Annotated in this window: 84 protein-coding genes, 5 tRNA genes and 3 pseudogenes; 55 read left to right on the top strand and 37 right to left on the bottom strand. The window is 52.7% G+C overall.

Going from position 1 to position 86,540, the window contains the following annotated elements; genetic code table 11:
* From OGY19_RS24505 to csiR, 9 genes and pseudogenes are all read left to right on the top strand, one after another.
* The coding region (locus tag OGY19_RS24505; RefSeq protein WP_071603212.1) for an IS1 family transposase at nucleotides 1–63 on the top strand (63 nt) is incomplete at its 5' end.
* A 16-nt stretch (nucleotides 64–79) separates the two neighbouring features.
* Nucleotides 80–1,024 (top strand): annotated as a pseudogene (locus OGY19_RS19735) (MFS transporter); the annotation flags it as partial.
* 31 nt (nucleotides 1,025–1,055) lie between these two features.
* Complete coding sequence (locus OGY19_RS19730; protein WP_003037218.1) at nucleotides 1,056–1,769, top strand: MgtC/SapB family protein; 714 nt, start codon at nucleotides 1,056–1,058, stop codon at nucleotides 1,767–1,769.
* 239 nt (nucleotides 1,770–2,008) lie between these two features.
* Nucleotides 2,009–2,986 carry a glutarate dioxygenase GlaH gene (gene glaH / locus OGY19_RS19725; protein WP_048212987.1) on the top strand — a complete coding sequence of 326 codons (978 nt, stop codon included), beginning with the start codon at nucleotides 2,009–2,011 and terminating at the stop codon, nucleotides 2,984–2,986.
* Nucleotides 2,987–3,005: 19 nt separating this feature from the next.
* Nucleotides 3,006–4,274, top strand: a complete 1,269-nt coding sequence (gene lhgD, locus OGY19_RS19720; protein WP_115601605.1) for an L-2-hydroxyglutarate dehydrogenase — start codon at nucleotides 3,006–3,008, stop codon at nucleotides 4,272–4,274.
* A 23-nt stretch (nucleotides 4,275–4,297) separates the two neighbouring features.
* Entirely contained in the window at nucleotides 4,298–5,746 is a 1,449-nt protein-coding gene (gene gabD / locus OGY19_RS19715) for an NADP-dependent succinate-semialdehyde dehydrogenase (RefSeq protein ID WP_115601604.1), read from the top strand.
* Between the two features lie 25 nt (nucleotides 5,747–5,771).
* Nucleotides 5,772–7,055 carry a 4-aminobutyrate--2-oxoglutarate transaminase gene (gene gabT, locus OGY19_RS19710; RefSeq protein WP_115601603.1) on the top strand — a complete coding sequence of 428 codons (1,284 nt, stop codon included), beginning with the start codon at nucleotides 5,772–5,774 and terminating at the stop codon, nucleotides 7,053–7,055.
* A 142-nt stretch (nucleotides 7,056–7,197) separates the two neighbouring features.
* Entirely contained in the window at nucleotides 7,198–8,598 is a 1,401-nt protein-coding gene (gabP, locus tag OGY19_RS19705) for a GABA permease (protein ID WP_048212991.1), read from the top strand.
* A gap of 45 nt (nucleotides 8,599–8,643) precedes the next feature.
* Nucleotides 8,644–9,330: a DNA-binding transcriptional regulator CsiR gene (gene csiR, locus OGY19_RS19700; protein ID WP_115601602.1), complete on the top strand. Its 687-nt coding sequence runs from the start codon at nucleotides 8,644–8,646 to the stop codon at nucleotides 9,328–9,330.
* Between the two features lie 12 nt (nucleotides 9,331–9,342).
* On the opposite strand, the gene lysM is transcribed toward csiR, so the two are convergent.
* Nucleotides 9,343–9,792 (bottom strand): peptidoglycan-binding protein LysM, encoded by a 450-nt coding sequence (gene lysM, locus OGY19_RS19695; protein WP_003037241.1) that lies wholly within the window; start codon nucleotides 9,790–9,792, stop codon nucleotides 9,343–9,345.
* A gap of 95 nt (nucleotides 9,793–9,887) precedes the next feature.
* Complete coding sequence (locus tag OGY19_RS19690; RefSeq protein ID WP_003037242.1) at nucleotides 9,888–10,046, bottom strand: YqaE/Pmp3 family membrane protein; 159 nt, start codon at nucleotides 10,044–10,046, stop codon at nucleotides 9,888–9,890.
* Nucleotides 10,047–10,230: 184 nt separating this feature from the next.
* Here OGY19_RS19690 and OGY19_RS19685 point away from each other — a divergent pair, with 184 nt between their 5' ends.
* From OGY19_RS19685 to OGY19_RS19675, 3 genes are all read left to right on the top strand, one after another.
* Nucleotides 10,231–10,530: an ArsR/SmtB family transcription factor gene (locus OGY19_RS19685; RefSeq protein WP_016154139.1), complete on the top strand. Its 300-nt coding sequence runs from the start codon at nucleotides 10,231–10,233 to the stop codon at nucleotides 10,528–10,530.
* A gap of 9 nt (nucleotides 10,531–10,539) precedes the next feature.
* Nucleotides 10,540–11,067 (top strand): rhodanese family protein, encoded by a 528-nt coding sequence (locus tag OGY19_RS19680; RefSeq protein WP_115601601.1) that lies wholly within the window; start codon nucleotides 10,540–10,542, stop codon nucleotides 11,065–11,067.
* Between the two features lie 90 nt (nucleotides 11,068–11,157).
* The gene (locus OGY19_RS19675) at nucleotides 11,158–11,337 is read left to right on the top strand and encodes a GDFGVC terminal motif YodC-like protein (protein ID WP_115601600.1); all 180 of its coding nucleotides are present in this window, start codon (nucleotides 11,158–11,160) and stop codon (nucleotides 11,335–11,337) included.
* 35 nt (nucleotides 11,338–11,372) lie between these two features.
* Here OGY19_RS19675 and stpA read toward each other — a convergent pair whose 3' ends face one another.
* Nucleotides 11,373–11,774 carry a DNA-binding protein StpA gene (stpA, locus tag OGY19_RS19670; protein ID WP_048212996.1) on the bottom strand — a complete coding sequence of 134 codons (402 nt, stop codon included), beginning with the start codon at nucleotides 11,772–11,774 and terminating at the stop codon, nucleotides 11,373–11,375.
* A 195-nt stretch (nucleotides 11,775–11,969) separates the two neighbouring features.
* On the opposite strand from stpA, the gene OGY19_RS19665 reads away from it, so the two are divergent.
* Nucleotides 11,970–12,293 (top strand): hypothetical protein, encoded by a 324-nt coding sequence (locus OGY19_RS19665; RefSeq protein ID WP_260846231.1) that lies wholly within the window; start codon nucleotides 11,970–11,972, stop codon nucleotides 12,291–12,293.
* A 35-nt stretch (nucleotides 12,294–12,328) separates the two neighbouring features.
* Nucleotides 12,329–12,778, top strand: coding sequence for an L-alanine exporter AlaE (alaE, locus tag OGY19_RS19660; RefSeq protein WP_016154144.1), 450 nt, complete (start codon nucleotides 12,329–12,331; stop codon nucleotides 12,776–12,778).
* 38 nt (nucleotides 12,779–12,816) lie between these two features.
* Here alaE and OGY19_RS19655 read toward each other — a convergent pair whose 3' ends face one another.
* Nucleotides 12,817–13,167 carry a DUF2002 family protein gene (locus tag OGY19_RS19655; protein ID WP_048212997.1) on the bottom strand — a complete coding sequence of 117 codons (351 nt, stop codon included), beginning with the start codon at nucleotides 13,165–13,167 and terminating at the stop codon, nucleotides 12,817–12,819.
* 248 nt (nucleotides 13,168–13,415) lie between these two features.
* Nucleotides 13,416–14,750: a MocR-like pyridoxine biosynthesis transcription factor PdxR gene (pdxR, locus tag OGY19_RS19650; RefSeq protein ID WP_115601599.1), complete on the bottom strand. Its 1,335-nt coding sequence runs from the start codon at nucleotides 14,748–14,750 to the stop codon at nucleotides 13,416–13,418.
* Between the two features lie 90 nt (nucleotides 14,751–14,840).
* On the opposite strand from pdxR, the gene OGY19_RS19645 reads away from it, so the two are divergent.
* The 15 genes from OGY19_RS19645 to OGY19_RS19575 all read left to right on the top strand — a co-directional run bounded on the left by OGY19_RS19645 (nucleotide 14,841) and on the right by OGY19_RS19575 (nucleotide 30,650).
* Nucleotides 14,841–15,272: a carboxymuconolactone decarboxylase family protein gene (locus OGY19_RS19645; protein WP_115601598.1), complete on the top strand. Its 432-nt coding sequence runs from the start codon at nucleotides 14,841–14,843 to the stop codon at nucleotides 15,270–15,272.
* 280 nt (nucleotides 15,273–15,552) lie between these two features.
* Nucleotides 15,553–15,798, top strand: coding sequence for a glutaredoxin-like protein NrdH (gene nrdH, locus OGY19_RS19640; RefSeq protein ID WP_115601597.1), 246 nt, complete (start codon nucleotides 15,553–15,555; stop codon nucleotides 15,796–15,798).
* The gene (gene nrdI / locus OGY19_RS19635; protein ID WP_048213001.1) at nucleotides 15,795–16,205 is read left to right on the top strand and encodes a class Ib ribonucleoside-diphosphate reductase assembly flavoprotein NrdI; all 411 of its coding nucleotides are present in this window, start codon (nucleotides 15,795–15,797) and stop codon (nucleotides 16,203–16,205) included. The genes nrdH and nrdI overlap by 4 nt, the downstream gene beginning before the upstream one ends.
* Complete coding sequence (nrdE, locus tag OGY19_RS19630) at nucleotides 16,178–18,322, top strand: class 1b ribonucleoside-diphosphate reductase subunit alpha (RefSeq protein WP_115601596.1); 2,145 nt, start codon at nucleotides 16,178–16,180, stop codon at nucleotides 18,320–18,322. Before nrdI ends, nrdE begins: the two co-directional genes overlap by 28 nt.
* 10 nt (nucleotides 18,323–18,332) lie before the next feature.
* A complete protein-coding gene (nrdF, locus tag OGY19_RS19625) occupies nucleotides 18,333–19,292 on the top strand; it encodes a class 1b ribonucleoside-diphosphate reductase subunit beta (RefSeq protein ID WP_115601595.1) in 960 nt (319 codons plus the stop codon).
* 354 nt (nucleotides 19,293–19,646) lie between these two features.
* Nucleotides 19,647–20,849 (top strand): glycine betaine/L-proline ABC transporter ATP-binding protein ProV, encoded by a 1,203-nt coding sequence (gene proV / locus OGY19_RS19620; protein ID WP_003037282.1) that lies wholly within the window; start codon nucleotides 19,647–19,649, stop codon nucleotides 20,847–20,849.
* A complete protein-coding gene (gene proW, locus OGY19_RS19615) occupies nucleotides 20,842–21,906 on the top strand; it encodes a glycine betaine/L-proline ABC transporter permease ProW (protein ID WP_115601594.1) in 1,065 nt (354 codons plus the stop codon). The genes proV and proW overlap by 8 nt, the downstream gene beginning before the upstream one ends.
* A gap of 189 nt (nucleotides 21,907–22,095) precedes the next feature.
* Entirely contained in the window at nucleotides 22,096–23,091 is a 996-nt protein-coding gene (gene proX, locus OGY19_RS19610) for a glycine betaine/L-proline ABC transporter substrate-binding protein ProX (RefSeq protein WP_115601593.1), read from the top strand.
* A gap of 190 nt (nucleotides 23,092–23,281) precedes the next feature.
* On the top strand, nucleotides 23,282–24,466 hold the full coding sequence (locus OGY19_RS19605; RefSeq protein WP_115601592.1) for an MFS transporter: 1,185 nt from the start codon (nucleotides 23,282–23,284) through the stop codon (nucleotides 24,464–24,466).
* A 122-nt stretch (nucleotides 24,467–24,588) separates the two neighbouring features.
* A complete protein-coding gene (locus OGY19_RS19600) occupies nucleotides 24,589–25,326 on the top strand; it encodes an AzlC family ABC transporter permease (protein WP_061068442.1) in 738 nt (245 codons plus the stop codon).
* Nucleotides 25,316–25,651: an L-valine transporter subunit YgaH gene (gene ygaH, locus OGY19_RS19595; RefSeq protein WP_005122930.1), complete on the top strand. Its 336-nt coding sequence runs from the start codon at nucleotides 25,316–25,318 to the stop codon at nucleotides 25,649–25,651. Before OGY19_RS19600 ends, ygaH begins: the two co-directional genes overlap by 11 nt.
* Nucleotides 25,652–25,741: 90 nt before the next feature.
* Complete coding sequence (mprA, locus tag OGY19_RS19590) at nucleotides 25,742–26,272, top strand: transcriptional repressor MprA (protein WP_005122929.1); 531 nt, start codon at nucleotides 25,742–25,744, stop codon at nucleotides 26,270–26,272.
* A gap of 128 nt (nucleotides 26,273–26,400) precedes the next feature.
* Nucleotides 26,401–27,573 carry a multidrug efflux MFS transporter periplasmic adaptor subunit EmrA gene (gene emrA / locus OGY19_RS19585; protein WP_048213008.1) on the top strand — a complete coding sequence of 391 codons (1,173 nt, stop codon included), beginning with the start codon at nucleotides 26,401–26,403 and terminating at the stop codon, nucleotides 27,571–27,573.
* 16 nt (nucleotides 27,574–27,589) lie between these two features.
* Nucleotides 27,590–29,128: a multidrug efflux MFS transporter permease subunit EmrB gene (gene emrB, locus OGY19_RS19580; RefSeq protein ID WP_061068443.1), complete on the top strand. Its 1,539-nt coding sequence runs from the start codon at nucleotides 27,590–27,592 to the stop codon at nucleotides 29,126–29,128.
* Nucleotides 29,129–29,306: 178 nt separating this feature from the next.
* Complete coding sequence (locus tag OGY19_RS19575; RefSeq protein WP_233610564.1) at nucleotides 29,307–30,650, top strand: pentapeptide repeat-containing protein; 1,344 nt, start codon at nucleotides 29,307–29,309, stop codon at nucleotides 30,648–30,650.
* Between the two features lie 175 nt (nucleotides 30,651–30,825).
* Here the strand turns inward: OGY19_RS19575 and luxS are convergent, their stop codons facing one another.
* From luxS to mltB, 15 genes are all read right to left on the bottom strand, one after another.
* Nucleotides 30,826–31,341, bottom strand: a complete 516-nt coding sequence (luxS, locus tag OGY19_RS19570) for an S-ribosylhomocysteine lyase (RefSeq protein ID WP_061068445.1) — start codon at nucleotides 31,339–31,341, stop codon at nucleotides 30,826–30,828.
* Nucleotides 31,342–31,490: 149 nt separating this feature from the next.
* On the bottom strand, nucleotides 31,491–33,050 hold the full coding sequence (gshA, locus tag OGY19_RS19565) for a glutamate--cysteine ligase (protein ID WP_115601591.1): 1,560 nt from the start codon (nucleotides 33,048–33,050) through the stop codon (nucleotides 31,491–31,493).
* Between the two features lie 77 nt (nucleotides 33,051–33,127).
* Nucleotides 33,128–33,556: a YqaA family protein gene (locus OGY19_RS19560; protein WP_042313100.1), complete on the bottom strand. Its 429-nt coding sequence runs from the start codon at nucleotides 33,554–33,556 to the stop codon at nucleotides 33,128–33,130.
* Entirely contained in the window at nucleotides 33,553–34,119 is a 567-nt protein-coding gene (gene yqaB / locus OGY19_RS19555; RefSeq protein ID WP_048213012.1) for a fructose-1-phosphate/6-phosphogluconate phosphatase, read from the bottom strand. Before yqaB ends, OGY19_RS19560 begins: the two co-directional genes overlap by 4 nt.
* A gap of 117 nt (nucleotides 34,120–34,236) precedes the next feature.
* A tRNA-Arg gene (locus OGY19_RS19550) sits at nucleotides 34,237–34,313 on the bottom strand.
* 39 nt (nucleotides 34,314–34,352) lie between these two features.
* A tRNA-Arg gene (locus OGY19_RS19545) sits at nucleotides 34,353–34,429 on the bottom strand.
* A 39-nt stretch (nucleotides 34,430–34,468) separates the two neighbouring features.
* Nucleotides 34,469–34,545, bottom strand: a tRNA-Arg gene (locus OGY19_RS19540).
* A gap of 90 nt (nucleotides 34,546–34,635) precedes the next feature.
* Nucleotides 34,636–34,712 (bottom strand) — tRNA-Arg (locus OGY19_RS19535).
* Nucleotides 34,713–34,715: 3 nt separating this feature from the next.
* Nucleotides 34,716–34,808: transfer RNA gene (locus tag OGY19_RS19530), tRNA-Ser, on the bottom strand.
* Between the two features lie 336 nt (nucleotides 34,809–35,144).
* Nucleotides 35,145–35,330, bottom strand: coding sequence for a carbon storage regulator CsrA (gene csrA, locus OGY19_RS19525; RefSeq protein ID WP_000906486.1), 186 nt, complete (start codon nucleotides 35,328–35,330; stop codon nucleotides 35,145–35,147).
* Nucleotides 35,331–35,568: 238 nt separating this feature from the next.
* Nucleotides 35,569–38,196 (bottom strand): alanine--tRNA ligase, encoded by a 2,628-nt coding sequence (alaS, locus tag OGY19_RS19520; protein WP_048213013.1) that lies wholly within the window; start codon nucleotides 38,194–38,196, stop codon nucleotides 35,569–35,571.
* 128 nt (nucleotides 38,197–38,324) lie between these two features.
* Nucleotides 38,325–38,825, bottom strand: a complete 501-nt coding sequence (recX, locus tag OGY19_RS19515) for a recombination regulator RecX (RefSeq protein ID WP_101741666.1) — start codon at nucleotides 38,823–38,825, stop codon at nucleotides 38,325–38,327.
* An 86-nt stretch (nucleotides 38,826–38,911) separates the two neighbouring features.
* Nucleotides 38,912–39,976 (bottom strand): recombinase RecA, encoded by a 1,065-nt coding sequence (gene recA / locus OGY19_RS19510; protein ID WP_003037330.1) that lies wholly within the window; start codon nucleotides 39,974–39,976, stop codon nucleotides 38,912–38,914.
* A gap of 92 nt (nucleotides 39,977–40,068) precedes the next feature.
* Nucleotides 40,069–40,566, bottom strand: coding sequence for a nicotinamide-nucleotide amidase (gene pncC / locus OGY19_RS19505; RefSeq protein ID WP_115601590.1), 498 nt, complete (start codon nucleotides 40,564–40,566; stop codon nucleotides 40,069–40,071).
* 191 nt (nucleotides 40,567–40,757) lie between these two features.
* Nucleotides 40,758–41,837 carry a lytic murein transglycosylase B gene (gene mltB, locus OGY19_RS19500; protein ID WP_115601589.1) on the bottom strand — a complete coding sequence of 360 codons (1,080 nt, stop codon included), beginning with the start codon at nucleotides 41,835–41,837 and terminating at the stop codon, nucleotides 40,758–40,760.
* A 264-nt stretch (nucleotides 41,838–42,101) separates the two neighbouring features.
* Here mltB and srlA point away from each other — a divergent pair, with 264 nt between their 5' ends.
* The 7 genes from srlA to gutQ all read left to right on the top strand — a co-directional run bounded on the left by srlA (nucleotide 42,102) and on the right by gutQ (nucleotide 47,021).
* On the top strand, nucleotides 42,102–42,665 hold the full coding sequence (gene srlA / locus OGY19_RS19495; RefSeq protein ID WP_048213017.1) for a PTS glucitol/sorbitol transporter subunit IIC: 564 nt from the start codon (nucleotides 42,102–42,104) through the stop codon (nucleotides 42,663–42,665).
* On the top strand, nucleotides 42,662–43,633 hold the full coding sequence (srlE, locus tag OGY19_RS19490) for a PTS glucitol/sorbitol transporter subunit IIB (protein WP_061068450.1): 972 nt from the start codon (nucleotides 42,662–42,664) through the stop codon (nucleotides 43,631–43,633). Before srlA ends, srlE begins: the two co-directional genes overlap by 4 nt.
* Before the next feature lie 13 nt (nucleotides 43,634–43,646).
* The gene (gene srlB, locus OGY19_RS19485; protein WP_048213019.1) at nucleotides 43,647–44,009 is read left to right on the top strand and encodes a PTS glucitol/sorbitol transporter subunit IIA; all 363 of its coding nucleotides are present in this window, start codon (nucleotides 43,647–43,649) and stop codon (nucleotides 44,007–44,009) included.
* 17 nt (nucleotides 44,010–44,026) lie between these two features.
* Entirely contained in the window at nucleotides 44,027–44,806 is a 780-nt protein-coding gene (gene srlD, locus OGY19_RS19480) for a sorbitol-6-phosphate dehydrogenase (RefSeq protein WP_005130555.1), read from the top strand.
* Nucleotides 44,807–44,861: 55 nt separating this feature from the next.
* Nucleotides 44,862–45,221 (top strand): transcriptional regulator GutM, encoded by a 360-nt coding sequence (gene gutM / locus OGY19_RS19475; RefSeq protein WP_048213020.1) that lies wholly within the window; start codon nucleotides 44,862–44,864, stop codon nucleotides 45,219–45,221.
* 68 nt (nucleotides 45,222–45,289) lie between these two features.
* A complete protein-coding gene (gene srlR, locus OGY19_RS19470; RefSeq protein ID WP_048213021.1) occupies nucleotides 45,290–46,063 on the top strand; it encodes a glucitol operon DNA-binding transcriptional repressor SrlR in 774 nt (257 codons plus the stop codon).
* Complete coding sequence (gutQ, locus tag OGY19_RS19465) at nucleotides 46,056–47,021, top strand: arabinose-5-phosphate isomerase GutQ (RefSeq protein ID WP_115601588.1); 966 nt, start codon at nucleotides 46,056–46,058, stop codon at nucleotides 47,019–47,021. The genes srlR and gutQ overlap by 8 nt, the downstream gene beginning before the upstream one ends.
* On the opposite strand, the gene norR is transcribed toward gutQ, so the two are convergent.
* Nucleotides 47,018–48,538 (bottom strand): nitric oxide reductase transcriptional regulator NorR, encoded by a 1,521-nt coding sequence (gene norR, locus OGY19_RS19460; protein ID WP_116361107.1) that lies wholly within the window; start codon nucleotides 48,536–48,538, stop codon nucleotides 47,018–47,020. The genes gutQ and norR overlap by 4 nt on opposite strands.
* Nucleotides 48,539–48,726: 188 nt before the next feature.
* Here norR and norV point away from each other — a divergent pair, with 188 nt between their 5' ends.
* Together norV and norW are read left to right on the top strand one after the other, a co-directional pair.
* Complete coding sequence (norV, locus tag OGY19_RS19455) at nucleotides 48,727–50,175, top strand: anaerobic nitric oxide reductase flavorubredoxin (protein WP_115601586.1); 1,449 nt, start codon at nucleotides 48,727–48,729, stop codon at nucleotides 50,173–50,175.
* Nucleotides 50,172–51,305, top strand: coding sequence for an NADH:flavorubredoxin reductase NorW (gene norW, locus OGY19_RS19450; RefSeq protein WP_115601585.1), 1,134 nt, complete (start codon nucleotides 50,172–50,174; stop codon nucleotides 51,303–51,305). The genes norV and norW overlap by 4 nt, the downstream gene beginning before the upstream one ends.
* Nucleotides 51,306–52,115: 810 nt before the next feature.
* On the opposite strand, the gene hypF is transcribed toward norW, so the two are convergent.
* The 3 genes from hypF to OGY19_RS19435 form a co-directional block, all read right to left on the bottom strand.
* Complete coding sequence (gene hypF, locus OGY19_RS19445; RefSeq protein WP_115601584.1) at nucleotides 52,116–54,356, bottom strand: carbamoyltransferase HypF; 2,241 nt, start codon at nucleotides 54,354–54,356, stop codon at nucleotides 52,116–52,118.
* 94 nt (nucleotides 54,357–54,450) lie between these two features.
* Nucleotides 54,451–54,996: an electron transport protein HydN gene (hydN, locus tag OGY19_RS19440; protein WP_003037366.1), complete on the bottom strand. Its 546-nt coding sequence runs from the start codon at nucleotides 54,994–54,996 to the stop codon at nucleotides 54,451–54,453.
* 151 nt (nucleotides 54,997–55,147) lie between these two features.
* A complete protein-coding gene (locus OGY19_RS19435; RefSeq protein ID WP_048213491.1) occupies nucleotides 55,148–56,155 on the bottom strand; it encodes a LacI family DNA-binding transcriptional regulator in 1,008 nt (335 codons plus the stop codon).
* A 264-nt stretch (nucleotides 56,156–56,419) separates the two neighbouring features.
* On the opposite strand from OGY19_RS19435, the gene ascF reads away from it, so the two are divergent.
* From ascF to OGY19_RS19420, 3 genes are all read left to right on the top strand, one after another.
* Entirely contained in the window at nucleotides 56,420–57,874 is a 1,455-nt protein-coding gene (gene ascF, locus OGY19_RS19430; RefSeq protein ID WP_115601582.1) for a PTS cellobiose/arbutin/salicin transporter subunit IIBC, read from the top strand.
* A gap of 22 nt (nucleotides 57,875–57,896) precedes the next feature.
* Nucleotides 57,897–59,321 carry a 6-phospho-beta-glucosidase gene (locus tag OGY19_RS19425; RefSeq protein WP_115602388.1) on the top strand — a complete coding sequence of 475 codons (1,425 nt, stop codon included), beginning with the start codon at nucleotides 57,897–57,899 and terminating at the stop codon, nucleotides 59,319–59,321.
* Nucleotides 59,322–59,493: 172 nt separating this feature from the next.
* Entirely contained in the window at nucleotides 59,494–59,733 is a 240-nt protein-coding gene (locus tag OGY19_RS19420; RefSeq protein ID WP_061068454.1) for a SymE family type I addiction module toxin, read from the top strand.
* 53 nt (nucleotides 59,734–59,786) lie between these two features.
* Here the strand turns inward: OGY19_RS19420 and hycI are convergent, their stop codons facing one another.
* The 9 genes and pseudogenes from hycI to hycA all read right to left on the bottom strand — a co-directional run bounded on the left by hycI (nucleotide 59,787) and on the right by hycA (nucleotide 67,665).
* Complete coding sequence (hycI, locus tag OGY19_RS19415) at nucleotides 59,787–60,257, bottom strand: hydrogenase maturation peptidase HycI (protein ID WP_115601581.1); 471 nt, start codon at nucleotides 60,255–60,257, stop codon at nucleotides 59,787–59,789.
* Entirely contained in the window at nucleotides 60,250–60,660 is a 411-nt protein-coding gene (locus OGY19_RS19410) for a formate hydrogenlyase maturation HycH family protein (protein WP_005130585.1), read from the bottom strand. Before OGY19_RS19410 ends, hycI begins: the two co-directional genes overlap by 8 nt.
* Nucleotides 60,657–61,424, bottom strand: coding sequence for a formate hydrogenlyase subunit HycG (gene hycG / locus OGY19_RS19405; RefSeq protein WP_003037388.1), 768 nt, complete (start codon nucleotides 61,422–61,424; stop codon nucleotides 60,657–60,659). The genes OGY19_RS19410 and hycG overlap by 4 nt, the downstream gene beginning before the upstream one ends.
* Nucleotides 61,424–61,966, bottom strand: a complete 543-nt coding sequence (gene hycF / locus OGY19_RS19400) for a formate hydrogenlyase subunit HycF (RefSeq protein ID WP_115601580.1) — start codon at nucleotides 61,964–61,966, stop codon at nucleotides 61,424–61,426. Before hycF ends, hycG begins: the two co-directional genes overlap by 1 nt.
* A 9-nt stretch (nucleotides 61,967–61,975) precedes the next feature.
* Nucleotides 61,976–63,685 (bottom strand): formate hydrogenlyase subunit HycE, encoded by a 1,710-nt coding sequence (gene hycE / locus OGY19_RS19395; protein WP_003037393.1) that lies wholly within the window; start codon nucleotides 63,683–63,685, stop codon nucleotides 61,976–61,978.
* Nucleotides 63,686–63,702: 17 nt separating this feature from the next.
* Nucleotides 63,703–64,626, bottom strand: a complete 924-nt coding sequence (locus tag OGY19_RS19390) for a respiratory chain complex I subunit 1 family protein (protein WP_005130594.1) — start codon at nucleotides 64,624–64,626, stop codon at nucleotides 63,703–63,705.
* A gap of 2 nt (nucleotides 64,627–64,628) precedes the next feature.
* Nucleotides 64,629–66,455: a formate hydrogenlyase subunit 3 gene (hycC, locus tag OGY19_RS19385; protein ID WP_115601577.1), complete on the bottom strand. Its 1,827-nt coding sequence runs from the start codon at nucleotides 66,453–66,455 to the stop codon at nucleotides 64,629–64,631.
* The gene (gene hycB / locus OGY19_RS19380) at nucleotides 66,452–67,063 is read right to left on the bottom strand and encodes a formate hydrogenlyase subunit HycB (protein ID WP_005130602.1); all 612 of its coding nucleotides are present in this window, start codon (nucleotides 67,061–67,063) and stop codon (nucleotides 66,452–66,454) included. Before hycB ends, hycC begins: the two co-directional genes overlap by 4 nt.
* Before the next feature lie 143 nt (nucleotides 67,064–67,206).
* A pseudogene (gene hycA / locus OGY19_RS19375) lies at nucleotides 67,207–67,665 on the bottom strand (formate hydrogenlyase regulator HycA).
* Nucleotides 67,666–67,863: 198 nt separating this feature from the next.
* Between hycA and hypA the strand changes: the two are divergent.
* The 7 genes and pseudogenes from hypA to OGY19_RS19340 all read left to right on the top strand — a co-directional run bounded on the left by hypA (nucleotide 67,864) and on the right by OGY19_RS19340 (nucleotide 74,281).
* Nucleotides 67,864–68,235, top strand: a complete 372-nt coding sequence (hypA, locus tag OGY19_RS19370; RefSeq protein ID WP_115601575.1) for a hydrogenase maturation nickel metallochaperone HypA — start codon at nucleotides 67,864–67,866, stop codon at nucleotides 68,233–68,235.
* A 103-nt stretch (nucleotides 68,236–68,338) separates the two neighbouring features.
* A complete protein-coding gene (hypB, locus tag OGY19_RS19365) occupies nucleotides 68,339–69,211 on the top strand; it encodes a hydrogenase nickel incorporation protein HypB (protein WP_115601574.1) in 873 nt (290 codons plus the stop codon).
* Nucleotides 69,202–69,474 carry a hydrogenase 3 maturation protein HypC gene (hypC, locus tag OGY19_RS19360; RefSeq protein WP_061068460.1) on the top strand — a complete coding sequence of 91 codons (273 nt, stop codon included), beginning with the start codon at nucleotides 69,202–69,204 and terminating at the stop codon, nucleotides 69,472–69,474. Before hypB ends, hypC begins: the two co-directional genes overlap by 10 nt.
* Complete coding sequence (gene hypD, locus OGY19_RS19355; protein ID WP_048213035.1) at nucleotides 69,474–70,595, top strand: hydrogenase formation protein HypD; 1,122 nt, start codon at nucleotides 69,474–69,476, stop codon at nucleotides 70,593–70,595. Before hypC ends, hypD begins: the two co-directional genes overlap by 1 nt.
* A complete protein-coding gene (hypE, locus tag OGY19_RS19350; protein WP_061068461.1) occupies nucleotides 70,592–71,602 on the top strand; it encodes a hydrogenase maturation carbamoyl dehydratase HypE in 1,011 nt (336 codons plus the stop codon). The genes hypD and hypE overlap by 4 nt, the downstream gene beginning before the upstream one ends.
* 127 nt (nucleotides 71,603–71,729) lie before the next feature.
* Nucleotides 71,730–73,808, top strand: a pseudogene (flhA, locus tag OGY19_RS19345) (formate hydrogenlyase transcriptional activator FlhA).
* 44 nt (nucleotides 73,809–73,852) lie between these two features.
* Nucleotides 73,853–74,281 (top strand): TOBE domain-containing protein, encoded by a 429-nt coding sequence (locus OGY19_RS19340; RefSeq protein WP_003037421.1) that lies wholly within the window; start codon nucleotides 73,853–73,855, stop codon nucleotides 74,279–74,281.
* A 125-nt stretch (nucleotides 74,282–74,406) separates the two neighbouring features.
* On the opposite strand, the gene OGY19_RS19335 is transcribed toward OGY19_RS19340, so the two are convergent.
* The 3 genes from OGY19_RS19335 to dcuC form a co-directional block, all read right to left on the bottom strand.
* Nucleotides 74,407–74,751: a nitrous oxide-stimulated promoter family protein gene (locus OGY19_RS19335; RefSeq protein WP_115601572.1), complete on the bottom strand. Its 345-nt coding sequence runs from the start codon at nucleotides 74,749–74,751 to the stop codon at nucleotides 74,407–74,409.
* 86 nt (nucleotides 74,752–74,837) lie between these two features.
* The gene (locus OGY19_RS19330; RefSeq protein ID WP_061068463.1) at nucleotides 74,838–76,532 is read right to left on the bottom strand and encodes an NAD-dependent malic enzyme; all 1,695 of its coding nucleotides are present in this window, start codon (nucleotides 76,530–76,532) and stop codon (nucleotides 74,838–74,840) included.
* Between the two features lie 51 nt (nucleotides 76,533–76,583).
* Complete coding sequence (gene dcuC, locus OGY19_RS19325) at nucleotides 76,584–77,951, bottom strand: C4-dicarboxylate transporter DcuC (RefSeq protein ID WP_115601571.1); 1,368 nt, start codon at nucleotides 77,949–77,951, stop codon at nucleotides 76,584–76,586.
* 353 nt (nucleotides 77,952–78,304) lie between these two features.
* On the opposite strand from dcuC, the gene OGY19_RS19320 reads away from it, so the two are divergent.
* Entirely contained in the window at nucleotides 78,305–79,198 is an 894-nt protein-coding gene (locus OGY19_RS19320; RefSeq protein WP_061068465.1) for a MurR/RpiR family transcriptional regulator, read from the top strand.
* A 46-nt stretch (nucleotides 79,199–79,244) separates the two neighbouring features.
* On the opposite strand, the gene OGY19_RS19315 is transcribed toward OGY19_RS19320, so the two are convergent.
* Nucleotides 79,245–80,615: a class-II fumarase/aspartase family protein gene (locus OGY19_RS19315; protein WP_061068466.1), complete on the bottom strand. Its 1,371-nt coding sequence runs from the start codon at nucleotides 80,613–80,615 to the stop codon at nucleotides 79,245–79,247.
* Between the two features lie 406 nt (nucleotides 80,616–81,021).
* Here OGY19_RS19315 and OGY19_RS19310 point away from each other — a divergent pair, with 406 nt between their 5' ends.
* The 6 genes from OGY19_RS19310 (at nucleotide 81,022) to sitD (ending at nucleotide 86,466) form a co-directional block, all read left to right on the top strand.
* The gene (locus OGY19_RS19310) at nucleotides 81,022–82,062 is read left to right on the top strand and encodes a porin (RefSeq protein ID WP_061068467.1); all 1,041 of its coding nucleotides are present in this window, start codon (nucleotides 81,022–81,024) and stop codon (nucleotides 82,060–82,062) included.
* Nucleotides 82,063–82,072: 10 nt separating this feature from the next.
* Nucleotides 82,073–82,846, top strand: a complete 774-nt coding sequence (locus tag OGY19_RS19305; RefSeq protein ID WP_061068468.1) for an SGNH/GDSL hydrolase family protein — start codon at nucleotides 82,073–82,075, stop codon at nucleotides 82,844–82,846.
* Nucleotides 82,847–83,028: 182 nt separating this feature from the next.
* On the top strand, nucleotides 83,029–83,946 hold the full coding sequence (locus OGY19_RS19300; protein ID WP_048213038.1) for a metal ABC transporter substrate-binding protein: 918 nt from the start codon (nucleotides 83,029–83,031) through the stop codon (nucleotides 83,944–83,946).
* Complete coding sequence (sitB, locus tag OGY19_RS19295) at nucleotides 83,943–84,758, top strand: iron/manganese ABC transporter ATP-binding protein SitB (protein ID WP_048213039.1); 816 nt, start codon at nucleotides 83,943–83,945, stop codon at nucleotides 84,756–84,758. Before OGY19_RS19300 ends, sitB begins: the two co-directional genes overlap by 4 nt.
* A gap of 2 nt (nucleotides 84,759–84,760) precedes the next feature.
* Nucleotides 84,761–85,624, top strand: a complete 864-nt coding sequence (gene sitC / locus OGY19_RS19290) for an iron/manganese ABC transporter permease subunit SitC (protein WP_115601569.1) — start codon at nucleotides 84,761–84,763, stop codon at nucleotides 85,622–85,624.
* Nucleotides 85,615–86,466 (top strand): iron/manganese ABC transporter permease subunit SitD, encoded by an 852-nt coding sequence (gene sitD, locus OGY19_RS19285; protein ID WP_048213041.1) that lies wholly within the window; start codon nucleotides 85,615–85,617, stop codon nucleotides 86,464–86,466. The genes sitC and sitD overlap by 10 nt, the downstream gene beginning before the upstream one ends.
* The last annotated feature ends 74 nt before the right edge of the window (nucleotides 86,467–86,540 follow it).

Raw genomic sequence — 86,540 nt, 5'->3', positions numbered from 1 at the left:
AAATCGGTGGAGCTGCATGACAAAGTCATCGGGCATTATCTGAACATAAAACACTATCAATAAGTTGGAGTCATTACCGACGTTGACCATGATCTTCCTGGTTGGTCTGCTGTTTTATCCAACAACGGCGCTGGCTAACAGCATCAGTTTCAGCCACATTAACGGGGTGAAATACTTCCCCTTTATTCGTGTGTTCGGCACATTTGGCTTTATGGTCATCGGTTTTATTATTGGTGAAATGGGCTATTCCGGAAATACCATCACCTGGTATATTGCGTCAGCCTCCGGTGTCGTGCTCGGCCTTTACTGCTTTACGTTGCCAAACACCCCACCGAAAGCAAAAGGAAGCGTATTTACACTCCGCGATCTGTTATGTCTGGACGCTCTGGCACTCTTCAAGGACCGCAGTTTCTCGGTTTTGATGCTCAGCATTTTTGTCCTGATGATCCCCAAAACGGCTTATTCCGCCTATATCCCGGTCTTTTTAAAAGCGCTTGGATTCGATAACGCCGCGTCAATGATGCAGGTCGGCATCGCCTGTGAAGTCATTTTTATGTTCCTGCTCTCGTTTTTCTTACTGAAAGCCGGCTTCAAAATTACTCTCATGTTGGGCGCCGTTTGCTGGATCATCCGCACACTGTTGTTTGCTCATGCCTCGCTGGATGCCAACATGATGTTTGTGCTGATCGGTCTGATGTTGCAGGGATTCTGCTGGGACTTCTTCTTTACCGTGGGCGACATTTATGTTGACCGTAAAGCCGCGCCAGAGATTAAAGCCCAAGCCCAAAGTTTACGATTCATCGTCTCCAACGGCGTCGGTTTGCTGTTTGCCTCTACCGTATGCGGGCAAATCTTTAACAACACCGTGACGGAACAAGGCCCACAGGCGTTACCGCAATGGGAAACATTCTGGCTGGTTTCAGCAGGCGTTGCCGCAGTGGTCAGCGTATTCTTCCTGATATTCTTCCGGGACGATATTTCAAAACGCAAAGCAGACCTCCCATTGAAAAAAGCAAACTCCTGATCGTTAAAGACTCTTTCATTAAGGTAATTGCATGAATAATCTGGCCGCCATCATCAATGAGCAAGGATTGTTGCCTTTAACTACGATCATCAAAATCAGCATTGCATTTATTCTGGGTGGCATTATTGGCCTGGAAAGAGAATCGAAAGGGAAACCGGTCGGCTTCAAAACTTGCGTTATTTTATCCGTAGCCAGCTGTGTGTTAACTGTCGTATCAATACAATCTGCGGAATACTATGCTGAAATTTCGATGAACATCCGTAGCGATCCTATGCGCCTGGCGGCTCAGATTATCAGCGGCGTTGGTTTTCTCGGTGCGGGAGTCATTCTGCACCGACACGACGATGCTATTTCTGGTCTCACTACTGCGGCAATTGTCTGGGCATCTGCTGGGGTGGGAATCACCTGTGGAGCCGGTTTTTATTTTCATGCTTTTTTTGCCACGGCTTTATTTTTATTGGCAATCAAACTAAGCCCGTTCATTATTTTCTTACAGACTAAAAACCAGTTTCCCGGAAAAGTAAAAGTCCGGGTTATTCTTGATGAACGCGATGCACTCGAAAATCTGATAACCCGCATCCATCAGCAGAAAAACATTATTGAAAACATAACGATCAGGGATATTAAGAAGGGTAAAATTGAGGTTAATCTCAAAATCGTAATTCGTAAGAAGATGACCTTGCCCGACTTGTACCACGATCTCACCCATGTTGAACACGTCTGCGCTATCGCCCTTGAACATTAAGAGACTTTACTTTCCACTTTAAAATCAGGGGGTTTTACCCCTGAGAAAACCGTTCTATCCCCACTTCGCTTTAAATCCCTACCTTTTTCAATGTTAAATATTTGTTGTTTTTGATCACAAATAATAAACAAACAAGCTCATTCTGTGCGCGTTTTTCAAAAATGTAGATATTTTTAATTTATGGCTACGAAACGAGCTGCGCCATATCTCCCTGACAATCTACTGAGAGGAACGATTTGATGAACGCACTGACTGCCGTAAAACCGAACGCTGAAGATCCAGCCCAGCACTACAGCGGTTTCACGCTGAAACCATCAGCCCAGTCCCCACGCCTGCTGGAGCTGACTTTTTCCGCTGAGACCACTGAGCAATTTCTGCAGGCCGTGGCGCAGTGGCCGGTACAGGCCCTGGAATACAAATCTTTCTTGCGCTTCAAAGTGGGCAAGATCCTCGACGACCTGTGCGGCAATCAGTTGCAGCCTCTGCTGCTGAAAACGTTGCTCGATCGTGCCGAAGGCGCACTGCTGATCAATGCCGTTGGCGTGGATGATGTGGCGCAGGCAGAAGAGATGGTCAAGCTGGCCACGGCGGTAGCGCATCTTATCGGACGCTCCAATTTTGATGCGATGAGCGGTCAGTACTATGCGCGCTTCGTGGTAAAAAACGTTGATAACTCAGACAGCTATCTGCGCCAGCCGCACCGTGTTATGGAGCTACACAACGACGGAACCTACCTCGAAGAGATCACCGACTATGTGCTGATGATGAAGATTGACGAGCAGAACATGACCGGCGGTAACTCGCTGCTGCTGCACCTTGACGACTGGGAACATCTGGATCAGTACTTTACCCATCCGCTGGCGCGTCGCCCCATGCGCTTTGCCGCGCCGCCAAGCAAAAACGTGAGCCAGGACGTGTTCCATCCGGTATTTGACGTTGACCAGCAGGGTCGTCCGGTGATGCGCTACATCGACCAGTTCGTCCAGCCAAAAGACTATGAAGAAGGCGTCTGGCTGAGCGACCTGTCCGACGCGCTGGAAACCAGCAAAAGTATTATTTCCGTACCGGTTTCAGTGGGTAAATTCCTGTTGATCAACAACCTGTTCTGGCTGCACGGTCGCGATCGTTTCACCTCGCACCCAGACCTGCGCCGCGAACTGATGCGCCAGCGTGGCTATTTCGCTTACGCGACAAACCACTACCAGACTCATCAGTAAGCGCGAAGGAAAAAAGCGGATGTATGATTTTGTGATTATTGGCGGCGGCATTATCGGCATGTCGACCGCCATGCAACTGATTGATGTCTATCCGGACGCCAGAATCGCGCTACTGGAAAAAGAGTCCGGCCCGGCCTGCCACCAGACGGGCCACAACAGCGGTGTCATTCATGCCGGGGTCTATTACACCCCCGGCAGCCTGAAGGCGCAGTTTTGCCTGGCCGGAAATCGCGCCACAAAAGCCTTTTGCGACCAAAACGGCATCCGCTATGACGTCTGCGGAAAGATGCTGGTCGCCACCTCAGAGCTGGAAATGGAGCGGATGCGCGCGTTATGGGATCGCACTGCCGCTAACGGTTTAGAGCGCGAGTGGTTAAACGCCGAAGAATTGCATGAGCGTGAGCCAAACATTACCGGGCTGGGCGGGATTTTTGTCCCGTCGAGCGGGATCGTCAGCTACCGCGAAGTCACCGCCGCGATGGCGAAGATTTTCCAGGCCAAAGGTGGCGAGATTGTTTATAACGCCGAAGTCAGCGCGCTGAAAGAGCATGCGACGGGCGTGATTGTCCATACCCGTCAGGGCCAGGAATATGAGGGCGCGACGCTGATTACCTGCTCAGGCCTGATGGCCGATCGGCTGGTGAAAATGCTTGGCATCGACCCCGGATTCATTATCTGCCCGTTCCGCGGCGAATATTTCCGCCTGGCGTCAGAACATAACCAGATAGTCAATCATCTGATCTACCCGATCCCCGATCCGGCGATGCCATTCCTTGGTGTACATCTCACCCGCATGATTGACGGCAGCGTCACGGTCGGCCCCAACGCCGTGCTGGCATTTAAACGTGAAGGCTACCGTAAGCGTGACTTCTCGCTCAGCGATACGCTGGAGATCCTCGGCTCTTCAGGTATTCGCCGCGTGCTGCAAAACAACCTGCGATCCGGGCTTGGCGAAATGAAGAATTCGCTGTGCAAAAGCGGTTATCTGCGGCTGGTACAAAAGTACTGTCCGAGCCTGACGCTTAAGGATCTGCAACCGTGGCCTGCGGGCGTGCGGGCACAGGCGGTATCACCTGATGGCAAGCTTATCGACGATTTTCTGTTTGTCACCACGCCACGCTCAATTCACACCTGTAACGCGCCTTCTCCGGCGGCAACATCGGCAATCCCTATCGGTGCACATATTGTCAGCAAAGTTCATGCGCTGCTGGAGAACCAGAGTAATCCCGGACGCACGCTGCGTGCGGCACGTAGCGTGGAGACATTACACGCCGCATTCACCCGTTAACCTTTTTAAGACAGGAAGCAATTATGCAACTTAACGATCCCACCTTGTTTCGCCAGCAGGCACTGATCGACGGCCACTGGCGTGACGCCAACAGCGGCGAGACCCTCGCGGTGACCAACCCCGCCAACGGTCAGAAATTAGGTAGCGTACCGAAAATGGGGGCGGATGAAACCCGCGAAGCGATTAACGCCGCGAATCGCGCCCTGCCCGCGTGGCGGGCGCTAACCGCCAAAGAGCGGGCCAACATCCTGCGCCGCTGGTTCAACCTGATGATTGAACATCAGGACGATCTCGCCCGTCTGATGACCCTGGAACAGGGCAAACCGCTGGCGGAAGCCAAAGGCGAAATCACCTACGCCGCTTCCTTTATTGAGTGGTTTGCCGAAGAGGGCAAACGCATCTATGGCGATACAATCCCTGGTCATCAGGCCGATAAGCGCCTGATCGTCATCAAGCAGCCGATCGGCGTTACTGCCGCGATTACGCCGTGGAACTTCCCGGCGGCGATGATCACCCGCAAAGCCGGTCCGGCGCTGGCGGCAGGTTGCACGATGGTGCTTAAACCCGCCAGCCAGACGCCATTCTCCGCGCTGGCGCTGGCAGAGCTGGCTAATCGCGCCGGGATCCCGGCAGGTGTTTTCAGCGTGGTGACCGGTTCTGCGAGCGCGGTCGGTAATGAGCTGACTGGCAACCCGCTGGTACGCAAGCTGTCGTTTACCGGCTCAACCGAAATTGGCCGTCAGTTAATGCAGCAGTGCGCCAAAGACATCAAAAAGGTATCGCTGGAACTGGGCGGCAATGCGCCATTTATCGTCTTTGACGATGCCGACCTTGATAAAGCCGTGGAAGGTGCGCTGGCCTCGAAATTCCGTAACGCCGGGCAAACCTGTGTCTGCGCCAACCGCCTGTACGTTCAGGACGGCGTGTATGAGCGTTTTGCCGAAAAACTTCAGCAGGCGGTGAGCAAACTGCATCTCGGCGATGGTCTGCAACCAGAGGTCACTACCGGACCGCTGATCGACGATAAAGCGGTTGCCAAAGTGCAGGAACACATCGCCGATGCTCTGGATAAAGGCGCGCGCATTATCGCGGGCGGTAAACCTCATGCGCTCGGCGGTAACTTCTTCCAGCCCACCATTCTGGTGGATGTGCCTGACAACGCGAAAGTCGCCAAAGAAGAGACGTTTGGCCCACTGGCGCCGCTGTTTCGCTTTAAAGATGAAGCGGACGTCATTGCTCAGGCCAACGACACCGAATTTGGGCTGGCGGCCTACTTCTACGCCCGAGATTTAAGCCGCGTCTTCCGCGTTGGCGAAGCGCTGGAGTACGGCATCGTCGGGATTAATACCGGCATCATCTCAAATGAAGTTGCCCCGTTTGGGGGAATCAAAGCCTCCGGTCTTGGCCGTGAAGGATCAAAATACGGCATCGAAGACTACTTAGAAATCAAATATATGTGTATCGGCCTTTAATAAAATAAATACTGGAGAACACCTGATGAGCACCAACAAAGAACTCATGCAACGTCGCAGCAACGCCGTTCCCCGTGGCGTAGGCCAGATCCATCCAATTTTCGCCGAGCGTGCAGAAAATTGTCGGGTCTGGGACGTTGAAGGCCGTGAATTCCTCGATTTTGCCGGCGGTATTGCAGTGTTGAATACCGGGCACCTGCACCCGCAGATCGTCTCTGCGGTAGAAGCGCAGTTGAAAAAGCTGTCCCATACCTGTTTCCAGGTACTGGCCTATGAGCCATACCTGGAGCTGTGCGAAATCATGAACAAGAAAGTGCCGGGTGATTTCGCCAAGAAAACACTGCTGGTCACCACCGGCTCCGAAGCGGTGGAAAACGCGGTAAAAATCGCTCGCGCCGCCACCAAACGCACCGGCACGATCGCCTTTAGCGGGGCTTACCACGGCCGTACCCACTACACCTTGTCACTGACCGGGAAAGTGAACCCATACTCTGCCGGAATGGGGCTGATGCCGGGCCACGTGTATCGCGCGCTTTATCCTTGCCCGCTGCACGGCATCAGTGACGACGATGCTATCGCCAGCATTCACCGCATTTTCAAAAACGATGCCGCGCCGGAAGACGTCGCCGCCATCGTAATTGAACCCGTTCAGGGCGAGGGGGGTTTTTACGCCGCTTCTCCTGCTTTTATGCAACGTCTGCGCGCCATTTGTGACGAACACGGGATCATGCTGATTGCTGATGAAGTACAGAGCGGTGCGGGCCGCACCGGTACGCTGTTTGCCATGGAGCAGATGGGCGTTGCGCCCGATCTCACCACCTTCGCCAAATCCATCGCCGGCGGCTTCCCGCTGGCAGGCGTGACCGGACGCGCCGACGTCATGGACGCTATTCCACCGGGCGGTCTGGGCGGTACCTATGCCGGTAACCCAATTGCCTGTGCCGCCGCGCTGGCGGTACTAAACATTTTCGAGCAGGAAGATCTGCTGCAAAAAGCCAACGAGCTGGGGCAAACCCTGCGTGAAGGCCTGCTGGCTATCGCGGAAACCCATCGCGAGATTGGCGACGTACGCGGGCTGGGCGCGATGATTGCTATCGAACTGTTCGAAGATGGCGACCACACGAAACCAGACGCTAAACTGACCGCCGAAATTGTCGCGCGTGCGCGAGATAAAGGGCTGATCCTGCTCTCCTGCGGGCCTTACTACAACGTGCTGCGCATACTTGTCCCGTTGACCATTGAAGATGCGCAAATCCGCCAGGGGCTGGACATTATCGCCCAGTGTTTTGCCGAGGCAAAACAGGGTTAAACCCGTATCAAAACGGGGAGTTTTAAGCCGGATAAGGCGGAGCCGCCATCCGGCAAACAGGGTCAATAACAATAATACGCGTGCCCCGGCGCGGGAATGCCGGGGTGCTCTCCCAAGTGAAATACTTTCGAGAGGTTTAAAGATGGGGCAACTGTCACAATCACATGATTTAGGGGGCGGGCTGAAATCACGCCACGTCACCATGCTGTCTATTGCCGGGGTAATCGGCGCAAGTCTGTTTGTCGGTTCAAGCGTGGCGATAGCAGAAGCCGGTCCCGCAGTATTATTAGCCTATCTGTTCGCCGGATTGCTGGTGGTGATGATTATGCGCATGTTGGCCGAAATGGCCGTCGCCACACCGGATACCGGTTCTTTTTCCACCTACGCCGATAAGGCCATCGGCCCATGGGCCGGTTATACCATCGGCTGGTTGTACTGGTGGTTCTGGGTGTTGGTTATCCCGCTGGAGGCGAATATCGCCGCCATCATTCTTCACTCCTGGGTGCCTGGCATTCCTATCTGGCTGTTTTCTCTGGTTATCACGCTGGCATTAACCGGCAGTAATTTGCTGAGCGTCAAAAATTACGGTGAGTTCGAGTTCTGGCTGGCGCTGTGCAAAGTGGTTGCCATTCTGGCGTTTATAACCCTCGGCGCAGCGGCGATTAGCGGTTTCTATCCTTATGCCGAGGTCAGCGGGGTTTCGCGCCTGTGGGATCAGGGCGGCTTTATGCCCAACGGTTTTGGCGCCGTGATCAGCGCAATGTTAATCACCATGTTCTCCTTTATGGGCGCAGAGATAGTTACCATCGCCGCAGCCGAATCCGATACCCCGGATAAACATATCGTTCGCGCCACCAACTCGGTTATCTGGCGTATCTCCATCTTCTATCTGTGCTCTATTTTTGTGGTGGTGGCGCTGATCCCGTGGAACATGCCGGGACTGAAAGAAGTCGGTTCTTACCGCTCGGTACTGGAGCTACTGCATATCCCACACGCAAAACTGATCATGGATTGCGTCATTTTGCTGTCGGTGACTAGCTGTCTCAACTCCGCGCTGTATACGTCCTCGCGTATGCTCTACTCCCTGAGCCGCCGTGGCGATGCCCCCGCTTTTATGGGTAAAACGAACCGCAGTAAAACGCCTTATGTGGCGGTGTTGCTGTCTACCGGTGCCGCATTCCTCACCGTCATCGTCAACTATTACGCCCCGGCCAAGGTGTTTAAATTCCTGATCGACAGTTCCGGTGCCATCGCACTGCTGGTCTATCTGGTGATTGCCGTTTCTCAACTGCGGATGCGCAAAATCCTGCTGGCGCGAGGCGGCGAAATTAAACTGAAAATGTGGCTCTATCCGTGGCTTACCTGGCTGGTCATCGCGTTTATTATCTTTGTGCTGGTAGTCATGCTGTTTCGCCCGGCACAACAGCTGGAAGTTATCTCTACCGGGTTGTTAGCCATAGGAATTATTTGCACCGTGCCCATTATGTCACGCTGGAAAAAACTGCTATCTTGGCAAAAAGCACCATTGCAAAATACGCATTAAACCTGTTCCCGGCGCAGGCCGGGAAATCCTTTCAGGAGTATGACCATGACCGCCATTCCCCAACCGACGGCCATTGATGGATACCGCTGGCTGAAGAACGACATCATCCGCGGTGTGTATCAGCCTGATGAAAAACTGCGTATGAGCCTGCTGACCTCGCGTTATGATCTTGGCGTGGGACCGTTACGAGAAGCGCTGTCGCAACTGGTTGCCGAGCGGCTGGTCACAGTGGTCAATCAGAAAGGGTATCGTGTCGCCCCGATGTCAGAGCAGGAGTTGCTCGATATTTTCGATGCCCGCGCCAATATGGAAGCCATGCTGGTCGCGCTGGCCATTGAACGCGGCGACGACGCCTGGGAGGCTGAAATTCTGGCGCGCGCGCATATGCTTAGTAAGCTTGAAGCTATTGACGCCAGTGAACAGATGCTCGACGAGTGGGATCTGCGCCATCAGGCGTTTCACTCGGCGATTGTCGCCGGTTGCGGTTCACAATATCTGCTGCAAATGCGCGAACGACTGTTCGATTTGGCGGCGCGCTACCGGTTTATCTGGCTGCGAAAAACGGTGCTGTCGGTGGAGATGCTGGAAGACAAACACGATCAGCACCAAACACTGACCGAAGCTATTCTGGCACGCGATGCCGCGCGCGCCAGCGAATTAATGCGCCAGCACCTGCTGACGCCGATTCCGATTATTCAACAGGCGATGTCCGGTAAATTGCTGACGGAATAAGCCTGAATAATATTACTGCTCCGGAATACGTAAAACCTGCCCGGGATAAATTTTATCCGGGCTTTTCAGCATTGGTTTATTCGCTTCAAATATTTGATTATACAGATTGGCGTTACCGTAAACCTGTTTGGCAATCGCGCTCAGGGTATCCCCTGATTTCACGGTATAAAACTGGCTTTCGCTAGCGGGCGCAGAGGTTTTAACCTGATCATCGACGCTGGCGATACCAGAGATATTACCAATCGCAATCAGGATTTTTTCTTTCGCTTCCTGACTTAATCCATCACCAGAAACGGTGGCTTTGCCTTCGTTAATTTGGACGTCCACTTTATCCGCATCCGGAATACCGGTTTTATTCAGATGTTCCTGCACTTTTTTTGCCAGATCGGCTGTGTCATGATTTCCAGTGACCGCATCCCACAGTTTTTCACCCGCATCTTTTACAAAATTGAAGAGTCCCATATCCACCTCGGTAATTAACAATCAACCCCAAAAGTGTAGCAGAGGAGAACGAGGCGCAAAGAAAACGGCGCCAAAGCGCCGCTGTAGAAGGGGAATTAGTTACGCGTCTGTATCCAGAAGGCGTGGATCAGACCAGGGATGTACCCCAGCAGCGTCAGAACGATATTGAGGATGAACGCCCAACCAAATCCTTTACCCAGCAACACGCCGAGCGGAGGCAAAATAATAGTAAAAACGATTCTCCAGAAACCCATACACACTCCCTACAAGCAAAAAATTAATCATTGTTTAAAAAGAGATTTTATCTCTAAGATTAATCAGTGTAGCTAACTCCTCCCGTCTAGCCCTGTTGTTTTACCCTCTTTTACGCTTTTTACGCTGGCGTACGTTGATCTTTTATTTTAGAATATACTTAATTTAGATTATGCTTAAATACATATGACTGAACTTGAACAACTCCAGGCCAGCGCTGAACAAGCTGCCGCCCTGCTAAAAGCGATGAGTAACCCGAAACGGTTGCTGATTTTGTGCATGCTCTGCGGTTCACCCGGTACCAGCGCAGGCGAGTTAGCCCGTGTTACCGGCCTTAGCCCTTCCGCCACTTCCCAGCATCTGGCGCGTATGCGTGAAGAAGGTCTGATAGACAGCCAGCGCGATGCCCAGCGCATCCTCTACTCCATTAAAAATGCGGCCGTGAATTCGCTGATCGCTACATTAAAAACACTGTATTGCCCATAAGGAGCCATCATGACTATTGGGACGATTTCCCCGTGCGAGGCGCAGACACTGGTCGCACAGGGTGCAAAACTGATTGATATCCGCGACGCTGACGAGTATCTGCACGAGCATATTCCTGAGGCTCATCTGGCACCGTTGCCCGCGCTTGAGCAGGGATCGCTGCCTGCGAATTTACGCGCCGAGCAGGTGATTTTTCACTGCCAGTCAGGCAAACGTACACGAAATGCGGCAACAAAACTGAGCGCCATTGCTGCGCCCGCGCAGGTCTGGCTGCTGGAAGGTGGAATTGACGGCTGGAAAGCCGCGGGGTTGCCGGTGGCGAAAGACAGTTCACAACCGTTACCGCTGATGCGTCAGGTGCAGATAGCCGCAGGTAGCCTTGCCTTGCTTGGCGTCATTCTCGGTTACGCCGTTAACAGCGGCTTCTTCTTACTCAGCGGTTTTGTCGGTGCGGGGCTGGTACTTGCGGGTGTAACTGGCTTCTGCGGTATGGCGCGACTGCTCGACAAAATGCCCTGGAACCGACGTACTCATTAAGCGGTAATAGAATAAACAACGCTGTACCCGCCGATTGACGTGATCTATGGTGAGTTCTGCGATAAATGATAAATAAAGGAGCGCAACAATATGTTTAAACCTGGCGATCTGGTGCAACCGCGTATGGGCGGACCAAAACTGAAAGTTGTCGAAGTAAAAGACGAACAAATTGTGGCTGTACAAGCCAGCAATGAAAGTGGCGAAAAATACACCCTAAAAGTTGCTGATGTCACGCGATATTCTGAAGAGGGTGATTTCGGCGTCTGCTGAAAATAAGCGGTGAGGTTCCCCTCACCGCATTGATATTAGATCAAAAAATCATCGAGAGATTTACCGGCAGCCAGCGCCTGTGCAATCGGCTTTGGCGTGCGGCCTTGTCCTGTCCATGTTTTTGTTTCACCATTAGTATCCGTAAAACGATATTTCGCCGGACGCGGCTGACGTTTCTTAACCGAACGCGATGTTGCCGCCGACATGCTCAACAGTTCTTCAGGATCAATCCCATCAGCTCTCATCATCGCCAGCAGTGTATTAATTTTTTCCTGCTGTTCTGCACGTTGGCGCTGCAGCAGTTCTTCTTCGTCACGTCGTTCTTTGGTGACTACCCGAAGTTTTTCCAGCATATCGTCCAGAACCTCGACGGATAATTCACGCGCCATGACACGTAGCGATCGAATATTATTTAAGTTTTTTAACATTGAACTCATATTAATAAAACCTCTTTAACGCAAAAACAGAAATCGGTATTACGAAGCAAATTGTATGCGAGTGTTTTTTCTTTTTCCAGTCTCTTTTTTGTCGCAAGATATTAAAACGACAATCGCTATTATTATTTATCTTGTCATACGGTGATCTTTAGTCAGCGATATTTTATATTCGGCCAGCAACCAGAATAAATAGATTTGGGATATCTCGCTGCCGCACCAGATAAACCAATACAGGCATCGCGCAGGCGTTGCGGTAGATATGCGCAATATTCGTCAACATTCAAAAAGGAGCGCAAAAAGTTCAGAAAAACAAGTCAAAACAACCTATTGATTTTTAATGGTTTTAATTTTCATGACAACGAAAACACCAAAACGAACAAAAAACAAACCACTGCAGAGCATTTTATCGACAAAAAGGCAATAAATAAAAATTTTAAGCTAGTTGATAGTTATTATCCAGGCAGATATCCTACTCAAACGCGAAAGCAGCAAGACAAATCACTAGCAAGAAGGTATTGAAAACCTTTTTCCCCCTTTTTACAAGGAGCATTAACATGTTCTCTCCGCAGTCACGCTTGCGTCATGCAGTAGCAGACACGTTCGCGATGGTTGTTTATTGTTCTGTCGTGAACATGTTGATCGAGATATTCCTTTCAGGAATGAGTTTCGAACAGTCACTGTACTCCAGACTGGTCGCTATCCCCGTCAACATCCTGATCGCCTGGCCATACGGTATGTACCGCGATTTGTTTATGCGCGCGGCACGCAAAGCCACGCAGGCAGGATGGGGGAAAAACCTGGCGGATGTGCTGGCCTATGTCACGTTCCAGTCGCCGGTATATGTGATTATTCTGCTGACGGTTGGCGCAGACTGGCACCAGATTACAGCTGCGGTAAGCTCCAACATCGTGGTCTCAATGCTGATGGGTGCAGTGTATGGCTACTTCCTTGATTATTGCCGCCGCCTGTTTAAGGTCAGCAGCTACCACCAGGCTAAAGCGTAAAAAACATCTCATCGCGACTGGCACTGCCAGTCGCGTTATCAGTTTGAACTCACGTCGCCAAACAACCCACTCAGATAACGTTCCAGCGCGATACGCGAGCTAAAGCCGTGTGGAATACCATAATGTTCGTGAGTATCGCCGGCTAAATACAGTGGGAATTGCTGATAGTGATCGCAGGTTTTAATATCCGTCGCGGGTTCTGCCAGCGAAGAGCTGCGCTCTTTTAGCGTGGGATGGATAATTAATGCGGTACGTCCCATACGAGCTTCACGGTTAACGTATACATAATTCTCACCACGTCGATAACCGTATGTTTTCTGTGTGACTACATCAACGGTAAAGCCCACTTTTTCAAGTACGCGCGCCACCTCATCAGGTCGTAAATACATATTATTTTCCTCGTTATCTTTTACTGCGGGCTTACCTTACCTGATTCAGCATTAGCAACGCTTTCAGAAAAGTCCATAAACGAGTGAACACGATGGGACGAATATCTTAAGAACCGTATATACCCTAAATAATTCGAGTTGCAGGAAGGCGGCAAGAGAGCGAATCCCCAGGAGCTTACTAAAGTAAGTGACTGGGGTGAACGAACGCAGCCAACGCACATGCAACTTGAAGTATGACGGGTATAGATTTATGTCAGCGCCATCCGCAGTTGGTACGCCGCCTGCTGCGCCATTTCAACCGAACTGATGTTGGTAAACGACAGCAAGATCCCCCCTTTTCCTGCTGAAGTCATTCGCCAACGACTTAAGGCCTGAACCGCCAGCCCGGCCTGATTCGCTTTGCACACTAGCGCAACATCATCGCCGTCTACGGTCATTACCAGTTGGATCCCCCCTTCCTGAGGAATGACATTAAATCCTTGTTCGGTCAGGGCGTTTTCCATCCATTGACGCCGCTCGGCATAATGCTGGCGCATGCGTTTTAAGTGCCGCCAGAAATGACCGTCTTGCATAAAATCTGCCAGCGTTTGCTGCCATAAAACCGGAACGCTACAGGCCGTTAGCGACGCCTGCTGGCGAAAACGTTCAACCTGGGTCAGGGGTACCACCAGCCATGCCGTGCGCAACGCCGGAAACATCGATTTGCTGAACGTGCCGGCATAAATCACCCGCTGGGGCGCATCCAGACTTTTAAGCGGCGGCAACGGTTTACCGTGGTAGCGAAATTCACTGTCGTAATCATCTTCAATAATCCACGCCTGTTCGCGAGTCGCCCACTCCAGCAACCGATGACGGCGATCTAATGACAGAGCCACGCCTAGCGGACTTTGGTGTGCGGGGGTGAGCATGACAAAACGCGCCTGTGGAAAGTCGCGGATCCCGGCGCAGACATCCAGACCATCAGCATCAACCGCCACCGGCATCAGCTCAATGCGTTCCTGAGCCACCACGGGCCGAATCAACGGAAAGCCGGGATCTTCGACCCACATTCCCTCACCGGGTTGAGACAGGGCGCGCAGAATTAACGTCACTGATGCCGCGTAGCCTGACGTAATAAAAATCTGCTCCGGCTGGCACTCAATGCTGCGTGAAACGCGCAGGTAATCCACAATCGCCTGACGTAACGCGCGTTCGCCGCAAACATCGCCCACCGCAAGGTCAAAACGCGTTTGGGTGCGTAAACGCCGTCCCATCACCCGCGCCCAGACGTCACGCGGGAAGAGATCGAGTGCGGGTAATCCCATTTGAAAAGGGTGCGGTCTGGGGTTTTCTCCGGCGAAGATCGCGGGAGACGCAGGCGCCCTTTCGGGTCGCAGCTGCTCACTGACAAATGTTCCGGCCTGCCCACGCCGCGCGAGCCAGCCCTGCGCCACCAGCTCGGCGTAGGCATTTTCCACCGTCGAGCGTGACACACCCAATTCCTGGGCCCAGGTCCGACTTGATGGCAATCGGGTTCCGGGTTTGAGTTCACCTTTCTCAATTGCGTTTTTTAACTGACGGGCGATGTGCTGATAACGCGGCATTTATGGTCTGCTTTTTTGGCAACAATATGGCTCTCTATAGCAGTCCATTATAGTGCTACATTGCGGGTCATCCAAACGAGGAGAAATACTATGACCATGTTACGCCAGCCCTATTATGAACTCAGCCCTGAAGTCTATAACGCTCTGGTTCAGGCAAGCAAAGCGCTGGAGAACTGCGCGCTGGAACCCACGCTGACGGAACTGATTTACCTGCGGGTCTCGCAAATCAACGGCTGCGCCTTTTGTCTGGAAATGCACAGTAAAGCGCTGCGCAAATCCGGTGTTGCGCAGGCCAAACTGGATGCGCTGGCAGGCTGGCGGGTGAGTCACCACTTCAGCGAGCAGGAACGTGCGGCGCTGGCGTGGGCCGAATCCGTCACCGATATCGCCAGCACCCATGCCGAAGATGATGTTTATCTGCCGCTGCTCGACCATTTTAGCTCGAAAGAAATTAGCGACCTGACGTTTGCCATTAGCCTGATGAACTGCTTTAACCGTCTGGCGGTGGGAATGCGTATGTAATTTTGCGCTGCCGGATGATGGCATTAATGCCTTCTCCGACCTGGGATGTGCTCTCCTGTTGCCCGTAGGCCCGATAAGCTTAGCGCCTTCGGGCAATTTAGAACCACCAGTTAACCTTCCCCCGCCCGCTCATCACCCAGTTCATCATTAATCTAAAATTCCCATATCTTGTATGGTTGAATCTTTTTAAAACTACATCTAGTATTCCTCCTATCAGGACACACACAACCCGACGCCCTCTATCGCGCCGATCTTTTATTTTTAAATGGAAATACGAATCATGCGTATTATTATTTACACTCGCAATAACTGTGTTCAGTGCCATGCCACCAAACGGGCAATGGAAAGCCGTGGTTTTGACTTTGAGATGGTGAATGTCGATTTGCAGCCTGATTTGGCTGATAACCTGCGCGATCAAGGGTTTCGCCAGTTACCGGTCGTAGTCGCGGGTGAAACCAGTTGGTCAGGGTTTCGCCCGGACATGATCAACCGTCTGCATCCGGAACCACGCGTGGCCAGCGCATGACGACGCTCGTCTACTTCTCCAGCAGCTCCGAAAATACGCACCGATTTATGCAGCGTCTGGGGTTACCTGCCATCCGCATTCCGCTTAATGAACGCGAGCGGATCCAGGTGGACGAACCTTACATTTTAATCGTGCCGTCTTACGGCGGCGGCGGTACGGCAGGCGCAGTCCCGCGTCAGGTGATCCGCTTTTTAAACGATCCTCATAACCGGGCATTAATCCGTGGCGTGATCGCCTCCGGCAACCGCAATTTCGGTGATGCATACGGTCGCGCGGGTGATGTCATTTCACAAAAATGCGGCGTGCCGTGGCTTTATCGTTTTGAGCTAATGGGCACCCAAAGCGATATCGACAACGTTCGAAAAGGAGTGAGCGAATTTTGGCAACGACAACCGCAGAACGCGTAATCCAGCCCGCACTGGATTATCACGCCCTGAACGCCATGCTAAATCTGTACGATAAAGCCGGGCGTATTCAGTTCGATAAAGATCATCAGGCGGTGGAGGCTTTTTTTGCTACCCACGTCCGCCCTCATTCAGTGGTCTTTGCCAGTCAGCAGGAACGCCTGGAAACGCTGATTCGTGAAGGCTATTACGACGAAAGCATTTTAGCCCGCTACAATCGCGCATTCGTGCTGAAACTATTTGCCCACGCCCACGCCAGTGGATTCCGTTTTCAGACGTTCCTTGGCGCATGGAAGTTCTACACCAGCTATACGCTGAAAACGTTCGACGGTAAGCGCTATCTCGAAGATTTTGAGGATCGGGTGACGATGGTGGCGCTCACGCTGGCGCAGGGCGATGAAGTGCTTGCCATGCAGCTCACTGATGAAATGCTCTCTGGTCGTTTTCAACCCGCCACGCCAACCTTTTTAAACTGCGGTAAGCAACAGCGTGGCGAACTGGTTTCCTGCTTCCTGCTACGCATTGAAGACAACATGGAGTCAATTGGTCGGGCGGTTAACTCAGCGCTGCAGCTCTCTAAACGCGGCGGCGGCGTGGCATTTTTACTCTCGAATCTGCGCGAGGCAGGTGCGCCCATTAAACGCATTGAGAACCAGTCCTCCGGGGTGATCCCGGTAATGAAAATGCTGGAAGATGCGTTTTCTTATGCGAATCAGCTCGGGGCACGTCAGGGCGCGGGCGCGGTGTACCTGCACGCGCACCATCCGGATATTTTACGTTTTCTCGATACCAAGCGCGAAAACGCCGACGAGAAAATCCGCATCAAAACGCTCTCGCTTGGCGTGGTGATCCCGGATGTTACCTTTCGACTGGCGAAAGAAAATGCCCGGATGGCGCTGTTCTCGCCGTATGACGTGGAACGGATTTACGGCAAACCGTTCGGTGATATCGCCGTGAGTGAGCGGTATGACGAACTGGTGGCCGACGAACGCGTGCGCAAAAAATACATTAACGCCCGCGAGTTCTTCCAGCGGCTGGCCGAGATCCAGTTTGAGTCTGGTTATCCTTACATCATGTTTGAAGATACGGTGAATCGCGCCAATCCGATTGCCGGTCGGATCAATATGAGCAACCTGTGCTCAGAGATTTTGCAGGTTAACAGCGCCTCCACCTACGATGAAAATCTCAATTACGAGCAGACCGGGCACGATATCTCCTGCAATCTCGGCTCCTTGAACATTGCCCATACCATGGATTCACCCGATTTTGGCCGCACCGTGGAGACGGCAGTTCGTGGCTTAACCGCCGTTTCGGACATGAGCCATATCCGCAGCGTACCCTCAATTGAAGCCGGGAACAGCGCGTCGCACGCGATTGGCCTTGGGCAGATGAACCTGCACGGATATCTGGCGCGGGAAGGGATTGCCTACGGTTCGCCAGAAGGGCTGGATTTCACCAATCTCTATTTCTACACCATCACATGGCATGCGCTGAATACGTCAATGAAGATCGCCCGCGAACGCGGTAAAACCTTTGCCGGATTCCAGCAGTCCCGCTACGCCAGCGGCGAGTATTTTAGCCAGTATCTGCAGGGCGACTGGCAGCCAAAAACCGACAAGGTACGCTCACTGTTCGCCACCAGCGGCATTACGCTGCCGACGCGCGAGATGTGGGCGCAACTGCGTGAAGATGTGATGCGCTACGGTATTTATAACCAGAATTTACAGGCGGTTCCGCCCACCGGTTCTATTTCCTACATCAACCATGCCACGTCAAGCATTCACCCGATTGTATCGAAAGTGGAGATTCGCAAAGAGGGCAAAACCGGGCGCGTTTACTACCCTGCCCCGTTTATGACCAATGAGAATCTGGCCTTGTATCAGGATGCCTACGAGATTGGCCCACAAAAGATCATTGATACCTACGCCGAAGCGACGCGGCATGTTGATCAGGGACTCTCACTGACGCTCTTTTTCCCCGATACCGCTACCACTCGAGATATCAACAAGGCACAGATCTACGCCTGGCGTAAGGGTATCAAATCGTTGTACTACATCCGGTTACGCCAGTTGGCGCTGGAAGGAACCGAAATTGAGGGTTGCGTGTCATGCGCACTGTAAGGAGAACCAAATGAAACTATCTCGCGTCAGCGCCATCAACTGGAACAAGATTGAAGATGATAAAGACCTTGAGGTATGGAATCGCCTGACCAGTAACTTCTGGCTACCGGAAAAAGTCCCGCTTTCCAATGATATCCCGGCCTGGCAAACGTTGAGCGCTGCCGAGCAGCAGCTCACTATCCGCGTATTTACCGGTCTGACGCTGCTCGACACGATTCAGAATATCGCCGGAGCCCCCGCGCTGATGGCGGATTCAATCACGCCACATGAAGAGGCGGTACTGTCGAATATCAGCTTTATGGAAGCCGTGCACGCGCGTTCCTACAGTTCTATTTTTTCCACGCTTTGTCAGACCAAAGATGTGGATGCGGCTTACCTCTGGAGTGAAGAAAATACTCCACTCCAGCACAAGGCACAGATAATTCTGACGCATTACGCCGGCGCGGAGCCGTTGAAAAAGAAAATAGCCAGCGTGTTTCTGGAATCCTTCCTCTTCTATTCCGGCTTCTGGTTACCGATGTATTTCTCCAGCCGCGGTAAACTGACCAATACCGCCGATCTCATTCGTCTGATCATTCGTGATGAAGCGGTTCATGGGTATTACATTGGTTATAAATATCAAAAAGGTCTGGAGCACGTTTCACCCTCGACGCGTGAAGCGCTACAGAATTATGCCCTCGATCTGTTGATGGAATTATATGACAACGAAGTTCGTTATACGGAGGAATTGTATGCGGAAACCCCGTGGGTGGAAGACGTCAAAGCCTTCCTTTGCTACAACGCCAATAAGGCGTTAATGAATTTAGGTTATGAGGCATTATTCCCGCCAGAAATGGCGGATGTGAACCCGGCAATCCTCGCTGCACTCTCACCCAATGCTGACGAAAACCACGATTTCTTCTCCGGTTCAGGGTCATCTTATGTGATGGGTAAAGCCGTCGAAACAGAAGATGACGACTGGAATTTTTAACGTTTCCTTCCGCGGGAAATACCTTACATTTTCCGCGTTAATATTTTAACGAGATCACATTTTTATCACACAAATAGGATTGAGTGATCTACACTCAATATCAGCCGCAATATTCGCCTGTATTTCAACAATTCAGGCGCATTTTCAGTGTCATTTACAAAAAATATCCCTCACGGCTCATCCGCGTTCAGCCCTTATATCATGGGAAATTCCGCCATCTGACGTTTGGCAATATTCATGCCACAACCAAATTCAGGGTTGTCTCAGATTCTCAGTATGTTAGGGTAGAAAAAGGTCACTATTTCCATCAGGTAATATATCGATATAAACAAATAACAGGAATCATTCTATTGCATGGCAATTAAATTAGAAGTTAAAAATCTCTATAAGATATTTGGAGAGCATCCGCAGAGAGCCTTCAAATATATTGAAAAAGGACTTTCAAAAGAGCAGATTCTGGATAAAACGGGGCTATCGCTTGGCGTTAAGAACGCCAGTCTGGCCATTGAAGAAGGCGAGATATTTGTCATCATGGGATTATCCGGTTCGGGTAAATCCACAATGGTACGCCTTCTCAATCGCCTGATTGAACCCACCCGCGGGCAGGTATTGATTGACGGCGTAGACATCGCCCGGATATCCGATGCTGAGCTTCGCGAGGTGCGCAGAAAAAAGATTGCGATGGTGTTCCAGTCCTTTGCCCTGATGCCGCACATGACGGTGCTGGACAATACGGCATTCGGCATGGAATTAGCCGGTGTTGGTGCGGATGAACGTCGTGAAAAAGCGTTAGATGCGCTACGTCAGGTTGGTCTGGAGAATTATGCTCACGGATACCCGGATGAACTTTCCGGGGGGATGCGCCAGCGTGTGGGCCTCGCCCGTGCATTAGCCATTAATCCTGACATCTTATTAATGGATGAGGCCTTCTCAGCCCTCGATCCATTAATTCGTACCGAGATGCAGGATGAACTGGTAAAACTACAGGCGAAGCATCAGCGCACCGTGGTCTTTATTTCGCACGACCTCGACGAAGCCATGCGTATTGGCGACAGAATTGCCATTATGCAAAACGGTGAAGTGGTGCAGGTCGGCACGCCGGATGAAATCCTGAATAATCCGGCCAATGATTATGTACGCACCTTCTTCCGCGGCGTTGATATTAGCCAGGTCTTCAGTGCGAAAGATATATCCCGTCGTAGCCCTGAAGGGCTAATTCGTAAAACACCAGGCGTCGGCCCCCGTTCAGCCCTGCAATTACTGCAGGACAAAGATCGCGAATATGGTTACGTGATTGAACGCGGCAATAAATTCGTTGGCGTTGTTTCAATCGACTCCTTAAAAACAGCGTTAAGTCAGGCGCAAGGTATTGAAGCGGCATTGATCGATGAGCCGTTAGCCGTAGATGCACAAACTCCTCTCAGCGAGTTGCTTTCTCATGTCGGCCAGGCCCCGTGCGCGGTGCCGGTTGTTGATGAGGAACAGCAGTATGTGGGCGTCATTTCAAAACGCATGCTGTTACAGGCTTTAGATCGTGAGGGGGTAAACAATGGCTGATCAAACTAATCCGTGGGATACCACATCTGCGGCCGATAGCGCCGCGCAATCTGCTGATGCCTGGGGGACGCCCGCAGGCACGCCTGCCGACGGTGGTAGCGCAGACTGGCTGACCAGCGCCCCCGCGCCGGCACCAGAACATTTCAACATTATGGATCCATTCCATAAAACGCTGATCCCGCTGGATAGCTGGGTCACCGAAGGGATTGATTGGGTGGTCACCCATTTCCGTCCGGTCTTCCAGGGCATTCGTGTCCCAGTGGATTACATTCTCAACGGCTTTCAACAACTGCTGTTGGGTATGCCTGCGCCGGTCGCCATCATCATTTTTGCGCTTATCGCGTGGCAAATTTCTGGCGTCGGAATGGGCGTCGCCACGCTGATTTCACTGATTGCTATCGGTGCTATCGGTGCCTGGTCGCAAGCCATGATCACCCTGGCGCTGGTACTGACCGCGCTGCTGTTCTGCGTGGTGATTGGCCTGCCAATGGGGATCTGGCTGGCGCGCAGCCCGCGTGCGGCGAAGATTGTTCGGCCACTGCTGGATGCGATGCAAACCACACCTGCATTCGTCTATCTGGTGCCGATTGTCATGTTGTTCGGTATTGGTAACGTCCCGGGCGTAGTGGTGACGATTATCTTCGCCCTGCCGCCAATCGTACGTCTGACTATTCTGGGGATTAACCAGGTGCCAGCCGATCTGATTGAAGCCTCGCGCTCGTTTGGTGCCAGCCCGCGTCAGATGCTGTTTAAAGTGCAGCTCCCGCTGGCGATGCCCACCATTATGGCCGGGGTGAACCAGACGCTGATGCTGGCACTCTCCATGGTCGTCATCGCGTCGATGATCGCCGTCGGTGGGCTGGGTCAGATGGTTCTGCGCGGTATCGGTCGTCTGGATATGGGGCTTGCCACCGTCGGCGGAGTTGGGATTGTGATCCTCGCCATCATTCTTGACCGCCTGACGCAGGCCGTCGGCCGCGACTCACGTAGCCGTGGCAACCGCCGCTGGTACACCACCGGTCCTGTTGGGCTTATCACTCGCCCTTTCACGAAGTAATTCACCCGTTGCCCGGTAGCGCATTGCTTACCGGGCCGACAATTCATTAACTTGCGCAAAATCGTTCAAGTTGCATCGCGGCGGCAAACGAATGTATCCCCAGGAGCGTACAAGTAGTACGTGACTGGGGTGCATGAATGCAGCCAACAAAGAAGCGGCTTGAAGGATGAAGTGCAATAAGGAACAACGATGCGACAGAAAATCATTATTGCCACAGCGTTTGCCACCCTTGTCTCCACCAGCACTTTCGCTGCCGACCTGCCGGGCAAAGGCATCACTGTACAGCCAATCCAGAGCACCATCTCTGAAGAGTCCTTCCAGACGCAGTTAGTCGCCCGTGCGCTGGAGAAACTGGGTTACACCGTTAACAAAACCAGCGAAGTTGACTACAACGTCGGCTATACCTCTATTGCCTCTGGCGATGCGACGTTTACCGCCGTGAACTGGCAGCCGCTGCATGATGATATGTACGCCGCAGCGGGCGGAGACAAAAAGTTTTATCGCGAGGGGGTATTTGTTACGGGTGCCGCACAGGGTTATCTGATCGATAAGAAAACCGCTGAGCAGTACAAAATCACCAATATTGCCCAGCTAAAAGATCCGAAGATCGCCAAAATCTTTGATACTAACGGCGATGGTAAAGCTGACATGATGGGCTGCTCACCGGGCTGGGGCTGCGAAGCGGTTATTAACCACCAGAACAAAGCCTTCGATCTGGAAAAAACAGTCGAGGTCAGCCACGGTAACTATGCGGCGATGATGGCCGATACCATTACCCGCTTTAAAGAAGGCAAACCGATCCTGTACTACACCTGGACACCATACTGGGTGAGCGACGTGATGAAACCGGGCAAAGATGTCGTCTGGCTGCAAGTGCCGTTCTCTTCCCTGCCTGGCGAACAGAAAGACATTGATACCAAACTGCCCAACGGCGCCAACTACGGCTTCCCGGTGAACACGATGCATATCGTCGCCAATAAAGCCTGGGCGGAGAAAAACCCGGCTGCAGCGAAACTGTTTGCCATCATGAAGCTGCCGCTGGCGGATATCAACGCACAGAACGCAATGATGCATGATGGGAAAGCCTCAGAAGCTGACGTTCAGGGCCACGTTGACGGCTGGATCAAAGCCCACCAGCAGCAGTTCGACGGCTGGGTGAAAGAAGCGCTGGCTGCGCAGAAATAACCCCCCGTAGGCCTGATAGGCATAGCGCTATCAGGCCCGGTAACCACACTAATGCCGGATGGTGGCGCGATGCGCCTTATCCGGCCTACACGCCCCTCCCTCACCGCACAATCCATCACCCAACAAATCAGCAACATTTAATCACTTCCGTTATGATTGTTTTCTGCACCCTATTATTCAGTTGAAAACAATGACCAAACCCACTCACGGGCTTAGCCCGGCACTGATTGTTTTAATGTCTGTGGCGACCGGCCTCGCCGTTGCCAGTAACTATTACGCCCAACCGCTGCTCGACACCATCGCGAGAAACTTTTCGCTGTCGGCCAGTACTGCGGGCTTTATCGTCACTGCAGCCCAGCTTGGCTACGCTGCAGGGCTCCTGTTTCTGGTACCGCTTGGCGATATGTTTGAACGCCGGATGCTGATTGTCTCGATGACGTTGCTCGCCGCAGGCGGCATGCTGATTACTGCCAGCAGTCAGTCGCTGGGGATGCTGATCCTCGGTACTGCGCTAACCGGGTTGTTCTCAGTTGTGGCACAGATCCTGGTTCCGCTGGCGGCGACGCTCGCCACGCCAGACAAGCGCGGTAAGGTTGTCGGCACGATTATGAGCGGCCTGTTGCTGGGGATTTTGCTGGCGCGAACGGTTGCAGGATTGCTGGCGAATCTCGGCGGCTGGCGCACCGTGTTTTGGGTGGCCTCAGTATTGATGGCGTTGATGGCGATTGCCCTGTGGCGTGGTTTGCCAAAGATGAAATCAGAGACCCATCTTAACTACCCGCAGCTATTGGGCTCCGTGTTTAGCCTGTTTATCCACGATAAATTACTCCGCACCCGCGCGATGCTGGGCTGCCTGACCTTTGCCAACTTCAGTATCCTCTGGACATCGATGGCATTTTTACTCGCCGCACCGCCGTTTAACTATTCAGAGGGGATGATTGGTCTGTTCGGTCTGGCCGGGGCCGCCGGTGCGTTAGGCGCTCGTCCGGCGGGCGGTTTTGCCGATAAGGGTAAATCACACCTCACGACTACCGCAGGCCTGCTGCTACTGTTGCTCTCCTGGCTGGCTATCTGGTTCGGACATACTTCAGTGCCGATGCTGATTATCGGTATCCTGGTACTGGATCTGACCGTTCAGGGGGTACATATCACCAACCAGACCGTTATCTATCGCATTCACCCGGACGCACGTAATCGCCTGACTGCCGGGTACATGACCAGCTATTTCATTGGTGGTGCTGCAGGTTCGCTGATTTCAGCTTCAGCCTGGCAGCATGCCGGCTGGGCTGGCGTTTGTCTGGCAGGTGTGACTGTTGCCGTACTCAACCTGCTGGTCTGGTGGCGAGGTTTTCACCGCCAGGAAGCCGTAAATTAGGCGTATAACGTCTGTTTATCTTTGATTGGGCTCCTCAGGGTGTTAAGGAGCCCATCAGTCTGCTAAGGTTATAACGCATTGAGCCAGGTTATTTTAATTTCGGTAATGAAGCCTATAATCCTATGGAAAGCCCTGTTCCCCAGTCTGAATCCCGTTCTGCAACGTTAACTGAAGGATTCAAAGACAGCCTACCGATAGTTATCAGTTATATTCCGGTCGCATTTGCATTTGGTATGAATGCGACTCGCCTGGGCTTTACTCCCGTTGAAAGCATTTTTTTCTCCTGCATCATTTACGCCGGCGCCAGCCAGTTTGTCATCACAACCATGCTCGCCGCAGGCAGCTCATTGTGGGTCGCGGCTCTGACCGTCATGGCGATGGATGTTCGCCACGTTTTGTACGGCCCTTCTCTGCGTAGCCGTATCGCCCGACAGCTGAGCAAACCTAAAAGCGCGCTATGGGCCTTTGGCCTCACCGACGAAGTCTTTGCCGCGGCAACGGCGAAGCTGGTGCGGGATAACCGGCGCTGGAGTGAAAACTGGATGATTGGCATCGCGCTATGCTCCTGGGCTTCCTGGGTGCTTGGCACGGTGATCGGCGCATTTTCCGGCACTGGCTTACTGAAGGGGTTCCCGGCGGTAGAAGCGGCGCTGGGGTTTATGCTCCCGGCACTGTTTATGAGTTTTCTGCTGGCCTCTTTCCAGCGTAAGCAAACGCTATGCGTCACGGCGGCATTAGCCGGTGCGCTGGCTGGCGTGACGCTGTTCTCTATCCCGGCGGCCATCCTGGCGGGCATAGCCTGTGGATGCCTGACCGCGCTCATTCAGTCGTTCTGGCAGGGAGGTCCTGATGAGTTATGAGGTTCTGCTGCTCGGCCTGCTGGTCGGCTGCGTCAATTACTGTTTTCGCTATTTACCACTGCGTCTGCGAATGGGGAATGTGCGCCCGACAAAACGCGGAGCCACTGGAATATTACTCGACACCATCGGTATTGCATCAATTTGCGCCCTGCTGGTGGTGTCTACTGCGCCAGAAGTGATGCACGACGCCCGTCGTTTTGTGCCTACGCTGGTGGGGTTTGTGGTACTGGGTGCAAGCTTCTATAAGACCCGCAGCATCATCATTCCGACCTTACTGAGTGCCCTGGGCTATGGATTAGCCTGGAAAATGTTGTTTGTCTTATAGATTAAAATAATCATTTTAAATAAATAATACATTTACTTTATTTGTCACTGTCGTTACTATATCGGCTGAAATTAATGAGGTTATACCCAAATGGATAGTTCGTTTACGCCCATTGAACAAATGCTAAAATTTCGCGCCAGCCGCTACGAAGAGTTCCCTTATCAGGAAGTGCTTCTGACTCGTCTTTGCATGCATATGCAGGGCAAGCTGCTGGAAAACCGCAATAAGATGCTGAAAGCTCAAGGGATTAACGAGACGTTGTTTATGGCGTTGATTACGCTGGAGTCTCAGGAAAACCACAGTATTCAGCCTTCTGAACTGAGTTGCGCACTTGGTTCGTCACGGACTAACGCCACCCGTATCGCGGATGAGTTAGAAAAGCGTGGCTGGATCGAGCGCCGCGAAAGCGATAACGATCGCCGCTGTCTGCATCTGCAATTGACCGAAAAAGGCCATGCTTTTTTGCAGGAGGTATTACCGCCTCAGCATAACTGCCTTCATCAGCTTTGGTCATCTCTCAGCACCACCGAAAAAGATCAACTTGAGCATATCACCCGTAAACTTCTGACCCGTCTTGATCAGATGGAGCAGGATGGCGCGGTGTTAGAAGCGCTGCGCTAACGCGCTGACTCGCTCAGAAATCCAGATTTATAAATGAAAAACCGACAGGCCAGCACGCATACTGCTGGCCTGTCTGATAAACAGGTCGGCTCAGCCGATGTGAAAAAAATAAGATCGTGGAGAACAACATGAGCGCAAATGCGGAGACTCAAACCCCGCAGCAACCGGTCAAGAAGAATGGCAAACGTAAAAGTATGCTACTCCTGCTGACCTTGCTCTTTATTATCATTGCCGTGGCATATGGGATTTATTGGTTTTTAGTACTGCGTCATATCGAAGAGACAGACGATGCGTACGTGGCAGGGAACCAGGTTCAAATTATGGCGCAGGTATCAGGCAGCGTGACGAAAGTCTGGGCTGATAACACTGACTTTGTAAAACAGGGCGATGTGCTGGTCACTCTCGACCAGACAGATGCCAAACAGGCATTTGAAAAAGCCAAAACTGCGCTGGCCTCCAGCGTGCGCCAGACGCACCAGTTGATGATCAACAGCAAGCAACTGCAGGCCAGCATTGAAGTGCAGAGAACTGCACTGGCCCAGGCACAAAGCGACTTTAATCGCCGTGTCCCGCTGGGTAATGCCAACCTGATTGGCCGCGAAGAACTGCAACATGCCCGCGATGCCGTCGCCAGCGCTCAGGCTCAGCTTGATGTCGCAATCCAACAATATAATGCGAACCAGGCAATGATTCTGGGTAGCAAGCTGGAAGATCAACCTGCTGTACAACAGGCTGCCACCGAAGTGCGTAATGCCTGGCTGGCACTGGAACGTACCAAAATTGTTAGCCCGATGACCGGCTATGTTTCCCGTCGTGCCGTGCAGCCTGGCGCGCAAATTAGCCCGACTACGCCACTGATGGCGGTTGTTCCGGCCACTAACCTGTGGGTGGATGCCAATTTCAAAGAAACACAGCTGGCGCACATGCGTATTGGCCAACCGGCGACCGTTATCAGTGATATTTACGGCGATGACGTGAAATACACCGGGAAAGTCGTCGGCCTGGATATGGGTACGGGCAGCGCGTTCTCCCTGCTGCCGGCGCAAAACGCGACCGGTAACTGGATCAAAGTCGTCCAGCGTTTGCCGGTACGTATCGAACTGGATGCACAGCAGCTGGCACAACATCCACTGCGTATTGGTTTGTCAACACTGGTTACGGTAGATACCGCTAATCGTGACGGGCAGATCCTGGCAAGCCAGGTCCGCACCACGCCAGTATCAGAAAGTAATGCACGTGAAATCAACCTTGATCCGGTCAATAAGATGATCGAAGAGATCGTGCAGGCCAACGCGGGCTAATTTAAAGGTGCGTGTGATGCAACAGCAAAAACCGCTTGAAGGCGCGCAGCTCGTCATTATGACGATTGCGCTGTCCCTGGCGACATTCATGCAGGTGCTGGACTCCACCATTGCTAACGTGGCGATCCCCACTATCGCCGGGAACCTCGGCTCTTCGCTGAGCCAGGGAACCTGGGTGATCACCTCATTCGGGGTGGCGAACGCTATCTCAATTCCGATCACCGGCTGGCTGGCCAAACGCGTTGGCGAAGTCAGACTATTCATGTGGTCAACTATCGCCTTCGTCATTGCGTCGTGGGCATGCGGGATGTCCACCAGCCTGAACATGCTGATTTTCTTCCGCGTCATTCAGGGTATCGTCGCTGGTCCATTGATTCCGCTGTCACAAAGCCTGTTATTGAATAACTATCCTCCCGCCAAACGCTCCATTGCCCTCGCGCTATGGTCGATGACGGTGATTGTTGCCCCAATATGTGGCCCAATTCTTGGGGGCTATATCAGCGACAACTATCACTGGGGCTGGATATTTTTCATCAACGTGCCAATCGGTGCTGTGGTGGTATTGATGACCCTGCAAACTCTGCGAGGTCGGGAAACCAAAACCGAGCAGCGGCGTATCGACGCCATTGGTCTGGCTTTGCTGGTCATTGGTATCGGCAGTTTGCAGATTATGCTCGACCGCGGTAAAGAATTGGACTGGTTCGCCTCGCAGGAAATTATTATCCTGACAGTTGTCGCCGTGGTGGCAATCAGCTTCCTCATCGTCTGGGAGCTTACCGACGAGCACCCCATTGTCGATCTCTCGCTGTTTAAGTCGCGCAACTTTACCATCGGCTGTCTGTGTATCAGTCTGGCCTATATGCTCTACTTCGGCGCAATCGTCCTGTTACCGCAGTTATTGCAGGAGGTGTACGGATATACGGCAACCTGGGCAGGTCTGGCGTCTGCGCCGGTTGGGGTGATTCCGGTGATCCTGTCGCCGATTATCGGCCGTTTCGCACACAAGCTGGATATGCGTCGGCTGGTCACGTTCAGCTTCATCATGTATGCCGTCTGTTTCTACTGGCGTGCGTGGACATTCGAACCCGGTATGGATTTTGGCGCATCGGCCTGGCCGCAGTTTATTCAGGGGTTCGCGGTAGCCTGCTTCTTTATGCCACTGACCACCATCACGCTATCGGGGTTACCGCCTGAACGAATGGCGGCAGCATCGAGCCTGTCTAACTTTACGCGAACGCTGGCGGGTTCTATTGGCACATCGATCACCACAACGATGTGGACTAGCCGTGAGTCGCTGCACCATGCGCAACTGACGGAGTCAGTAAACCCTTATAATCCTAATGCGCAGGCCATGTATAACCAGCTGCAGGGATTAGGGATGACCAAAGAACAGGCATCCGGCTGGCTGGCGCAGCAAATCACCAACCAGGGGCTGATTATTTCTGCTAACGAAATCTTCTGGATGTCTGCAGGGATTTTCCTCGTGCTACTCGGCCTGGTATGGTTTGCCAAACCGCCATTCGGTGCAGGCAGCGGCGGCGGCGGCGCGCACTAATAGCGATTTTTCGGTACTGAGAATCAAAACCCAATATAGATATTGAATCTATATTGGGTTCAATTCATTGACTCATTCAATATAAATTAATGCTAAACCAGAGCAGTTTTTGATATTTTTCGTTGTCTCTTAGTAAGAGAATCGCCTTAGTGATAAACCAATCAATAAGGCGATGTCAATGGACAACATTAATGCTTTAGCACAAAAACATATAGATATACTGGTAAGCGCTGCAATGAGCCCAGACGATAAAAAATTGCACAAAGAAGCAACTAAACTACATGGCGTAGTCGAGTGTCTGAAGTACATTTTTACTTTTGGAATTAAGGACTCAGGGGAGAAGCGTCTTAAGTCAGTCATCAATAGTCTCGCGAGCTCTTTGGCTTCAGAGGGTATGTCCCCGCGAAAAACACTGAACAGTATTATTGATAACCCCGACATTTCTATTAGATTCACTATTGATAAGTCAGAAAAATCGCTACAAGGTGAATATGAATTATGTATAAGTAAGGACACGGATGGAGCATACTCACTGAATATTAGTGAAGAAAACGTATCTGAACCATTAGAGTTACAATTAAGTGAAGCGCAGTTCATATCAGGGGCCAGATATCTTAGTACCATATATTTTCTGGATAAAAACAATCTATCAGAAGCCCAACAAAAATATATTGATACTGGATGTCTCGATCTATCAGGGGAAGATTTAAGCGAACTTGATATGAGCGATTTAGATTTGAGTAATGCTGACCTTTCCGAGGCAAATCTAAGTAGAACAAGTATAGCAACTGAACAACTACTTGATACTAGTTTAATACGTGACAATTTTAGCGAAGATAGTCAGCCTGAAGCAGCAGCAAGGTTGAATGAGATAATGTTGTTGGGAAAAAATATCTTCAGTAAAAATAATAAATTATTCGAATCCATTAAGAATATGGCTAAACCAGAGTGTCAACAATTGTTTAGTAAAACATTGATTGAAGAAAAAGATTCAGACATGATGGTTTCATATTCAATCGCAGGAAACATTATTGCTAATGAATCAATATTGCATTATACCATGCAGAAATTTTCAGAAGCAGGAATGGGTAACTTAAAGCAAGTTATCGACAAATTTTCAAAACTCTTTTTTGAACAACCTGCTGTATATAAAGATATCATTCCTGCCGAATCAAGCCTTAGGAAAATAACAACTCTAGATAAATGGAATGAAGCCGTACAATCCGGTTACTTTGATGCAGATAAAATGGCACTACTTTCGAGAGGACTCAGTACGACCACAGAGTACAAGGATTTCATCAAGGATCTAAAAGATGATCTGGAATCCTTTAACATCACTAGCCAAGAGAGTTATTGTAAAATACTGGACAAAGGTGAGATTATGATGGGGAAATATGACTATTGTACCAATGTCAGTGTAATAACCCCAGAAATCTTAGAAGACGTAGAAATCTTTGGACAATATACTTCTTTTTATAGAGAGTTTGGTAAATTAATTGATGTTATTTTTAATAAAATATAAAGATAAAACTCAATAGCGCTTGCAACTACATTCTGACGATATCATTTAAAGGTGCGATGGTCACGCGCATTGATAAAAAAAAGCCAGTTCATCTGAACTGGCTTTTTTATACCGGCTGGAGCCTATTATTTGTAGACCAGATGAGAAGCGTGAGCTTCACCATCCAGCATGACAACTAAATATGCAGTTCCTGCAGCTTGTCTTTTGGCAGCGCCAGCTCCTCATTGCTGTTAACGCGGACATCACGTTCCAGAATATGACGTGCAATGTCCTGCGCTTCGCTGAGGGAGTGCATCTGATACGTACCGCACTGGTAGACGTTCAGTTCCGGGATCTGACTCTGATCCTGCACTTTCAACACATCTGCCATTGCCGCTTTCCAGGCATCAGCTACGCGTTGTTCGTCCGGCGTTCCAATCAGGCTCATGTAGAAGCCGGTACGGCAACCCATTGGCGAAATATCGATAATCTCGACACCGTTGCCATTCAGGTGGTTACGCATAAAACCAGCAAACAGGTGTTCCAGCGTATGAATACCTTTCTCAGGCATCACTTCTTTGTTCGGAATGCAAAAACGCAGATCAAACACGGTGATTGCGTCGCCATGCGGGGTATTCATCGTTTTTGCAACCCGGACCGCGGGAGCTTCCATCCGGGTGTGATCGACAGTAAAACTATCTAACAACGGCATTTAGCCACCTCCGATAAATTTTTTTAAAATATTCTGAACTCTTTGTTCCGGGGCGAGTCTGAGTATATGAAAGACGCGCATTTGTTATCATCATCCCTGTTTTCAGAGATGAAATTTTGGCCACTCCCGAGTGGCCTTTTTCTTTTGTATCAGGCGTGCTTTTCCAGCCACACACCAAACGGCTCAGTATCTGCCGCTTCAATCTCCTGCTGACGGCGCTTAGAAGCCACACTTTCAGCAATAAATTCGTCTTCCTGCAGCAGTTCCAACGGCTCTTCGCGCAACAGGTTACGGTACGCTTCACCCAACGCTTTACCCGTGCCACCGATACCAGTATCAATCATAGACCGCAGGATCCGCGCTGAGAATGTCAGCTCAGGATTATCAAAGCAGGCAACCAGTTCGTCACATACTTTTTGATATTCCTCTCCTCCGTGAATGCCGTCCAGCGTTTGTGCCACACGTTTCAGATCACGGAACAGATCTTTACCCACTTTAGGCAACGGGAACTGAGCCGTTTCACAACCAATACCTAACGTCAGGCCTGGCTTGCGCCCTTCCAGAATAACGCGATTCCAGTTTTTACGCGTACACAGCAGCTCGTCGCTACTCATTTCCGGGGCATCAGCCAGAACGCACCAAACCATGAACAAATCGAGGAAGCGCACCTGTTGTTCATCTACGCCGATTGGCGAGAAGGGGTTGATGTCGAGCGAACGCACTTCGATATACTCAATGCCGCCGCGTAGAAGCGCATCAGACGGCGTTTCACCGCTGCGAGTCACGCGTTTCGGACGAATTGGCGCATACAGTTCATTTTCGATCTGCAAAACGTTGCTGTTGATTTGCAGGCGCTTACCGTCTTTCTCCAGACCGATCGCCGCGTACTCCTCTGAAGGCGTTTTAATCGCGCGCTTCAATCCTGCCACATACTCATGCAAATCGTTAAACGTAATTCCGAGATTGCTTTGCGACTTATTGGTATAACCCAGGTCACTCAGACGCAGCGACGTGGCATAAGGCAGGTAATACATACCACAATCGGTTTTTTCAAACGGCAGCGTTGTCGGTTTTCCTTGCAGGAAGGAGGAACAAATGGCCGGAGAGGCGCCAAACAGATACGGGATCACCCAACCAAAACGGTAGTAGTTGCGAATCAGACGGAAATACCCTGCTGACACTTTTTCTTTAGCGTCTTCATCGCCATCTGTTACGCCACATTTCGCCTGCCAGAAAGCCATCGGCAGCGAGAAGTTGTAGTGTACGCCGGAGATAGTCTGCATCAACGCGCCGTAACGGTTTTTGAGGCCTTCACGGTAAAGGGTTTTCAGACGACCGATATTCGACGTACCGTACTGCGCCAGCTCGATATCCTGACCTTCGGCAATATAGCAAGGCATGCTCAACGGCCACATACGCTCATCGCCAAGATTCCTGGCAGTATAGCGATGCAGATCGCGCATGAACGTGAGCATTTTGTGAATGTCATCGCCCGGTGGAGTAATAAACTCCAGCAGTGTTTCGGCAAAGTCAGTGGTTATCCATTTATGCGTTAGCGCTGAGCCTAACACTTCAGGATGGCCTGTCGTTGCCAATGAACCATCAGCATTAACACGCAGCGTTTCGCGCTCGAGCCCGCGTTGAATCCCCTCTAACGCATGAGGATGTTTTTCCAGCCAGGCCAGCGCCTGTGATACGTCCGGGATCAAATTGACCTCCCGCCTGTCAAAATCGTTTTAATTAGCATAATGGTATTGGTCAACCTGCAGGTTATTCCACAACACAATTAGTGCCACCACATAATGCCTTGCGTCGTAACCGCCGCGACCACAACATAGCGCAGCGCTTTGCCAAGACATAAAAAAAAGAGAACTGGGCCCCACGAGATGCGCATCCATCCCGCTAACAAGCACAGTAAATCACCCACAACCGGCATCCAGCTTAATAATAGTGTGACAGCGCCATAGCGCCTCAGCCAGCCAGTGGCTTTTTCTTGCCAGCGCGATGTTTTACGCAACGGAAAGAAACGCCCAAGGATAACGTTAGTTAACCCTCCAAGGCTATTACCCATTGTTGCTGTTAAAACTAAGACCCAGGGATGACTCGCTCCAGAAACCAGTAAGGCAACTAAAACAACTTCAGAATTTCCAGGTAATAGCGTGGCGCTGAGAAAGCTGCTGGCAAACAGCGAGAGGAGCGACAGTCCATCACTCACAATAACCGGACATCCACGGCGTCCATTCCTGCGGCACGCGCCGCCTGAAGTCCAAAATCGGCATCTTCAAACACGACGCAACGCGCCGGTTCAACGCCCATACGTTCAGCACAGAGCAAAAACGTATCAGGAGCCGGTTTGTGGCGTTGTACGTGATCGGCCGCCACCACGGCATCAAAATAACGACGCAGCCCAAGGTGAGTAAGCAGCGCTTCTGCAATCGCGCTTTCACTCCCCGTTCCTACCGCCATAGGCCGACGACCATGCCAGGCTTTCACGACGTCAACCAACGGCAGAGGCTGGACGCTATCCAGCAACATGCTTCTCACCTTGTCGGTTTTTTCACGCGCTAAGGCATGGGGGTCGAGATCGGCATGATTCAATTCAATTACCGACTGGGCAATACGCCACGTTGGGGAGCCGTTGAGGGCGACCATGGCTTGTTCATCAAAACGCAGCCCATAATGTCCCAATACCTCATGCCACGCCTTACGGTGCGTTGGCTCAGTATCCAGGATGGTGCCATCCATATCAAAAATCAAACCCGCATAACGTTCGTACATCGTCTTCTCACAAGCCGAATGACCAGACGTTATTTTATCGTAATTGATTGATTTTGTCGCTGACAGCGAATGAAGGGGTGTTCAGAGAGTATGTGGAAATGATTCAGAGGGGGGAGATGGTGCATCCGGGAGGATTCGAACCTCCGACCGCTCGGTTCGTAGCCGAGTACTCTATCCAGCTGAGCTACGGATGCATCGGGAATTGCTGATTACTACTGATACTGCGAAGAAGATGGTGCATCCGGGAGGATTCGAACCTCCGACCGCTCGGTTCGTAGCCGAGTACTCTATCCAGCTGAGCTACGGATGCATCGGGAATTGCTGATTACTACTGATACTGCGAAGAAGATGGTGCATCCGGGAGGATTCGAACCTCCGACCGCTCGGTTCGTAGCCGAGTACTCTATCCAGCTGAGCTACGGATGCATCAGGAAAACTTACTTACTGCAGATTTGATATCGCTGCTAAAGTGATATCGATTTCCGTAACAACGCTAATGCGTTATTGCAGATAAGATGGTGCATCCGGGAGGATTCGAACCTCCGACCGCTCGGTTCGTAGCCGAGTACTCTATCCAGCTGAGCTACGGATGCAAATGGCGGTGAGGCGGGGATTCGAACCCCGGATGCAGCTTTTGACCGCATACTCCCTTAGCAGGGGAGCGCCTTCAGCCTCTCGGCCACCTCACCAACACGCCTCTTGCGAGTGCTTCGAAGAACTTGTTTCTGCTCATCGTCGCTGCGTGGCGCACATATTACTTTCTGGGACTTATAAGTCAAACAATTTTTCCAGAGCTTTTATCGTTTGCACATTTCACGCGCAATTAGTCTGCAAAAACGGCAAAAAGAGTGTTTTATCAACAGATAAATTGGCAATTTCCTGAAGCAGTGAACAAACGGAAACTTCGTAGGGAAAGGCATTACGCCCAGTGGAATCGAAAAAATGGGGAGGACGAAGAAGAACAGAGAAGAAAAAGGGTAACTCGATCAGGTTGCGCCTCACCAGACAGGTGAGACGCGAAAACCTTAGTAACTGGACTGCTGGGATTTTTCAGCCTGGATACGCTGGTAGATCTCTTCCCGATGGACAGAAACTTCTTTCGGGGCGTTGACGCCAATGCGCACCTGGTTGCCCTTCACCCCTAAAACTGTCACGGTGACCTCATCGCCTATCATGAGGGTCTCACCAACTCGACGAGTCAGAATCAGCATTCTTTGCTCCTTGAAAGATTAAAAGAGTCGGGTCTCTCTGTATCCCGGCATTATCCATCATATAACGCCAAAAAGTAAGCGATGACAAACACCTAAGTGTAAGCAGTCACGGCATCACATTCTGTTAAACCTAAGTTTAGCCGATATACACAACTTCAACCTGACTTTATCGTTGTCGATAGCGTTGACGCAAACGCTGCGGATTGAAGTCCGCAGCGTCGGCTTACGCTTATAATTTTTACAGTTTTGCGCTAACCCAGCCTTTCACACTGGCTAACGCTGCCGGCAGAGCCGCAGCATCCGTACCACCGGCTTGCGCCATGTCCGGACGACCACCACCCTTGCCGCCTACCTGCTGAGCGACCATCCCAATCAGTTCCCCTGCTTTCACGCGGTCTGTCACATCCTTAGACACGCCCGCAATCAGAGAAACCTTACCTTCAGCAACTGTTGCCAGTACGACAACAGTAGAACCCAGCTGATTTTTCAGATCATCAACCATGGTACGCAGCATTTTCGGTTCAACGTCCGCAAGCTCGCTGACCAACAGCTTCACGCCATTGATATCAACGGCTTTGCTGGAAAGGTTCGCACTTTCCTGCGCTGCGGCCTGTTCCTTCAATTGCTGCAATTCTTTTTCGAGCTGACGCGTACGTTCCAGTACGGAACGAACTTTGTCACCGATATTCTGGCTATCGCCTTTCAGCAACTGCGCAATATCGCTTAAGCGATCGCTTTCAGCATGCACGGTATTAAGAGCGCCTTCACCGGTCACGGCTTCGATACGACGAACGCCCGCAGCAGTACCAGACTCGGAGATAATACGGAACAGACCGATATCGCCCGTACGGCTGGCGTGAGTACCACCACACAGTTCGGTAGAGAAATCACCCATACTCAGTACACGCACGTGGTCATCGTATTTCTCACCAAACAGCGCCATTGCACCTTTGGCTTTCGCCGCCTCAAGATCCATGATGTTCGTTTCAATCGGCAGGTTGCGACGAATTTGCGCATTCACCAGATCTTCAACGGCACGGATTTCAGCAGGCTTCATCGCTTCGGTATGAGAGAAGTCGAAGCGCAGAATTTTATCGTTAACCAGCGAACCTTTCTGTGCCACGTGCGTGCCCAGAACCTGGCGCAGCGCCGCGTGCATCAGATGCGTTGCGGAGTGGTTCAGGCGAATACGCGCACGACGCGCTTCATCCACATCTGCCTGCACGGCATCGCCAACTTTCAGAGAGCCCGCAGACAGTTTGCCGATGTGACCAATCGCCTGACCATATTTCTGCGTGTCGCTAACGGCAAACGCGAAGCCCGCACCTTTCAGTTCGCCTTTATCGCCAACCTGACCACCAGATTCCGCATAGAACGGTGTCTGGTCAAGAACGACAACGGCATCCTGACCTGCGTTAATGGCGTCTACCGCTTTACCATCAACAAACAGCGCGGTGACTTTGCCGTTCAGTTCCAGGTGCTCGTAGCCTTTAAATTCAGAAGCACCATCAACGCGAATCATCGCATTGTAGTCTGCACCAAAGCCGCTGGCTTCACGTGCGCGACGGCGCTGTTCTTCCATTGCGGCTTCAAAGCCCGCTTCATCAACCTTAATGTTACGCTCGCGGCAAACGTCTGCCGTCAGGTCAACCGGGAAACCGTAGGTGTCATACAGACGGAATGCGGTTTCGCCGTCCAGCGTATCGCCGGACAGTTTTGCCAGTTCTTCATCCAGCAGCGCCAGGCCACGCTCCAGCGTACGCGCAAACTGCTCTTCTTCGGTTTTCAGAACCTGCTCAACCATAGACTGTTGACGCTTCAGCTCTTCGCCCGCGGAACCCATTACATCTACCAGCGGACCAACCAGCTTGTAGAAGAAGGTGTCCTTCGCGCCCAGCATGTTGCCATGACGAACTGCGCGACGAATGATACGGCGCAGCACATAGCCACGGTTTTCATTAGACGGAACAACGCCATCGGCAATCAGGAACGCACAGGAACGGATATGGTCGGCGATAACGCGCAGTGATTTATTGCTCAGATCGGTCGCGCCGGTGACTTTCGCCACGGACTCAATCAGTGAACGGAACAGGTCAATTTCATAGTTGGAGTTAACGTGTTGCAGCACGGCCGCAATACGCTCCAGACCCATACCGGTATCCACGGACGGTTTCGGCAGCGGTTCCATGGTGCCGTCAGCCTGACGGTTGAACTGCATGAAGACGATGTTCCAGATCTCAATGTAGCGATCGCCATCTTCTTCCGCGCTTCCCGGAGGGCCACCCCAAATATGGTCGCCGTGGTCGTAGAAAATTTCGGTGCACGGACCGCAAGGACCGGTATCACCCATCTGCCAGAAGTTGTCGGAAGCATAAGCCGCGCCTTTGTTATCACCGATACGGATGATACGTTCGCGCGGAATACCGACTTCTTTTTCCCAGATTTCATAGGCTTCATCGTCAGTTTCATAGACGGTGACCCACAGACGCTCTTTTGGCAGGGCAAACCAGTTTTCACCGGTCAACAGTTCCCATGCGTATTGAATGGCGTCGTGTTTGAAGTAATCGCCGAAGCTGAAGTTGCCCAGCATTTCGAAAAAGGTATGGTGACGTGCAGTGTAACCGACGTTTTCCAGGTCGTTGTGCTTACCGCCCGCACGTACGCAACGCTGCGAGGTGGTTGCGCGGGAATAATTACGCTTGTCGAGGCCAAGGAAAACATCCTTGAACTGGTTCATCCCGGCGTTGGTAAACAACAAAGTAGGGTCATTGTTTGGTACCAGGGAGCTGCTGGCAACTACCTGATGTCCTTTACTATGGAAAAAATCGAGAAACGCCTGACGGATCTCAGCGGTGCTCTTGCTCATAATTATCCTGAAGAAATCAAGCTAACGAAATGTCATTACCAGCATCGGCACGTAAACTGCGCCTCTGGCAATCGAAAAGTGGGAATAAGATAAGTTTTCTTTACTGGGAAGTAAAATCCCGTATGCGCTCAATCGTCAAAATTTCGCCATATTGCCTGAATATCTTCCATCAGATAGCCGCGATAGAGCAAAAAACGCTGGACCTTTACCTTATCTGAAAATTCCACAGGTAAAGGTTCACCGTACTTCCGGACGGCCTGCTCGCGCGCAAGCACTGCCCAGTCAATTTCACACTCGCGCATAGCACGCTCAATGGACTCACGCGCGATCCCTTTCTGATTTAATTCCTGACGCACGCGGGCAGGTCCGTAGCCCTTACGACTGCGGCTGGCGATAAACTGCTGAACGAAGCGGTCATCATCCAGATAGCGACTTTCAATACACCAGGCGATGACCTTGTCGTAATCCTCCGGCGTAGCATCAATGTCTTCCGGTCCATTTTTTCCCATCACCGGAGCGGCCAGCTTGCGCCGCAGTTCCTGCTCACTGTGGTCGCGCATCGCAAGTATTCGCACGGCGCGGTCAAGTAATCGGGAGTAAGCAGAGCGGCGGGAAGTTGAATCTGTCATAGTGAGCCTTCAGAAATGAAAAAGGGCTGCATGATATGCAGCCCTTTACTATATACGATTCAAAACATGCGATTCAAAACAGGTTATCAGAAATCTTCGTTCGTTTCTTTTACGTCTTCACCACTGTCATCAACGGAGAAATCAGGCGTTGAATCCTGGTTATTGAGCAGTAACTCACGTAATTTCTTCTCAATTTCTTTCGCGGTTGCCGGGTTTTCTTTCAGCCAGTTGGTTGCGTTCGCTTTACCCTGACCGATTTTCTCACCGTTGTAGCTGTACCATGCACCCGCTTTTTCAATCAGCTTCTCTTTCACGCCCAGGTCAACCAGTTCGCCGTAGAAGTTGATGCCTTCACCGTAAAGAATCTGGAATTCAGCCTGTTTAAACGGCGCTGCAATTTTGTTTTTCACGACCTTAACGCGGGTTTCGCTACCTACCACGTTGTCGCCTTCTTTCACCGCGCCAATACGACGGATATCCAGACGAACAGACGCATAGAATTTCAGGGCGTTGCCACCGGTGGTGGTTTCCGGGTTACCGAACATAACGCCAATCTTCATACGGATCTGGTTGATGAAAATCAGCAGCGTGTTGGACTGCTTCAGGTTACCGGCCAGTTTACGCATTGCCTGGCTCATCATACGTGCCGCAAGGCCCATATGAGAGTCACCGATCTCACCTTCGATTTCAGCCTTCGGCGTCAATGCGGCAACGGAGTCGACCACGATAACGTCAACCGCGCCGGAACGCGCCAGCGCATCACAGATTTCCAGCGCTTGCTCACCGGTATCCGGCTGAGAACACAGCAGGTTATCGATATCAACGCCAAGCTTACGGGCATAAACAGGGTCCAGCGCGTGTTCCGCATCGATGAACGCACAGGTTTTACCTTCGCGCTGTGCGGCGGCAATAACCTGCAGTGTCAGCGTTGTTTTACCGGAGGATTCAGGCCCGTAGATTTCGACGATACGGCCCATTGGCAAACCGCCCGCGCCCAATGCGATATCCAGAGAAAGCGAACCGGTGGAGATGGTTTCCACGTCCATGGAACGGTCTTCACCGAGGCGCATGATGGAGCCTTTACCGAATTGCTTTTCGATCTGACCCAGCGCTGCCGCCAACGCTTTCTGTTTGTTTTCGTCGATAGCCATTAATTACTCCTGTCATGCCGCTTTCGGGTTAAACCGCGAAACGTGATAGATAATGTTCTGTTGAGGCAATTATACTGTATGCTCATACAGTATCAAGTGTTTTGTAGAAATTGTTGCCACAGGGTTTGTAACGCGTAGACAGTCGCCTGTCGACGTACCGCATCGCGATCGCCGATAAAGCATTCCCGGCGGGTAATCCCCTCGCCGCTTGCGCTGGCAAAGGCAAACCATACCGTCCCCACGGGCTTGTCTTCACTACCGCCATCGGGTCCTGCGATACCGCTAATCGAGACGGCGAAGTCTGCACGGGCGGCTTTTAGCGCGCCAATCGCCATTTCAACGACCACCGGTTCACTCACCGCGCCATGCTGGGTCAGCGTCTCTTCGCGCACGCCAATCATCTGCGCTTTGGCTTCATTGCTGTAGGTCACAAACCCGCGTTCAAACCAGGCGGAGCTTCCGGCAATATCCGTAATCGCTTTGGCTACCCAGCCGCCGGTACAGGATTCCGCCGTCGTCACTGTTGCCCCGCGCGCTTTCAGCGCCAGGCCAACCTGCTCGCTTAACTGCATCAGTTCACTGTCGGTCATTTCAGCCTCTGTCAGTTAAAAAATATGCCGGACAAGATAGCACTTTCATAACCAATATGGGGATGGGGAGAACGTTTTACGAGGAGGATTCCAAAAATTGCTCCGTTGCACAAATAAGATCTGCCAGATGGGGATGTCAGGGCATCTTCTCCGGCCTACAAGAGATATCCTCCGGTAGGCCGGGGGAGCGATTACTGCACGCGCGCCAGCGCCACCGCCTGACCCAATTGCCACACGGCCATCGCGTAGTGGGTACTGTGGTTGTAGCGGGTGATGGTGTAGAAGTTCGGCAACCCATACCAGTACTGGTAGCCGGTACCGATATCCAGGCGCAGCAGGCTGGCCTGCTGATGATTCCCCAACGACTGCTGCGGCGTCAGACCTTCGGCGGCAAGCTGAGAAATGCTGTACTGCGTTTTAAAGCCGTTAGCCAGCCCAGGCGCCTGACCATTTGCCGGAACCGCGACCGTATCGCCTTTCACCCAGCCGTGACCTTTGAAATAGTTCGCCACGCTACCGATGGCATCAACCGGATCCCACAGGTTAATGTGCCCATCGCCATTGAAATCAACGGCATATTGTTTATAGGAAGACGGCATAAATTGGCCGTAGCCCATTGCCCCCGCGAAAGAACCTTTCAAATCGAGCGGATCGTCGCTTTCATCTCGCGCCATCAGCAGGAAGGTTTCCAGTTCGCCAGAGAAGTATTCCGCACGACGAGGATAGTTAAACGACAGCGTCGCCAGCGCATCCAGAATCCGCGTTTTACCCATCACGCGGCCCCAGCGAGTTTCTACGCCAATAATACCAACGATAATTTCCGGCGGTACGCCGTATACCTGCCACGCGCGGTTCAGCGCATCTTCGTATTGATTCCAGAACGCCACGCCGTTTTGCACGTTGTCAGGTGTGATGAACTGTTTACGATACCGCAGCCATGCGCCGTTAGGTCCGGCTGGCGGTTGCGTCGTCGGCGCCTGGCGGTCCATCAAACGCAATACCGAGTCCAGACGCTTGGCCTGCGACAGGATCTCCTGCAATTGCTGGCGGTCAAAGCCGTGCTTGTTCACCATTTTCTCGATGAACTGCTGTGCATTCGGATTATTGGCGAAGTCGCCGCTTGTTTGCATGACGTTGTGCTGCGGCTCAAGCAGGAAGCCGCCGGATGGCGTACCCGTAGTCGTTTGAGTCTCTGAAGGTTTGGGTTTGCTGCTACAGGCAGCAAGCAGTACGAAAAGGGGGAGTAACGCTACATAACGACGCTTGAACATGAGACATCCATTAAACAAATTCAGCCTGGGGGAAGTATGGTAAAGCATCCTCCGTCATACAAGGAAGCGGTAGTCGCTCACCTTCACAGAATTTACATCCCCTTTCATCTCTGAGCCGCACATTTGCGAGCACTCACGCAATAACTTTCAAATTAAAATATTTACCTTTCATTTTGAGATCAAAATAACACTTTTAAATCTTTCGATCTGATTAAAATTAGTTACCGTTTGGCAAGGTAACTAAAATCCCTACAGGAGAGAATAATGATCGACACCATCACACTCGGTGCGGAGTGGTTTATCGGGCTGTTCCAGAAAGGCGGAGAGGTCTTTACCGGCATGGTGACCGGTATTCTTCCACTGCTGATTAGCCTGCTGGTCATCATGAATGCGCTGATTAACTTTATTGGCCAGCAGCGTATTGAACGTTTTGCCCAGCGCTGCGCCGGAAACCCATTGTCCCGCTACCTGCTGCTGCCGTGCATCGGCACATTCGTTTTTTGTAACCCCATGACGCTGAGCCTGGGCCGTTTTATGCCAGAGAGATATAAGCCCAGCTATTACGCAGCAGCGTCCTATAGCTGCCACTCAATGAACGGCTTGTTCCCACACATTAACCCCGGAGAGTTGTTTGTCTATCTGGGGATTGCCAGCGGTTTGACGACGCTGGGCCTCCCGCTCGGCCCGCTCGCGGTGAGCTATTTGCTGGTCGGTCTGGTGACCAACTTCTTCCGTGGCTGGGTGACCGATTTCACCACCGCCATCTTTGAGAAAAAAATGGGCATTCAACTTGAGCAGAAAGTGCATCTGGCGGGAGCAACATCATGACGCGTATTCGTATTGAAAAAGGCACCGGTGGTTGGGGTGGTCCGCTTGAACTGGAAGCAACGCCCGGGAAGAAAATTGTCTATATCACTGCCGGAACGCGCCCGGCGATTGTCGACAAGCTGGCGAACCTGACCGGCTGGCAGGCCGTTGATGGCTTCAAAGAAGGTGAACCACCAGAGAATGAAATCGGTGTAGCGATCATCGACTGCGGCGGCACACTGCGCTGCGGGATCTATCCAAAACGTCGTATCCCGACGGTGAATATTCACGCGACCGGGAAATCCGGCCCTCTGGCACAATACATTATTGAAGATATCTATGTCTCTGGCGTGAAAGAAGAAAATATCACCGTTGTCGGTGAAGCATCCGCTACCCCAACGCCTGTAAACAGCACTATCGGTCGCGATTACGACACCAGCAAAAAAATCACTGAACAGAGCGATGGCCTGCTGGCAAAAGTTGGCATGGGCATGGGCTCCGCCGTCGCGGTGCTGTTCCAGGCCGGGCGCGACACGATTGATACTGTGCTGAAAACCATTCTGCCGTTTATGGCGTTTGTCTCGGCACTGATTGGCATCATTATGGCTTCCGGTTTGGGTGACTGGATAGCCCATGGACTCGCACCGTTAGCCAGCCATCCGCTGGGGCTGGTGACCCTGGCGCTGATTTGTTCTTTCCCGCTGCTGTCGCCTTTCCTCGGCCCCGGTGCGGTTATCGCCCAGGTTATCGGCGTTTTGATCGGCGTACAGATTGGTTTGGGGAATATTCCCCCTCATCTGGCGCTACCTGCCCTGTTCGCCATTAACGCTCAGGCTGCATGCGACTTTATTCCTGTCGGGCTGTCGCTGGCCGAAGCGCGTCAGGACACGGTTCGCGTCGGCGTGCCATCCGTTCTGGTGAGTCGTTTTCTCACCGGCGCGCCTACCGTTCTCATCGCCTGGTTTGTTTCCGGCTTTATTTACCAATAAGAGGCACTCAAAAATGACCGTGATTTATCAGACCACCATCACCCGTATCGGCCAGAGCGCCCCGGATGCACTCAGCGACCAGATGTTGATTACCTTTCGTGAAGGCGCGCCAGCGGATATCGAGGAGTTTTGCTTCATTCATTGCCACGGCGAGCTGAACGGTTCGTTGCAAGCCGGGATCCAGTTTGAACTGGGCCAGCATCACTACCCGGTCACCGCCGTTGGCAGCGTAGCGGAACAAAATTTACGTGAACTAGGGCATATCACCCTGCGTTTTGACGGACTAAGCGAAGCGGAATTCCCCGGCACCGTACACGTTGCAGGCCCCGTACCGGACGGTATCGCGCCGGGCTGTATTTTGAAGTTTGTTGCTTAAGATTGAAGGAGATAAAGATGAATCAGGTTGCCGTTGTCATTGGTGGAGGCCAGACCCTTGGGGCATTCCTTTGCCGTGGGCTTGCGACAGAAGGATACCGCGTCGCGGTGGTGGATATTCAAAGCGATAAAGCCGCCAACGTGGCGCAAGAAATTAACGCCGAGTTTGGCGATGGCACCGCCTACGGTTTTGGCGCAGATGCCACCAGCGAACAGAGCGTGCTGGCGCTATCACGCGGAGTGGATGAAATATTTGGCCGTGTCGATCTGCTGGTTTACAGCGCCGGTATCGCTAAAGCCGCATTTATTAGCGATTTTCAGCTTGGGGATTTCGACCGCTCGCTGCAGGTGAATCTGGTCGGCTACTTCCTCTGCGCACGTGAGTTCTCACGCCTGATGATCCGCGATGGCGTTCAGGGGCGCATTATCCAGATCAACTCCAAATCAGGGAAAGTGGGCAGTAAACACAACTCTGGCTATAGCGCGGCAAAATTTGGCGGCGTGGGCTTAACCCAGTCGCTGGCGCTGGATCTGGCGGAATACGGAATCACCGTGCATTCATTGATGCTCGGCAACCTGCTGAAATCACCGATGTTCCAGTCGTTACTACCGCAATATGCGACCAAGCTTGGCCTTAAGCCAGACGAAGTTGAGCAGTACTACATTGATAAGGTTCCACTCAAACGCGGCTGCGATTATCAGGACGTGCTGAACATGCTGCTGTTTTACGCCAGTCCAAAAGCCTCTTACTGCACCGGGCAGTCCATCAACGTGACCGGCGGTCAGGTGATGTTTTAATGTTGAATTGCCGGATGGCGGCTACGCTTATCCGGCAAAATCAAAGGAGTACATTATGGTTTCCGCACTGATTACCGTCGCCGCTATCGCCTGGTGCCTGCAACTGGCGCTCGGTGGCTGGCAAATATCCCGCTTTAATCGGGCTTTCGATAAGCTCTGCCAACGGGGTCGGGTTGGCGTGGGGCGCTCCGGCGGACGTTTTAAACCCCGCGTGGTGATCGCCATTGCGTTAGATGAGCAGCAGCGGGTTACCGATACGTTATTTATGAAAGGTCTTACGGTATTCGCCAGACCCGGCAAAATTGCCACAATAATGGGCAAACATCTTGATGAATTACAGCCTGATGTGATCTTTCCCCATGATCCGCTATCGCAGAATGCACTATCATTAGCGCTTAAACTGAAACATGGGTAATTTCGTTGTGAATGCTAATAGCTTGCGAAATTATCATTTTGCAACCTATAGTCAGGGTAATCACGCCTATGAAACCTCGTCAGCGTCAGGCTGCCATACTGGAGCACCTGCAAAAGCAGGGAAAATGCTCGGTTGAAGAACTGGCCCACTACTTTGACACCACCGGCACGACCATTCGCAAAGACCTGGTCATTCTGGAAAATGCCGGCACCGTCATTCGTACCTATGGCGGCGTGGTATTAAATAAAGACGAATCCGACCCGCCAATCGATCACAAAACGCTAATCAACACGCATAAAAAAGAGCGGATTGCCGAAGCCGCCGTCCGTTTTATTCACGATGGCGACTCGATTATTCTGGATGCGGGCAGCACCGTACTGCAGATGGTGCCGATGCTCACGCGCTTTAGCAACATCACCGTTATGACCAACAGCCTGCACATTGTTAACGCCCTTTCGGAGCTGGACAACGAGCAAACCATCCTGATGCCCGGCGGGACCTTTCGCAAAAAATCTGCGTCATTTCACGGTCAACTGGCAGAAAACGCCTTTGAGCAGTTCAGCTTTGATAAACTCTTCATGGGAACCGACGGCATTGACCTCAATGCCGGCGTGACCACTTTTAATGAGGTGTTTAGCGTCAGTAAAGCGATGTGTAATGCCGCTCGCGAAGTGATTCTGATGGCTGACTCGTCAAAATTTGGGCGCAAAAGCCCTAATGTTGTATGCAGTCTGGAAAGCGTCGACAAGCTGATTACCGATGCGGGTATCGACCCGGCGTTTCGTCAGGCGCTGGAAGCAAAAGGGATTGAAGTAATCATAACCGGAGAAACCAATGAGTGATGCACTACTGAACGCGAGCCGTCAGACGTTAATGCTGGAGCTACAGGAAGCCAGCCGACTGCCAGAACGACTGGGCGATGATTTTGTCCGCGCTGCCAATACTATCATCCACTGTGAAGGCAAAGTGATTGTTTCCGGGATTGGCAAATCCGGCCATATTGGCAAAAAAATCGCGGCAACCCTCGCCAGCACCGGCACACCCGCCTTTTTTGTGCATCCGGCAGAAGCGCTGCACGGCGACTTAGGCATGATTGAAAGCCGTGATGTCATGCTGTTTATCTCCTACTCCGGCGGAGCGAAAGAGTTGGATCTCATCATTCCACGCCTGGAAGACAAATCTGTCACCCTGCTGGCAATGACCGGAAAACCGACCTCACCGTTGGGCCTGGCCGCCAAAGCCGTGCTGGATATTTCCGTTGAGCGCGAAGCCTGTCCGATGCGCCTGGCGCCGACCTCCAGCACCGTTAACACGCTGATGATGGGCGACGCGCTGGCCATCGCCGTGATGCAGGCGCGCGGCTTTAACGAAGAAGATTTCGCCCGCTCGCATCCGGCGGGTGCGCTGGGCGCTCGTCTGTTAAATAAAGTGCATCATCTGATGCGTCGTGACGATGCCATCCCGCAGGTGAAGCTTACCACCAGCGTCATGGACGCGATGCTGGAACTTAGCCGTACGGGTCTTGGCCTGGTGGCAGTCTGCGACGACGCCTCGCTGGTGAAAGGCGTCTTTACCGACGGCGACCTGCGCCGCTGGCTGGTTGGCGGTGGAGCGCTCACCACTCAGGTTAGCGAGGCGATGACCCACAATGGCGTTACGCTGCAGGCACAGAGCCGCGCGATTGACGCCAAAGAGATCCTGATGAAGCGCAAAATCACCGCCGCACCGGTGGTCGATGAAAACGGTAAACTCACCGGTGCTATCAACCTGCAGGATTTCTATCAGGCCGGTATTATCTAATCCTTCAACCCCAGACGCTTCGCCAGCCGGTGCAGGTTGGCGACGTCTGTTTCCAGCGTCCGCGCACTTGCCGCCCAACTGTGGTTATTTTGCGCCAGCGCCCGGCGGATCATCTCTCGCTGGAATGACTCCGTTGCCTCACGCAGATTATGCTGCTGCGGGATCTCTGCAACAACTTCCGCCGCCGGTGTTACTGGCGCTTCATCCTGCAGGGCAAAATGCTGCGCCTCCAGCACCACTTCATCCCCTGCCCTGGTGGCTCTTGCCAGAACGACCGCGCGGTGAATGGCATGTTCCAGTTCACGCACGTTCCCGGGCCAGGCGTAGCTCAACAGATGACTACGCGCACCGGGGCTTAACACCACGCGGGACAGTCCCAGCCGCAGCCGACATTGCTCGCAAAAATAGCCTGCCAGCAGCACCACGTCTTCGCCGCGTTCACGAAGAGGCGGTACCGAAAGGGGAAAGACGCTCAGCCGGTGGAACAAATCCGCACGGAAATTCCCGGCCAACACCTCTTCGCGTAAATCACGGTTCGTCGCCGCCAGTACGCGCACATCCACGCGCAAGCTGCGATCGTCACCCACGCGCTGAATATCGCCGTACTGCAATACGCGCAGCAGCTTAGCCTGTAGCGCCAGCGAGAGTTCACCTATCTCGTCGAGAAATAGCGTCCCATTGTCGGCCATTTCAAACTTACCGCTACGATTGCTGATAGCCCCGGTAAACGCGCCTTTTACGTGACCAAACAGTTCGCTTTCCGCTACGCTTTCCGGCAACGCCGCGCAGTTCAGATACACCAGTGGATTCACCGCGCGCGGCGAACCTTCATGGATAGCTTTAGCCACCAGCTCCTTCCCGGTCCCTGTTTCGCCGCTAATCAGTACGTTGAGATCGGACCCAGCCACAATCTCAATCTCTTTTTTCAACTGCATCATATTGGGCGACAGGCCAATCATCTGGGTTTCCGTCACCTGCTCAAAGTTGGTTGACGAACCTGGCAGCATATTCTGGCTTTCCAGCTGTTCAATCAGCAGCGCATTGCTCAATGCGCCAGCCGCCAGCGCGGCAATCAGCCTAAGCTCCTCATCGCTGAAAACATCGAACTGATCCGGCTCCATGCCATCCAGGGTTAACGCACCAATCAAATTTTGACCGGCGAACAACGGCAGCCCAATACAGGCATGCACCTTCAGACTCTCCTGCCCCGGAATCAGACCATCATACGGGTCGGGCAAATCGCTGTCGGCAGGGAAACGAACTACGTCTCCGGCGCGGGCAATCGCCTCCAGACGCGGATGCCCTTCCAGCGTAAAGCGTCTGCCGAGAACATCCTGCGCCAGCCCATCGATCGCCAGCGGAATAAACTGTCGCGACTCGTAGCGCAGCAGTGCCGACGCGTCGCACTCCAGCACCTGACGCAAGGTGGTTATCAGTCGTTGAAAACGGTCCTGATGCCCAATACCGCTTTGTAATTCAATGGCGATGCCCGCCAGCACGTCTACGGAAAAGCTCATGGCTACCTCATTGTCATTTTGACAATTCATATTGTCATATTGACAATAAAACATATAGTCATTTTGACTACCACCTTATAGGTGGTAAAACAACTAATCCTTTAAAATCAAACAAATAAAAAGTTGGCACGCAACCTGCAATTAGCAAAACATCTTTTTTGAAAAACGCTGAATTAATTGAGGTTGTTATGTCTATTCTGGTTAAAAATAACATTCATTGGGTTGGCCAACGTGACTGGGAAGTGCGTGATTTCCACGGAACTGAATACAAAACGCTGCGCGGCAGCAGCTACAACAGCTATCTCATCCGTGAAGAAAAAAATGTCCTGATTGATACCGTAGACCACAAGTTTAGCCGTGAATTCGTGCAGAACCTGCGCAGTGAAATTGACCTCGCGGATATCGACTACATCATCATTAACCACGCTGAAGAAGACCACGCCGGGGCGCTGACCGAGCTGATGTCCTGCATCCCGGACACGCCGATTTACTGCACCGCCAACGCCATTGACTCTATCAACGGGCACCACCATCACCCGGAATGGAACTTTAACGTAGTGAAAACCGGTGATTCGCTGGACATTGGTAACGGCAAGCAGCTGATCTTCGTTGAAACGCCGATGCTGCACTGGCCGGACAGTATGATGACCTACATGACCGGCGATGCGGTGCTGTTCAGTAACGACGCCTTCGGTCAGCACTACTGCGACGAACGTCTGTTTAACGACGAAGTTGACCAGACTGAACTGTTCGAACAGTGCCAGCGTTACTACGCCAATATCCTGACGCCATTCAGCCGTCTGGTTACACCGAAAATTACTGAGATCCTCGGCTTCAACCTGCCGGTCGATATGATTGCCACTTCCCATGGCGTGGTATGGCGCGACAACCCGACACAAATCGTTGAGCTGTACCTGAAATGGGCGGCGGATTATCAGGAAGACCGCATCACCATTTTCTACGACACTATGTCCAACAACACCCGCATGATGGCGGACGCGATTGCCCAGGGCATCAACGAAGTTGACCCGAATGTAGCGGTGAAAATCTTTAACGTCGCCCGTAGCGACAAAAACGAAGTTCTGACCAACGTCTTCCGCTCTAAAGGCGTGCTGGTCGGGACTTCCACAATGAACAACGTGATGATGCCGAAAATCGCCGGTCTGGTGGAAGAGATGACCGGCCTGCGTTTTCGTAACAAGCGTGCCAGCGCCTTTGGTTCACACGGCTGGAGCGGCGGTGCGGTAGACCGTTTGTCCACGCGTTTGCAGGATGCGGGCTTTGAAATGTCCCTGAGCCTGAAGGCCAAATGGCGTCCTGACCTCGATGCGCTGGAACTGTGCCGCCAGCACGGCCGTGAAATCGCGCGTCAGTGGGAGCTGGCTCCATTGCCGGAAACAACCGTGAAAGCCGTCGCCCAGGAAGAAGCCTGTGCCTGTGCCGCTGCGGCTGCCGCCGATCTTGGTCCCAGCATGCAGTGCAGCGTGTGCCAGTGGATTTACGATCCAGCAAAAGGTGAACCGCTGCAGGACGTTGCACCGGGTACGCCGTGGAGCGACGTGCCGGATAATTTCCTGTGCCCGGAATGTTCACTAGGTAAAGACGTCTTCGACGTACTGGCAACGGAGGCAAAATGAGTCACGGCATTGTCATCATTGGTTCGGGCTTTGCCGCCCGCCAGTTAGTCAAAAATATCCGTAAACAGGATGCGGCTGTTCCGCTGACCCTGATTGCCGCGGACAGCATGGATGAGTACAACAAGCCCGATCTCAGCCACGTTATCAGTCAGTCACAGCGTGCAGACGACCTCACCCGCCAGTCGGCGGGGGAGTTTGCCGAACAGTTTAATTTGCGCCTGTTCCCACATACCTGGGTAACCGACATCGACGCCGATGCCCACGTAGTGAAAAGTCAGGACAAGCAGTGGCAGTACGAAAAACTGGTGCTGGCAACGGGGGCTTCAGCCTTTGTACCTCCGGTTAGTGGGCGTGAGTTAATGCTTACATTGAACAGCCAACAAGAGTACCGCGCCTGTGAAACGCAGCTGCGTGACGCCCGGCGGGTACTGATTGTTGGCGGTGGCCTGATTGGTAGCGAACTGGCGATGGATTTCTGTCGTGCAGGTAAAGCGGTGACGCTTATCGACAACGCCGCCAGCATTCTGGCCTCGCTGATGCCGCCGGAAGTCAGTAGTCGCTTACAGCATCATCTGACCGATATGGGTGTCCATCTGCTGCTGAAATCACAGCTTCAGAGTCTGGAGAAAACCAGTACCGGTATTCGCGCCACGCTCGATCGTAGCCGCAACGTCGAAGTCGATGCGGTGATTGCCGCCACCGGCCTGCGCCCGGAAACCGCACTGGCGCGTCGCGCCGGATTGAACATCAATCGTGGCGTCTGCGTCGACAGCTACCTGCAGACCAGCCACCCGGACATTTATGCCCTCGGCGACTGTGCGGAAATTAACGGTCAGGTCCTGCCGTTCCTGCAGCCGATTCAGCTGAGCGCCATGTATCTGGCGAAAAACCTGCTCGGCGGCAATGCGCCATTGAAACTGCCAGCCATGCTGGTAAAAGTCAAAACACCAGAACTGCCTTTGCATTTGGCCGGGGAAACTCAGCGCCGCGATCTGAATTGGCACATCGCCGCCGAAGCACAGGGGATGGTCGCCAGAGGGATGAACGACGAAGGCCAGCTGTGTGCGTTTGTCGTCAGTGAAGACCGCATGAAAGAGGCCTTTGCGCTGCTGAAAACGTTGCCCGTGTAAGTCCAGAGAACCGTTGCTTGATTTATTAACCTCACGCACATGGATGTGCGTTGCCACTTGTCAGTATGCCCCGGCATGTTTTTCTTGCCCCGCCAGTCCCGTAATGCCAGTCAGTTAAGCATTATTGAGAACATGTAATTCCGGCTCAGGGTTCCGTTCACCTCAGCAATGTCATTTCTCTGAGGCTCGGAAACCCGTGAACGTGTAAGGGAGGCTCACCGCCGCCTCCCTTACATCCCAGGCTCCCGGCGGGAAAATCGTCGCTGCGCGATTCATTCGTCTTATGCCGTCTGCCTGTCGGGTCGGGGCCGAGCCTGCGTCCCTGCAGGCCATCCCCTCTGCCCGCATCCCTGCGGGCAGACCCGGTCAGCCGTCAACGCCTCATCGATTTTCAGCCGGACCAGGGTCATCACTTCAACGCTCTGACTTCCAGCTCAATATGTTTTGCTGTTTAAACAAAAAACGCAGATGGTCAGGTGTGGGCTGGTCCGGCTGAAAATTGCCGACGTGTTTTCGTAAGGCCGGGAGAGCCAGCATGGATGCTGGCTCAGGGCGCGTTTTGCAGGGACGCTACCTCGCGCCCGACCCGGTAGCCTGAAGGAATAAGCGGAGGGAACCACGAAGTGGCAATTTTCCCGCCGGGAGCCGGGATTGTTAAGGGTACGGCGATAGTACCCTTAACACGTTCACGGGGACTATCATTTCAGATATGTGAAAAATTTAAGGTGAACGTAGCAATGCGACGGAGGCAACAGATTCATTACCTCCGGTTCGTTAACTGATAAGCATTACGCCAGTCTCGGGGCTTTTTTATTTTTGCGTCAACACCCGCGCCGCGGCAATCACGCCCTGCCCCAATGACAACCCGCCGTCGCCCGCCGGTAAACGCTGTGGGAACAGTAAGGTAAAATCACGCAGATAAAACGCCAGCCGGGATGACAATAAGCGGTTATGCATCACGCCGCCGCTGAAGACTAACGTTTTAATTCCGCGCGTTTCGGCCTGCTCACGCATCAGTGTGGCAAACCCACGCGCCAGCGCGTCGTGAAATGCCCACGCTCTTTCAGCAGGGGCGGTCTGCCAGGTTAGCCATTGCTGCCAAAAAATCGCTAAGTCCAGTTGATTGCCATTAAGCGGCACCGTAACAGGGTGATCAACGCCTGCACACTGCGATGCCAGCGCCTCCAGCGCGCAGGCAGCCTCACCTTCATAACTCAACGATTCCGGTGCACAATGCAACGCGGCGGCAACCGCATCAAACAAGCGCCCGCACGACGATGCCAGTGGGGCATTGATTCCCCGCTCGATGGCGCGCGCCAGTACGTTCCAGTTTTGATGTTGCAGCGCCGATGTTTCCGGATAACGCTGCCAGTCAGGAACAAAACGCAGGCACTGCGCGAGCAGATTGCGCCATGGCTGTTTTGCCGCTAAATCGCCGCCCGCCAGCGCTACCGCCGGTAAGCCACCAAGGTGTTCGCATTCACGGTAGTTGACCCGCAGACATTCGCCGCCCCACAGCTCGCCATTTTCCCCCATGCCGATGCCGTCCAGCGTCAGAGCAATCACATCGCCGCCATCGAGCGGCCAGCCGTGCTCGGCAAGACATGCAGCGGCATGAGCATGGTGATGCAGTACCGTTTCGGTTGGCAGATTCATCTCGCTGGCCCACTGGCTGGAAACATAGCCAGGGTGCGCATCATGCACGATACGCTGCGGCGTAAAGTCATAAATGTTCTGGATCAGACGTAACGCATCACGCCACTGCTGCTGAATGCCGTCATCACTGAGATCGCCTAAATGCTGGCTGATAACCGCCTGTTCGCCGCGCACCAGGCAGAAAGTATTTTTCAGATCCGCGCCTAAGCACAACATCGGCGGCACGTCACGAAACCCCGGCGGCAGTGCTATCGCATCCGGCACGTAACCCCGGGAGCGGCGCAGTATTTCCCCACTGTCACGCACCACGGAGTCATCCATGCGCTGCATAATTTCACGGTTATGCAGCAGAAAACCATCAGCAATCTCACTTAAATCTTCCAGCGCCTGCGCATTGGTAATAGCAGGTGGCCTGCCGCTAAGATTGCCGGAGGTCATTACCAGCGGACAATTCATCTCTTGTAAGAGCAAATGCTGCAACGGATTCGCGGGCAGCATGACGCCCACTTCCGTTAACCCTGGCGCAATGCCTTCGCTCAATGCAGCGACATAGCGTTTCTGCACCAGCACGATCGGCGCGGCAGGGGTTGTCAGCAAATGACGTGCGGGTTCAGGTAATCCGTCATCAGCAGGCAGCATTACCGCCAGCGGTTTCGCCGGACGGTGTTTACGCAGCCTGAGCAGTGCGACGGCGTCATCATTGCGCGCATCGCACACCAGATGAAAGCCACCAATGCCTTTCACGGCCACAATGCCGCCCGCTTTCAGCTGTGCCACCGCCGCCTGCAGGGCGTCTTCTTTTTCAGCCCGCACGTCAGTACTGATCCATTCCAGATGCGGGCCGCATGCCGGACAAGCAACAGGCTGGGCATGGAAGCGACGGTCATACGGGTCACGATACTCTTTGTCGCATTGCGCACAGAGTGGGAACGACGCCATCACGGTCAACGGACGGTCATACGGCATGGCGCGGATAATGGTAAAACGTGGGCCGCAGTGGGTGCAGTTGATAAAGGGATAACGATAGCGGCGTTCGCCGGGAGTGTTCATTTCAATCAGACATTCGGGGCAGGTCGCGGCGTCCGGAACGATCTGCGTATTCATCGAACCGCCAGCGCTTTGACGAATCGAGAAATCGGCAGGCTGCTGCGTCCAGACGAACGGTTCGCTCTCAACGCTGTCAATGCGCGCCAGCGGTGGGCAGTGTTGATGTAACTGCGCAATAAACTCCGCCGGATCTTCCTGCAAGCGCACAACCACACCGTCACCGTCGTTACACACGTCGCCATGCAGTTGTAACCGCTGCGCCAGTTGCCAGACGTAGGGGCGAAATCCGACGCCCTGTACTTTGCCGCGAATACGCAACTGTACGCCGGAGTGGTTGTTTATTGTCATGATAAATTCCCGCGGTATTGTATCCCTGAAATATCCGTTTGCCGGATGGCGGCTTCGCCTTATCCGGCATGTATTTTACGCGGATTTTCAGATATCAGAACAGCAAAGATGCGGTGGAATCCAGCGCCGCGCGACGGCGTTTTTCAGCGCTCAGTTGCTCAAGCTTGTTGCGATCCACATAAATCAGCGCGTGAGTCGGGCAGACTTCCATACAGGCAGGACCGGCCTCACGGTGGTGGCACAGGTCGCACTTATTGGCTTCGGCTTTTTCTGCACGGACGTTCAGACCCGCGCCGCTGTTACGCACAACCGGACGCACGACCACTTCCATTGCGCCGTAAGGACAAGCCACAACGCAAGTTTTACAGCCAATGCAGCGTTCCTGCATTACGTGAACAAAACCTTTATCACGGCTGATCGCACCGTTCGGGCAGACGTTAGCGCACGGCGCGTCTTCACACTGGCGGCACAGCGTCGCCGTGGAGACATTAACGCCTTTGATGACGTGAATGCGGGGTAAAAAAGTTTCAGGGGTCAGCGATGCGCAGTCCTGGTTATCCTGATGGGATACCACGCAGGCCACTTCACAGGTACGGCAACCAATGCATTTATTGGCGTCTGCAATGATGAAACGGTTCATCAATTTCTCCAGCAATGACAGAATATCTGCCGAAGCATTCACAAATCGTGCCAGATTTTAATTTACTGTTATTAAAGGATTTTTATTATAATGAATACAAGGATGGCGTGTCATCGTCACTAGTGACGATGACAAATGACAGCCGTCAGCGCTAAGCGGGCGGCGCAACAGAGTCGCGCTGGATGAGTTCACCGGTGAAAGTCTTTGGCGGCGTAAACGCCCCGTCACCCAACATAAAGATCAGGCGCCCAATCGTTTCCTGAATCATTTCTGTTACCGGAATTTTTACGCTGGAAAGCGCCGGAATAGTGTATGGCGCGAGGGTGATATCATCGAAGCCAATCACCGACACCTGTAAAGGCACCCGCACACCATGGGCGTGTAACTGCTTCATCGCGCCGATCGCCATATCGTCATTGCTGGCCACCAGCGCGGTAAAATTGACCTTACGTGAAAGCAACGCATCAACGCCCGCAGCACCGCAGGCTGGCGTCCACTTTCCCTTAACAATCAAGTCATTATTAAGCGCAATACCATGATGTGCCAGCGCGTCTTTATAACCTGAAAGTCGCTCCACGCCGGTTGGAGAATCCATCGAGCCGGTAATAAAACCAATCTCTTTATGCCCGGCGGCAATGAGCTGAGTAACGGCGTTAAAGCTGGTCTGCTTTTGATCACACCATACGCTGTGGCTACTGTTTTTCCGCAGGCGTCGGTTAAGCACCATAATCGGCTGAGTATGGGCGTCGATGATATCGTCTATCTCATCCACACTGAGAAAACGCGGATAGATCATAATCGCGTCGCAGCGTAAGTCCAGAAGGTATTGGATCGCCTGGCGTTCTTCCTCAGCGCTGTGCTTACCGTCAGCCAGCAACAACTGACGCCCCTTATCCTCCGCCATGCGTGCGGTATGAAACAACAGTTCGCTGAAATAGACGCCGTGATAAAGGGTGTTCGTCACCACCAGTCCCAGCGTCTGCGTGGTTTTCGCCGCCAGGCTACGCGCCAGCAAGTTAGGGCGATAACCACTCTCTTCAATGGCCTGAAACACGCGGTCTTTGGTCTCCTGGCTGACGTAGCCGTTCCCGGAAAGCACCCGGGAAACCGTCGCTTTCGACACGCCGGCACGCTTCGCCACCTCGAGCATCGTGGTCATATTACTCATCCCTATTCTCTCAATGTAACGCAGTGTACTGCACCGTTTCGCCGCTGTCCTTGCTGCTACATCGCAGACGCCAACATCCAGTGATAAACATCACAATTACAATAAATTATCAAAATTAAATCTTGCTAAATATAAATAAATTAAACATTCTTTTGTGGAACCGGTTTCCCATCTGCGTTTCATAACCCAGAAAAGCGACCCAACGTAAACGGATAAAACATAACGTACCCTACTGATAAAACAGGATTAAATCCGATGTCCAAGAATTATGCAGCGCTGGCGCGCTCCGTTGTGACGGCTCTGGGAGGCGTTGACAACATCACAGCAGTGACCCACTGTATGACCCGTTTGCGTTTCGTTATCAAAGATGACTCGCAGGTCGACAGCGCGACGCTGAAGACGCTTTCTGGCGTACTTGGCGTGGTGCGTAGCGATAACCAGTGTCAGGTGATCATCGGCAATACCGTTTCGCAGGCGTATCGCGAAGTGGTCAGCCTGTTGCCTTTCAACATGCAGCCTGCTGAGCCGCAAACCAAACCCCGACTGACGCTGAAGCGGATTGGCGCGGGGATCCTCGACGCGCTGATCGGCACCATGTCGCCGTTGATCCCTGCAATTATCGGCGGATCAATGCTCAAGCTGCTAGCAATGATCCTCGAAATGACCGGTGTGCTGGAGAAAGGATCGTCCACGCTCACTATTCTGACCGTGATCGGCGACGGCGCATTTTTCTTCCTGCCGCTGATGGTCGCCGCGTCGGCCGCTATCAAATTCAAAACCAACATGTCACTGGCAATCGCCATCGCGGGTGTACTGGTGCATCCCAGCTTCATCGATCTGATGGCGAAGGCTGCGCAGGGTGAGCACGTTGAGTTTGCCCTGATCCCGGTGACAGCGGTGAAATATACTTACACGGTGATCCCGGCGCTGGTGATGACCTGGTGCCTGTCATACATCGAACGTTGGGTCGATCGCATCACTCCGGCAGTCACCAAAAACTTCCTGAAACCAATGCTGATCGTGCTGATCGCCGCGCCGCTCGCCATCGTCATCATTGGCCCGATCGGCATCTGGATCGGTAGCGCAATTTCAGCGCTGGTGTATACCATTCACGGCTATCTCGGTTGGCTGTCAGTGGCCATTATGGGCGCATTGTGGCCGCTGCTGGTGATGACCGGTATGCACCGTGTCTTTACGCCAACCATTATTCAGACCATTGCCGAAACCGGAAAAGAAGGCATGGTGATGCCGTCGGAAATCGGCGCCAACTTGTCGTTAGGCGGTTCATCGCTGGCAGTGGCATGGAAAACCAAAAACCCGGAACTGCGTCAGACGGCGTTAGCGGCAGCCGCCTCTGCCATCATGGCAGGGATTTCCGAACCCGCGCTGTATGGCGTGGCGATCCGCCTGAAACGACCACTGATTGCGAGTCTTATCAGCGGTTTTATCTGCGGTGCCGTTGCCGGCATGGCCGGACTTGCAAGCCACTCCATGGCGGCTCCAGGTCTGTTCACCAGCGTACAGTTTTTCGATCCGGCCAATCCGATGACTATCGTATGGGTGTTTGGCGTGATGGCGCTGGCGGTGGTGCTTTCCTTTGTATTAACACTGATTCTCGGCTTTGAAGATATTCCTGTCGAAGATGCCGCCGCGCAGGACAGAAAAAATCAGGCCGCACAACCGGGCAATATCAATGGAGCCAGCATTTGACTGGTATGAACTGAGGTTAATTATGTCTGTTTTTCCGCAAGGATTTTTATGGGGCGGCGCACTGGCCGCCAACCAGTCTGAAGGGGCGTACCGGGAAGGTGGCAAAGGGCTGACGACCGTCGATATGATCCCTCACGGCACAAGTCGCATGCCCGTCAAACTGGGACAGGAAAAGCGCTTTACGTTGCGGGATGACGAATTTTATCCCAGCCATCAGGCGATCGACTTTTATCATCGCTATAAAGAAGATATCGCGCTGATGGAGGAAATGGGTTTTACGGTATTTCGTACTTCCATTGCCTGGAGCCGTCTCTACCCTAACGGCGATGAGCTGACGCCGAATGAAGAGGGTATCGCATTTTACCGGGCGGTGTTTGCCGAGTGTAAAAAATACGGTATTGAGCCGCTGGTCACGCTGTGTCACTTCGATGTGCCAATGCATCTGGTCACCGAGTACGGTTCATGGCGTAGCCGTAAAATGGTGGAGTTCTTTACCCGCTACGCCCGGACCTGCTTTGAGGCCTTTGACGGACTGGTGAAGTACTGGCTGACGTTCAACGAAATCAACATTATGCTGCACAGCCCCTTTTCAGGCGCCGGGCTGGTATTTGAAGAAGGTGAAAATCAGGATCAGGTGAAATATCAGTCCGCTCACCACGAACTGATAGCCAGCGCCCTGGCGACTAAAATAGCCCATGAAATTAATCCGCAAAACCAGGTCGGTTGTATGCTGGCGGGCGGTAATTTTTATCCTTATTCCTGTAAACCAGAAGATGTGTGGACCGCGCTGGAAAAAGACCGCGAAAACCTGTTCTTTATTGATGTGCAGGCGCGCGGGGCCTACCCGGCTTATTCTGCCCGCGTGTTTCGCGAAAAAGGCGTGGTCATAGAAAAAGCCCCGGAAGATGACGACATCCTGAAAAACACCGTCGATTTCGTCTCGTTCAGCTATTACGCATCGCGCTGCGCCTCGGCGGAAATGAACACCGGCAATACCAGCGCCGCCAACGTGGTGAAGTCGCTGCGTAATCCGTATATTGCGGCCAGCGAATGGGGCTGGGGCATCGATCCGCTTGGTCTGCGCATCACCATGAATATGATGTATGACCGCTACCAGAAACCGCTATTTCTGGTGGAGAACGGGCTGGGAGCGAAGGATGAAATCGATGCCAATGGTGAGATCAATGACGACTATCGCATCAGCTATTTACGCGAGCACATTCGCGCCATGGCAGACGCGATTGAAGATGGCGTGCCGCTGATGGGTTACACCACCTGGGGCTGTATTGACCTGGTTTCTGCCTCAACCGGTGAGATGAGCAAACGCTACGGTTTTGTGTATGTGGACCGCGATGATGCGGGCAACGGCACGCTGGCGCGCACCCGTAAGAAATCATTCTGGTGGTACAAAAAAGTAATCGCCAGCAACGGTGCCGATCTGGCATAACAGATCTGCCGGAGGGGGTTACAGCCTTCCGGCAGAATTACATATTTTCATTTCATTTATTACATTCCAGATGTGGAATCGTCCTTCCAGTTTCAGGTTTGCCCTCATCCTTTTTTACTGGCATTTTATTCAGTAGTTTTTAATCCTGGCCGTTCACCACAAGGAAACGTGCATGTCTGATAAAAATGGCACAACAGCAGTGGCTATCACTAAACCCGTACGTCGATTGAAAGTTGGCTATGTCAGAAAACGCCATGAAGATCCCAAAACGGGTTACACGCGACGAATCAGTCGGCACGCCTCACTCACTCTGAACGGCGACTGGCTGGAACAAGCAGGGTTTCCTACCGGTACGGCAGTGAGTGTGTCAGTGATGCAGGGGAAATTAATTATAGAGCAGGCCATTGAGTAACGAGGAAGGCGGGAAACAGGCCGGATGTCACTCACATCCGGCACTGATACGGTTTACTCTTCTGGCGCTTCCAGCTCGGAGAATCCACCGTGTCCTTCCCAACCGGCTAATCGCTGATAGACGGTATCAACAGCATCTTTGATCGGCTGTGTCATCGGGTAGTAAAAACCGACAATATCCGGCTGAATGCCAAGGAAAATCACCTCGCCAACGTCATCTTTCAGCTGATCTATCAGGTAGTTCAGCGGCATGTTGTGGGTGGTCATCATGAACATCTCGGCAATATCATCAGGATCGATAATACGGATTTCACCGGGGTTCAGCCCCATATCGGTGGCATCAACAATCAACAAACGTTGCGGACGCAGTTCACGGATGGCGACAATATCGTTCTCCGGCGCGCTACCGCCGTCGATGACAACCCAGTTGCCTTGAGGATTTGCAGCACACATTTCAGCCAGCAGCGGGCCCGCGCCGTCATCGCCCATCATGCTGTTACCCACACATAATAAAACGTCAGTCACGGTGTCTCCTCACCATCAGATAGATGGCGCTTTCCTGGTGGATGTCGTGCAGCATGCTAAGCATCAGCTTGCTCCACTCCTGCTGCTGCGGGGTCTGTACGGCACGCGCATCATCGAACGCGCGTGCCAGCATTTGCACATGGTTGAAATCGATAACGATCTCGCCGTATTTCGGCACACCTTCCATTTTCCGGCGGGCTTCGCTTCCCTCAGCAAGGGTAGCAATCCATGCCAGATAGTCATCCCATGGACAAGTTAACGCCGCTTCCAGGCAATCGATGATCCCAAGGTGGTGACCAATCGCCAGGCTGTAATAGACAACCTGCTGCGCCTCGGCGGGCGTCGCATCGTTCTCATCAATAAACTTACGGCTCAGTTGGCTGAACACCACCGTTTCACTCATCGGATACGCGCCTCTTCGACAACATGGTTAAGATGCGTGACGATCTCGGTCAGACGCGGATCGTTTTCCGCCTCCAGCCAGCGCGCCACCTGATGCTCGCCCTGCCCTAACTGCGTCATATAGTCATCAGCAATCTGGCGACCATAGCGGTATCCCGCCAGACGGCGAGCCTCGCGATCCACCTTCACGCGCAGCGGCTGAACCATATCCGGATGCAGAATTTCAGCAGGTTGTTCGTCCAGTTCGCCCGGCGCACGTGCATGAATTTTCTGTTCCAACAGGCCAAGCGCCATCGCAAAACCATACAGCGTGGCTGCAGGCGTTGGCGGGCAGCCAGGGATATACACATCCACCGGTACGATTTTGTCGGTGCCGCCCCATACGCAGTATAAGTCGTGGAAAATACCGCCGCTGTTACCGCAGGCACCGTAAGAGATACAAATTTTCGGGTCTGGCGCAGACTGCCAGGCGCGCAGCGCCGGAGAGCGCATGGCACGGGTTACCGCGCCGGTAAACAGCAGGATATCCGCATGGCGCGGGGACGGTACCACTTTGATGCCAAAACGTTCGGCGTCAAACAGCGGAGAAAGCGTGGCGAAGATTTCAATTTCGCAACCGTTGCAGCCGCCGCAGTCCACACGGTAAACGTACGCTGAACGCTTGATGCTTTTTAGCAGCGACGCTTTCATGCTGGCAATGGATTCATCCACCGTCATCGGTACCGGAATACCGTTGGCGTCACGTGGGCCTAATAAATTGCTCATCAGCTGGCCTCTTTCATATGGCGAGTCAGTTCAATACGGTCAGACGGCACCAGGCATTTCTGGCGCTTACAGTCCGGGCAGGTCTCAAAGCTTTCACGGTGGTTTTCCGCGCGGGAATCACCGTTGTGCTTCAGCAACGCAATGGCGTAATCAATCTCTTTTTGTACCGCAAACGGGCGGTTACATACGCGGCAATTACACAGCGCAAAGCGAGACTGCTGCAGGAAATCCGCTTTCTTCCACACCGCCAGCTCATACTCCTGCGACAGCTTGATTGCCGCCGTCGGGCAAACTTCTTCGCAACGGGCGCAGAAGATGCAGCGACCGAGATTGAACTGCCACGCCAGCTCATTGGTGGCCAGATCGGTTTCTACCGTCAACGCGTTCGACGGGCACGCATTCACACAGGCCGCGCAGCCAATACACTGCTGCGGATTATGTTCCGGTTTGCCACGGAAGTTTTTATCGACCGCAATCGGCTCCAGCGGATACGACGACGTCGGCGCCCCGGTTTTGATGACTTTTTTGATAAAGGTAAACATGGCGATTCCTTATTTCAGCGGCGAGTTTTTACGCTCGATGCTGTAGCGCTCAAGTTCTTTGTACGGCACGACTTTGCTCTTCTTCTTACGTACATCGACCACGGTCATACGGTCAGTACAGGAGTAGCAAGGATCGAGGCTACCGATAATCAGCGGCGCATCGGAAACGGTATTACCACGCAGCATGTAGCGCAGCGTCGGCCAGTTGGCGTAGGTTGCTGCACGGCAGCGCCAGCGATACAGTTTCTGGTTGTCGCCGGTCATGCTCCAGTGAATGTCATCTCCGCGCGGCGCTTCAGCAAAGCCCAGTGCGAAACGGTGAGGAATATAGGTAAAGCCTTCCACCATCAGCGGGCCGCCCGGCAGGTTATCCAGACCAAAGTCGATCATATTCAGTGCGGTGTAGACTTCATTAATACGAACTTTCAGACGAGAAATAACGTCGCAGCCCTGCTCGCTGTGAACTTCCATCGGCAACAGACCATAGCCGACAAACGGGTGATCGGCGCGGGTGTCACGCGCGTGGCCGCTGGCGCGAACCATCGGGCCGACGTTACTGAAGTCACGAGCAATTTCCGGGTCCAGACGACCAATACCGACCGTACGCTGTTCCATATTCGGCGTGCTGAGCAGCATATCGACCAGTTCCTGCACGTCCCGACGCATCTGCTGCGCCAGTTGACGGGTCTGGATCATATCTTCTTTCAGCAGATCACGACGGATACCGCCGATCAGGTTCAGACCGTAAGTTTTACGTGCCCCGGTGAGGATCTCCGCCATCTTCATCGACGTTTCACGCACGCGGAAGAACTGCATAAAGCCGGAGTCAAAACCGGTGAAGTGACAGGCCAGGCCGAGGTTCAGCAGGTGCGAGTGCAGACGCTCAACTTCCAGTAGAATGGCACGGATCATCTGCGCACGTTCCGGCACCACGATGCCCATCGCATTCTCAACGGAGGTGGTATAGGCGGTGCTATGCGCAAAGCCGCAGATGCCACACACACGATCTGACAGGAACGTCACTTCGTTGTAACCCATACGGGTTTCCGCCAGTTTCTCCATGCCGCGGTGGACATAGAATAGGCGGTAGTCGGCGTCGATAATGTTCTCGCCGTCCACGAACAGGCGGAAGTGACCGGGTTCATCGGAGGTGACGTGCAGCGGGCCAATCGGCACCACGTTATTTTTCTTGTCGCCCAGTTCGTTGATGAACTCGTAGGTTTCAGCATCGGTAGTCGGAGCCGGGCGCTGACGATAATCCATGCTGTCTTTACGCAGCGGATAGAGTTCGTCCGGCCAGTCATCGGGCAGTACCAGACGACGCTCATCCGGCAAACCAACCGGGATCAAACCGTACATATCGCGCACTTCGCGCTCGCCCCAGACCGCAGCCGGAACGCGCGGCGTGACGGACGGGAACTCCAGCTTGTTGGCATCGACTTCAACTCGGACAGTTATCCAGCATTTGGTGCCCTGCTCCATCGACATCACGTAGTAAACAGCGTAATGACCGCACAACTGGCGTTCGTCGTTACCAAACAACACGGACAACCAGCCGCCCTGTTTGTAGTACAGGAACTCCACCACTTCCGGCAGGTAGTTCACCTTGACGGTGATCGTCAGCTGATCTTTGGTCTGCCAGGCTTCATCCAGCACCACGCCCGGAAAGGCCTGATGCAGCGCAGCGAGATATTGTTGACCTAATTTTTCTTCAGACATGCTCAAACTCTCTTAAATCACGCCACCAGCAAGGAGACGAACGCTAAAAACGCAAACCCAAAACCGGCCCAGGTCACGCGTGAAGTGGCGCAAAAACGCAGACGCGCCATGCTGTTTTCGAACAGGGCGATGACCAGCACGCCGAGGACCAGCTTGACGACGGCAATCACCAGCGCCAGCAGCAGCCCACCCGCGGTGAAGGTTTCCATCTGTCCCCACGGCAGGAACACACCGACGAACATTTGCAGAACGACCAGTTGCTTGAGGCTAATGCCCCATTTCAGCACGGCAAAACCGCTGCCGCTGTATTCAGTCAATGGACCTTCCTGCAGCTCCTGCTCGGCTTCTGCCAGATCGAACGGCAGTTTGCCCATTTCGATAAAGGTGGCGAAAGCACAGGCGCACAGCGCCAGAATCAGCGGGATGCTATACGCGGCAGGCCAGTGATAAACGGTATCGGCAATGTTGCTGATGTGGGTCGAACCGGCAACCTGCGCCGCCACCCACAGCCCCAGCAGCAGGATAGGTTCAACCAGCACGCCGAGCATCGCTTCACGGCTGGCACCAATGGCAGTAAACGGGCTACCAGTATCCAGTCCCGCGATAGAGAAGAAGAAACGGGCAATGGCGAACAGGTAAATTAAGGTGATCAGATCGCCCAGTTGTGGCAGCGGCGAGCCAACGGTCACTACCGGCAACGCAGTGGCGATAGTCAGCATCACGCCCACCATCACAAACGGCGTCAGGCGGAAAACCCAGCTGGAATCCGCAGGCGCAATGCTCTGACGACCCAGCAGTTTGATAATGTCGCGGTATTCCTGCAAAACGCCCGGACCGCGGCGATTGTGCAAACGCGCGCGCGCCACACGGGTAACGCCGGACAGCAGCGGCGCAACGGCAAACAGCACCAGCGCCTGAATTAACGGATATAAAACACTCATTCTCAGGCTCCTCGTGAAACCACAATCACCACCAGCACCGCCAGCTCAATTAGCGCCAGTCGACGGAACAGCACCGGCGCAGCCGCATTCTGCCAGCCCGGAATCAGTGATACCGGGTTTAGCCATTTACGCAGTTTGAGTACCGGGGCAAAGGCTTCTTTCACCGGCATGGCAAAACCGTGCGCGGTAATGACCATTGACTGCTCGTGATCGTAACCACACACCCATGCCGCACCGCGTGAACGCGACGGCAGACGGTTGCCTTTAAAAATTGCCATGATGATGAACGGCAGCAGCGGACATGCGATCAGCAGCAGCGTGATCATTGGCTGAGAAACGGTGGTGTTCGCAGTTTCCAGCGGCAGCGGAACGGCAGAGGAGATCATCGGCAGCAGCCACGGCGCAGCAACGCCGCCAATCACGCAGCAGATAGCCAGCGCAACGACGCTCACGCTCATCAGGATTGGCGCGCAACAGGCGTTTTCAGCTTCCTTCGTGCGCGGTGCGCCAAGGAACGTAACGCCATAGACTTTCGCCATACACATCACCGCCAGCGCGCCGGTAATTGCCAGCCCAACCGCCAGCAACGGCCCTAACAGACGACCGACAAACGCGCCACTGTTACCCAGCTTGAAGAAGGATTGGTAGATAACCCATTCGCCGGCAAAACCGTTCAGCGGCGGCAGCGCGGCCATCGCCATCAGGCCAACCAGCATCGCCAGAGAGATAACCGGCATACGTTTACCGATCCCGCCCAGTTTTTCGATATCACGATGACCGGTACGGAACCAGATGCTGCCTGCGCCCAGAAACAGAACGCTTTTGAACAGGCTGTGGTTGACCAGATGGTACAGACCGCCGGTTAAACCCAGCGCAATCAGTGCTGGTTGATTGAGGGAAATCCCGGTCACGCCAGCACCCAGACCCAGCAGAATAATGCCGATGTTTTCCAGCGTGTGGTACGCCAGCAGACGCTGGATGTTGTGCTCCATCAGCGCATACAGACCGCCGACAAACGCGGTGATCATCCCCAGCACCAGCAGCGTAACGCCCCACCACAGCGGCGCGTTACCGCCCAGCAGCGACAGCGACAGAATACCCAGCAGACCCACCTTCATGACGACGGTAGAGAACAGTGCCGCAGCCGGTGCGCTGGCATTGGCGTGAGCCTGTGGCACCCAACCATGCAGAGGAATAATTCCGGCCAGCAGGCCAAAACCCGCCACGCCCAGCAGCCAGATGTCGGCGCCGAGCGGCAGCTCCTGGGTACGCAGATCAAGCAGACGCAGCTCCAGGGTGCCGTAGCGTTGCCACACAAGGTAGCAGGCAACCGCCAGCAGCAGCGTACCAATACGTCCCAGCGCAAACCACAGTTTGCCTTCTTTACTGCATCCGGTGAGGAACACAGCACACAGCGCCATGATTTCCGCCATCACCACCAGCGTACCGAGGTTGCTGGCAACCACCGCACATACCGCCGCGGCCATCAGCAGATTCACCAGCAGGCCGTTAGCTAAAACCAGCGGATGACGATGCCAGTCAATGTTGTACAGGCTGACAAACAGACCGCACAGACCCAGCGTAATCAGCCAGATAGCGTTCAGCGGCGTCATTTGCAGACTGTGACCAATAAACGGCATCACGCCGCTGACCGCCAGCCCATTAATCAGTACGCTAAAACCCGCAGCCGCCGTATACAGGCTGCCCACCGCACCGCCAACCCCGGCAATCCAGCCACTCAACGATTTATGAAATGAAAACAGAAATGCCAGAACCGCCGCCGCTGTAAACCAGGCCACGCCGCTGTTAATCAGTGAAATTGCGCTCATTTTGCATCCCCACTCTGAGCCTGCTGAAACAAGGTGAGATCGCCGAAATCGGTGTTGAAAGTCAGCTCACGCTTACGTTTGCTGGCGCGGGCGATATCCATGTTGCTCACCAGGTGCAGGGCTTTGGTTGGGCACATGCGCACGCAGGCCGGACCTTGCTCGTCAAAACTGCACAGATCGCATTTCACCGCGATGGCGCGAACGCCCGGAACCCAGTCCAGCAGCGTGCTCACACGCGCAGGCGCTGGCGGAGCCGGAGGCGCTTTTGGCGTATTGGCGTTCGCCGGGATGTGCAGCGGACGGCTGCCGGAAAACTCAATCGCGCCGAACGGACAGGCAATCCCGCACAATTTGCAGCTGACGCACAGGCTTTCATTCAGCTGTACGGCGCCATCGACACGGTTAATCGCATTAACCGGGCAAACGGTGGCACAAGGCGCATCTTCACACTGGTGGCAAAGCTGCGGCGCGGATTCTTTTTCATTTAACATCACTTTCAGGCGCGGCATTGACTGCAGGCCATGCTGGCGATGTGTCTCTGAGCAGGCGGCCTCACAGGTGTGGCAGCCAATGCAAAGAGTGGAGTCAGCAATTACAAAACGATTCACCAGGCATTCCTCAGGTGATAGTCATTTTTGACGAAAACATGTCTGCAAAATGTCATTTCGACATTTTTCGACATGCCCATTCCCTAAAACATCGTGACGCAGTATGTAAACCGCATCATGACAAAGTGGACGGCCCCCGAGGCTTAAGCCGGGCTATGTCCCTCAACCAGTTGGCTTAAATTCACCGGCATATTGTTTTCAACCGCGGTCTACAGGCTGTCGTAGACGCTGGCGATTTTTTCGAGATAGTGCTCCAGCACCTGCTCGCGATCGCGGTTGCTGATACGCTCATCGACCTTACCGTCGATGGTCAATTCTGCCTGTGCAATCAGCTGCTTATCATCACCGTCTTTTGTTTCGACGTAGTATTCGATGGTATGACTGTTAAAACCGTCCGCCAGCGTGACGTAGATAGTGAAGTGTTCAAAAAGGACGAAGCAGAGATCTTTGTCCGGTGCGCAGCTCATTGCATGATGCAAACGCGCTTTTGACAGGGTGATCCCCTGAACCAGCGAGTTACAGTAAATACGCCACTGGTCCTGTAGGCGACGATGCCGTTCAGCGATGTAATCGGCTTTTTCGCTTATTTCCCAAATAGTCATGTCAGGTTACCCGTTTAGCAGAGATGAACAGCCTTAAGCACATTTCATGCCAAAATTAAATTACTTAATTTTCATATAGATAAAAAATCAAAGGCGGGTGACGACATGTCATTTCGTCATCGTCGTCATTGTCACGAATGAAAAAATTCAACCTGGCATGCTTATTGCTTTTGATACGGCAACTTCACAGGAGGCGGTATGCACGAAATAACCCTCTGCCAACGGGCACTGGAATTGATTGAACAACAGGCCACCCAACACGGCGCAAAGCGGGTAACTGGGGTCTGGCTCAAAATTGGCGCATTTTCTTGCGTAGAAACCAGCGCTCTCGCCTTTTGTTTTGATCTGGTATGCCGTGGCACCCTTGCAGAAGGTTGTAAACTCCACCTCGAAGAACAAGAAGCCGAATGTTGGTGCGAATCTTGTCAGCAATACGTCACGTTACTGACGCAACGCGTGCGCCGGTGTCCGCAATGCAATAGCGATATGCTGAGAATTGTGGCCGACGACGGCTTACAGATTCGACGTATTGAAATAGATCAGACTCCAGCGCCGGATGGCGACGCCTAAGCGTCTTATCCAGCCTACACAAAGAGCTCGTTTGTAGGCCGGATAAGGCAAAGCCGCCATCCGGCAACAGATATACCGCAAGTAAAAAGATCAGGAGTGAGCGATGTGTACGACATGTGGTTGCGCTGAAGGCAACCTATATATAGAGGGTGATGAACATAATCCCCACTCGGCGTTTCGCAGCGCGCCATTTGCCCCGGCGGCTCGTCCGGCGCTGAATATTACCGGTGTGAAAACCTCAAATTTCACACCGAGCCAGACTGAAGAAGGTGATTTGCACTACGGTCACGGTGAAGCAGGCACCCACGCGCCAGGCATGAGCCAGCGCCGCATGCTGGAAGTGGAAATTGACGTACTGGATAAAAACAACCGCCTGGCCGAGCGCAACCGTGCCCGCTTTGCGGCCCGTCAGCATCTGGTACTGAACCTTGTTTCAAGCCCGGGTTCCGGTAAAACCACGCTGCTGACCGAAACGCTAATGAAGCTCAAAGACAGCGTGCCATGTGCCGTCATTGAAGGCGACCAGCAAACGGTGAACGATGCTGCCCGTATTCGCGCCACCGGCACGCCCGCCATCCAGGTCAACACCGGTAAAGGTTGCCACCTCGACGCCCAAATGATTGCCGATGCCGCGCCGCGTTTGCCGCTTGACGATAACGGTATTTTGTTCATTGAAAACGTCGGCAACCTGGTGTGCCCGGCCAGTTTCGACCTCGGCGAACGTCATAAAGTCGCCGTGCTTTCCGTCACCGAAGGTGAAGACAAACCGCTGAAATATCCGCATATGTTTGCCGCCGCATCGCTGATGCTGCTCAACAAAGTGGATCTGCTGCCGTACCTCAATTTTGACGTAGATAAGTGCATCGCCAGCGCCCGGGAAGTGAATCCGGAAATTGAGATCATCCTGATTTCCGCCACCAGCGGCGAAGGGATGGATCAATGGCTGTCATGGCTGGAGAATCAGCGATGTGCATAGGTGTTCCGGGTCAAATCCGCACCATTGATGGCAACCAGGCTAAGGTCGACGTTTGCGGTATTCAGCGCGACGTCGATCTGACGCTGGTCGGTAGCTGTGATGAAAAGGGTGAGCCACGCCTGGGCCAGTGGGTACTGGTTCACGTCGGTTTCGCCATGAGCATCATTAATGAAGCAGAAGCGCGCGACACGCTCGACGCGCTACAAAACATGTTTGACGTTGAGCCGGATGTCGGCGCGTTGCTGTATGGCGAGGAAAAATAATGCGTTTTGTTGACGAATACCGCGCACCAGAACAGGTGATGCAGTTGATAGAGCACCTGTGTGAACGTGCTGCACTCCTCCCCTACACGGCTGAACGCCCGCTGCGCATCATGGAAGTTTGTGGGGGTCATACCCACGCAATCTTCAAGTTCGGTCTCGACCAGTTACTGCCTGAAAACGTCGAGTTTATTCACGGTCCAGGCTGCCCGGTGTGCGTTCTGCCGATGGGCAGAATTGACAGCTGTGTCGAAATCGCCAGCCACCCGGAAGTGATTTTCTGCACCTTTGGCGACGCGATGCGCGTCCCGGGTAAACAAGGTTCTCTGCTACAAGCCAAAGCGCGCGGCGCGGATGTCCGTATCGTCTATTCCCCAATGGATGCGCTGAAGCTGGCCGAAGAAAACCCAACGCGCAAAGTGGTGTTCTTTGGCCTGGGTTTTGAAACCACCATGCCGACAACCGCCATCACTCTGCAGCAGGCCAAACAGCGCGATGTGCAGAACTTTTACTTTTTCTGCCAGCACATCACCTTGATCCCAACGCTGCGCAGCCTGCTGGAACAACCGGACAATGGCATTGATGCCTTTTTAGCGCCGGGTCACGTCAGCATGGTGATTGGCACTGACGCCTATAATTTTATTGCCTCAGATTTCCATCGTCCGTTAGTGGTCGCTGGCTTCGAACCGCTCGATCTCCTGCAGGGCGTGGTGATGTTGATTGAGCAGAAAATTGCCGCGCACAGCCAGGTAGAAAACCAGTATCGTCGCGTGGTACCGGATGCCGGTAACGCGTTAGCCCAACAGGCTATCGCCGACGTGTTCAGCGTGAATGGCGACAGCGAATGGCGCGGTCTGGGCGTCATTGAATCATCAGGCGTTCACCTGACGCCTGACTATCAGCGCTTTGACGCCGAAGCGCATTTCCAGCCAGCGCCGCAGCAGGTGTATGACGATCCGCGCGCGCGTTGCGGAGAGGTATTGACCGGCAGATGCAAACCGCATCAGTGCCCGCTATTTGGCAAAACCTGTAACCCGGAGACCGCATTTGGCGCCCTGATGGTCTCCTCCGAAGGCGCATGTGCCGCCTGGTATCAGTATCGTCAGCAGGAGTGTGAAGCATGAACAGCGTACAACTCGCCCACGGTAGCGGCGGCCAGGCTATGCAGCAGTTGATCAACAGTCTGTTTATGGAGGCATTCGCGAATCCGTGGCTGGCGGAACAAGAAGATCAGGCACGTCTGGAACTGGCGCAACTGGTCGCTGAAGGCGATCGTCTGGCGTTTTCAACCGACAGCTATGTTATCGATCCGTTGTTCTTCCCGGGCGGTAATATCGGCAAGCTGGCAATCTGCGGTACGGCTAACGACGTGGCGGTCAGCGGCGCGATACCGCGCTACCTCTCCTGCGGTTTTATCCTCGAAGAGGGTCTGCCAATGGACACGCTGAAAACCGTCGTTAACAGCATGGCGGCAACCGCGCGCGAAGCGGGTATTGCTATCGTAACCGGCGATACCAAAGTTGTGCAGCGCGGCGCGGCGGACAAACTTTTTATCAACACCGCCGGAATGGGCGCGATCCCCGCCAACATTCACTGGGGTGCCCAGACCCTGAGCGTGGGCGATGTGCTGCTGGTCAGCGGTACGCTTGGCGATCACGGCGCAACTATCCTTAACCTACGCGAACAGCTGGGTCTTGATGGCGAACTGGTCAGCGACTGCGCGGTATTGACGCCGCTTATCCAGACGCTACGTGATATCCCCGGCGTGAAGGCGCTGCGTGACGCGACCCGTGGCGGCGTGAATGCGGTAACGCATGAATTTGCCGCATCATGCGGGTTTGGCATTGAGCTGTCTGAAGCGGCCCTGCCCGTGAAACCCGCGGTGCGTGGCGTTTGCGAACTGCTGGGTCTGGATGCGCTCAATTTTGCTAACGAAGGTAAGCTGGTGATTGCCGTTGAACGTCAGGCTGCTGAAGCCGTGCTCGCCGCACTCCACGCCCATCCTTTAGGACGCGATGCCGCGCTGATTGGTGAAGTGGTAGAACGCAAAGGTGTGCGTCTGGCCGGACTTTACGGCGTGAAACGAACCCTCGATTTACCACACGCCGAACCATTACCTCGTATATGCTAACTGCCCATTAGCAGCAACGTGTAGGCCGGATAAGCGAAATCGCTATCCGGCAATAATTTACGACTTATACCTATAATTCATTTACCGTTTTCGCACCGTTCTGCGGTGCTTTTCCTGGAAAAGCAATATGTCGTATACACCGATGAGTGACCTCGGACAGCAAGGCCTGTTCGATATTACTCGTACATTATTACAGCAGCCCGATCTCCCGTCTCTCAGCGAGGCGCTTTCGCAGCTGGTCAAGCGTTCAGCGCTGGCCGACTGCGCGGCTATTGTGTTATGGCAGGCACAAACGCAACGTGCGCGTTATTTTGCGACGCGTGAAAATGGTAAACCCATCGATTATGAAGATGAAACGGTACTGGCCCATGGCCCGGTACGCCGTATTTTGTCTCGCCCCGATGCGCTGCACTGCAACTATCATGAGTTTACGGAAACCTAGCCACAGTTGGCTTCAGGTGGACTGTATTCTGAATTTGGCCACTACTGCCTGCTGCCGCTGGCGGCGGATGGACGCATCTTTGGCGGCTGTGAATTCATCCGCAACGAAGATCGTCCGTGGAGTGAAAAAGAGTACAACCGGCTGCAGACCTTTACCCAGATAGTCGGCGTCGTTGCGGAACAAATTCAGAGCAGAGTCAGCAACAACGTCGATTACGATTTGCTGTGTCGCGAACGTGACAACTTTCGTATCCTCGTCGCCATCACCAATGCGGTGCTCTCCCGCCTGGACATTGACGAGCTGGTCAGCGAAGTCGCCAAAGAGATCCATCACTACTTCGACATTGATGCCATCAGCATCGTGTTACGCAGCGATCGCAAAAACAAGCTCAGCATTTATTCCACCCACTATCTGGATGAACATCATCCGGCGCACGAACAAAGTGAAGTGGATGAAGCAGGTACGCTTTCTGAACGCGTTTTCAAAAGCAAAGAGATGCTGCTGATTAATCTGAGCGAACGCGATACGCTCGCCCCTTACGAACGGATGCTGTTCGAAACCTGGGGCAACCAGCTACAGACTCTGTGCCTGCTGCCGCTGATGTCCGGCAACACGATGCTTGGCGTGCTCAAACTGGCGCAGTGTGAAGAAAAAGTTTTCACCACCGCCAACCTGAAACTGTTGCGCCAGATTGCCGAACGCGTAGCCATTGCGGTAGATAACGCGCTTGCCTATCAGGAGATACACCGCCTGAAAGAACGTCTGGTCGATGAAAACCTGGCGCTGACCGAGCAACTGAACAATGTGGACAGTGAGTTCGGCGAAATTATCGGTCGCAGCGAAGCCATGTACAGCGTACTCAAACAGGTCGAAATGGTGGCGCAGAGCGACAGCACCGTATTGATTCTGGGTGAGACAGGTACGGGTAAAGAGCTGATCGCCAGAGCGATTCATAATCTGAGTGGGCGTAACGCCCGCCGGATGGTGAAGATGAACTGCGCGGCAATGCCTGCCGGATTACTGGAAAGCGACCTGTTTGGTCACGAGCGCGGCGCGTTTACCGGGGCCAGCACACAGCGAATTGGGCGTTTTGAACTGGCGGATAAAAGCTCGCTGTTCCTCGATGAAGTAGGTGACATGCCGCTGGAGCTACAGCCTAAGCTGCTGCGCGTACTGCAAGAGCAGGAATTTGAACGCCTGGGCAGCAACAAGCTGATCCAGACCGACGTTCGGTTGATCGCCGCCACTAACCGCGATCTGAAAAAGATGGTTACCGATCGGGAATTCCGTAACGATCTGTATTACCGGCTGAACGTTTTCCCAATCCATTTACCTCCGCTGCGCGAGCGCCCGGAAGATATCCCACTGCTGGTGAAAGCCTTTACCTTTAAAATTGCTCGCCGGATGGGACGCAATATCGACAGTATTCCTGCCGAAGCGCTTCGTACCTTGAGCAGCATGGAGTGGCCGGGTAACGTGCGCGAACTGGAAAACGTGGTGGAGCGCGCGGTTCTGCTTACCCGAGGCAACGTGCTACAGCTGTCCCTGCCGGATATTGCCGCGTTGACGCCGTCCGTACCGCCGGTAGCCACCGAAGTTGCGCAGGATGGCGAGGACGAATACCAGTTGATCATGCGCGTCCTGAAAGAGACCAACGGCGTGGTTGCCGGTCCTAAAGGTGCTGCGCAGCGATTGGGGCTAAAACGAACCACGTTGTTGTCGCGTATGAAGCGATTAGGTATTGATAAGGATGCGCTGGTTTAGCCATTGTGGCTATACTGGGTGATAACTCAACGAAAGGAGGCAGTATGGCGGTATCAGCACGTAATCAATTAACCGGTACAGTCAGTGCAGTTGCCACTGGTGCAGTGAATGATGAAGTTGAACTGACGCTGGCTGGCGGCGCAAAACTGGTCGCGATTGTGACCCATAGCAGCCAGCAGGCACTGGGTCTGGCGAAAGGAAAAGAAGCCATTGCGCTGATTAAAGCGCCGTGGGTGACGCTGGCGACTGAAGACTGTGGCCTGAAATTCTCTGCCCGTAACCAATTTGCCGGTAGCGTTTCACAGGTAACCGAAGGCGCCGTTAACGCCACCGTACACATCAAAACTGATGCCGGTTTTGACATTGTCGCGGTCGTGACGAACGAAAGTCAGCAAGAGATGAAACTGAGCCAGGGAAGCCGGGTCATCGCGCTGATCAAAGCCTCGGCCATTCTTATTGCCACCAAAGCGTAACTGCCATCCGGTACCGGATAGTTAAATTGCCCGATGGCGCTACGCTTATCGGGCCTACGCGACAGGTGAGCCTGCGCTTGCTGGCCGGATAAGGCATCGCCGCTATCCGGCACAAAATAACCAGATTACTTCTTGCGCTGATATTTCTCAGGTAATTCCGGGACGGGACGCTTGTCATCAATCAGATGGCGAACGGTCAGAATTGGGTGACGCCAGAGCATTCTCGGCCCGGCCCAACGCATAATTTGCTTCATCTCTTCGCGTTTAGCAGGTTGATAGCAGTGCACCGGACACTGCTTGCAGGCCGGTTTTTCCTCGCCAAACACGCACTTATCCAGGCGCTTTTGCGCATAAGCAAACAACGCATCGTAATGCCCCTGCTCATCTGAAGCTTCCGGACACTGGCTTTCGTACAGCGAGATCATCTTTTGGATCGTTATTTTTTCACGAGCAATACGTTTGCCGGACATGATGCCTCCATAATTAAGTTGCATAAATAATACACCTTAATCATGAAGGCAACCAAGACCCGAGTACCGCTTACTCGTCACAACGGCTAAATAGCCCTGCGTTTATAAGGACGGTAGTGCGGTAGCCAAAAGTTATCTTTAATACTCTGCGACAGCGCGTCGTCGCTCATCTTCTCTGCCACACCCGACTGCTGTGCCGCCTTACCGACCTCAAAGGCAATGCTGCGGGTCACCTCGCAGATTGTCCCAATCTCCGGCAACAGAGCGCCTTCCCCGTTACGCACCAACGGGGAAGCATCGGCCAGCGCACGGCTTGCCGCCATCAGCATAGCCTCTGTTACGCGTGTCGCGCCGCTGGCGATAGCCCCCAGACCGATGGCCGGGAAAACATACACGTTATTGCACTGCGCCACCGGAATGGAGCGTCCATTAAATTCAATCACACCGCAGGGACTGCCGGTCGCAATGATGGCCTGTCCCTCGGTCCAGCGAATGATATCTTCTGGTCGCGCTTCCATTCTCGAAGTGGGATTCGACAACGGCATAACAATCGGACGGTCGCAGTATTGGTACATCGTGCTAATTACCTCCTGCGAGAACAATCCAGCCTGACCCGACACCCCCAGCATAACCGCCGGTTTGGCATTGTGGATCACCTCCAGTAACGACGGTGCCGGCCCCTCATACTGCCAGTCAGAAATTTCCTCAGGCGACTGCGCCAGCGGTTGCTGGAAATCAGCTAAGGCATTATTGGTGGTCATCACCAGACCGTCGCGATCCACCATAAAAATGGTCCGTCTGGCTTCAGCCTGGCTCATTCCTTCACTGATGCGACAGGCAATAATATGCCGGGCAATCCCACATCCCGCAGCCCCCGCCCCCACAATTACGATTGATTGCTGACGGAAGTCACGACCGCTGCCTCGGCAGGCAGCAACCAAAGTCGCCAGAGCCACCGACGCCGTGCCCTGAATATCATCGTTAAAACAGCACAGCTCATCGCGATAACGGTCCAGCAGCGGTACCGCGGTATGCTGGGCAAAATCTTCAAACTGCAGCAGAACGTTAGGCCAGCGCCGTTTTACGGCAGCAATAAACATTCCAATAAATGCGAAATAGTCTTCACCAGTTATGCGCGGATGACGCCAGCCGATATAGCGCGGATCGTCCAGCAGTCGCGCATTATTCGTGCCGACATCCAGTAAAATAGGTAGCGTATTCGCCGGATTTACCCCGCCACAGACGGTATAGAGCGACAGTTTCCCGATAGGAATTCCCATACCGCCAACGCCCTGGTCGCCCAGCCCCAGAATGCGCTCACCATCGGTGACGACGATGACCTTGATATGGTGCCGTGGAATATCATGCAAAATATCGTCAATACGATCGCGATCGGGCCAGGAGATAAAAACACCGCGCGCACGACGATATATCCACGAGAATTTTTCACAGGCGGCCCCGACTACCGGGGTATAAACGATGGGCAGCATCTCTGGAAGATACTTTTTCAGCAGGTAATAAAATAACGTTTCGTTGGTATCCTGGATATTACGCAGGTAAATATGTCGAGCGTTGTGGGACTCAGCCTCAAGATATTGTTGATACGCCCGTTCGGCTTGTTCATCAATATTCTCAATGGCGCAAGGCAGTAGCCCACTCAGGTTAAAGTCGTGCCTTTCTTGCTGCGTGAAGCTGCTTCCCTTGTTTAATAACGGAGATTCAAGCAGTAACTTCCCCGTAAACGGGACGTATAAAACATCGTTTGTCACGTTGCCATCCATAAATTACAACCAGATAAAAAATAAGAGCCTGCATTAGCAGGCTCTCGGGATTCAAATCAGGACATAGTTGGCAACCAGCATCGCCGCAATACCGGCCAGCGCTGGAAGCAGCGTTCTTCTGACGATCATAAACGGTGAACATTCTCCTGCTTTACTCACCGCAATAATGATTCCAGCCACTGGGGACATTGAGCGCCCCATTCCCGCCATTAACTGCATAGGCAGGATCATATTGACGGCGCTCTCACCAAATTTTGCTGCAATGGAGGGGGCCAGTCCGGAGAAGGAGAAAAAGGCGGCAACACCAGAGCCTGTCAGGATGGCGGTTACGCCCACCAGCGCGGTCATCACCAGCGTCATGCTGGTAAAGCCCAGTCCTGCGTTTTGCACTGACTGTAACAGGTAGTCCACCGCGCCAATTTTCTGCAACCCTTGGGCGTAGATATCCGCACATACCAGCAAGGAAACGATACTGGTAAACATGCTGCCCATGCCTTTGAAAAAGACCTGTAATCCTTTGCAGCTGCTTTTGAAATCACGGGTAGCCACCAGTTCAAAGAAAAATGCGACCACAGCGCCAAGGATCATCGCCGTGACTACGTCAATTTTGATGGATTTGATAACCAAAGGGCTAAAGACCAGCACCAGTGCCACCGGCAGGACCGGCAAAAGAGCATAAATCGCGGGCGCTTTGCGACCCTCTTCTTCCGCTTGCGCCACGCTTTGCGCACCCGGTACAAAGCTATCCTTTTTGTCGAAATATTTCGCGGTGAAGTAAATCACCACCGCCACGGCCAGCATAACCGCCACCGCAACCGGCATCTGGTAATGAGCAAAGTAGATAGCGCTTTCCATTCCGGCATGCTTCGCCGCCAGATTCGCCGTACCTGCCGCAGGCCCTAGATCCATAAACGCGCACAGGGCAATCATCGCGGCCGCAGAGGCTTTACTGACTCCGAGGCGCACCAGAACCGGGAAGAATGTCACCAACAGCAACATTGCCAGGCCCGCCGCACTTGAAATTGCCACGTGCAGAAGCTGCGCGCAGATGTACCCCAACGCGAGGATAAGGTAAGGCGCTTTAATTACCTGTAGCGGGCGAATGCACATATTCACCATCGCGTTCGATGCTTTGATGTGATCCATATAGCTGGCAAATCCACCCGCCGCCATGATGATAAGACCGATACCCGCAATTTGTGTGGTCAACGATGCTTTTGCAAAGCTAAAGATATCCAGCCAGGTTGACCCCGTGGATTTCGCTTTATCATAGAGAATGCTGTTTTCTGGATAAAACAGTACTGTGATGGTCAATAATGCCAGTCCAGCGAGTAATAAAACAGTTTGCGGCTGATAATTTTTAACAATTAACCATGCAGCAATAACTGTTATCACTATTGCTATAATAAACGCCGTCATAATAACAATTCCTATGCCATACAAATCTGGTAGGGTTACCCGTCATATCATCATAGCTTATGCAGGATACCGGGAAATCACATCCATATATAAGCAGTTATAATATGTACGTAAATTTATCGTATTACATACTCAAATATTGAGATTTAATTGTAATGGGTTGTGTGGTTGTAAAATACGGGAAAGGTGTTTTCCCACCTCTTTTTGTGAGTAAGATCGCAACTCATCTGAATACGGTCACATCCTCCAAAAAAGGCTGGATGCGGGTTTCCAGGATATTCATTCAATGATTGACGTCGAAAGCGTATTACCCTATAACAGCGTTGATATACAACAGCCATCGGGTGTTATCTATGTACAAAAAAAACACGTTAAGTCTGGATGAGTATAACTCACTTACTCTTAATATGGGCGATCTTACAGAATCTGAGTGCCGACTTAATGAGTACATTAATAAGCACTTCAATGAACTCCCCTATCATGGCATTGTTGATCTCTCGCAGAATGCGATGGTAAGTAAAGCTACTATCGGTCGATTCCTGAATAAAATAGGTTTTACCGGTTATGCCGCTTTCCGTAAAGCATTAGACATTACACTGTCAAAAAATAAACTATCAGCACCTTTTGAGAAAAACATCAAACTGCGTAACAATTCCAGCATCACGACAGAAAGTATTGTTACTGATTTCACGCATAAAATATCAACGTTATTTAGTCAATTTAAAAATAATATCGATATTGAAAGCCTGAATGCGTTTATCGATCTGGTATTAAACAATCAACGCCATATTTATGTCGTCGGTCCTTCATCTTCTCATGCCATGGCGACGCATTTTTGTACGTTGCTAAAGTACTTTCGCAGCGATATTACCCTGTTACCAACAGACATCAGCGAACTCCCCAAATGCCTCATCAATATCAAGGAGGAGGACGTCCTGATTGTGTTCTCTTACTATCGATTTAACCGGGTCGCGCTCAATATTGCAAAATGGTTCAGAAAAAAGAATGCCGTCGTAGTGTTGGTGACCAACTCAGAGGCGAACCCTTACGGTAAGTTCTGCGATCTGCAGTTTGTTCTCCCAAGCGACGTACATTCCATTTTTCAAAGCCGTATTCTTGGCTTCTTTTTTATCGAACTCATTCTGCATCTGGCTTATGAGAAAGGAGATAGCGAGGGGAATTTTGCCCAACTGGAAGAATTGTTCGTCTTCTTCGAAACATTTTCTGCATCGGCTCATAATACTTAGCGCTGCCAGCCGCCAGGAGAGTTATCCCGCCCGGCAGCATGACGAATCAGGCAATCTCTGCGGTTTTCACGCGATCGAACTCAGCAATTGTTTCCGCAATGAGCGCATCGTTAGCCCCGATATATGACAGCGGCTCACAGGCGGCGGTAATTTCTGCCACAGACAATGACGCGCGGATTTCCGGGCTAGCCTGTACGATCTCCATGAAGCTGTGCTCGCCGGTTGCATGCTTCAGCAGGTTTTTCACCAGGTTATAAGCGGACTCTCTGCCAATTTTGGCGGCAAGTTTCATCGTCAGCGATTCCGACATAATAAAGTGCTTCGAGCAGTCAAAATTAGCGCGCATCTTCTCTTCATTAACAATGAGATGCGAAAGCAGATTTTTTGCGCGCATCAGGCTGGTCGATAACGCATTAGAGGCCTCCGGGAGGATCGTCCAGTTCAGTACCCGCATTGAGGCGGCTCGCACATCCTGTTGATCCAGCATTGCTGGCGCGCCGGAAGCATACATCCACCCCATCCTTGCCAACGTTTGCATCATGTTACTGGCGCGCGGATTCACTTTGTGCGGCATCGTGCTTGACCCGCCGCCGCCTTCTCCTTCAAGCACTTCGGCAATCGGCGTGCGTCCCATGGTTTCGACATCGTTAGCCAGGCGACACAGCGTGCCGTGGATAAGAGCAAAAAACTGCACAACCTCAACAACCGCATCCTGGCTGGCATTATTAATCCCGCAGGGCACGTTCAGACCCAGCGCTAACATCAGCCGCTTGCGCGTTTCCATTCCCTGCTCGCCCACAGAAGCCAGGTTGCCCACCGCACCGCCAAAGAGTCCGGTAACGGCGCGCGGATACAGCTGCTGGAGCCTTGTCAGGTGGCGGTTTATCTCCGCCAGATAACTGCAAACATGCAGCCCCCACGTCGTTGCAGAGGCATCCACCGAATTGGTGCGAGCAACCATTACCGTACGAGCATGTCGTAACGCCATCGTTTTCATGGTTTCGCCAACATCAAGCAATTGCTCACGCAATAGCCGCAGCGTTTGCTGCAATCTCATCGCCATGCCTGAGTCGAGTAAATCCTGAGTGGTGCATCCCCAATGCAGAAACTGACTTACCAGCGGCGTTCCGCTGGCGGAGATCTGATCGATCAGCGGTTTTATCGCCATGCCGACCGTCTGTGTTTCCTGCGCCAGCGCTGGCCAGTCTATCTGTATTTCCCGACAGGTTTGTTCAATTTCAACGGCCGCCTGTTCAGGGATAATCCCCAACTCACTTTGCACGCGAGCGACCGTCGCCTCAAAGCGCAACCAACAACGCAGCAGATTGTCGTCAGACCATATTTCCCGCATCCTGGCCTGAGTGAACAATGATGAATAAAGGTCAGAATCAAATACCGTTGTTTGCTTCCCGTACATACAGCGCCTCTCCGGCCAATGAATGCGTGATAATCGAAAATGTGATTAATCAATTTTGCGGGATCTGTCTGCCAATTTATAGGGGAAAATAGTATTCCCACCCCAAAAATAATTATGAGAATACAACTTTCCCATTTTCAGCTTTTCTATCCAGTAGAAATGCGATGCACTTCACAGTAATTTTTAAAATGTAGATCAAATAGCCGTAATATTTCAAAAGAATCGTTCATAAAATATTAGAACCATTAATATAATAGCAAAAATAGAGATATTTATGCGTGAATAATCACATTTCATTACGAGAAAAAATGATTCCCATACCGCTGCCATTCCTTTTCCACAAACAATTATCCCGCTGTGAACTTTATTTTATGGTCAGGAAATTAATGCAAGTTTGAGGGATGACATGAAGCTAAAAAATTATTCACTAATATTACTAATGGGTATGAGTTCCTCGGCGTTCGCCTTAAACGTCTATAATAAGGACGGAAATACGCTGGATATTTATGGCCGCGTTGAGGGAAAAATTGCGAGTGGCCAGAATTCATTTGCTGGTAGCGAAAGCCGAAGCGATCTGGGTGGCCGTGTCGGTATTTATCTCACCCGGGATCTGGACCTTCTGCCAGAAACTAAAATCGTGGGGCGCCTGGAATGGCAGGTGCGTACCGAAAAAAATGATAACAATACCGGTGAAAGCGATATGGAGGCCCGTTATTCCTATGTCGGCCTGTCAAATAAAACATGGGGCGAGCTGATCACCGGGAGAACCAAGAACCCGTTGTATCAGGTGATGAAAATGACCGATAAGTATAAAAACTTCACCCCCAATATCTACAGCTATGGTATTACAACCATTGATGATTCTTACCAGTTCAACCGACAGGACGGCACCGTTCAGTGGAACGCCAAATTTGCCGGTAACGAAATCCAGCTGGCATGGGTCTCCGGTAACGGCAACAGTGATAACGAAGCGCTGGATTACGGGGCAATGGCCAGCTATCGTAAGTCTTTCAAATTTGGCGATTTTAGGATTACACCTGCGATAGCGGCCAGTCGTTACAAACGACAGGATGGCGTAGTGACCACCGATGGGCGTAATCAAAACGATCAAATTATGGGAGGATTACAACTCAGCTATAAAGCCTATGAAGTCGCGGTAACCGCATTGCGTACTTCTATTTCTCGCGATAACAAAAGCGATAATAATTATAAAGGGATGGATTCACTCATTTCCTACAATTTTGGCACCGTCAAGGTTCTCACCGGATATAGTTTTTTAAATGAAGATGGTAAAGATATTGCTGAAAAAGAAGACTGGCGTGCTGAAGCGCAATTAACATTGGCTGAAGATACGTGGTTATCATTTACTTACGATAAAGAGTTCGCCAGTAAGAACAAAAAAACCAATGATGATGCGCTCATCGTTGGGCTCCGTTATGATTTCTAAGAGATAAAAAATGAAAAAGATAACATTGCTTGCCGCAGCGACGACCCTCGCATTAAGTAGTCTCTGTGCTCACGCGGATACGTTATTAGCACCTTCCGCACATGCGAAAATGGATGGCGAGAATAAAATTGTCGCGCTTTATGGTAACTCTTTCACTTTCTATAACAATAATATTAATACCCGCCTGCGGGATTTAACGCAGTCCCTACTGCCAGACCATGCCAAAGGCTATAAGTATCGGGGGATCACGATTTCCAGCGGTCATTTAGGCTGGCAAATTGAGAATATGCGCTATCAGAACACGCTACAGAAATGGGATGTCGTCATCCTGCAGGGGAACTCAACAGAAACGATTTCAAAGAAAGAAAGTACCCGACAAAACTTCGTGGACTCTGCAACCCAAATGGCTGAGATGGCGCATAAAGCCGGTGCAAAAGTTGTCTATTTCATGACCTGGCCGAAAAAAGACAAACCCGAAGATAGCCAAAAACTGGCAGATGCTTATATCTCGATTGCGCAAAAAACGGGGGGATATGTGGCTCCGGTAGGTCTGGCTTTCGAGAAAGCACGTAAAACGCACCCAGAAATTAACCTGTATTATCATGATGGTGTACATCCTTCGATTTCTGGAACGTATCTCGCTGCCTGCGTATTCTTCGCTACCCTGTATAACCAGTCTCCAGTCGGCGGCGCGCTCCCTGTTGATACGGACATGACCCCAGCCACCGCCAAAGTGTTACAACAGGTAGCATGGGAAACCGTCACCGAGTTCCAAAAGTCATAATCACCGGGTTATTCGTTCCCAACACGCCGGCAATCGTACCGGCGTAAAACACATTATCCCCCATCTATTCCTTAGCACCCTACGCAAATAAGAATTATTTTCATTTATTTATGCCATGTGCTATATAACATAGCAAAGGCTATATTCGATGATAAATTAACCACTTTGTTGTGAGGGATACTATGCCGCATCTGCCTCGTCTGAAGTCAGTTCTCCTTGCCAGCCTGTTGACGGCACTTACGCTGTCGCCTGCCTGGGCGAAAGAAAAGTTCAAGGTCATCACGACGTTTACGATCATTGCTGATATGGCAAGCAATGTGGCAGGCGATGCGGCAGACGTCAGTTCAATCACCAAACCCGGGGCAGAGATTCACGAATACCAGCCCACGCCAGGCGACATTAAGCGGGCGCAGGGCGCGCAGTTAATTCTCTCTAATGGTCTCAATCTGGAACTCTGGTTTACCCGCTTCTACCAACATCTGTCCGGCGTACCGGAAGTGATGGTCTCAAACGGCGTAAAACCGATGGGCATCAGCGAAGGGCCATACAATGGAAAACCCAATCCGCATGCCTGGATGTCAGCAGACAACGCACTGATTTACGTGGATAACATTCGCGATGCGTTAATGAAATATGACCCGGAAAACGCAGCGACCTACCAGAAGAATGCCGATCGCTATAAAGCAGAAATTCAGCAAACGCTCGCGCCGCTCCAGGCCGAACTTGCCAAAATTCCTGCCGATAAACGCTGGCTGGTCACTAGCGAAGGGGCGTTCTCCTATCTGGCGCGCGATAACGACCTGAAAGAACTGTACTTATGGCCGATCAACGCCGATCAACAAGGTACGCCGAAGCAGGTACGCAAGGTGATCGATACCTTACGTGCGCATCAGATCCCCACGGTATTTAGCGAAAGTACCGTGTCCGACAAACCCGCGCGGCAGGTAGCCCGGGAGTCTGGCGCACATTACGGCGGCGTGCTGTACGTCGATTCACTCAGCGCTGCCGACGGCCCGGTCCCGACCTATCTGGATCTACTGCGCGTCACCACACAAACCATTGTTAACGGCATCAATAACGGCCTTGGGAGTCAACCATGAGTCAATCTGCGATTACCGTGAATCAGGTTACGGTGACGTATCGCAACGGCCACACTGCACTGCGGGATGCCACGTTTCAGGTTCCGGGCGGCTCGATTGCCGCACTGGTTGGTGTCAACGGTTCCGGGAAATCAACACTGTTTAAGGCGTTGATGGGGTTTGTCCGGCTGGCACAGGGGGAAATCTCTATCCTGCAACAGCCGGTCAACAAGGCGCTAAAACAGAATCTGATTGCTTATGTGCCCCAGTCTGAAGAGGTGGACTGGTCATTTCCGGTACTGGTGGAAGATGTGGTCATGATGGGACGTTTTGGCCATATGGGCTGGCTGCGTCGGCCAAAGGCGCACGATCACGCCTGCGTGGATGCTGCACTGGCGCGGGTCGATATGCTGGAATATCGCCATCGCCAGATTGGTGAACTTTCCGGTGGGCAGAAAAAACGCGTTTTCCTGGCAAGGGCCATTGCACAAGATGGGCAGGTCATTTTACTGGATGAACCCTTCACCGGCGTGGATGTAAAAACCGAGGCCCGTATCATCGACCTGCTGCGCGAATTGCGTGATGAGGGCCGAACCATGCTGGTCTCCACCCATAACCTGGGCTCGGTCACCGAGTTTTGTGATTACACGGTAATGATTAAAGGCACCGTGCTGGCAAGCGGTCCAACTGACACCACCTTTACCACCGAGAACCTTGAACAGGCATTTAGCGGCGTTCTGCGTCACGTCGCATTGAGTGGGGGTGAGCAGCATGTGATTACCGATGATGAGCGCCCGTTTATTTCGCGCCGCGCGGCACGCGAGGGGGAATAGTCATGAACTGGCTGACAGAAGCCTTTGGTTACCAGTACATGCTCAACGCCATGTGGGTTTCGGCGATGGTCGGCGGCCTGTGCGCGTTCCTCTCATGCTACCTGATGCTCAAAGGCTGGTCGCTTATTGGCGATGCGCTATCGCATTCCATCGTCCCCGGTGTTGCCGGGGCATATATGTTAGGGCTTCCCTTCGCGCTGGGGGCATTTCTCTCCGGGGGACTGGCTGCGGGCAGTATGCTGTTTCTCAATCAGCGCTCACGCCTGAAAGAAGATGCGATTATCGGACTGATATTTTCCTCTTTCTTCGGTATCGGGCTGTTTATGGTGTCGCTCAATCCGATGTCGGTGAACATCCAGACCATTATTCTCGGTAACGTGCTGGCGATTGCGCCGGAAGATATTTTGCAACTGGCGATCATCGGCGTCATCTCACTGACTATCCTGCTGCTGAAGTGGAAAGACCTGATGGTGGTCTTTTTCGATGAAAACCATGCACGCTCTATTGGTCTGAATCCGGGGCGTTTAAAACTGCTGTTTTTTACCTTGCTCTCCGTTTCCACCGTTGCTGCACTGCAAACCGTCGGCGCTTTTCTGGTGATTTGCCTGGTGGTCACACCCGGCGCCACAGCCTGGCTGTTGACCGATCGTTTTCCACGCCTACTCACTATCGCGGTAGCTATCGGTAGCCTGACCAGCTTTTCTGGCGCCTGGCTGAGCTACTGGCTGGACGGCGCAACCGGCGGAATTATCGTCGTACTGCAAACGCTGCTGTTCCTGCTGGCGTTTGTCTTCGCCCCCAAACACGGTCTGCTGGCGAATCGCCGCCGCGCCCGGCAGGTGAACAAGGAGTCCTCATGTTCTTAACCACATTACTGGAACCCTTTCAGTTCAGCTTTATGGTCAACGCGCTGACCATCTCCGTTATCGTCGCCGTCCCCTGCGCGCTGCTGTCGGTATTTTTGGTGTTGAAAGGTTGGGCGCTGATGGGGGATGCCATGAGCCATGCGGTCTTTCCGGGGATTGTACTGGCCTGGATTGCGGGTATTCCGCTGGCGATTGGCGCTTTTGTCGCCGGATTGTTCTGCGCGGTCGCCACCGGGTATCTTGACGATAATAGCCGTATCAAGCGCGATACCCTGATGGGGATCGTCTTTTCCGGTATGTTTGGCGCCGGACTGGTGCTGTATGTGTCAATCCAGTCTGAAATTCATCTGGACCATATTTTGTTCGGTGACATGCTGGGCGTTTCGCTGGGCGACATTGCGCAGACTGCGGTTATCGCTTTGGGGATAGCGCTTATCATCGGGCTTAAATGGAAAGATCTGCTACTGCATGCGTTCGATCCGCACCAGGCAAAGGCCAGCGGTCTTAACACCACACTGCTGCATTATGGTCTGCTGTGTATGATAGCCCTGACTATCGTCGCGACGCTAAAGTCGGTAGGTATTATTTTGTCGATCTCCTTGCTGATTGCCCCCGGTGCGATTGCGATTTTAATGACGCGCAGGTTCGCCCAGGCATTATTACTGGCTACCGCCATATCGGTTGCAACGTCATTTCTGGGTGTATACCTGTCATTTTTCATCGACAGTGCCCCCGCGCCGACCATAGTCGTTTTATTTTCCCTGCTGTTTGTCATCACCTTTATTTATTCAACGCTGCGCGATCGGCGTTTAGAGAATCAACTTCAGCTGCATGATGTATAAATAATGCTTCATGATATGTCAGCTAATGATGCTTATGCCTCTAAAACCTCGTTTCCGCATCCTGACGGGTATTA

Source organism: Citrobacter sp. Cy070, from assembly GCF_030332245.1.
Taxonomy (GTDB): domain Bacteria; phylum Pseudomonadota; class Gammaproteobacteria; order Enterobacterales; family Enterobacteriaceae; genus Citrobacter; species Citrobacter youngae.
The sequence above is the reverse complement of the archived record's forward strand: the minus strand, read 5'-3'. Positions and strand labels throughout refer to the sequence as shown.

What these genes read in the sequence shown, in the direction of transcription:
- OGY19_RS19730 (WP_003037218.1), top strand. Translation starts at nt 1,056, where the DNA reads ATGAATAATCTGGCCGCCATCATCAATGAGCAAGGATTGTTGCCTTTA.
- glaH (WP_048212987.1), top strand. Translation starts at nt 2,009, where the DNA reads ATGAACGCACTGACTGCCGTAAAACCGAACGCTGAAGATCCAGCCCAG.
- lhgD (WP_115601605.1), top strand. Translation starts at nt 3,006, where the DNA reads ATGTATGATTTTGTGATTATTGGCGGCGGCATTATCGGCATGTCGACC.
- gabD (WP_115601604.1), top strand. Translation starts at nt 4,298, where the DNA reads ATGCAACTTAACGATCCCACCTTGTTTCGCCAGCAGGCACTGATCGAC.
- gabT (WP_115601603.1), top strand. Translation starts at nt 5,772, where the DNA reads ATGAGCACCAACAAAGAACTCATGCAACGTCGCAGCAACGCCGTTCCC.
- gabP (WP_048212991.1), top strand. Translation starts at nt 7,198, where the DNA reads ATGGGGCAACTGTCACAATCACATGATTTAGGGGGCGGGCTGAAATCA.
- csiR (WP_115601602.1), top strand. Translation starts at nt 8,644, where the DNA reads ATGACCGCCATTCCCCAACCGACGGCCATTGATGGATACCGCTGGCTG.
- lysM (WP_003037241.1), bottom strand. Translation starts at nt 9,792, where the DNA reads ATGGGACTCTTCAATTTTGTAAAAGATGCGGGTGAAAAACTGTGGGAT.
- OGY19_RS19690 (WP_003037242.1), bottom strand. Translation starts at nt 10,046, where the DNA reads ATGGGTTTCTGGAGAATCGTTTTTACTATTATTTTGCCTCCGCTCGGC.
- OGY19_RS19685 (WP_016154139.1), top strand. Translation starts at nt 10,231, where the DNA reads ATGACTGAACTTGAACAACTCCAGGCCAGCGCTGAACAAGCTGCCGCC.
- OGY19_RS19680 (WP_115601601.1), top strand. Translation starts at nt 10,540, where the DNA reads ATGACTATTGGGACGATTTCCCCGTGCGAGGCGCAGACACTGGTCGCA.
- OGY19_RS19675 (WP_115601600.1), top strand. Translation starts at nt 11,158, where the DNA reads ATGTTTAAACCTGGCGATCTGGTGCAACCGCGTATGGGCGGACCAAAA.
- stpA (WP_048212996.1), bottom strand. Translation starts at nt 11,774, where the DNA reads ATGAGTTCAATGTTAAAAAACTTAAATAATATTCGATCGCTACGTGTC.
- alaE (WP_016154144.1), top strand. Translation starts at nt 12,329, where the DNA reads ATGTTCTCTCCGCAGTCACGCTTGCGTCATGCAGTAGCAGACACGTTC.
- OGY19_RS19655 (WP_048212997.1), bottom strand. Translation starts at nt 13,167, where the DNA reads ATGTATTTACGACCTGATGAGGTGGCGCGCGTACTTGAAAAAGTGGGC.
- pdxR (WP_115601599.1), bottom strand. Translation starts at nt 14,750, where the DNA reads ATGCCGCGTTATCAGCACATCGCCCGTCAGTTAAAAAACGCAATTGAG.
- OGY19_RS19645 (WP_115601598.1), top strand. Translation starts at nt 14,841, where the DNA reads ATGACCATGTTACGCCAGCCCTATTATGAACTCAGCCCTGAAGTCTAT.
- nrdH (WP_115601597.1), top strand. Translation starts at nt 15,553, where the DNA reads ATGCGTATTATTATTTACACTCGCAATAACTGTGTTCAGTGCCATGCC.
- nrdI (WP_048213001.1), top strand. Translation starts at nt 15,795, where the DNA reads ATGACGACGCTCGTCTACTTCTCCAGCAGCTCCGAAAATACGCACCGA.
- nrdF (WP_115601595.1), top strand. Translation starts at nt 18,333, where the DNA reads ATGAAACTATCTCGCGTCAGCGCCATCAACTGGAACAAGATTGAAGAT.
- proV (WP_003037282.1), top strand. Translation starts at nt 19,647, where the DNA reads ATGGCAATTAAATTAGAAGTTAAAAATCTCTATAAGATATTTGGAGAG.
- proW (WP_115601594.1), top strand. Translation starts at nt 20,842, where the DNA reads ATGGCTGATCAAACTAATCCGTGGGATACCACATCTGCGGCCGATAGC.
- proX (WP_115601593.1), top strand. Translation starts at nt 22,096, where the DNA reads ATGCGACAGAAAATCATTATTGCCACAGCGTTTGCCACCCTTGTCTCC.
- OGY19_RS19605 (WP_115601592.1), top strand. Translation starts at nt 23,282, where the DNA reads ATGACCAAACCCACTCACGGGCTTAGCCCGGCACTGATTGTTTTAATG.
- OGY19_RS19600 (WP_061068442.1), top strand. Translation starts at nt 24,589, where the DNA reads ATGGAAAGCCCTGTTCCCCAGTCTGAATCCCGTTCTGCAACGTTAACT.
- ygaH (WP_005122930.1), top strand. Translation starts at nt 25,316, where the DNA reads ATGAGTTATGAGGTTCTGCTGCTCGGCCTGCTGGTCGGCTGCGTCAAT.
- mprA (WP_005122929.1), top strand. Translation starts at nt 25,742, where the DNA reads ATGGATAGTTCGTTTACGCCCATTGAACAAATGCTAAAATTTCGCGCC.
- emrA (WP_048213008.1), top strand. Translation starts at nt 26,401, where the DNA reads ATGAGCGCAAATGCGGAGACTCAAACCCCGCAGCAACCGGTCAAGAAG.
- emrB (WP_061068443.1), top strand. Translation starts at nt 27,590, where the DNA reads ATGCAACAGCAAAAACCGCTTGAAGGCGCGCAGCTCGTCATTATGACG.
- OGY19_RS19575 (WP_233610564.1), top strand. Translation starts at nt 29,307, where the DNA reads ATGGACAACATTAATGCTTTAGCACAAAAACATATAGATATACTGGTA.
- luxS (WP_061068445.1), bottom strand. Translation starts at nt 31,341, where the DNA reads ATGCCGTTGTTAGATAGTTTTACTGTCGATCACACCCGGATGGAAGCT.
- yqaB (WP_048213012.1), bottom strand. Translation starts at nt 34,119, where the DNA reads ATGTACGAACGTTATGCGGGTTTGATTTTTGATATGGATGGCACCATC.
- csrA (WP_000906486.1), bottom strand. Translation starts at nt 35,330, where the DNA reads ATGCTGATTCTGACTCGTCGAGTTGGTGAGACCCTCATGATAGGCGAT.
- alaS (WP_048213013.1), bottom strand. Translation starts at nt 38,196, where the DNA reads ATGAGCAAGAGCACCGCTGAGATCCGTCAGGCGTTTCTCGATTTTTTC.
- recX (WP_101741666.1), bottom strand. Translation starts at nt 38,825, where the DNA reads ATGACAGATTCAACTTCCCGCCGCTCTGCTTACTCCCGATTACTTGAC.
- recA (WP_003037330.1), bottom strand. Translation starts at nt 39,976, where the DNA reads ATGGCTATCGACGAAAACAAACAGAAAGCGTTGGCGGCAGCGCTGGGT.
- pncC (WP_115601590.1), bottom strand. Translation starts at nt 40,566, where the DNA reads ATGACCGACAGTGAACTGATGCAGTTAAGCGAGCAGGTTGGCCTGGCG.
- mltB (WP_115601589.1), bottom strand. Translation starts at nt 41,837, where the DNA reads ATGTTCAAGCGTCGTTATGTAGCGTTACTCCCCCTTTTCGTACTGCTT.
- srlA (WP_048213017.1), top strand. Translation starts at nt 42,102, where the DNA reads ATGATCGACACCATCACACTCGGTGCGGAGTGGTTTATCGGGCTGTTC.
- srlE (WP_061068450.1), top strand. Translation starts at nt 42,662, where the DNA reads ATGACGCGTATTCGTATTGAAAAAGGCACCGGTGGTTGGGGTGGTCCG.
- srlB (WP_048213019.1), top strand. Translation starts at nt 43,647, where the DNA reads ATGACCGTGATTTATCAGACCACCATCACCCGTATCGGCCAGAGCGCC.
- srlD (WP_005130555.1), top strand. Translation starts at nt 44,027, where the DNA reads ATGAATCAGGTTGCCGTTGTCATTGGTGGAGGCCAGACCCTTGGGGCA.
- gutM (WP_048213020.1), top strand. Translation starts at nt 44,862, where the DNA reads ATGGTTTCCGCACTGATTACCGTCGCCGCTATCGCCTGGTGCCTGCAA.
- srlR (WP_048213021.1), top strand. Translation starts at nt 45,290, where the DNA reads ATGAAACCTCGTCAGCGTCAGGCTGCCATACTGGAGCACCTGCAAAAG.
- gutQ (WP_115601588.1), top strand. Translation starts at nt 46,056, where the DNA reads ATGAGTGATGCACTACTGAACGCGAGCCGTCAGACGTTAATGCTGGAG.
- norR (WP_116361107.1), bottom strand. Translation starts at nt 48,538, where the DNA reads ATGAGCTTTTCCGTAGACGTGCTGGCGGGCATCGCCATTGAATTACAA.
- norV (WP_115601586.1), top strand. Translation starts at nt 48,727, where the DNA reads ATGTCTATTCTGGTTAAAAATAACATTCATTGGGTTGGCCAACGTGAC.
- norW (WP_115601585.1), top strand. Translation starts at nt 50,172, where the DNA reads ATGAGTCACGGCATTGTCATCATTGGTTCGGGCTTTGCCGCCCGCCAG.
- hypF (WP_115601584.1), bottom strand. Translation starts at nt 54,356, where the DNA reads ATGACAATAAACAACCACTCCGGCGTACAGTTGCGTATTCGCGGCAAA.
- hydN (WP_003037366.1), bottom strand. Translation starts at nt 54,996, where the DNA reads ATGAACCGTTTCATCATTGCAGACGCCAATAAATGCATTGGTTGCCGT.
- OGY19_RS19435 (WP_048213491.1), bottom strand. Translation starts at nt 56,155, where the DNA reads ATGACCACGATGCTCGAGGTGGCGAAGCGTGCCGGCGTGTCGAAAGCG.
- ascF (WP_115601582.1), top strand. Translation starts at nt 56,420, where the DNA reads ATGTCCAAGAATTATGCAGCGCTGGCGCGCTCCGTTGTGACGGCTCTG.
- OGY19_RS19425 (WP_115602388.1), top strand. Translation starts at nt 57,897, where the DNA reads ATGTCTGTTTTTCCGCAAGGATTTTTATGGGGCGGCGCACTGGCCGCC.
- OGY19_RS19420 (WP_061068454.1), top strand. Translation starts at nt 59,494, where the DNA reads ATGTCTGATAAAAATGGCACAACAGCAGTGGCTATCACTAAACCCGTA.
- OGY19_RS19410 (WP_005130585.1), bottom strand. Translation starts at nt 60,660, where the DNA reads ATGAGTGAAACGGTGGTGTTCAGCCAACTGAGCCGTAAGTTTATTGAT.
- hycG (WP_003037388.1), bottom strand. Translation starts at nt 61,424, where the DNA reads ATGAGCAATTTATTAGGCCCACGTGACGCCAACGGTATTCCGGTACCG.
- hycF (WP_115601580.1), bottom strand. Translation starts at nt 61,966, where the DNA reads ATGTTTACCTTTATCAAAAAAGTCATCAAAACCGGGGCGCCGACGTCG.
- hycE (WP_003037393.1), bottom strand. Translation starts at nt 63,685, where the DNA reads ATGTCTGAAGAAAAATTAGGTCAACAATATCTCGCTGCGCTGCATCAG.
- OGY19_RS19390 (WP_005130594.1), bottom strand. Translation starts at nt 64,626, where the DNA reads ATGAGTGTTTTATATCCGTTAATTCAGGCGCTGGTGCTGTTTGCCGTT.
- hycC (WP_115601577.1), bottom strand. Translation starts at nt 66,455, where the DNA reads ATGAGCGCAATTTCACTGATTAACAGCGGCGTGGCCTGGTTTACAGCG.
- hypA (WP_115601575.1), top strand. Translation starts at nt 67,864, where the DNA reads ATGCACGAAATAACCCTCTGCCAACGGGCACTGGAATTGATTGAACAA.
- hypB (WP_115601574.1), top strand. Translation starts at nt 68,339, where the DNA reads ATGTGTACGACATGTGGTTGCGCTGAAGGCAACCTATATATAGAGGGT.
- hypC (WP_061068460.1), top strand. Translation starts at nt 69,202, where the DNA reads ATGTGCATAGGTGTTCCGGGTCAAATCCGCACCATTGATGGCAACCAG.
- hypD (WP_048213035.1), top strand. Translation starts at nt 69,474, where the DNA reads ATGCGTTTTGTTGACGAATACCGCGCACCAGAACAGGTGATGCAGTTG.
- hypE (WP_061068461.1), top strand. Translation starts at nt 70,592, where the DNA reads ATGAACAGCGTACAACTCGCCCACGGTAGCGGCGGCCAGGCTATGCAG.
- OGY19_RS19340 (WP_003037421.1), top strand. Translation starts at nt 73,853, where the DNA reads ATGGCGGTATCAGCACGTAATCAATTAACCGGTACAGTCAGTGCAGTT.
- OGY19_RS19335 (WP_115601572.1), bottom strand. Translation starts at nt 74,751, where the DNA reads ATGTCCGGCAAACGTATTGCTCGTGAAAAAATAACGATCCAAAAGATG.
- OGY19_RS19330 (WP_061068463.1), bottom strand. Translation starts at nt 76,532, where the DNA reads ATGGATGGCAACGTGACAAACGATGTTTTATACGTCCCGTTTACGGGG.
- dcuC (WP_115601571.1), bottom strand. Translation starts at nt 77,951, where the DNA reads ATGACGGCGTTTATTATAGCAATAGTGATAACAGTTATTGCTGCATGG.
- OGY19_RS19320 (WP_061068465.1), top strand. Translation starts at nt 78,305, where the DNA reads ATGTACAAAAAAAACACGTTAAGTCTGGATGAGTATAACTCACTTACT.
- OGY19_RS19315 (WP_061068466.1), bottom strand. Translation starts at nt 80,615, where the DNA reads ATGTACGGGAAGCAAACAACGGTATTTGATTCTGACCTTTATTCATCA.
- OGY19_RS19310 (WP_061068467.1), top strand. Translation starts at nt 81,022, where the DNA reads ATGAAGCTAAAAAATTATTCACTAATATTACTAATGGGTATGAGTTCC.
- OGY19_RS19305 (WP_061068468.1), top strand. Translation starts at nt 82,073, where the DNA reads ATGAAAAAGATAACATTGCTTGCCGCAGCGACGACCCTCGCATTAAGT.
- OGY19_RS19300 (WP_048213038.1), top strand. Translation starts at nt 83,029, where the DNA reads ATGCCGCATCTGCCTCGTCTGAAGTCAGTTCTCCTTGCCAGCCTGTTG.
- sitB (WP_048213039.1), top strand. Translation starts at nt 83,943, where the DNA reads ATGAGTCAATCTGCGATTACCGTGAATCAGGTTACGGTGACGTATCGC.
- sitC (WP_115601569.1), top strand. Translation starts at nt 84,761, where the DNA reads ATGAACTGGCTGACAGAAGCCTTTGGTTACCAGTACATGCTCAACGCC.
- sitD (WP_048213041.1), top strand. Translation starts at nt 85,615, where the DNA reads ATGTTCTTAACCACATTACTGGAACCCTTTCAGTTCAGCTTTATGGTC.